Source organism: Pseudoxanthomonas beigongshangi (genome assembly GCF_016820515.1).
Taxonomy (GTDB): domain Bacteria; phylum Pseudomonadota; class Gammaproteobacteria; order Xanthomonadales; family Xanthomonadaceae; genus Pseudoxanthomonas_A; species Pseudoxanthomonas_A beigongshangi.
On sequence record NZ_JADHDV010000016.1, the window covers coordinates 1 to 94,787 of the forward strand.

The 94,787-nt window shown below is 66.8% G+C and carries 80 protein-coding genes, 1 tRNA gene and 1 pseudogene; 57 read left to right on the forward strand and 25 right to left on the reverse strand.

What is annotated here, in order from left to right:
- Positions 1-131: 131 nt before the first annotated feature.
- On the reverse strand, positions 132-902 hold the full coding sequence (locus IQ458_RS12805; protein WP_203323079.1) for an NRDE family protein: 771 nt from the start codon (positions 900-902) through the stop codon (positions 132-134).
- A 316-nt stretch (positions 903-1,218) separates the two neighbouring features.
- Between IQ458_RS12805 and mraZ the strand changes: the two genes are divergently transcribed.
- The 15 genes from mraZ to lpxC all read left to right on the forward strand — a co-directional run bounded on the left by mraZ (position 1,219) and on the right by lpxC (position 18,416).
- Positions 1,219-1,665 carry a division/cell wall cluster transcriptional repressor MraZ gene (mraZ, locus tag IQ458_RS12810; protein WP_141455681.1) on the forward strand — a complete coding sequence of 149 codons (447 nt, stop codon included), beginning with the start codon at positions 1,219-1,221 and terminating at the stop codon, positions 1,663-1,665.
- Entirely contained in the window at positions 1,662-2,633 is a 972-nt protein-coding gene (gene rsmH / locus IQ458_RS12815) for a 16S rRNA (cytosine(1402)-N(4))-methyltransferase RsmH (protein ID WP_328805178.1), read from the forward strand. The genes mraZ and rsmH overlap by 4 nt, the downstream gene beginning before the upstream one ends.
- A complete protein-coding gene (gene ftsL, locus IQ458_RS12820) occupies positions 2,630-2,893 on the forward strand; it encodes a cell division protein FtsL (RefSeq protein ID WP_141455682.1) in 264 nt (87 codons plus the stop codon). Before rsmH ends, ftsL begins: the two co-directional genes overlap by 4 nt.
- Entirely contained in the window at positions 2,890-4,752 is a 1,863-nt protein-coding gene (locus tag IQ458_RS12825; protein ID WP_425504685.1) for a peptidoglycan D,D-transpeptidase FtsI family protein, read from the forward strand. The genes ftsL and IQ458_RS12825 overlap by 4 nt, the downstream gene beginning before the upstream one ends.
- A complete protein-coding gene (locus IQ458_RS12830; protein WP_203323080.1) occupies positions 4,749-6,233 on the forward strand; it encodes a UDP-N-acetylmuramoyl-L-alanyl-D-glutamate--2,6-diaminopimelate ligase in 1,485 nt (494 codons plus the stop codon). Before IQ458_RS12825 ends, IQ458_RS12830 begins: the two co-directional genes overlap by 4 nt.
- The gene (locus tag IQ458_RS12835; protein WP_203323081.1) at positions 6,230-7,597 is read left to right on the forward strand and encodes a UDP-N-acetylmuramoyl-tripeptide--D-alanyl-D-alanine ligase; all 1,368 of its coding nucleotides are present in this window, start codon (positions 6,230-6,232) and stop codon (positions 7,595-7,597) included. Before IQ458_RS12830 ends, IQ458_RS12835 begins: the two co-directional genes overlap by 4 nt.
- On the forward strand, positions 7,587-8,672 hold the full coding sequence (gene mraY / locus IQ458_RS12840) for a phospho-N-acetylmuramoyl-pentapeptide-transferase (RefSeq protein ID WP_141455685.1): 1,086 nt from the start codon (positions 7,587-7,589) through the stop codon (positions 8,670-8,672). The genes IQ458_RS12835 and mraY overlap by 11 nt, the downstream gene beginning before the upstream one ends.
- Positions 8,672-9,982, forward strand: a complete 1,311-nt coding sequence (ftsW, locus tag IQ458_RS12845) for a putative lipid II flippase FtsW (protein ID WP_203323082.1) — start codon at positions 8,672-8,674, stop codon at positions 9,980-9,982. Before mraY ends, ftsW begins: the two co-directional genes overlap by 1 nt.
- Positions 9,979-11,064: an undecaprenyldiphospho-muramoylpentapeptide beta-N-acetylglucosaminyltransferase gene (murG, locus tag IQ458_RS12850; RefSeq protein WP_203323083.1), complete on the forward strand. Its 1,086-nt coding sequence runs from the start codon at positions 9,979-9,981 to the stop codon at positions 11,062-11,064. Before ftsW ends, murG begins: the two co-directional genes overlap by 4 nt.
- A gap of 111 nt (positions 11,065-11,175) precedes the next feature.
- Positions 11,176-12,645 (forward strand): UDP-N-acetylmuramate--L-alanine ligase, encoded by a 1,470-nt coding sequence (gene murC, locus IQ458_RS12855; RefSeq protein WP_183639027.1) that lies wholly within the window; start codon positions 11,176-11,178, stop codon positions 12,643-12,645.
- On the forward strand, positions 12,642-13,607 hold the full coding sequence (locus IQ458_RS12860; RefSeq protein ID WP_203323084.1) for a D-alanine--D-alanine ligase: 966 nt from the start codon (positions 12,642-12,644) through the stop codon (positions 13,605-13,607). Before murC ends, IQ458_RS12860 begins: the two co-directional genes overlap by 4 nt.
- The gene (locus tag IQ458_RS12865; protein WP_203323085.1) at positions 13,607-14,437 is read left to right on the forward strand and encodes a cell division protein FtsQ/DivIB; all 831 of its coding nucleotides are present in this window, start codon (positions 13,607-13,609) and stop codon (positions 14,435-14,437) included. Before IQ458_RS12860 ends, IQ458_RS12865 begins: the two co-directional genes overlap by 1 nt.
- Positions 14,434-15,669, forward strand: a complete 1,236-nt coding sequence (gene ftsA, locus IQ458_RS12870; protein ID WP_141455691.1) for a cell division protein FtsA — start codon at positions 14,434-14,436, stop codon at positions 15,667-15,669. Before IQ458_RS12865 ends, ftsA begins: the two co-directional genes overlap by 4 nt.
- A gap of 364 nt (positions 15,670-16,033) precedes the next feature.
- The gene (gene ftsZ / locus IQ458_RS12875) at positions 16,034-17,263 is read left to right on the forward strand and encodes a cell division protein FtsZ (protein ID WP_141455692.1); all 1,230 of its coding nucleotides are present in this window, start codon (positions 16,034-16,036) and stop codon (positions 17,261-17,263) included.
- 235 nt (positions 17,264-17,498) lie between these two features.
- On the forward strand, positions 17,499-18,416 hold the full coding sequence (gene lpxC, locus IQ458_RS12880) for a UDP-3-O-acyl-N-acetylglucosamine deacetylase (protein ID WP_203323086.1): 918 nt from the start codon (positions 17,499-17,501) through the stop codon (positions 18,414-18,416).
- A 181-nt stretch (positions 18,417-18,597) separates the two neighbouring features.
- Here lpxC and IQ458_RS12885 read toward each other — a convergent pair whose 3' ends face one another.
- Positions 18,598-19,071 carry a DciA family protein gene (locus IQ458_RS12885; protein WP_183639020.1) on the reverse strand — a complete coding sequence of 158 codons (474 nt, stop codon included), beginning with the start codon at positions 19,069-19,071 and terminating at the stop codon, positions 18,598-18,600.
- 8 nt (positions 19,072-19,079) lie between these two features.
- Between IQ458_RS12885 and IQ458_RS12890 the strand changes: the two genes are divergently transcribed.
- The 3 genes from IQ458_RS12890 to IQ458_RS12900 all read left to right on the forward strand — a co-directional run bounded on the left by IQ458_RS12890 (position 19,080) and on the right by IQ458_RS12900 (position 24,263).
- A complete protein-coding gene (locus IQ458_RS12890; protein WP_183639018.1) occupies positions 19,080-20,030 on the forward strand; it encodes a M23 family metallopeptidase in 951 nt (316 codons plus the stop codon).
- A gap of 161 nt (positions 20,031-20,191) precedes the next feature.
- Entirely contained in the window at positions 20,192-22,930 is a 2,739-nt protein-coding gene (gene secA / locus IQ458_RS12895) for a preprotein translocase subunit SecA (protein WP_183639016.1), read from the forward strand.
- 376 nt (positions 22,931-23,306) lie between these two features.
- Positions 23,307-24,263: a Nudix family hydrolase gene (locus IQ458_RS12900; RefSeq protein WP_203323087.1), complete on the forward strand. Its 957-nt coding sequence runs from the start codon at positions 23,307-23,309 to the stop codon at positions 24,261-24,263.
- Between the two features lie 30 nt (positions 24,264-24,293).
- Here IQ458_RS12900 and coaE read toward each other — a convergent pair whose 3' ends face one another.
- The 4 genes from coaE to pilB form a co-directional block, all read right to left on the reverse strand.
- Positions 24,294-24,920 (reverse strand): dephospho-CoA kinase, encoded by a 627-nt coding sequence (coaE, locus tag IQ458_RS12905; RefSeq protein ID WP_203323088.1) that lies wholly within the window; start codon positions 24,918-24,920, stop codon positions 24,294-24,296.
- 291 nt (positions 24,921-25,211) lie between these two features.
- Entirely contained in the window at positions 25,212-26,075 is an 864-nt protein-coding gene (locus tag IQ458_RS12910; RefSeq protein ID WP_203323089.1) for a prepilin peptidase, read from the reverse strand.
- A gap of 3 nt (positions 26,076-26,078) precedes the next feature.
- Positions 26,079-27,347 (reverse strand): type II secretion system F family protein, encoded by a 1,269-nt coding sequence (locus tag IQ458_RS12915; RefSeq protein WP_203323090.1) that lies wholly within the window; start codon positions 27,345-27,347, stop codon positions 26,079-26,081.
- 159 nt (positions 27,348-27,506) lie between these two features.
- On the reverse strand, positions 27,507-29,246 hold the full coding sequence (pilB, locus tag IQ458_RS12920; RefSeq protein ID WP_203323091.1) for a type IV-A pilus assembly ATPase PilB: 1,740 nt from the start codon (positions 29,244-29,246) through the stop codon (positions 27,507-27,509).
- A gap of 213 nt (positions 29,247-29,459) precedes the next feature.
- On the opposite strand from pilB, the gene IQ458_RS12925 reads away from it, so the two are divergent.
- The gene (locus IQ458_RS12925) at positions 29,460-30,311 is read left to right on the forward strand and encodes a glycosyltransferase family 2 protein (RefSeq protein WP_203323092.1); all 852 of its coding nucleotides are present in this window, start codon (positions 29,460-29,462) and stop codon (positions 30,309-30,311) included.
- Between the two features lie 13 nt (positions 30,312-30,324).
- Entirely contained in the window at positions 30,325-31,494 is a 1,170-nt protein-coding gene (locus IQ458_RS12930) for a DegT/DnrJ/EryC1/StrS family aminotransferase (RefSeq protein WP_235996825.1), read from the forward strand.
- Here the strand turns inward: IQ458_RS12930 and IQ458_RS12935 are convergent.
- The 9 genes from IQ458_RS12935 to IQ458_RS12975 all read right to left on the reverse strand — a co-directional run bounded on the left by IQ458_RS12935 (position 31,491) and on the right by IQ458_RS12975 (position 42,728).
- Entirely contained in the window at positions 31,491-32,687 is a 1,197-nt protein-coding gene (locus tag IQ458_RS12935; protein ID WP_203323093.1) for a hypothetical protein, read from the reverse strand. The two genes, IQ458_RS12930 and IQ458_RS12935, sit on opposite strands and share 4 nt — an antisense overlap.
- Positions 32,687-33,385, reverse strand: coding sequence for a class I SAM-dependent methyltransferase (locus IQ458_RS12940; protein WP_183639001.1), 699 nt, complete (start codon positions 33,383-33,385; stop codon positions 32,687-32,689). Before IQ458_RS12940 ends, IQ458_RS12935 begins: the two co-directional genes overlap by 1 nt.
- Positions 33,372-34,331: a lysylphosphatidylglycerol synthase domain-containing protein gene (locus tag IQ458_RS12945; protein ID WP_328805179.1), complete on the reverse strand. Its 960-nt coding sequence runs from the start codon at positions 34,329-34,331 to the stop codon at positions 33,372-33,374. The genes IQ458_RS12940 and IQ458_RS12945 overlap by 14 nt, the downstream gene beginning before the upstream one ends.
- Positions 34,328-35,470 (reverse strand): glycosyltransferase family 4 protein, encoded by a 1,143-nt coding sequence (locus IQ458_RS12950; RefSeq protein ID WP_203323095.1) that lies wholly within the window; start codon positions 35,468-35,470, stop codon positions 34,328-34,330. Before IQ458_RS12950 ends, IQ458_RS12945 begins: the two co-directional genes overlap by 4 nt.
- 59 nt (positions 35,471-35,529) lie before the next feature.
- Complete coding sequence (locus IQ458_RS12955) at positions 35,530-37,446, reverse strand: hypothetical protein (RefSeq protein WP_203323096.1); 1,917 nt, start codon at positions 37,444-37,446, stop codon at positions 35,530-35,532.
- Positions 37,447-37,541: 95 nt separating this feature from the next.
- Positions 37,542-37,913 (reverse strand): pilin, encoded by a 372-nt coding sequence (locus tag IQ458_RS19905; protein WP_328805180.1) that lies wholly within the window; start codon positions 37,911-37,913, stop codon positions 37,542-37,544.
- 739 nt (positions 37,914-38,652) lie between these two features.
- The gene (locus IQ458_RS19620) at positions 38,653-39,072 is read right to left on the reverse strand and encodes a pilin (RefSeq protein WP_328805181.1); all 420 of its coding nucleotides are present in this window, start codon (positions 39,070-39,072) and stop codon (positions 38,653-38,655) included.
- Positions 39,073-39,588: 516 nt separating this feature from the next.
- Positions 39,589-40,989: a sigma-54-dependent transcriptional regulator gene (locus tag IQ458_RS12970; RefSeq protein WP_203323097.1), complete on the reverse strand. Its 1,401-nt coding sequence runs from the start codon at positions 40,987-40,989 to the stop codon at positions 39,589-39,591.
- Between the two features lie 116 nt (positions 40,990-41,105).
- Complete coding sequence (locus IQ458_RS12975) at positions 41,106-42,728, reverse strand: sensor histidine kinase (protein WP_203323098.1); 1,623 nt, start codon at positions 42,726-42,728, stop codon at positions 41,106-41,108.
- Between the two features lie 190 nt (positions 42,729-42,918).
- Here IQ458_RS12975 and sucC point away from each other — a divergent pair, with 190 nt between their 5' ends.
- From sucC to IQ458_RS12995, 4 genes are all read left to right on the forward strand, one after another.
- Positions 42,919-44,085 carry an ADP-forming succinate--CoA ligase subunit beta gene (sucC, locus tag IQ458_RS12980; protein ID WP_141455713.1) on the forward strand — a complete coding sequence of 389 codons (1,167 nt, stop codon included), beginning with the start codon at positions 42,919-42,921 and terminating at the stop codon, positions 44,083-44,085.
- Between the two features lie 26 nt (positions 44,086-44,111).
- The gene (gene sucD, locus IQ458_RS12985) at positions 44,112-44,984 is read left to right on the forward strand and encodes a succinate--CoA ligase subunit alpha (RefSeq protein ID WP_141455714.1); all 873 of its coding nucleotides are present in this window, start codon (positions 44,112-44,114) and stop codon (positions 44,982-44,984) included.
- Between the two features lie 567 nt (positions 44,985-45,551).
- The gene (locus IQ458_RS12990; protein WP_183638985.1) at positions 45,552-45,935 is read left to right on the forward strand and encodes an endonuclease domain-containing protein; all 384 of its coding nucleotides are present in this window, start codon (positions 45,552-45,554) and stop codon (positions 45,933-45,935) included.
- Between the two features lie 8 nt (positions 45,936-45,943).
- Positions 45,944-47,581, forward strand: coding sequence for an NAD+ synthase (locus IQ458_RS12995; protein WP_183638983.1), 1,638 nt, complete (start codon positions 45,944-45,946; stop codon positions 47,579-47,581).
- A 471-nt stretch (positions 47,582-48,052) separates the two neighbouring features.
- Here IQ458_RS12995 and IQ458_RS13000 read toward each other — a convergent pair whose 3' ends face one another.
- Complete coding sequence (locus tag IQ458_RS13000; RefSeq protein WP_183638982.1) at positions 48,053-48,931, reverse strand: outer membrane protein assembly factor BamD; 879 nt, start codon at positions 48,929-48,931, stop codon at positions 48,053-48,055.
- A 109-nt stretch (positions 48,932-49,040) separates the two neighbouring features.
- On the opposite strand from IQ458_RS13000, the gene rluD reads away from it, so the two are divergent.
- From rluD to IQ458_RS13020, 4 genes are read left to right on the forward strand one after another with little or no spacing between them, the layout of a single operon-like run.
- A complete protein-coding gene (gene rluD / locus IQ458_RS13005) occupies positions 49,041-50,015 on the forward strand; it encodes a 23S rRNA pseudouridine(1911/1915/1917) synthase RluD (protein ID WP_203323099.1) in 975 nt (324 codons plus the stop codon).
- Entirely contained in the window at positions 50,012-50,764 is a 753-nt protein-coding gene (pgeF, locus tag IQ458_RS13010; RefSeq protein ID WP_203323100.1) for a peptidoglycan editing factor PgeF, read from the forward strand. Before rluD ends, pgeF begins: the two co-directional genes overlap by 4 nt.
- On the forward strand, positions 50,749-51,303 hold the full coding sequence (locus tag IQ458_RS13015) for a DUF4166 domain-containing protein (RefSeq protein WP_203323101.1): 555 nt from the start codon (positions 50,749-50,751) through the stop codon (positions 51,301-51,303). Before pgeF ends, IQ458_RS13015 begins: the two co-directional genes overlap by 16 nt.
- A complete protein-coding gene (locus tag IQ458_RS13020) occupies positions 51,293-51,724 on the forward strand; it encodes a thiol-disulfide oxidoreductase DCC family protein (protein ID WP_203323102.1) in 432 nt (143 codons plus the stop codon). The genes IQ458_RS13015 and IQ458_RS13020 overlap by 11 nt, the downstream gene beginning before the upstream one ends.
- 266 nt (positions 51,725-51,990) lie before the next feature.
- On the opposite strand, the gene IQ458_RS13025 is transcribed toward IQ458_RS13020, so the two are convergent.
- Positions 51,991-54,426 (reverse strand): TonB-dependent receptor plug domain-containing protein, encoded by a 2,436-nt coding sequence (locus tag IQ458_RS13025; protein WP_183638972.1) that lies wholly within the window; start codon positions 54,424-54,426, stop codon positions 51,991-51,993.
- 314 nt (positions 54,427-54,740) lie between these two features.
- On the opposite strand from IQ458_RS13025, the gene IQ458_RS13030 reads away from it, so the two are divergent.
- Both IQ458_RS13030 and IQ458_RS13035 read left to right on the forward strand, forming a co-directional pair.
- On the forward strand, positions 54,741-55,217 hold the full coding sequence (locus IQ458_RS13030; protein ID WP_203323103.1) for a DUF3574 domain-containing protein: 477 nt from the start codon (positions 54,741-54,743) through the stop codon (positions 55,215-55,217).
- A gap of 258 nt (positions 55,218-55,475) precedes the next feature.
- Complete coding sequence (locus IQ458_RS13035) at positions 55,476-57,050, forward strand: SulP family inorganic anion transporter (protein ID WP_203323104.1); 1,575 nt, start codon at positions 55,476-55,478, stop codon at positions 57,048-57,050.
- Positions 57,051-57,068: 18 nt separating this feature from the next.
- Here IQ458_RS13035 and IQ458_RS13040 read toward each other — a convergent pair whose 3' ends face one another.
- The gene (locus IQ458_RS13040) at positions 57,069-57,326 is read right to left on the reverse strand and encodes a GIY-YIG nuclease family protein (RefSeq protein WP_183638966.1); all 258 of its coding nucleotides are present in this window, start codon (positions 57,324-57,326) and stop codon (positions 57,069-57,071) included.
- Between the two features lie 116 nt (positions 57,327-57,442).
- On the opposite strand from IQ458_RS13040, the gene clpB reads away from it, so the two are divergent.
- Positions 57,443-60,034, forward strand: coding sequence for an ATP-dependent chaperone ClpB (gene clpB / locus IQ458_RS13045; RefSeq protein ID WP_203323105.1), 2,592 nt, complete (start codon positions 57,443-57,445; stop codon positions 60,032-60,034).
- A gap of 139 nt (positions 60,035-60,173) precedes the next feature.
- Complete coding sequence (locus IQ458_RS19910) at positions 60,174-62,423, forward strand: EAL domain-containing protein (RefSeq protein ID WP_203323106.1); 2,250 nt, start codon at positions 60,174-60,176, stop codon at positions 62,421-62,423.
- A gap of 6 nt (positions 62,424-62,429) precedes the next feature.
- Here IQ458_RS19910 and ybaL read toward each other — a convergent pair whose 3' ends face one another.
- Positions 62,430-64,118: a YbaL family putative K(+) efflux transporter gene (gene ybaL / locus IQ458_RS13055; RefSeq protein ID WP_183638960.1), complete on the reverse strand. Its 1,689-nt coding sequence runs from the start codon at positions 64,116-64,118 to the stop codon at positions 62,430-62,432.
- Between the two features lie 844 nt (positions 64,119-64,962).
- Complete coding sequence (locus IQ458_RS13060) at positions 64,963-67,344, reverse strand: TonB-dependent receptor plug domain-containing protein (RefSeq protein WP_203323107.1); 2,382 nt, start codon at positions 67,342-67,344, stop codon at positions 64,963-64,965.
- A gap of 289 nt (positions 67,345-67,633) precedes the next feature.
- On the opposite strand from IQ458_RS13060, the gene abc-f reads away from it, so the two are divergent.
- Positions 67,634-69,577 (forward strand): ribosomal protection-like ABC-F family protein, encoded by a 1,944-nt coding sequence (gene abc-f / locus IQ458_RS13065; RefSeq protein ID WP_203323108.1) that lies wholly within the window; start codon positions 67,634-67,636, stop codon positions 69,575-69,577.
- Positions 69,578-69,605: 28 nt separating this feature from the next.
- Positions 69,606-70,868, forward strand: a complete 1,263-nt coding sequence (locus IQ458_RS13070; protein WP_183638957.1) for a cation:proton antiporter — start codon at positions 69,606-69,608, stop codon at positions 70,866-70,868.
- Here IQ458_RS13070 and IQ458_RS13075 read toward each other — a convergent pair.
- On the reverse strand, positions 70,865-71,737 hold the full coding sequence (locus IQ458_RS13075; protein ID WP_183638956.1) for a LysR family transcriptional regulator: 873 nt from the start codon (positions 71,735-71,737) through the stop codon (positions 70,865-70,867). The genes IQ458_RS13070 and IQ458_RS13075 overlap by 4 nt on opposite strands.
- Positions 71,738-71,838: 101 nt before the next feature.
- Between IQ458_RS13075 and bla the strand changes: the two genes are divergently transcribed.
- A complete protein-coding gene (gene bla / locus IQ458_RS13080; protein ID WP_203323109.1) occupies positions 71,839-72,732 on the forward strand; it encodes a class A beta-lactamase in 894 nt (297 codons plus the stop codon).
- A gap of 85 nt (positions 72,733-72,817) precedes the next feature.
- Positions 72,818-73,135 carry an FmdB family zinc ribbon protein gene (locus IQ458_RS13085; protein WP_203323110.1) on the forward strand — a complete coding sequence of 106 codons (318 nt, stop codon included), beginning with the start codon at positions 72,818-72,820 and terminating at the stop codon, positions 73,133-73,135.
- A gap of 60 nt (positions 73,136-73,195) precedes the next feature.
- On the opposite strand, the gene IQ458_RS13090 is transcribed toward IQ458_RS13085, so the two are convergent.
- A complete protein-coding gene (locus IQ458_RS13090) occupies positions 73,196-74,134 on the reverse strand; it encodes a DUF3011 domain-containing protein (RefSeq protein WP_203323111.1) in 939 nt (312 codons plus the stop codon).
- A gap of 142 nt (positions 74,135-74,276) precedes the next feature.
- On the opposite strand from IQ458_RS13090, the gene aspS reads away from it, so the two are divergent.
- The 20 genes from aspS to IQ458_RS13195 all read left to right on the forward strand — a co-directional run bounded on the left by aspS (position 74,277) and on the right by IQ458_RS13195 (position 91,078).
- A complete protein-coding gene (gene aspS, locus IQ458_RS13095) occupies positions 74,277-76,052 on the forward strand; it encodes an aspartate--tRNA ligase (RefSeq protein ID WP_183638949.1) in 1,776 nt (591 codons plus the stop codon).
- Between the two features lie 118 nt (positions 76,053-76,170).
- Positions 76,171-76,452 (forward strand): DNA primase, encoded by a 282-nt coding sequence (locus IQ458_RS13100; RefSeq protein WP_203323112.1) that lies wholly within the window; start codon positions 76,171-76,173, stop codon positions 76,450-76,452.
- Positions 76,453-76,454: 2 nt separating this feature from the next.
- Positions 76,455-76,976 (forward strand): GNAT family N-acetyltransferase, encoded by a 522-nt coding sequence (locus tag IQ458_RS13105; protein ID WP_425504688.1) that lies wholly within the window; start codon positions 76,455-76,457, stop codon positions 76,974-76,976.
- A 109-nt stretch (positions 76,977-77,085) separates the two neighbouring features.
- Complete coding sequence (locus IQ458_RS13110) at positions 77,086-77,808, forward strand: lipase family alpha/beta hydrolase (RefSeq protein ID WP_235996827.1); 723 nt, start codon at positions 77,086-77,088, stop codon at positions 77,806-77,808.
- 38 nt (positions 77,809-77,846) lie between these two features.
- Positions 77,847-78,578 carry a YebC/PmpR family DNA-binding transcriptional regulator gene (locus tag IQ458_RS13115; RefSeq protein ID WP_203323114.1) on the forward strand — a complete coding sequence of 244 codons (732 nt, stop codon included), beginning with the start codon at positions 77,847-77,849 and terminating at the stop codon, positions 78,576-78,578.
- Positions 78,579-78,686: 108 nt separating this feature from the next.
- Positions 78,687-79,208, forward strand: a complete 522-nt coding sequence (gene ruvC, locus IQ458_RS13120) for a crossover junction endodeoxyribonuclease RuvC (protein WP_141455742.1) — start codon at positions 78,687-78,689, stop codon at positions 79,206-79,208.
- Between the two features lie 112 nt (positions 79,209-79,320).
- On the forward strand, positions 79,321-79,908 hold the full coding sequence (ruvA, locus tag IQ458_RS13125; RefSeq protein ID WP_141455743.1) for a Holliday junction branch migration protein RuvA: 588 nt from the start codon (positions 79,321-79,323) through the stop codon (positions 79,906-79,908).
- A gap of 49 nt (positions 79,909-79,957) precedes the next feature.
- Entirely contained in the window at positions 79,958-81,895 is a 1,938-nt protein-coding gene (locus IQ458_RS13130; RefSeq protein WP_192197941.1) for a potassium transporter Kup, read from the forward strand.
- An 89-nt stretch (positions 81,896-81,984) separates the two neighbouring features.
- Entirely contained in the window at positions 81,985-83,025 is a 1,041-nt protein-coding gene (gene ruvB / locus IQ458_RS13135) for a Holliday junction branch migration DNA helicase RuvB (RefSeq protein ID WP_183638937.1), read from the forward strand.
- A gap of 42 nt (positions 83,026-83,067) precedes the next feature.
- Positions 83,068-83,514, forward strand: a complete 447-nt coding sequence (ybgC, locus tag IQ458_RS13140) for a tol-pal system-associated acyl-CoA thioesterase (protein ID WP_203323115.1) — start codon at positions 83,068-83,070, stop codon at positions 83,512-83,514.
- Positions 83,515-83,541: 27 nt separating this feature from the next.
- Positions 83,542-84,309 carry a protein TolQ gene (tolQ, locus tag IQ458_RS13145; protein ID WP_183638933.1) on the forward strand — a complete coding sequence of 256 codons (768 nt, stop codon included), beginning with the start codon at positions 83,542-83,544 and terminating at the stop codon, positions 84,307-84,309.
- 12 nt (positions 84,310-84,321) lie between these two features.
- Positions 84,322-84,762 (forward strand): protein TolR, encoded by a 441-nt coding sequence (gene tolR / locus IQ458_RS13150; RefSeq protein ID WP_192197939.1) that lies wholly within the window; start codon positions 84,322-84,324, stop codon positions 84,760-84,762.
- The gene (tolA, locus tag IQ458_RS13155) at positions 84,752-85,762 is read left to right on the forward strand and encodes a cell envelope integrity protein TolA (protein WP_203323123.1); all 1,011 of its coding nucleotides are present in this window, start codon (positions 84,752-84,754) and stop codon (positions 85,760-85,762) included. The genes tolR and tolA overlap by 11 nt, the downstream gene beginning before the upstream one ends.
- 103 nt (positions 85,763-85,865) lie before the next feature.
- Positions 85,866-87,185 (forward strand): Tol-Pal system beta propeller repeat protein TolB, encoded by a 1,320-nt coding sequence (gene tolB, locus IQ458_RS13160; protein ID WP_183638928.1) that lies wholly within the window; start codon positions 85,866-85,868, stop codon positions 87,183-87,185.
- A 52-nt stretch (positions 87,186-87,237) separates the two neighbouring features.
- The gene (gene pal, locus IQ458_RS13165) at positions 87,238-87,753 is read left to right on the forward strand and encodes a peptidoglycan-associated lipoprotein Pal (protein ID WP_203323116.1); all 516 of its coding nucleotides are present in this window, start codon (positions 87,238-87,240) and stop codon (positions 87,751-87,753) included.
- 12 nt (positions 87,754-87,765) lie between these two features.
- Complete coding sequence (gene ybgF / locus IQ458_RS13170) at positions 87,766-88,575, forward strand: tol-pal system protein YbgF (RefSeq protein WP_203323124.1); 810 nt, start codon at positions 87,766-87,768, stop codon at positions 88,573-88,575.
- A 131-nt stretch (positions 88,576-88,706) separates the two neighbouring features.
- Complete coding sequence (gene queE, locus IQ458_RS13175) at positions 88,707-89,381, forward strand: 7-carboxy-7-deazaguanine synthase QueE (protein WP_183638926.1); 675 nt, start codon at positions 88,707-88,709, stop codon at positions 89,379-89,381.
- An 83-nt stretch (positions 89,382-89,464) separates the two neighbouring features.
- Positions 89,465-90,274: a hypothetical protein gene (locus tag IQ458_RS19635; RefSeq protein WP_235996829.1), complete on the forward strand. Its 810-nt coding sequence runs from the start codon at positions 89,465-89,467 to the stop codon at positions 90,272-90,274.
- Positions 90,270-90,935: a 7-cyano-7-deazaguanine synthase QueC gene (gene queC / locus IQ458_RS13190; RefSeq protein ID WP_183638925.1), complete on the forward strand. Its 666-nt coding sequence runs from the start codon at positions 90,270-90,272 to the stop codon at positions 90,933-90,935. Before IQ458_RS19635 ends, queC begins: the two co-directional genes overlap by 5 nt.
- A gap of 67 nt (positions 90,936-91,002) precedes the next feature.
- Positions 91,003-91,078, forward strand: a tRNA-Lys gene (locus tag IQ458_RS13195).
- A gap of 163 nt (positions 91,079-91,241) precedes the next feature.
- Here IQ458_RS13195 and IQ458_RS13200 read toward each other — a convergent pair.
- Positions 91,242-91,841, reverse strand: coding sequence for a site-specific integrase (locus IQ458_RS13200; protein ID WP_203323117.1), 600 nt, complete (start codon positions 91,839-91,841; stop codon positions 91,242-91,244).
- Between the two features lie 17 nt (positions 91,842-91,858).
- Between IQ458_RS13200 and IQ458_RS13205 the strand changes: the two are divergent.
- Positions 91,859-92,827: pseudogene (locus IQ458_RS13205) on the forward strand (phage portal protein); the annotation flags it as partial.
- 35 nt (positions 92,828-92,862) lie between these two features.
- On the opposite strand, the gene IQ458_RS13210 reads toward IQ458_RS13205, so the two are convergent.
- Entirely contained in the window at positions 92,863-93,849 is a 987-nt protein-coding gene (locus IQ458_RS13210) for a RelA/SpoT domain-containing protein (RefSeq protein ID WP_203323118.1), read from the reverse strand.
- A gap of 654 nt (positions 93,850-94,503) precedes the next feature.
- Positions 94,504-94,787: hypothetical protein (locus IQ458_RS19640; protein ID WP_235996833.1), on the reverse strand; the 284-nt coding region annotated here is incomplete at its 5' end.

Below are 94,787 nucleotides of genomic sequence, written 5' to 3' on the forward strand. Positions count from 1 at the left end.
CTCGCCCCCTGACTCAGGGGGCTTTTGCTTTCGGATGGATCAGGCTTGCGTGTTCGTGAGCGGGTTTGGCGCCATCGCGTAGAGCGGAGCTTGCTCCGCTGCTCCTTGGGCGGCCGGATGCGGCATCCCCCTTACGGCGGCATCCGGTTGGAGAGGGTGGTTTCGCCCAGCAGGTGGCCGTCGGGGCCGAAGCGGCGTTCACTGATCCAGCCGTGGCCCTGGTGGTCGATGGCGATGAGGGTGCTGGCCCGGGTGCCATAGATCGGGTTGTGGATGAAGGCGGCCGACAGCAGACGTTCGCGTTCCAGGCCGACGCCGGTGTCGGGCAGTTCCGGGTCGGGGGCGAGGTGTTCGTCGGCCAGGCCGCGCCAGAGCAGGTCCACGTCCTCCGTCTCGCGTGACACCCAGTCGGACATCACCCGCATCAGCCGCAGGGTCTTGGGCCAGGGCTCGTCGAGGTCGCCGTTGGATAGTCCGTGCACGCCGTCGGCCAGGAGCATTCGACGTGGATGCGGGTAGTTGCTGACATATTCGCAGACGTTGGCATCGGCAACCAGCAGATTGAAAGGGGCATAGGCGTCTGCCGCCGACCCGGTCGCGCCCGCGTATGCGGACGCGGACAGGCCGCTGCCGAGGAAATCCGCCGCCAGCGCGCCCCGCGACGGGGCCTGCGGGACGACGATGCGGGGATCCCGGACGTTGGTCACCACCGTCATCCGCCCCGAGAGGTCCAACCCCGCCCAGGTGCCGCCGGAGCGCAGATCGCGTCCGGCCAGTACCTCCGGCCGATCGGACCAGCGCGCCAGGGCGGCGGTCGGACGCTCGTGCGCCTCGTCGCGGTTGCCGGCCATGACCAGGCGCCAGCGGGGATGGATGTTCCAGGCGATGGCGAGCAGGCACATGCCCGCATTCTGGCCCCTTGCGCGCCTCGCCGTCAGCAGTCGCAATCCACGGCGAGACTGAGATCACGTCGTGCTCACGTCGGTGAATCTGACCCGAATCTCAAAATCTGAGACGAAACAGCAACTTGTGGATAAGGCTTGAACAAGTCTCTGAAGTTTGCTGCAAGCCCTTGATACATCAAGCGATTTTTTGTCGATCTGCCTGTTGACAACCCTGTGCGCGGTGCTAATGTGGGCATCCGAGGGAAAACCGGGTTTTTAGTGGGTTTTCGTGGTTCAATTACCGCCTTCGTGCGGACGGGCAAGGGCAGGATTCGTGTTTCAAGGTGAGACCGCCATCACGGTTGACGACAAGGGACGGCTAGCGGTGCCCACCGCTTACCGCGACCTCGTCGCGCGCGAGTGCGGCAACCGGCTGGTCATCACCTACAACCCGTTCGAGGCCGGCAGCCTGTACCTGTACCCCGAACACGAATGGCAGCGGGTCAGGGACGAGGTCAGCAAGCTGCCGAGCACCCAGCGCGCCCACCGCAGCCTGCAGCTGAAGCTGATCGGCGCCGCTTCGGTGGTGGAACTCGATGGCAATGGCCGCATCAGCATCCCGGCGAGCCACCGCAGCGCGGTCGGCATCGAGAAGAAGGCGGTGCTGCTGGGCATGGGCGACAAGTTCGAATTGTGGAGCGAGCAGGCACACCACGCGCAGATCCGCCAGACCATCGGCGACGAGGATCTCAGCGCGCACATGCTCGAGTTGCGCTTGTGAGGACCGGTGACGGCACGCGGCAGTCCGCGCAGGCCGGTCACCTTTCAGCGCTGCACTTGCCGGTGTTGTACACGCAGGTCATGGAAGGGCTGCAGGTGAAACGGGACGGGACGTATCTGGACGGCACGTTCGGGCGTGGAGGACACGCGCGCGGGGTGCTGGAACGACTGGGGCCGGGAGGTCGGCTGCTGCTGATGGACAAGGATCCCGAAGCGATCGCGCACGCCGAACATACGTTCGCGGATGATGCGCGCGTCGCGATCCGCCGTGGCAGCTTCGCCGGCATGGCGGAGTGGGACGCCACCGCCGCCGGCCTGGACGGCGTGCTGCTGGATCTCGGGGTCTCGTCGCCGCAGTTGGACGTGGCCGAGCGCGGTTTCAGTTTCGGCAAGGATGGCCCGCTGGACATGCGCATGGATCCCGAATCCGGCGAGAGCGCCGCGGCATGGCTGGCACGCGCCGACGAGCGCGAGATCGCCGACGTGCTGTGGACCTACGGCGAGGAGCGCATGAGCCGCCGGATCGCCCGCGCGATCGTAGCGCGCCGCGCGACACAGCCGTTCACCCGCACCGCCGACCTGGCCGAGGTCATCGCCTCGGCGATGCCGCGCGGCAAGCAGGACATCCATCCGGCCACCCGCAGCTTCCAGGCCATCCGCATCCATATCAATCGCGAGCTGGCCGACCTGGAAGCCGGCCTCGATGCCGCGCTGGCACGCCTGAAGAGCGGCGGCCGGCTGGCCGTGATCAGCTTCCATTCGCTGGAAGACCGCATCGTCAAGCGGTTCATCGCCGCGCACGCCAAGGCGCCGCCGGCCAACCGCCGGTTGCCGGTGCAGGAAGAATTCGTGCCGACCCTGCGCATGATCGGCGATGCCCAGAAGGGCACGTCCGAGGAAATCGCCGGCAATCCGCGCGCCCGCAGCGCGGTGCTGCGCGTGGCCGAGAAACTGGAGGCCGCCGCATGATGCGCTTCCTGATCGCGGTGCTGCTAGTGGCGAACGTGGCTTCGGCCATCGGCGTGATCTACGCGCGCCACCGCCATCGCCAACTGTTCGTCGAACTTTCGCGGCTGGAACGCTCGCGCGACGAACTGAACGTCGAATTCGGCCGGCTCCAGCTGGAGCAGGCCACGGTGGCCGAGAGCACCCGCATCGACCAGATCGCGCGCGTGCGGCTGGGCATGAAGTTCCCCGAGACCAACGATGTCGTGGTGGTGCGCCCGTGAACTCGCGCAGCACGCCGCCGCTGAAGAACCGCAACCGCGCCCGCTTCAACCTGCGCGGACGGCTGGCGCTGGTCATCGGTGCGCTGGGCCTGTGCTCGGTGAGCCTGATCGGACGCGCTGCCTACGTGCAGCTGATCAACAACGACTTCTACCAGCGCCAGGGCGACTCGCGCTTCCTGCGCGAGATTCCGATCCCGACCTCGCGCGGCATGATCACCGATCGCAACGGCGAGCCGGTGGCGGTGTCCTCGCCGGTGGAATCGGTGTGGGCCAATCCGCGTGAACTGCTGAAGACGCCGGATCGCCTGCCGGAGCTGGCGCAGGCGCTGGGCGTGCCGCTGGAGCACCTGACCAACCGCCTGTCGCAGCGTGCCGACAAGGAGTTCGTCTACCTCAAGCGCCGGATCAATCCGGACGAGGCGCACCGCATCCTGGCGCACAAGATTCCCGGCGTGTTCTCGCAGCGCGAGTTCCGTCGTTTCTACCCGCAGGGTGAGGCGATGGCGCACGTGCTGGGCTTCACCAACATCGACGATCGCGGCCAGGAAGGACTGGAGCTGGCGTTCGACGAATGGCTGCGCGGCAAGCCCGGCGCCAAGAAGGTGATCCGCGACAACCGCGGCCGCATCGTCGAGAACGTCGATCTGGTGCGTTCGGCGGAGCCGGGCAAGGACCTGACCCTCAGCATCGATCGCCGCATCCAGTTCCTGGCGTTCCGCGAACTGCGCAACGCGCTGGTCGAACACCAGGCCAGCAGCGGCTCGATGGTGATCATGGACGTGACCACCGGTGAAGTGGTGGCGATGGTGAGCCTGCCGACCTACAACCCCAACGCGGTCGGCCAGGCCGGCGCCGAGACGCGCCGCAACCGCGCGGTGACCGACATCGTCGAACCCGGTTCGACGATGAAGCCGATCACCGTCTCGGCCGCGCTGAAGGCGGGCGCGGTGACGCCGTCCACCCTGATCAACACCTCGCCGGGCTACATGTCGCTGGGCCGCTACACCATCCGCGACGTGCCCCGCAACAACGGCGTACTGACGGTCACCGGCATCATCACCAAGAGTTCCAACATCGGCTCGGTGAAGCTGGCCGAGAAGCTGCCCAACGACTATTTCTATTCGGTGGTGCGCAGCTTCGGCTACGGCAGCGCGCCCGGCAGCGGTTTCCCCGGCGAAGGCGTCGGCATCCTCGCGCCACCGGCGCGCTGGAACGGCCTGCAGAAAGCCACCATGTCCTATGGCTACGGCCTGTCGGTGACGCCGCTGCAGATCGCGCGCGCCTACGCGGCGCTGGGCAACGGCGGCCGGCTGGTGACCCCGACCTTCGTCAAGGGCGAACACCACGAGGCGCCGCAGGTGCTGGATCCGGCCATCGCCCGCGAGGTCGTGGGCATGATGGAAACCGTGGTCACCCAGGGCGGCGCCAAGCGCGCCGGCGTGCTGGGCTATCGCGTCGCCGGCAAGACCGGCACCGCGCGCCTGGCCTCGGGCGGCGGCTACGCGCGTGGCCGCTATGCCTCGCTGTTCGCCGGCCTGGTGCCGGCGAGCAATCCGCGTTTCGCCGCGGTGGTGGTGATCAGCGACTCGCAGGAAGGCGGTTACTACGGCGGCCTGGTCGCCGCGCCGGTCTTCCACAACGTCATGGATGGCGCGCTGCGCCTGATGGACGTGCCGCCGGACGACATCGAGACCTGGCTGGCCGTGCAGGCCAAGGCCGAGGCGAAGCTGGGCGGCAACAAGCCGGCGGCGCCCGCGGCGATGCCCGCCAGCCTGGACGATGCCACCGACATGACCGATTCGCCCACCTTCGACGCTCCCGCGCCGGTGGCCGTGCAGGGCACGGGAGGCGTGCGATGAGGCGCATGATGGCGCTGGCCGAACTGCTGCCCGACGTGGACGTGCCGCGCGACATCGTGGTGCGCGGACTGGTCCAGGACAGCCGCACGATCGAGCCGGGCGACGCCTTCGTGGCGATCGCCGGTTTCGGCGCGCATGGACTCAACTTCGTCGAGCAGGCCCGGCAGAAGGGCGCCAGCGCGATCCTGTACGCCCCCCCCGCACCGCCCGGCATGGACGTACCGCGCGACGCCATCGCCGTGCCCGGCCTGCGCGCGCGCATGGGCGCGATGGCCGATCGCTTCCACGCCTTCCCCTCGCGCGACATGAAGCTGGTCGGCGTCACCGGCACCAATGGCAAGACCTCCACGGTGCAGTTGCTGGCGCAGGCCTGGCATATCCGCGGCACCCGCTGCGGCAGCATCGGTACGCTGGGCGCGGGCATGTACGGCGAAGTCGTGCCGACCGGCTTCACCACTCCGCTGGTGCTGCAGATGCATGCGCTGCTGGCACAGCTGCGCGATGCCGGCGCCAAGGCGGTGGCGATGGAAGTCAGCTCGCACGCGCTGGATCAGGGACGCGTGGACGGCGTGCACTTCGATGTCGGCGTGTTCACCAACCTCACCCGCGATCACCTCGATTACCACGGCGACATGGCGACCTACGGCGCGGCCAAGGCGCGCCTGTTCGCCTGGCCCGAGCTCAAGGCGGCGGTGATCAACCTCGACGACGAGTACGGCCGCGTGCTGTATCCGCACCTGCCCGGCGCGGTGCAGGGCGTGGGCGTCAGCTCGCGCGGACAGGAGGCGGCCACCCTGCGCGCGGACGCATTGCGTCTGGACGCCAGCGGCATCGCGTTCGATCTGGCCACGGGCGGCGAATCCCATCCGGTGCAGTCGCGCCTGCTCGGCCGTTTCAACGTGGACAACCTGCTGGCGGTGGCCGGCGTGCTGTACGCGCTGGGCGAGGCGCCGCAGGAAATCGCCCGCACCCTGTCGCGACTGCAGCCGATCCACGGGCGCATGAACCGCCTCGGCGGCAGCGTCGACGAACAGGGCCGCCGGCTGCCGTTGATCGTGATCGACTATGCGCATACGCCCGACGCGCTGGAACAGGCCCTGTCCAGCCTGCGCGACCACGCCGGGGGCCGGCTGATCTGCGTATTCGGCTGCGGTGGCGAGCGCGATGCGGGCAAGCGTCCGCAGATGGCCGCGGCCGCCGAACGGTTGGCGGACCGCGTGTTCGTCACCGACGACAACCCCCGGGGCGAGGACGGCGACCGCATCGTCGCCGACATCGTGGCCGGGTTCACCCGGCCGGACGCCGTCACCGTGCTGCGTGATCGCCGCCTGGCGATCGAGCGCGCGGTCGGCGAGGCCGGCGAGAACGACATCGTGCTGATCGCCGGCAAGGGCCATGAGCCGTACCAGGAAATCAATGGCGTGAAGCATCCGTTCGACGACACCGCGGTGGCCCGCCAGGCATTGGAGGCGCGCGCATGAAGCGGCTGCCGCTCTCGCTGCTCGCGCACTGGGCCGGTGGCGAACTCCACGGCGACGATGCCGTGGTGGACGCGATGACCCAGGACACCCGCGCCCTGCAGCCGGGCAGCCTGTACGTGGCCCTGCGCGGCGAGCGCTTCGACGGACACGACTTCGCCTACGACGCGGCCATGCGTGGCGCCGCCGCGGTGCTGGTGGAGCACACCGTCAATGTCGATCTGCCGCAGATCGTGGTGCCCGACAGCCAGCTCGCATTGGCCCGGATTGCCGCGGGCATCCACCAGGATCAGTCCGGGCGCGTGGTCGCCATCACCGGCAGCAACGGCAAGACCTCGGTCAAGACGCTGGTGGTCGCGATCCTGCAGCGCGCCGGCGTGACCTATTTCAACCCGGGCAACCGCAACAACGAGATCGGCTTGCCGCTGGCGGTCATCGACGCACCGGACGACGCCGACTTCGCGGTCTACGAAATGGGCGCCGGCCAGCCGGGCGACATCGCCTACCTGACCGACATCGTCGCGCCCGACGTGGCGCTGGTGAACAACGTCGCCGCCGCCCACTTGGAGCGGATGGGATCGCTGCTGGGCGTGGCCGAGACCAAGGGCGCGATCTACGACGCCCTGCCGGCGTCCGGCACCGCGGTGATCAACGCCGATGACGCGTTCGCCGAATACTTCGCCGAGCGGGTCGCCGATCGCCGGATCCTGCGCTTCGGCCTGGAGGCCAGCGCCGACGTGACGGCGCGCGATATCCGCGCCGGTACGACCGGTTCGGGTTTCACGCTGGTCGCGCCGCAGGGCGAAGTGGCGGTCGAGCTGCACCTGCCCGGACGCCACAACGTGCTCAATGCGCTGGCCGCCGCCTCGCTGGCGCTGGCCTGCGACGTGTCGCTGGCGACGATTGCCGAGGGCCTGGGCGCGGCGCAGCCGGTCGCGGGCCGCCAGGTCGCGCGCACGCTGGGCAACGGCGCGGTACTGATCGACGACAGCTACAACGCCAACCCGGGTTCGCTGGCCGCCGCCATCGATGCGCTGGCCGCCGGCGATGGCGAAGCCTGGCTGGTGCTGGGCGACATGCGCGAACTCGGCGCCGACGCCGAGGCGCTGCACGCCGATGCCGGCCGCCGCGCGCGCACCGCCGGCATCCGCCGTCTCTACACATTGGGTCCGCTCAGCCAGCACGCCGCGCAGGCGTTCGGCGAGGGCGCCCTGCATTTTGAAACACACAAGACCCTGGCCGAAGCGCTGCGCGCCGATCTGCATGCCGGTGTGCGCTGCCTGGTGAAGGGTTCGCGCGGCAGCGCCATGGACAAGATCGTCACGGCGCTGCTGGCCGAAGGGGAGGGGAAATCGCATGTTGCTTGAGCTCGCACGCTGGCTGCAGAGCCTGGAGAATTTCTTCGGGCTGTTCGGCTACCTGACCTTCCGCGGCATCCTTGCCGCGTTGACGGCGCTGTTCCTGTCGCTGTGGTGGGGACCGGCGGTGATCCGCCGCCTGGCGCAGTTCAAGGGCGGCCAGCCGATCCGCCAGGATGGTCCGCAGACGCATTTCTCCAAGGCCGGCACGCCGACCATGGGTGGCGGCCTGATCCTGATGACCGTGCTGGCGGCGGTGCTGCTGTGGGGCGACCTGCGCAACAAGTACGTGTGGACGGTGGTGCTGGTGATGCTGGCGTTTGGCGCCATCGGCTGGTACGACGACTGGATCAAGATCGTCAAGCGCGATCCCAACGGCCTGAAGTCGCGCTGGAAGTACCTGCTGCAGTCGATTTTCGGCCTGGCCGCGGGCCTTTACCTGTACCTGTACGCCGACGTGCCGGCGGCCACGACCTTCTACGTGCCGTTCTTCAAGTCGATCGCGCTGCCGCTGGCCGGCATCGGCTTCGTCGCCATCGCCTATTTCTGGATCGTCGGCTTCTCCAACGCGGTCAACCTGACCGACGGCCTGGACGGGCTGGCGATCATGCCGACCGTGCTGGTCGCCTGCGCGCTGGGCATCTTCGCCTACGCCTCGGGCAACGCGGTGTTCTCCAACTACCTGCAGATTCCGCAGGTCCCGGGTGCCGGTGAACTGGTGATCATCTGCGCCGCCATCGCCGGCGCGGGCCTGGGCTTCCTGTGGTTCAACACCTACCCGGCGATGGTGTTCATGGGCGACATCGGCGCGCTGGCGCTGGGCGCCGTGCTGGGCACCATCGCGGTGATCGTGCGCCAGGAACTGGTGCTGGTGATCATGGGCGGCATCTTCGTCATCGAAACGCTCTCGGTGATGATCCAGGTCGCCTCGTTCAAGCTGACCGGCAAGCGCGTGTTCCGGATGGCGCCGATCCACCACCACTTCGAACTGAAGGGATGGCCGGAGCCGCGCGTGATCGTGCGCTTCTGGATCATCTCGGTGGTGCTGGTCCTGGTCGGACTGGCCACGTTGAAGGTGCGCTGATGAACGACCGCGCCCGCCAGGCGACACGACTGGAGGCCATCGGTGGCCGCTATGACCCGTGGCTGCTGGGCGCGGCGCTGGCGCTCGCCTCGCTGGGCGTGGTGATGGTCGCGTCGAGCTCGATCTCGCAGACCGCCACGCCGTTCTACTACCTGGTGCGCCACCTGATGTTCCTGGCCGGCGGCCTGGGCCTGGCGATCTGGGCGATGCGCACCGAACTGAAGACCGTCGAGCACTACAACCAGCTGCTGCTGCTGGGCTGCGTCGGCCTGCTGCTGCTGGTGTTCGTGCCCGGACTGGGCGTGAGCGTGAAGGGCGCGCACCGCTGGATCAACCTGGGCGTGTCCAACTTCCAGGTGGTCGAGGCGGTCAAGGTGTTCTTCATCGTCTGGCTGGCCAGCTACCTGGTGCGGTTCCGCGACGAGGTCAACGCGACCTGGATCGCGATGCTCAAGCCGCTGGGCGTGGTGGTGGTGCTGGTCGCGCTGCTGCTGATGCAGCCGGACTTCGGTTCGTCCTCGCTGCTGCTGGCGATCACCGCCGGCATGCTGGTGCTGGGCGGCGTCAACATGCCGCGCATGTTCGGCCCGGTGCTGGTCGGCCTGCCGGTGCTGGCGGTGATTGCCATCGCCGAGCCCTACCGCATGCGCCGCCTGACCTCGTTCGCCGATCCGTGGGCGGATCCGTTCGGCTCCGGCTACCAGCTGACCAATGCGCTGATGGCGATCGGCCGAGGCGAATGGTCCGGCATCGGCCTGGGTGGTTCGGTGCTGAAGCTGAACTACCTGCCGGAAGTGCACACCGACTTCATCTTCTCCGTCATCGGCGAGGAACTCGGCTTCGCCGGCATCTGCCTGGTCATCGGCCTGTACGCGCTGCTGGTGGGCCGCGCGTTCTGGGTGGGCCTGCGCTGCGTCGAAATGCGCCGCCACTTCGCCGGCTACTGCGCGTTCGGCATCGCCCTGTGGATCGGCCTGCAGAGCTTCGTTTCGATGGGCGTGAACCTGGGCCTGCTGCCGACCAAGGGACTGACCCTGCCGCTGATCTCCTCCGGCGGCTCCAGCGTGCTGATGACCTGCGCCGCGATGGGCCTGCTGCTGCGGGTGTCCTACGAACTGGATCGCGCCCAGCGGCAGGTCGCGCTGCGCGGCGAATTGCAGGCGGGCGCGGAACCGGCACCGGCCGCGTCCGACACTCCGGCGACCGCGCCGTCCGCGACTGCGCCCGCGACGACGCCCGCGCCCGCGGCCGTGCGCGGCACCAGCCGCCTGCGCCAGCGCATCGAACCCATTTTCGGGAGGACCGCATGACCGCGTCGGTCCAGCCCGTGATGATCCTCGCCGGCGGTACCGGCGGGCATATCTTCCCCGCGCTGGCGGTGGCGAAGGTGTTGCGCGCGCGTGGCGTGCCGGTGACCTGGCTGGGCGCCGACGGCGCGATGGAAACCCGGCTGGTGCCGCCGCACGGCATTCCGCTGGATACGCTTCCGATCTCCGCCCTGCGCGGCAAGGGCAAGCTGGCGCTGCTGGGCGCCCCGCTGCGCGTGGGTCGTGCGATTGCCGGCGCAATGGGCCTGCTGCGCGCGCGCCGTCCGCGCGCGGTGGTCAGCTTCGGCGGTTTCGCCGCCGGTCCCGGCGGCATGGCCGCGCGGCTGTCCGGCAAGCCCCTGCTGGTGCACGAACAGAATCGCGCGCCCGGTTTCACCAATCGCGTGCTGGCGCGCTTCTCGCGCCGCGTGCTGACCGGTTTCCCGGGTAGCTTCGCCCACGGCGAGGAATACGTCGGCAATCCGGTGCGCGAAGAGATCGCCGCGATCGCGCCGCCCGCGCAGCGCATGGGCGGGCGCGAAGGCCCGCTGCGCGTGCTGGTGCTCGGCGGCAGCCAGGGCGCGCGTGCGCTCAACCAGTCGGTGCCGCGCGCGGTGGCGATGCTTGGCGCGGAAATGCCGGTCGAGATTCGCCACCAGTGCGGCGAGAAGCTGCGCGAGGAAGCGGTCAAGGCCTATGCCGATGCCGGCGTGCCGGCCAGCGTGGAGGCTTTCATCACCGACATGGCCGCCGCGTACGGCTGGGCCGACCTGGTGGTGTGTCGCGCCGGAGCATCCACCCTGGCCGAGGTCTGCGCGGTGGGCGTGGGCAGCGTGCTGGTGCCGTTCCCGCAGGCGGTGGACGACCACCAGACCCGCAACGCCGAATTCCTGGTCGAGCGCGACGCCGCGATCCTGCTGAAGCAGGACGCCTACCTGGCCGAGCGCCTGCATGGCGTGCTGAGCGATCTCGCCCAGCACCCGGACAAACGAAAAGCCATGGCCGAGGCCGCGCGCGGCCTGGCCAAGACCGATGCGGCCGACCGCATCGCCGACATCATTCTGGAGGAAAGCCGTGATTCGTGATTGGGCAATGGAGATTCGCAACAGCAACGCCACCGGCACAGGCCGGCGGCGCGAGCAAGCGTGCACGAATCCCCAATCCCGAATCGCCAATCCCGGCCCGGGAGGCGCTGCATGATGGCCGCCGCACGCGAACGCCGCCTGCAGCACACCGGCAACCTGGCGCGCGAATTCCGTCGCGTCCACTTCGTGGGCATCGGCGGTTCCGGCATGAGCGGCATCGCCGAGGTGCTGTGCACGCTGGGCTATGAAGTCTCCGGTTCGGACAACGCCGACAATGCGGCGACCCGCCGGCTCGCCTCGCTGGGCGCGCGGGTGATGCGTGGCCACAACGCCTCCAACGTGCTCGGCACCGACTGCGTGGTCGTGTCCAGCGCGATCAAGCACGACAACCCCGAATTGATGGAAGCGCGTTCGCAGCGCATCCCGATCGTGCCGCGCGCGGCGATGCTGGCGGAACTGATGCGTTTCCGCCGTGGCATCGCGGTGGCCGGCACCCACGGCAAGACCACCACCACCAGCCTGACCGCGGCGGTGCTGAGCGAAGGCGGGCTGGATCCGACCTTCGTCATCGGCGGCCAATTGCTGGCCGCCGGCGCCAACGCCAAGCTGGGCGATGGCCAGTGGCTGGTGGCCGAGGCCGACGAGAGCGATGGCAGCTTCCTGCGCCTGAACCCGCTCATCTCGATCGTCACCAACATCGACGCCGATCACCTGGAGAACTACGGCAACGATTTCGAACGGGTCAAGGCCGCGTTCGCGGAATTCCTCCAGCGCCTGCCGTTCTACGGCCTGGCGGTGCTGTGCATCGACGACGCCGAAGTGGCCGCGCTGGCCGCGGAGACGCCGCGCCACGTGATGACCTACGGCTTCGCCGACAACGCCGACGTGCGCGCCGAGGACGTGGAGCAGGAAGCCGGGCGCATGCGTTTCACCCTGCGCCTGCCCGAGGACGTCAGCATCCCGGTGACGCTGGCCCTGCCGGGTCGCCACAACGTGCAGAACGCGCTGGCCGCCGCCGCCGTTGGCTGGCAGCTCGGCGTGTCGCCGGAGAACATCGCCGCCGCGCTGGAGAAGTTCGCCGGCATCGGGCGCCGCTTCAACGATCTGGGCGAAGTCGCCACCGCCGCCGGCGCGCGCGTGCGCCTGGTGGACGACTACGGCCATCACCCGAAGGAACTGGCCGCGGTGTTCGCCGCGGCACGCGGCGGCTGGCCGGACAAGCGCCTGGTGGTCGCGTTCCAGCCGCACCGCTACAGCCGTACCCGGGACCAGTTCGATGCATTCGCCGCGGTGCTGTCGGAAGCCGACGCGCTGGTGCTGAGTGAGGTGTATCCGGCCGGCGAGGCGCCGATTGCCGGTGCCGACGCCAAGTCGCTGGCGCGCGCCATCCGCGCGCGCGGCCGCAACGAGCCGGTGGTGGTCAGCCAGGTCGCCGATCTGATTGACGTGCTGCCGGACGTGCTGCGTGACGGCGATCTGCTGCTGCTGATGGGTGCTGGCGACATCGGCCACATCTCCCAGCAGATCGCGGCGCACGGTTTCGTGGATCCCAACGGCGCGAAGGCGCAACAACACTCATGAGCAAGTTTTCGTTCCCGCCACCGCGCGTCACCGACCCGGCCCGTTTCGGCCGCGTCGCCGTGCTGCTGGGTGGTACTTCCAGCGAAGCCGAGGTTTCGCGCGACTCCGGCCGCAACGTGCTGGACGCGCTGCGCGCGCGCGGCATCGACGCCACCGCCGTGGATGGCATTCCCGCCCTGGCCGAGGCGCTGGTGCAGCGCCGCTTCGATCGCGTCTTCAATATCCTGCACGGCCACAAGGGTGGCGGCGAGGACGGCGTGGTGCAGGGGCTGATGGAAGCCTTCGGCATGCCGTACACCGGTTCGCCGGTGCTCGGCTCGGCCCTGAGCATGGACAAGGTGCGTACTAAGCAGGTCTGGCTGTCGCTGGGCCTGCCGACGCCGCGCTACGTGCGCCTGCTGAAGGGCGACGACGTGCACGCCGCGGCCCGCGAGCTGGGCCTGCCGGTGATCGTCAAGCCGGCCAACGAGGGTTCCAGCGTGGGTGTGACCCGGGTGTTCCAGGACAGCGATCTGGATGCCGCCGTGGAGCTGGCCATCCGCTACGACGGCGAACTGCTGATGGAGCAGCTGATCGAAGGTGACGAACTGACCGTGGGCATCCTTGGCGGGGTCGCGCTGCCGTCGATCCGGATCGTGCCCAAGGGGCAGTGGTACGACTACCACGCCAAGTACGTGGCCGAGGACACCCAATACCTGTGCCCCGGCCTGGAGGGCGAAGACGAGAGCGACATCCGGCGCATCGCGCTGGCCGCGTTCCAGGCGGCAGGTTGTCGCGGCTGGGGCCGCGTCGACGTTATGCGCGATCGCGCCAGCGGCCGCTTCTACCTGTTGGAAGTGAACACCGCGCCGGGCATGACCAGTCATTCGCTGGTGCCCAAGGCGGCGGGGCAGGCTGGCCTTGATTTCCAGGAACTGTGCTGGCGCATCCTGGAACAGACGCTGCCGGAGGTGGTCGGCTGATGAACGCCGTGCTGCGCATCCTCGCCTGGCTGCTGGCGGTCGCGCTCGTCGCGCTGCCGGTGGTGGCGGTGGTCAACGGCTGGATCGGCGCCGATCGCTGGCCGCTGACCCGGTTGCGCGTGCACGGCGAGTTCGAGCGCGTGGATCCGGCGCAGCTGCGCGCGGTGGTGCTGCCGTATGCCCAGCGCGGGTTCTTCGCGGTGCGGTTGCAGGAAGCGCAGGACGCGGTGGAACGACTGCCCTGGGTCGAGCGCGCGGAAGTGCGCAAGCGCTGGCCCGACGTGATGGAGATCAGCATCGTCGAGCACCGGCCGTTCGCGCGCTGGGGCAAGGATCGCCTGCTGTCCGAGCACGGTCGCCTGTTCCCGACGCCGAAGGCCCTGCAGGACCTGAAACTGCCGCAGCTCGGCGGGCCGGATTCGCAGGTCAGGGAAGTAGTGTCGCTGTACAACGAAGCCCGCCAGTTGTTCGCGCCGCTCGGCTTGAACGTGGAAACGCTGACCATGGATCGGCGTGGCAGCTGGACCCTCACCCTGGGCAACGGCACCGAAGTGGTGATTGGACGCGCCGACGCCCGTCCGCGCCTGAGCCGCTTCGTGCGCATGCTCCCGCAGATCCTCGCCCGCCAGGGCCAACCGCTGCTGCGCGCCGACCTGCGTTACACCAATGGTTTCGCGCTCAGCTGGGGCGCCGTGAAGCCGGGATTGGAGATTGGTGATTCGGGACCACGCGTAGCCAATCCGCCCTTGGCGGTGCGCCGACGCGCCGGGTCGCTTTTCGCTTTCTCCAATCCCCAATCCCCAATATCAAATCTCGGTTTTCCAACATGAATCGCAAGGGCGACAAATCGCTGATCGTCGGTCTCGACATCGGCACCTCCAAGGTCACCGCACTGGTGGGCGAGTACGCCCCCGGCAATCCGATCGAGGTGATCGGCATCGGCTCGCACGAATCGCGCGGGTTGAAGCGGGGCGTGGTGGTCGACATCGAATCGACCGTGCAGTCGATCCAGCGCGCGGTCGAGGAAGCCGAGCTGATGGCCGGCTGCGAGATCCGCTCGGTCTACGCCTCGATCTCCGGCAATCACGTGCAGTGCCGCAATTCGCCCGGCATCGTGCCGATCCGCGACGGCGAGGTGACCTGGGGTGATCTGGACCGCGTGCTGGAAGCGGCCAAGGCGGTGGCGATCCCGGCTGACCAGAAAATCCTCCACGCCATCCCGCGCGAGTACAAGCTGGACAATTCGCAGGAAGGCATCCGCAATCCGGTCGGGATGACCGGCGTGCGCCTGGAAGTGGATGCGCACCTGGTATTCTGCGCACAGTCGGCCGCCGCCAACATCAGCAAGTGCGTGCAGCGCTGCGGCCTGCAGATCGACGACCTGATTTTCTCGTCGCTGGCGTCCAGCGTCGCCGTGCTGACCAGCGACGAGCGCGAGCTCGGCGTGGTGCTGGTCGACCTGGGTGCGGGCACCACCGACCTGGCGGTGTTCATGCAGGGCGCGATCTGCCACACGGCCTCGCTGCCGATCGCCGGCGACCAGGTCACCAACGACATCGCGCACATGCTGCGCACGCCGACCCCGGAAGCCGAGCAGATCAAGGTGCGCTATGCCTGCGCGCTGGCCCAGCTGGCCACCGCCGAGGAAAGCATCCAGGTACCCAGCGTGGGCGATCGCCCGCCGCGCCGCCTGCCGCGCCATTCGCTGGCGCAGGCGGTGCAGCAGCGCTACGAGGAAATCTTCGAGATGGTCCAGGCCGAACTGCGCCGCTCCGGCTTCGAGGAGCGCGTGCGCGCGGGCATGGTCCTGACCGGCGGCGCTTCCAAGATGGAAGGCGTGGTCGAACTGGCCGAGGAAATGCTGCAGATGCCGGTGCGCGTGGGCATCCCCCAGCACGTCACCGGCCTGGGCGAAGTCGTCGGCAACCCGGTCCACGCCACCGGCGTCGGCCTGCTGCTGATGGGCAGCCAGATCGAACACCCGCGGCGGCCGTCACTGCCCACGGGCAAGGCCGGCAGCTGGTTCAAGAAGATCCAGAACTGGTATCGCGGTGAATTCTGAAGACCGGGATTCGGGAATCGGGATTCGCAAAAGCGACTAAGAGCAAAGAGCGGAAAGGCGGAAAGAAAGCGGCAGGTGCGGACGGTTTGCAGTAGCGATACGAACAAGCGCAAGGGCGCAAGTGTTCGCGGGTCTGGGCAGGGCGAAGGGAAACGGAAGGCACGCTTTTCCGAATCCCCAATCCCGAATCCCCAATCCCGGCAACAAGCGGCAGGCAGAGACGAATTGCGGTAGCGCGGTACGCAACAACCACTAAAACACAACAACTCGCTGGTAGAGGACGACGGTCAAAGGGACGCGGAAGGCAGCTTCTCCGAATCCCCAATCCCGAATCCCCAATCCCAGCTCAAAGAGGACAACGGACATGGCACATTTTGAACTGGTTGAAAAGATGGCTCCGAATGCGGTGATCAAGGTCATTGGCGTGGGCGGCGGCGGCGGCAACGCGGTGGCGCACATGGTCAACGGCAGCGTGGACGGCGTGGAATTCATCACCGCCAACACCGATTCGCAGGCGATCAAGAACTGCGGCGCCAAGCTGCAGCTGCAACTCGGCGGCAACGTCACCAAGGGCCTGGGCGCGGGCGCGAATCCGGAAGTCGGCCGCCAGGCCGCGCTGGAAGATCGCGAGCGCATCATCGAGGCACTGGACGGCGCCGACATGGTGTTCATCACCGCCGGCATGGGCGGCGGCACCGGCACCGGCGCCGCGCCGGTGGTGGCGCAGCTGGCCAAGGAGATGGGCATCCTGACCGTGGCCGTGGTCACCAAGCCGTTCCCGTTCGAAGGCCGTCGCCGCATGCAGGTGGCGCTGAAGGGCATCGAGGAACTGAGCCACCACTGCGACTCGCTGATCACCATCCCGAACGAAAAGCTGATCACCGTGCTGGGCCGCAACGCGACCATGATCCAGGCGTTCCGTGCCGCCAACGACGTGCTGCTCGGCGCCGTGCAGGGCATCGCCGACCTGATCGTGCGTCCGGGCCTGATCAACGTCGACTTCGCCGACGTGCGCACCGTGATGAGCGAAATGGGTCTGGCGATGATGGGCACCGGCCATGCCCGCGGCGATGACCGCGCGCAGGCCGCCGCCGAGAGCGCCATCCAGAACCCGCTGCTGGACGACGTCAACCTGTCCGGCGCCAACGGCATCCTGGTCAACATCACCGCCGGTCCGGACTTCACCATGGCCGAGTTCGACGAAGTCGGCCGCACCATCGAAGGCTTCGCCTCCGAGGACGCGACCGTGGTGGTCGGCACCGTGCTGGATCCGGACATGCAGGACGAGGTCCGGGTGACCGTGGTCGCCACCGGCCTGAACCGCGCCGTCGCCCGCCAGCCGGTCGGCCGTGGCCTGGATCGCGAGCCGGTGCGCGCACCGATCAAGCTGGTCCGCGACGCGACCACCGGCCTGCCGGCGTTCGACGCGATGGCCAATGTCGATCCGGTGGCCGACGCCGTCGGCGGCCTGGGCCTGCGCCGTGGTTCGGCGGCTCCGGCGAGCGCGCCGGCCGCGTCGTCCGCCCCGGCGGCGGCCGACCTGCCCGCGGACTACCTGGACATCCCGGCGTTCCTGCGCCGGCAGGCGGACTGACCTCCGCCTCCTGAAACACCCTCCCGCCGGTCCGGGGGAGGGCGCGGTACCGCCATGTCCCTTCGCTGCCGGGCCTGCCCGGCCCGGCAGCCCTTTCCGTCCCCGTCGGGAAATCGGACAGGTTCGCGCGGCATTGTTTCAGCCGTGGGACAAAGCAATTCTTCCGTTAAGATTCAGCTAATTGCGTGCTATTCTCGCCGCTCTTGGTCAGCACCTTCACCTCGGTCCCCCTCCGATGGCCCAGCAACGCACCCTCAAGAACGTGATCCGCGCCACCGGCGTGGGCCTGCACAGCGGCGAAAAGGTCTACATGACGCTGCGTCCGGCCCCGGTGAACACCGGCGTCGTGTTCCGGCGCGTGGATCTGGAGCCGGTGGTGGAAATGCCGGCCAGCGCCGAACTGGTCACCGAGACCACGCTGTGCACGGGCCTGAGCTGCGACGGCGCCAAGGTGCAGACGGTCGAACACCTGATGTCCGCGCTGGCGGGTCTGGGCGTGGACAACGTCTACGTCGAGCTGTCCTCGGCCGAACTGCCGATCATGGACGGTTCCGCCGGTCCCTTCGTGTTCCTGCTGCAGTCCGCCGGCATCGCCGAGCAGAATGCGCCCAAGCGCTTCATCCGCATCAAGTCGCCGGTGGAAGTCACCGAGGGCGACAAGGTGGCGCGCTTCGATCCCTACGAGGGCTTCCGGGTGGGCTTCACGGTCAAGTTCGATCACCCGATGATTCCGGCCTCGCAGTCGCGCGCCGAAGTCGAGTTCTCCACCGGCGCCTACATCAAGGAAGTCGCGCGCGCGCGCACCTTCGGCTTCATGCGCGACCTGGAGTACATGCGCGAGCGCAACCTGGGCCTGGGCGGTTCGATGGACAACGCCATCGTGCTGGACGAGTTCCGGGTCCTCAACGACGACGGCCTGCGCTACGCCGACGAATTCGTCCGCCACAAGATCCTCGACGCCATCGGCGATCTCTATCTCACCGGCCGCCCGATCCTGGGCGCCTACGAGGGCTACAAGTCCGGGCACGCCCTGAACAACAAGCTGGTGCGGGCCCTGCTGGCCCAGCCGGAGGCGTGGGAAGAGGTCACTTTCGAGGATGCCCGCCATCCTTCGCCGGTGCTGTACGGCACCCCCGCCACCGCGGCGGCCTGAGTCCCACCCAACTCCTCCGATCGCTTTCCGGTGAAACCGTATTCGAAAGGATGCGGCGTCGCCGCATTGTCGTTTGTGTGATTCAGGTCAAATTTCGGGCCTGAATTTAACTAATTATTAACTTTCAACTAACGACCCGGGTCGTCATGCCCGGTACCATGCCTTGCCTTCGCGTCGCGGGCTAGCGCTTCCGCCCGCCGCGCCGGTTGTCAGGAGCAGTACCTCCTCCGGCGGAGTCCGGAGATTCCAAGGATGCCAGGACAGCCGCCAGCGCCTTGCGTGAGGCTTCCGGAACAGGTGGTGCCGTTGTTTCTGCCCGAAGATTCGGGTGGAGCGGGGCGGTTGTTGTTTTGACGGTCACCTCGGTCACCGTCAGTCCGACGGATCGGGCGGCATCAAGCAGTTCGACGGAGGCGAGCCGGAGTTTGGCGCGCCACACGGGGGAGTCGACGATAAAAACGAGCCGTTCGCCGGCCACATTCGCCAAACGGCAATGGGGAGCCAGGGCGGGCGGGAGACAGGGGCGAAGTTGCTGTTCAAGGGCGTCGAGCCAGAGGGCACGACGCACCGGGTCGGCGGCAGCATCCGTCAGCGCGGCCTGGAGGGCCGGTTGCGGAGTGCTTGCGCCACGCGGCTTGGACTTCGAATCAGACATCGGTATCTATGGCTTTTCAAAACATCGTAAACAATTCGCGCGCCTGGTTGGCCAATCATCTCGCCGGCCCCGCCTACAAGGCGCGCAGTCTGGTCCACGCAAGACCGCTCACCACCGCCGCCTGTCTGCTCGCCGTTGGCCTGGTCGCCGGCCTGGCCGGACGCAGCGCGATGGGCATGGCCCAGGTCTCGCTCCTGCAGGCCAAGACCGAGCGCCAGGACGCCGAACTCGAGCAGGTCCGCCGCGGCGCCCAGCAGGAAATCAACGCCATGGCCGCGCGCCTGGGCGAACTGCAGGCGCAGGCCAACCGCCTCAACGCGCTGGGCGACCGCCTGACCCGCATGGGGCAGTTGCAGGACGGCGAGTTCGATTTCGAGGAGCCGGTGGGCGTCGGCGGCAACGATGCCGTCTACGACATGTCGCCGTCCGAACTGGACAAGGGCGTCAGCCAGCTCGAACGCCAGTTCGCCGCCTCCGGCCAGCAGCTGTCGGTGCTCGAAGCGCTGCTGTTCAACCGTGAGCTGGACAAGAACGCGACTCCGTCGCGCATGCCTATCGCCAACAGCTACATCACCTCCGGTTTCGGTGGCCGCGCCGATCCGTTCGGCGGCGGTGGTCAGTACCACAAGGGCATCGACTTCAAGGCCAGCGTGGGCGACCCGGTGCTGGCCGTGGCCGACGGCGTGGTCAGCTTCGCCGGCATCAAGGGCGGCTACGGCAACGTGGTCGACGTTGATCACGGCAACGGCTACGTCACCCGCTACGCGCACAACTCCCGCCTGGTGGTGAAGTCCGGCGACCTGGTGCGGGTCGGCCAGGAAGTGGCCAAGGCCGGTTCCACCGGCCGCTCGACCGGCGCCCATGTGCACTTCGAAGTCTGGGAAAACGGCCGCGTGGTCAACCCGCGCAAGTTCCTCGGCGACGGTCCCACCCCGGTCGGCAAGATCAAGCGGGGCTGAGCTTCGGGAGGGGCTTCCGGCAGGGTTGATTCCCCCGGGGGCGCCCCAAGCTACAATACGGTGTTGCCAGACAGGGCGCAGTGCGCCCTGTTTCGTTTTGGGGTCCCGCTCGCCGGCCTGTTCGCGACGGCCCCGACGCTCATTTCCAACCGGTTCCTTACATGATCAACAACTTGCTTACCCGTGTCTTTGGCAGCCGCAACGAACGCCTGCTGAAGCAGCTCCAGCGCAGCGTCGGCAAAATCAATGCCCTGGAACCGGAGATGGAGAAGCTCTCCGACGACGAGCTCAAGGCCAAGACCCCTGAATTCCAGAAGCGCGTCGCCGACGGCGAGTCGCTGGACAAGATCCTGCCCGAAGCGTTCGCCGTCTGCCGTGAAGCCAGCCGCCGCGTGCTGGGCATGCGCCACTACGACGTGCAGCTGATCGGCGGCATGGTGCTGCACCTGGGCAAGATCGCGGAAATGCGCACCGGTGAAGGCAAGACCCTGGTCGCGACCCTGCCGGTCTACCTCAACGCGCTGGAAGGCAAGGGCGTGCACGTGGTGACCGTCAACGACTACCTGGCCCGCCGCGACTCGGCCTGGATGGGCCGCCTGTACAACTGGCTGGGCCTGTCGGTCGGCGTGGTCTACCCGGGCATGCCGCACAGCGACAAGCATTCGGCGTATGCCGCCGACATCACCTACGGCACCAACAACGAATTCGGTTTCGACTACCTGCGCGACAACATGGCGATGGCCAAGGAGGACCGCTTCCAGCGCGGCCTGCACTACGCCATCGTCGACGAAGTCGACTCCATCCTGATCGACGAGGCGCGCACCCCGCTGATCATCTCCGGTCCGGCCGACGAATCCCCCGAGCTGTACCTGCGCGTCAACCAGATCGTGCCGAAGCTGGTCAAGCAGGAAAGCGAGGAAGGCGAGGGCGATTTCTGGGTCGACGAGAAGGGCAAGCAGGTCCACCTGTCCGAGGCAGGCATGGAGCACGCCGAGGCGCTGCTGCTGCAGGCCGGCATCCTGAAGGACGAGGAAGACAGCCTGTACGGCGCCAACAACCTCACCGTGGTGCACCACCTCAACGCCGCGCTGCGCGCGCACGCGATCTACCAGCGTGACGTGGACTACATCGTGCGCGACGGTGAAGTGGTGATCGTCGACGAGTTCACCGGCCGCACCCTGCCGGGCCGCCGCTGGTCCGACGGCCTGCACCAGGCGGTGGAAGCGAAGGAAGGCGTGCCGGTCCAGCGCGAGAACCAGACGCTGGCCAGCATCACCTTCCAGAACCTGTTCCGCATGTACAAGAAGCTGTCCGGCATGACCGGTACGGCGGACACCGAAGCCTACGAATTCCAGAGCATCTACGGCCTGGAAGTGATCGTGATCCCGACCCACCGCCCGACCGTGCGCAAGGATTCGCCCGACCAGGTGTTCCTCAACCGCAAGGGCAAGTTCAACGCGGTGCTGGCCGACATCCAGGACTGCTACCAGCGCGGCCAGCCGGTGCTGGTCGGCACGACCTCGATCGAAACCTCCGAGATGCTGTCGGAGTTCCTGACCAAGTCCGGCGTCCCGCACGAAGTGCTCAACGCCAAGCAGCACGAGCGCGAAGCGCACATCGTCGCGCAGGCGGGTCGTTCCGGCGCGGTCACCATCGCCACCAACATGGCCGGCCGCGGTACCGACATCGTGCTGGGCGGTTCGCTGGAAGTGGAACTGGAGCAACTGCCGGAAGACGCCACCGACGCCGATCGCCAGCGGGTCAAGGCCGAATGGCAGCAGCGCCACGAAGCGGTCAAGGCCGCCGGCGGCCTGCACATCATCGGCACCGAGCGCCACGAATCCCGCCGCATCGACAACCAGCTGCGTGGCCGTTCCGGCCGCCAGGGCGATCCGGGTTCGTCCCGCTTCTACCTGTCGCTGGAAGACAACCTGATGCGCATCTTCGCCTCGGACTGGGTCCAGAAGGCGATGAAGCTGATCGGCATGAAGGAAGACGACGTGATCGAGGATCGCCTTGTCAGCCGCCAGATCGAAAAGGCCCAGCGCAAGGTCGAGGCGCACAACTTCGACATCCGCAAGAACCTGCTGGATTTCGACGACGTCAACAACGACCAGCGCAAGGTCATCTATTCCCAGCGCGACGAGCTGCTGGAAGCCGATTCGGTGAAGGACAACATCGACGGTATCCGCGGCGACGTGGTCGCCGAGACGGTGGGCCGCTTCGTGCCGCCGAACTCGGTGGACGATCAGTGGGATCTGGCCGGCCTGCAGCGCGAGCTGGAAGAAGAAATGGCGCTGGCCCTGCCGGTCACCGCCTGGCCGAAGGAAGCCGAGGAACTGGACGCCGAAGCGATCGAGCAGCGCGTGCAGGACGCGATGAACCGCCACTTCGACGAGAAGGAAACGGTCATCGGCGGCGAGACCATGCGCGCGCTGGAAAAGCACATCATGCTGACCGTGCTGGACAAGAACTGGAAGGAACACCTGGCGCGCATGGATTACCTGCGGCAGGGCATCCACCTGCGCGGCTACGCGCAGAAGCAGCCGAAGCAGGAGTACAAGAAGGAAGCCTTCGAGCTGTTCTCGGACATGCTGGAGCGGGTCAAGCGCGAAGTCGTGACCCTGCTGGCGCGCGTGCGCATCCGCACCGAGGAGGAAGTGGCGGCGCTGGAAGCGCAGGAGCGCGCGATGGCCGAAGCGCAGGCCCGGCAGATGCAGTTCCAGCACGCCGATGCCGGCGGCTACAGCGCCGACGAGGAAGCCGAGCAGGCCCAGGCCGCGCAGGCCGGCCGCCCGGTGGCGATGCCGGCCGACGCCGGTCCCAAGGTCGGCCGCAACGATCCCTGCCCCTGCGGCAGCGGCAAGAAGTTCAAGCACTGCCACGGCCAGTTGGCCTGATACGACGGCAGTCGGTGAAGAAAAGCAGGCGCCTCGAGGCGCCTGTTTTTTGGGGTGTCGGGGTTGCCCCCATCCGCCTTCGGCACCTTCCCCCGCGTGCGGGGGAAGGGGACAGGGGCAGATCGCGAGTGGGGAGTCGGGGAGAGGCGGGTCGGCAGGTATCGTTGGCTTCCGGCTTCCTCCCGACTCCCGACTCCCGACTCCCGCGACCGCTGGCCGCTGGCGCTCCCGAGTGAAGTCTCCCCGCCCCCGAAGTCGTCCCAACCCCTCCTTCCCCCGCCTGCGGGGGAAGGTGCCGAAGGCGGATGGGGGCAAGCCCTGAAACCGTGACCCACCGCATTTGCATTTGCGCGGAAATACCCGGCAAGCTTCGGCCATGTCCCCCGAACCTCTGCGATCCATCCACGTCGTGGCCGGCGTCATCAGCGACGCCCGCGGCCGCATCCTGCTGGCCCGCCGCACCGAGGGCCGTGATCTGGCCGGTCGCTGGGAGTTTCCCGGCGGCAAGCGCGAGGCCGGCGAGACCGAGGCCGAGGCGCTGATTCGCGAACTGCAGGAAGAACTCGGCATCACCGCCGAAATCGGCGAACCCATCATCAACGTGCCCCAGCAGTACCCCGACAAACGCCTGCGCCTGGACGTGCGCCGAGTACTGTCCTGGAAGGGCAATCCGCGTGGACACGAGGGACAGGCGCTGGCCTGGGTGGCGCCGGAGAAACTTCCGCGCTACGTGATGCCGCCGGCCGACCGCCCGGTGGTGGCGGCCCTGCTGCACCCGGATCGCTACCTGGTCACCCCGTCGCCGGCGGACGTCGACGACGAGACCTGGCTCGGCGCGTTGCAACGGGCGCTGGAGTCGGGCGTCCGCCGCCTGCAACTGAGGATGCCCGGGGTCGATGCGGAACGCCGTCGCCGACTGGCGCGCGCGGCGGTGGAGGCCAGTCAGCGGGCCGGCGTCGAGGTGCTGATCAATTCCGACATCGGCCTGGCACGCGAGCTGGGCGCGGGCGTGCACCTGCGCGCGGCGCAACTGCCGGAACTGTCGGTGCGGCCGCTGCCCGATGCGCAGCCGGTCGCCGCGTCCTGCCATACCGGCGAGGAACTGCGCCGTGCCGAGGACCTGGGTTGCGATTTCGCAGCGCTGGGCAGCGTGCGGGAAACGGCCAGCCATCCGGGCGGCAGCGTGCTGGGCTGGGAGGGATTCGCGCGCCTTCGCGAAGCGGTGTCGCTGCCGATCTACGCCATCGGCGGTCTGCAGCCGGACCATATCCTGGAAGCCCGCCAGCATGGCGCGCAGGGAATCGCCGCCATCCGCGGACTCTGGGCGGACTGAAGAAGTATCGGGGCGCGCTCGGCGCCGGCTCTAGGCGGATTCGCCGACGGCGGCGGCCAGGCGGCGGTAACGGGCATCCAGTTCCGCCACCGCGGCCTCCAGGCGGTCGATGTGACCGTCGTTGACCACGATGTCGTCGGCCAGCGCCAGGCGCTGGTCGCGATGCGCCTGTGCGTCCAGCATGCGTTCGGCCAGCGCGGCATCGATGCCGTCGCGCTGAATCAGGCGTGCCTTCTGTACCGCGCGCGGCACATCGACCACCAGGATGCGGGAAAGCCAGGGATAGGCGGCGCGGCCACCGCCTTCAGTCAATAGCGGAATGGTGGCGATGGCGTAGGGACTCTCCGCCGCCTGGCAGAGCGCTTGCACGCGTTGGCGGATGCGTGGGTGGAGGATGCCTTCGAGCACCCGGCGTTCGGTTTCGTTGCCGAACACGCGTGCGCGCAGGACCGCACGATCCAGCCGGCCATCGGCCTGCAACACTTCCGTACCGAACCGGGCCGCGACTTCGGCCAGCGCGGGCTGGCCCGGCTCGACGATTTCCCGCGCCACCCGGTCGGCATCGGCGATGCCCACGCCGCGCGCGGCGAAGGCCCGCTCCAGCGCGCTTTTCCCGGACGCCACACCGCCGGTCAGTCCGATCACGTATTCGCTCATGCGCCCATTATTGGCCGGAACCGCCACGTTGTAGAGCGGAGCATGCTCCGCTGTCATCGCCCCCAGCCGAGCAAGCTCGGCTCTACACGCTGCGCCCTTCCCCCGCCTGCGGGGGAAGGTGCCCGAAGGGCGGATGGGGGCCAAGCGGGAAGGTCAGACTCGAACGCCCAGCCGAGCAAGCTCGGCTCTACACGCTGCATCCTTCCCCCGCGCGCGGGGGAAGGTGCCCGAAGGGCGGATGGGGGCCAGCAGGAAGATCAGACTCGAACGCCCAGCCGAGCAACCCCGGCTCTACCGGAAGCCGGCGAAACGCAGATAGGCGTCGATCAGGTCCTGGCCCCAGAAAAACACCACCCAGCCGGCGATGGCCAGATAGGGACCAAACGGAATGGGCGTGGCGCGGTCGCGGCCCTTCGCCGCCAGCCAGACCGAACCGATGATGGCGCCCACCAGCGAGGACAGCAGGATGGTGGGCAGGACGCCCTTCAGGCCAACCCAGGCGCCGATGGCCGCCAGCAGCTTGAAATCGCCATGGCCCATGCCTTCCTTGCCGGTCAGCTGCTTGAACAGCCACCACACCGACCACAGCGACACGTAGCCGGCAATCGCGCCCAGCACCGCCGTCTTGGGCACCATGTAGAGGTTTTCCAGGCTGGCGATCAGGCCCAGCCACATCAGCGGCAGGGTCAGTTGATCGGGCAGCAGGCGGGTACGCAGGTCGATGCCCGACAGCGCCACCAGGAAGCAGCTGAGCAGCGAGGCGCCGAATCCCTGCCAGCCAAAGCCGAAGCGCCACACCGACGCGACCACCAGCAGGGCGGTGAGCAGTTCCACCAGCGGGTACTGCACTGAAATCGGCGCCTTGCAGTGGCGGCACTTGCCGCGCAGCGCGAGCCAGCTGATCAGCGGGATGTTCTCGAACCAGGCCAGCTTGTGCTTGCAGTGCGGGCAGTGCGAACTCTCGACCACGATGCCGGGTGGCGGCGGGTCGTAGATTTCCGGTTCCTCGAGGATCTCGCGCGCATCGCGCCGCCATTGCCAGTCCAGCTTGCGCGGCAGGCGCAGGATGACCACGTTGAGGAAGCTGCCCACCAGCAGGCCCAGGCCGGCCGCGACCGGAAAGCCGAGGCCGGGGTGTTGATCGAGGAATGCCACGAATTATCCGACCGTCATCGCCAGCTTGAAGATGGGCAGGTACATGCCGATCACCATGCCGCCGACCAGGACGCCGATGACCACCATGATGAAGGGCTCGATGAGGCTGGAGAGGGCATCGACGGCATTGTTCACTTCCTGCTCGTAGTATTCGGCCACCTTGAACAGCATGGTGTCCAGCGCGCCGGCCTCTTCGCCGATGGCGGTCATCTGCACCACCATGTGCGGGAACAGCGCGGTCTGCTTCATCGCCACGTTCAACGGGTAGCCCACGGCCACGTCGTCGCGCATGCGGTGCACGGCCTTCTCGTAGACCGTGTTGCCGGTGGCGCCGGCCACGGTGTCCAGCGCCTCGACCAGCGGCACACCGGCCTTGAAGGTGACCGCGGTGGTACGGGCGAAACGCGCCACAGAGGAATTGTGCATGATCTGGCCGACCACCGGCACCTTCAGGATCATGCGGTCGACGAAGTGCTGGAAGGCCGGGGACCGCTTGAAGCTGAAGACCGTCACCACGATGCCGACCAGCGCGATCAGCAGCAATGCCCACCACCAGGCCACCATGAAGCGGGACGCGGCGACGATCAGCTTGGTGAAGGCGGGCAGATCCGCGCCGAAGCTCTTGAAGGTCTCCTCGAACTGCGGTACCACGAACACCAGCAGGATGGCGCTGACCAGGATCGCCACCGCGATCACCATGGCCGGATAGAACAACGCCTTCTTGATCTTGCCCTTCAGCGCTTCCAGGTTTTCCTTGTAGCTGGCGATGGTGTCCAGCACCGTCTCCAGCACGCCGGCGCCTTCGCCGGCCCGGACCAGGTTGCGGTAGAGCTCGTCGAACTGGACCGGGTGCCTGGAGATCGCCTCGGTCATCGAGGAGCCGCCCTCGATGTCCGCTCGCACCTGATCCACCATCTTCTTCATGCGCGGGTTCTTCTGCCCGCCCGCGATGATGTCCAGCGAAGTCACGATCGGCACGCCGGACTTCATCATGGTCGCCATCTGGCGGCTGAAGAAGGCGATTTCCTTCGGGCTGATGGTGTGCCCCGCAGAGCCGAACAGCGGCTTGGGCTTGACCTTGACCATGTTGGGGGTGATGCCCTGTCGGCGCAGTTCGGCGCGCAGCATGTTGGCGTTCTTGGACGGCTGCTCGCCCTTCATCTTGACGCCGCGCTTGTCCACGCCTTCCCAGACGAACAGGCTGAGCGGGTTCTCGCGCGGACCCGCGGACGTGATGGCGGTCTTCTTGGCAGCGGATCGGCTGATGGACATCGGCATTTCCCCGTCCGGTTTCCCCGACCGGACTTCATTCCGCATGGTAGCGGTTTACGGCCGGAAGGGAACTCCCCCGGCCTGTGACGCGGGGCAGGGTTTGGGATCCTGCCCCGTCGGGCGCATGGAAAGCGGCGGAGGTCGGGCCACCCGCGCGGGTCAGTCCTTGGTGACGCGGTTGATCTCGGCCAGGCTGGTCACGCCGTTGCGGACCTTCATCAGCGCCGACTGGCGCAGGTCCCGCACCCCCGCCTGCTGGGCGGCTTCGGCGATCTGCAGGGCGTTGCCGCCTTCCAGCACGATGGTGGCGATTTCTTCGCTCATCGGCATCACCTGGTAAATGCCGGTGCGGCCCTTGTAGCCGCCGGTGCATTCGTCGCAGCCGACCGCGTCGTAGAGGGTGAAACCGGCGCCGATCTCCTCCTCGCTGAAGCCTTCGGCCACCAGGGCATGGTGCGGCAGTTCCACCGGCACCTTGCACCGCGAGCACAGCCGGCGGGCCAGGCGCTGGGCGATGACCAGGGTCACCGAGCTGGTGATGTTGTAGGGCGCGATGCCCATGTTCATCAGGCGGGCGATGGTCTGCGGCGCGTCGTTGGTGTGCAGGGTGGACAGCACCATGTGGCCGGTCTGGGCCGCCTTGATGGCGATCTCGGCGGTTTCCAGATCGCGGATTTCGCCGACCATGATGATGTCCGGATCCTGGCGCAGGAAGCTGCGCAGGGCGGCAGCGAAGGTCATGCCGCGCTTGGTGTTCTGCTGCACCTGGTTGACGCCCGGCAGGCGGATTTCCACCGGGTCCTCGACCGTGGAGATGTTGCGGATCTCGTCGTTCAGAATGCCCAGCGCGGTATACAGCGACACCGTCTTGCCCGAGCCGGTCGGGCCGGTGACCAGCACCATGCCGTAGGGCTTGTGGATGGCGTCTTCGAACAGCTTCTGCTGATCCTTCTCGTAGCCCAGCTTGTCGATGCCCAGCTTGGCCGCGCTGCCGTCCAGGATACGCAGCACCACCTTCTCGCCGAACAGGGTGGGCAGGGTACTGACGCGGAAGTCGATCTGCTTGGTCTTGCTGAGGTTGAGCTTGATGCGGCCGTCCTGCGGCACGCGCTTTTCGGCGATGTCCAGTTGCGCCATCACCTTCAGGCGGGCGGCGATGCGCTGGCTCAGTTTGACCGGCGCCTTGGCCACCTGCTTGAGGATGCCGTCGATGCGCAGGCGCACCCGGTAGTCGGTTTCGTAGGGCTCGAAGTGGATGTCCGAGGCGCCGCGCTTGATGGCGTCGACCAGCACCTTGTTGACGAACTTGACCACCGGGGTGTCGTCGCCCTTGGCGTCGACGCCGCTATCGGCGCCGGCCAGCTCGTCGTCGTTGCCGACCTCCAGGTTGTCCAGGCCCTCGTCGTCGTCGCCGCCGAAGGCGCCGGAGAGGTTGCTGCTGGCGTTGATCCATTGGTCCAGCGCCCGCCGCAGCGAATCGTCGTCGACCAGGATCGGCTCCACCACCAGGTTGGTGTGGAACTTGATCTCGTCCAGCGCATGCATCTTGTTGGTGGGGTCGGAGACCCCCACGAACAGCTTGCTGCCGCGCTTGAACAGCGGCAGCACCTGGTGCTTCTGCAGCAGTTCCTCGCTGACCAGCTTGACCGCGTTGTGGACCGGGTCGAAGCTGGCCACGTCCAGCAGCGGCATGCCGAACTCGATGGCGTTGGCCGCCGCCATCTGCGAGGCGGTGACCAGTTTCTTCTCGATGATCCACTGGGCCAGCGGCAGCCGGGCCTCGGTGGCGCTGGCCATCGCGGCGCGGGCCGCGCCTTCCTCCAGCGCGCCGTCCTGGACGAGGCGGCGGGCGATACCGGTGATGCCTACCAGGTTTGCGGTGTTGACGACGGCGCTCATGTGCAGGGTTCCCGTGGTGACAAGGGGGCGCCGCAAGAAGCGGGCCAGCACGAACTTTACCGCAAGCGCCTCCGCATACGCGTGGCCGGACCTCCGGCCCGGAACGACCTGCGTCACAAGCTGACGCGATACGGCAATGGCGTGAGGGCGAGACCTGCCAGTCCCGAATGTGATTGAAGTAAGCTGGGCAGGGGAAAACAGACTGGGGCGGTAATGAGGATCAGCGTCGTATTGCCGGCCAAGAACGAGGCGGGGGGACTTCCGCGGACGCTCGAACGGTTGCGAGAGGTGCTGCCGGAAGCCGAAGTCATCGTGGTGGACGACGGGTCCACGGACCAGACCGCCAGCCTGGCCGCCGCCCTGGGGGCCCGCGTGCTGACCTCGCCGTATTCGATGGGCAATGGCGCGGCCATCAAGCGCGGCGCGCGGGTGGCCACCGGCGACGTCATCGTGTTCATGGATGCCGATGGCCAGCACGATCCCGCCGATGCCCGTCGCCTGCTGGAGAAACTGGGCGAGGGTTACGACATGGTGGTCGGAGCCAGGAACTGGGAGGGCCAGGCGGGGGTCAGCCGTGGCTTGGCCAATACCTTCTACAACTGGTTGGCCAGCCGGATGACCGGTTTCCAGGTCAAAGACCTGACCTCCGGGTTCCGGGCCGTACGCGCGGACAGGTTCCGGGAATTCCTGCACCTGCTGCCCAACGGATTTTCCTATCCGACCACCAGCACGATGGCTTTTTTCCGCAGTGCCTACGCCGTGGCCTATGTGCCCATCCCGGTGGCGCGTCGCATCGGGACCAGCCACATCCGTCCCATAAAGGACGGCATCCGGTTCCTGCTGATCATCTTCAAGATCGCGACCCTGTATTCGCCGCTCAAGCTTTTCGTACCGACGGCGGCGCTGTTCTTCCTCACAGGGCTGTTCTATTACCTTTTCACCTACCTGACGGTCGGCCGGTTCACCAACATGAGCATGCTGCTGTTCAGCGCATCGGTCATCATTTTCCTGATCGGATTGATCTCCGAGCAGATCACGGCACTCACTTTCCGTCGCGAGTCATAACGCGAAAGGCAGCATGCGGATGTCAGATGAACTCCCTTTCATTGTCTTCGGAGCGCCTTCCATAGGGGAGGACGAAATCGAGGAGGTTGTTGCCTGCATGCGTTCGGGCTGGCTGGGAACAGGGCCGCGCGTCGCCAGGCTGGAGAGAGAATTCGCCGACTACAAGGGCGTCGGCGCCCGCGCGGTTGCGGCAGTGAACTCCTGCACGGCGGCACTGCATGTCAGCATGGTGGCCTCCGGGCTGGAGAAGGGCGCGGAGGTCATCACCACGCCCATGACCTTCTGCGCCAGCGTCAACGCGATCATCCATGCGGGCATGAAGCCGGTATTGGCGGATGTGGATCCTGCGACCCAGTGCATATCCCCGGAAGCCATCGAGGCCGCCATCACTCCGCGCACCCAGGCGATCCTTCCGGTGCATTTCGCAGGCCGCCCCTGTGAAATGGATCGCATCATGCAGATCGCCAGGAAACATGGCCTGCTGGTCATCGAGGATTGCGCGCACGCCATCGAGACGGAATTCCATGGGCAAAAGGCCGGGACGTTCGGTGATTTCGGGTGTTTCAGCTTTTATGTCACCAAGAACGTCACGACCGGCGAAGGCGGCATGATCGTGGGCAGGGACGAAGAGTTGGTGGCCCGTGCCCGGGTGCTCGCGCTGCATGGAATGAGCAAGGATGCATGGCATCGCTTCGGCGACAAGGGATATCGGCATTATCAAGTGGTCGATACCGGCTTCAAGTACAACATGATGGACATACAGGCTGCCATCGGTATTCACCAGCTCGCCCGTGTCGAGGCCAACTGGAAAAGAAGAGAGCAGATCTGGGACGCTTACATGTCCGCGTTCAAGGATCTTCCCGTTATCCTGCCGTTCGCAATCGCACCCGATACCCGGCATGGCTATCACCTTTTCACGATGATGATCGAAGAGGCCCGTTGCGGCCTGTCGAGGGATGAGTTTCTGGACAGGATGAATGCGGCGAGGATTGGTACCGGCGTGCATTACCTGTCCATCGCGGAACATCCCGTGTACCAGGAATTGTTCGGCTGGCGGCCGGAAGCGTGGCCCAACGCCCACGCGATCGGTCAGACGACCGTCAGTCTCCCGCTGTCGGCGGCACTCACCGAAGGCGACCTGGATCGAATCGTGACCACGACCTCGGGAATGCTCGCGAACTAGCGCCCGTTCGGCAGGACCTTGCGGAGGTTCCGGGCGATCCAGCGGCTCTTCACTTTGGGAAGCCGGCTGCCATAGATGGGAATGACCATTTTGCCGCGCACGCCACGCGCCAGCGCCCGGAGGGTCTCCATCCGGGGACTGTCACCGGTGGCCAGGCTGAGGAACATGCGCTCGGGTTGAATCCAGTGGCATTCGGTGAAGGCCGGTTCCTGGATCGAGAGTGCCTGCCCATGGACGGCTTTCAACGTGTCCAGGATCAGGGGACAGCCGCTGGCCTCCACCAGTTCGAACTGCAACCAAGGGCGACAGTTGAGCTCCAGCAGCTTCGGGTTGCCCTGTTCGTCCTCCAGGAACGACATTTCGCAGACGCCACGCAGATCGATGGCTTCGGCAATGGCGAACGCCGCAGGGAGCAAGTCCGTATCACGTGAACTGCTTACCCAGGCCGCGCTTCCTCCCATGCGGGGATACTTGAGTCGCTCGACAATCTGATACCCCCGCATCTCCTTGCCGGAGCGGATGACACAGGCGCTGCGCTCAGCCTGCCGGATGGGGCGGAGGCGGGGTTGGGCGATCCAGCCGTCGCAGTTGTTCCAGGCATTTTCCAACGCGCGTTTGACATCGGTCAAAGCGGGAAGGCGGCCTCCGACCGTGATGACCTTGTTTCCCGATTCGTCGAGCGTGCGTCCCCATGGCTTATGGATGGGCTTGATGACGAGGTCATGCCCTAGTCTGGCGGCAAGCCGGAGACTGTCTTCCGGCGAGTCCAGACGAAAAGTGGGAGCGAGTACAGACGCCATGCCAGCCTGTTCCAGATGCTCGAACAGTTCCGCCTTGTCCAGACCGCCCATGCGCAGGCTTTCTCCCCGCGAGAAACACAGGACGAGGTCATTCCGGAGGTGCAGGCGGGAAAGCAGCAGCAGGCTGTCGTCCTCGGTCGCGAAGACGGTCGTGGAACCTTCCCCGCCGCCGATGCTGGCTATTGTCGCGGCGAGAAGATCGCAGGCTTCCTCCAGGCCCGCACCCGCTAGGTTCAGCTCATGGAAGCTGTGGCAATGGGGCGCGTCCCTCAGCAGGCTGTCAGGGACCAAAGAAATGACCGAATAATCGATGCCCGCATCGATGAGCCGCTCGACGACGGCCACGGATACCGTTTCCGCGCCGCCGGAGAGGATGATGACCGCGGCTGTCATCACGCGCGCTCGAAGACGAAGACGACGTTGTGATAGGACCAGCGGGGCGCGCGCTTCCGGCGAGCCATTCTGCGCAGTTCCCAGTTCGCGATACGGTCAAACCATTTTCTTGGCACCAGGCCATACCGGATGAGGTAGATGACGGGCCAGCGGCTGGAACGGATCGCGATGCGTTCGCGCAAGCGAAGTCCCTGCCGCTGGAAAAATTCCACGAACCAATCCTCGGCAACATAATCGGCGTGGTCGCGCCGGATGTTGTCGAGCACGATCAGCCTTCCTCCCTTCGAAACGACGCGCGCCGCATCGGAGCAGCAGTCGAGCAGGCCAAGCAGGTGCAGGGGCCTGGCGACATTGAGAAGAAACACCAACGGAAACGACTGGTTGCCAAAGGGCAGCTCGGGAAGCTTGCCCACGCACCAGTTGGCATCGGCTTCGGACTGATTGAGCGATGCGTACCTCAGAACGCGCAAGGAGGGATCCATGCCCGTCATTCGATAGCCCAACGTGGCGAGGCGCGAGGTCATTCTTCCGTACCCGCATCCGAGGTCGAGCGCAGGGCCGCTTCCGCGACCGACGATTCGTTCCAGGGCGAGTTCCTGCAATCTCGAGATGTAATCGGTCTTCAGGCCCCGCCGGTCATGCGGGTCGGCGAGATTGATGCCAGCATCATCGAAAACAGGAAGTTCAACCTGGTTCATTCGCGGTGCCATGGAAGGGAAGGAACAATAGGCTCAAGAACAAATCGATCACCAGCAGCGAGACGCGTCCGACGAGCACTCCATAAGCCAGTTCCGAGGGACTGAAAGCGCCTCCCATGGCCATGAAAGCTCCCTCCCGCACGCCTATGCCGGAAGGGGTCACCAGGGTGATGTAGCCGACGATCCAGGCAAGGTTGTAGTGGGCGCACATCAATATTCCGTCGCCCGCCCCCATGCTGGCAACCGCGAGTCCATAGAAGGCCCATGCCAGGAAGTACACAAGCCAGCTGAGCATCATCCAGCCCATGATGCGCAGGTGGTCGCGGGCTTCCAGCCGGGCCACGGAAGATGCCAGGCTCCGGGCCAGGCCAGCAAATCGACCCTCGAGCCTGGATGATTTGCCTGCCAACCTGTGCAGAAGCGGACTACGCAAGACGGCGAACCAGCCAAGCACGCCGAGGACAACGACCAGCGAGGCGGTTACCGGATATCGGGACCAGAGGAGCACGCCGGCGGATACGATGCACGCCGTATAGAGAGTCAACAGGATGTGCAGTGCATTGGCCGAAATCCAGGCGCTGGATGACGCTTCATTGCCAGCGCCGATTTGGTAGGCGATGCCGAATACCCGACCGGGGAGATGTTTGAGCATCTGTCCGGTGAAATGGAGATGGCCCAGCCGGCCGAACGACATGGGAGTGTCGAGCATCGGCGATAGTATTCTTGAAAAGGACAGGAACCCCGACAGGGTGGCCAGGGCCCCCAGGCCGAGGCCTGCGAACATGAATCCCATATCGATACGGGAAAGCTGCAGCAGGATCTCCTTGCCGGATCTACCCAGCAGATAGACCACGATGGCCATGCTGCCGATCGATATCAGTACCGTGGCCCAACGCGGAAACCAGCGCCGTCGTCCGCCTTGACCGGCTGTGGATGACGTGGTCACGGCGCCTGCACCAGCAACATGAGGGCGGGAACGACGGCATGTTCGTTCGAAAAGCGGCGGGCCATCTCCTGCAAGCCCGCTTCGTAGCGCCCAGGCCCGTTTGAAAGCGCGCTAGTCATCGCCCGGGCGAAGGCTTGCGGAGTGACGTCGGCGGCGCACACGCCGGTTCTTTCCGCCACCAGTACGGGAAGGTCGCCAACCGGCATGCTGATCACCGGGCAACCGAACTTCATGGCATCGGAGAACACGACGGGTATGCTTTCGATGCGTGATGGAATCAATACGAAGTCCGCGTCCGCCAACGCCCGCTCGGACTGATCCTTGGCAAGGTATCCGTGCGCGCGGACGGGATGCAGGACAGCAAGCTCTCCCGCGCGCCGGCGGACGTCAGCTTCGAGCGGACCGCCGCCATAGATGTCGACCGATTCAATCCGCGACCAGGTTTGCTCATCGAGCAAGGACAAGGCATCCAGCAGCAGATCAATACCCTTGTTCTCGTGCCAGCGTCCGATGAACACCAGCCGATATGGACCGGTATGGCGGATAGGTTCGGCTCTGCTGGTGGTGATGTTCCGCGTGCTGGGCAGGAATGTCACCGGCGCCTTGCAGATTTCCCGGGTGTCCTCCAGCAGCTTGAGGCCATCGGAAAAGCGTTGTCCGGCGTCGGCCAGGACTCTGGCCAGGACGCCGCGGACGACGGGGATTCTTCCCAGTGACCAGATATCGCTGCCAAGCGTCCAGACAGAATAGGAAACTCCCGCTTGCCTGGCGGCGCCGCGCGCCCAGTAGCCGGAGGGCAATGCCCAGAGGGCCAGCACATGCGCTGCGCCGTTCCGGACCGCATGGCGCGTGACCCTTGAGCCGGCGCGCAGCACCTTGAGAATCCGCCAGACATCCCGCGGATGCCACGGCCGCAAGGTCGATAGCGCCTGGGCAGGAGCCGGATAGCGATGAACCGATAGACTCCCGCTCCATTCCTCCACCCGCTCATCGGTGCCCGGGGCCACAACGACGACGGGTACCCGCAGGCTGAGGCTCATCGCCAGATCCGCCACGAATCCGCCCGCCGCTTCGCTGCCGTCCCGGCTGATGGGGAACGATGTGGTGACCAGGATGAAGGGACGCCCTTGTGGCTTCATTTGCGATGGCGAGCGGATGGCAGGCTTTAGGATAAGGAAAATCGCCCAAGGCATCCGGCTCAGGGCGATCGGGGTTTCGAGCCTTCGGCTTCGTAGGCGGCGCGCGCGGATTCGATTTGCTCCCGCAGCCACACCAGGCCGGACTGATCGGCGGTGTTGCCGGGCTCCGCGCGTTCCGCCGCTTCCCGCCAGGTCCGCTCGGCGCCGTCGACATCACGCGTGCCCAACTGTGCCAGGACCAGCGGCATCGCGATGCCGGCTTCCGCGCCGTCTTGCCAGGCGAGTCGCGCCGGTCGCAGTGCGTGGTCCCAAGACCTTGCGCGGACGTGGAACTGCGCCGCGAAATACCGCATGACGATTTTCGGCCGGGTGTTGTCCGGCTGGCCCGAGGCCCGATCCGCCACGGCACTCAGCGCCGCGCCAATCTGATCGTCGGTGACGGAACCGCAACGCTTGCGCTCCGACGCGGCATAAAGAAACCGGAGCGGTACCGTTTCCGCCAGTGTCAGCGGCGTTGGAGTCTCCTGGCTGAAGGCCTGCAGGTCGTCGAGGCTCGCCTCCCCGCGCATCAGGCAGGACGCATAGAAGCGATAGAGATGGCCCAGCGAACGATGCCGTGGCTGTGGCGAAGCGAGCAGGTTGTCGACTACCTGCTCGACCCGCGTCCGGTCGTTGCGGGCGATGGCCGCGGAAAGCACGGCGGCATTCGCACGAAGGGAGTGGGGATGTGCGATGAGGCTCGACTCGGCGATGAGCAATTCGCTTTGCCAGACGCGCGCGCGCCCGTGTGTTCCCGCTGCCAGGACGATCAGGATGCCCGCGAACATGGGTACACCGATGAGCGCCGGGCGCAGCTCCATCCGGGACAACCAACGGCCCGCCGCGACGGCCAACGCGACGCCCGCGACGATGATGCCCACCGAAGGAAGATAGTTCCGGTGCTCGAAATAGAGCTCAAGCGGAATCGGGCTGGCTTCCAGCGCATGCGCGGCCAGGAAGAAGAACCAGCCGAAGAAGACGGAAGGAAGTTGCGCCCGCCAGCGCCACGCCGCGATGCTCAGGGCCAACAGGAACAGGATGGCCAGGGCGGTGACCGGAGGGGTGAGCAGGCCCGTCGAGGCGATGAAATCGTCCGTGTACACGCCCATCGTGGGCGGATTGGGAACCAGAAGCTTCCACAGATAGTCGCAAAGCGCCCTGCCTTGGCTGAGCATCCGTTCCGCCATGGTGAAGTCGCGGCTGCTGTACCAGCTGACGATGGTCTGGTACTTGACGGCGAACAGGGCGAGACCCGCCACAAACGGGACGATCACATAGGCGATCAGAAAGAACCGCGCCGGCCAGGGACGCCGGCCCGTGCGGAAATAGGCCAGTTCGACGACGGCGCAGAGCAGCGGGAGCAGGATTCCGTTCTCCTTGGCCAGGAAGGCCAGGAACGTCATGCAGGGAATTCCCAGCAGCAACACCCACGCCGCGCCAACCGGCTTTCCCTGCTCCAGGCGCTCGCGCTGGGACACGTAGAACCACAATCCCAGCAGGATGACCAGCATGGAGAGCTGCGCCATGCGCTGGACCACGTAGAGCACGGTGCTCGCGTGCAGCGGATGCAACAGCCAGATCGACGCCACCAACGCCGCATAGAGCTGTGCCCGCGGCATGAGGCCGGGATCGCGCCTGAACAGCCGCTCCGCCAGGCCGAAAATCAGCAGGCCACACAGCAAATGGATGATCAGGTTGCCGATCTTCAGGGAGGTCGGCGTGTAGCCACCCAACCAGGCATTGAGCGCAAAGGAGGCCATGGACACGGGCCTGCCGAAGGTGCCGGCGCCCCGGTCGAACAGTAGCGCATGCAAACCCAGTTGATCGGAAAGCCAGAGCGGAATGGCGGAGAGATTGGATTCGTCGTCCAGCAGGAAAGGCCCTGCCAGTCCTACCCAGTAGGCGAGCAGCGCTACGAGTAATGCGATACCCAGCAATATGAGCGCATTGCGCGTATTTTCTATCAAAGGACGGCCCTCTCAACCAAAAAAAAACCCCGGCAAACGCCGGGGTTTTTTCTGTCAACCAGCGCTTAGATCGCGCCAGCGCATGCTTCAGGACGATTGGTAGCGGTCACGCCATCGCCACCAGATGCGCAGGCCCAAATGATGCGACCGGTGTTCGTTGCCGGGGTCAGCTGGACACGAACGCCATCATAGGAATTGCTCAGCACGCCGGAGCCGGCGCAGAGGCCAGCGGGGACGCCAGTGCACAGCGGCTCGCCCGAACCGAAGTTCTCGCCGACCTTGATCTTCTCGCCGGCGACCGAGCCGATGGCGTTGGTGATCTTGGCCTTGACGGTGTAGTCACGGTACAGCGGCAGCGCGATGGCAGCCAGGATGGCGATGATGGCGACCACGATCATCAGTTCGATGAGGGTGAAACCCTGCATGTTCTTCTTCATGAACTTCCCCTTTCAGGATTGGCTTGGATGGTTAAGGACACTCCAGCCCCCGCGTCCTTAAGCGTTGGACCGTGGGCGCCGTGCAAGACGACGCACGTGCTTTAAGTCACGTGCAGGATGTGTGCCAACTGTAAGCGCCCCTCTCCCCGTCCCCGATGGTTCGCGGGAAAGACCCCAGACACCTAAGTCGAGATAACTATGACATCAATCTCGTTGGACCGGTATCGGGAAAAAGGGGATCAACCGCGGGAATGATCACAATCTGACAATTTGGCCCTACGCGGGTCGCTCTCCAGGCGAGGGGGATGAAGGTGAAAATATTGGGCATAAAGTGACAATTTGCGTCACTTTCGGGGTCGAAAGATTGACGCGAAGGATTGTCATCAGGGCGATTGGAGAGGGGGGGGCGAACGGCGGGTGATGGACAGCTTCCCACGCGAATGCTGTCAAACAGTTGTCGTCATTCGCTTCGGTGGGCCGGGGAAGTCAACAAGGTCGAGGAACCAGCAGGACACTGGAAACCACTGGGGATGACTTCTGCGGAGCCGTCGCAGGCAGGCGGGCGGCATTGGCAAATCTTAAGAGTCGTTTGCCAACGATTCCGGTTGCCGGGTCGGCAACCTTCCACCAGGAACGTGGTGAAAGTTCAACGAGGAGTTGTGCAACGGTCCTTCAAGCACGACACACCCCGTTTTCGCGGGGTGTGTCGTAGGAAAGGCGGCTCAACGTATCGAGAAACTCACTTCGTTACGGTGCAGCCCGAGGGCGCGGCTTTGGCTTCCAGATTGGTGGAGCAACTCCAGATGCCGTCGCCGCTACGCACTAACGTAATCGTTCGGCCATTGAACTTATCGGCTACGCCATTGATACCGGTACACGTGATGCCTTTCGCCTTGTCTGCGGTGACCTTGCAGTATCTGGTTTCTCCCAGAATGTTGATGTAGCCGGCATCAGTAGCCGTGGTGGTCGGACTCAGATTGTTGGTTACCGCGAGCTCGAAGCCGGTCTTACCGGGTGCAATCTCAGCGAGAGCGGCGGCAGCCTGCGTCTTGACGCTGTAGTCCTGATAAATCGGCATTGAGATGGCCGCGAGAATGGCGATGATGCCGACCACGACCATCAGTTCGATCAGAGTGAAACCTTGCATGTTCTTTTTCATGTGACACGTCCCCGTGTTGCTTTGCTTGGTGGGCGGAGGCGCACCCGTCCGGCTCCCGCGTCAGCGGAAGGTGCTCGTCAGGGGACGCTTGCCCATCGGAAACATCGAACGGATGCCGCTTTCAGCGCCGACGCCGTATCCGTGGAAAGTGAAAGGTTCGGGATACGAACGTTCGGCGCGGGGCGCACGATATCGACGGCATGCCGGCGCGATGGGCGGGCGTGGTCACACTCTTTTCCAGAGTGATGAGGGTCATGCGGTTGACGACAAATTGCGTCAATCGGGTGGCGTATGTTTCGTGTAGTGGGGAGGGGGGCGTGACCTTGGGGCGGCGGGAATGTGGTTCTCCCGGGCATCGCGCGCGAATCCCCCGTCACCCGCTTGCGCGGGCGCCCGCCCCCTTTTTCGCTTTCAACGGCCGAATGGCCGGTCAAGGGGGCTATTGAAGGATTGGAGATTCCGCCTTCTTGCGAGCGTTGTTGCTTGTTTCACGCGTGGCGCAGAACGCCGACCGCGCTACTCCATGCCCAGCTTTTTCAGCTTGTAGCGCAGGGCGCGGAAGGTGATGCCGAGCTGGGCGGCGGCGCGGGTCTTGTTCCAGCGGTTTTCTTCCAGCGCCTTCTGGATGGCCGCGCGTTCGAGTTGCTCGATGTAGTTGGGCAGCGGGCCGCCGGCCGGATCGATATCGATCGGGGGCGCGCCGGCGGCGGGGGCGGCGCCGGGAACGGCGTCTGCCATCGCACGCGGCGTGGCGGAGCCCTGGGGCAGGTAGAGGTCGCCGATCTCGATGCTGTGGCCGTCGGCCATCGCCAGCGCGCGTTCGAGGATGTTCTCCAACTCGCGGACGTTGCCCGGGAACGGATACCGGCGCAGTTCGGCCATGGCGTCCGGCGACACCGAAGGAGCGTTGCGGCCGTGCTGGTCGGCCAGCCGGTCGAGGATGGCGCTGGTCAGCTGCGGCAGGTCGCTGGCGCGCTCGCGCAGCGGCGGTACCCGCAGCTCGATGACGTTGATGCGGTAATACAGGTCGTGGCGGAAGCGGCCGTCGCTGGCCAGTTCGCCGATGTCCTTGTGGGTGGCCGAGAGGATGCGCACGTCCACCTGCACTTCCTGCGAGGCGCCGACCGGGCGCACGGCTTTTTCCTGGATGGCGCGCAGCAGCTTGACCTGCATGGGCAGGGGCAGCTCGGCGACCTCGTCCAGGAACAGGGTGCCGCCGTTGGCGGCCTGGAACAGGCCGGCCTTGTCGGCATGGGCGCCGGTGAAGCTGCCCTTCTTGTGGCCGAAGAATTCGCTTTCCATCAGCTCGGCGGGAATCGCGCCGCAGTTGACCGGCACGAACGGACCGCTGGCGCGCGCGCCCTGTTCGTGGATGGTGCGGGCGACCAGTTCCTTGCCCACGCCGGACTCGCCGCGGATGTAGACCGGGGCCTGGCTGCGGGCGACCTTGCCGATGGTGTCGCGCAGGGTGGCCATGGCCGGGGAACTGCCCAGCAGCCGGCTGGCCTGCTCGGGCGGCGGCGGCGGGGCCGGCGCGCGCTCGGTGTTGTTGAGCTCCAGCGCGTGCTTGACCAGCCCGCGCAGCACCGTGAGGTCCACCGGCTTGCTGACGAAATCGAAGGCGCCGGCCTTCAGCGCCTCGACCGCCAGTTCGATATTGCCGAACGCGGTGATCATGGCGACCGGGGTGCGGGGGTAATTGCGGGAGATCTCGCCGACCAGTTCGATGCCGTTGCCGTCGGGCAAGCGCATGTCGGTGAAGCACAGGTCGTAGCTGTTGCGTGACAGGAGTTCACGCGCCTCGCCGAGGTTGGCCGCGGTATCGATGCGCAGGCCCATTCGGCCCAGGGTCAGTACCAGCAGTTCGCGGATGTCGCGTTCGTCGTCGACGATAAGGGCGCTACGGTTTTCGCTCATGGATCCCCCTTCAGCCCCTGTCCGTTCAGTGTACCGGCTGAACAGGAGTGGTCGCTAGTGTGAGGTCTCAAACATGAAGACTGCGGCACGGAATGGCCCGGTTCCGGTCGGATGGCTCAGGCGGGCAGCAGCGCATGCGGGCCGGGCAGGGTGATGCGGAAGCAACTGCCGCCGCCGGGGACCGGGACGTACTCCAGGGTCGCCTGGTTGGCCCGGCACAGCTCGCGGGCGATGTACAGGCCCAGGCCGGTGCCGTGCTCGGACGTGGTGAAGAAGGGCCGGAACAACTGCGCCGCCACCGCTTCGGGAATGCCGGGACCCCGGTCCATGACGTCGATCATCGGGCGGTGGTCGGCCTGGAACACCCGCACCCGCACCCGCGCCGGTTCGCCCGGCAGGCGCCCGTAGTTCATCGCGTTCTGCACCAGCACGGTCACGATCTGCTGGAGATGGCGCTGATCGACCAGGGCCGGGACCGGGCGTGGACCGATCACCGCCTCCAGCGTATCGGTCTCGATCGACAGCGATTGCTGGTACTCGTCGATGAAACGGCGGACGAAGGTATTGAGGTCCAGGTGCTCCGGGCTGGCGCGCTCGCGCCGGGCCAGGCCCAGCACGCTCTCGACGATGCCGTTGGTGCGCTGGCACTGCTGGTGGATGATCTGCAGCAGGCGGCGGTCGCCGTCGACGATCTGGCGGGATTCTTCCAGCAACTGCACCGCGTAGTTGATGGCCGCCAGCGGGTTGCGGATCTCGTGGGCCAGGCTGGCGGAAAAGCGGCCAAGCGCGGCCAGGGTCAGCGATTCGGCGCGGCGCGAGACCACGGTGGCGTCATCGAGGAAGATCAGCGAGGTCTCGCTGTCGGCCAGCAGGCGGGCGAAGCGCGGCTGCACTTCGGGCTGGTCGGGCGACAGCTGCATCGGGGTGTCGTCGGCCTGCCAGCCGTTGCGCCAGCGCTGCAGGCGGCGGGCCAGCTCCGGCGCGGTGTGGGTCAGCAGGACGCCGAGCCCGTCGCTGGCGCCCTCGCCACCCTCGCCGTCGCCGAGCAGCAGGCTGGCGGCCTCGTTGGCCAGCTTGATGTGGTTGTCCGCGTCCACCACCAGCACGCCGGTGCGCATGCGGCGGATGATCAGCTCGTTGATTTCCACCAGGTTGGCGACTTCGGCGCCGCGCTGATCCGCCAGCGCCTCGCTGCGGCGGGCGCGCTGGCCGGCCTGACGGGCCAGGTAGCCGACGGCCAGGTAGCTGATGGCGAACATCACCACCTCGGCGATCGAGCGGTCGGTGCCGCCGTCGTGGAAGAAGGTCCAGCCGTACTCGGCGAACAGCATGGCCACGGTCAGGCCGATCATCGCCAGCGCCCAGCCGCGCGAGGGCAGCAGCAGCACGCCGGCGGCGACGTTGAACAGCAGCATCATCGCCACCCCGGCGGTGGTCGCCGGCAGGGCGTGGGTGATGACCGCGGCCGCGACGATGTCCACGGCCAGACCGACGACCACGGTGAGGGTCATCCAGCGGGGACTGCGCACCAGCAGCAGCAGGACCGAGGCGACCAGATAGCCGACCGTGACCCCCAGCCCCAACTGCGGGTGGCGCTGGGAACCCAGCAGGTCCGAAAGCGGGCTGAACACCAGCCCGGCCAGGATCGCCGCTTCCAGCGTCCGGTACAGGGCGAAGAAATACAGTTCGCGCCGCGGAGCGGATTCGATGCGTCCCAGGATCGAATGGCTTTGCGGCAAGCGCGGACTCCCCCCGTCGGCGATGGCACCAGTATAGGCAGGCCGGGCCCGGGCGGCTGATTTTGCGCCGTCCGGCCCGCTGGGCGACAATAGGGGGCTGGCTGGCGCCCGCCGGGCGGCCTTCGCACGTCCAAACGCGCTTTTCCCGGACGTCCGGCCTCGCTTACCTGTTCCCTACCCACGGTGACGCATGAATTTCCACGAATACCAGGCAAAACAACTGTTTGCCGAATATGGCATTGCAGTTCCGGCCGGGCGCGTCGCGCGCACGCCGGAAGAAGCGGTTGAAGCCGCGAAGTCCATTCCGGGCGACCTCTGGGTCGTGAAGGCCCAGATCCACGCCGGTGGCCGCGGCAAGGCCGGCGGCGTCAAGCTGGCCAAGACCCTGGATGAAGTGAAGCAGTACGCCGCCGCGATGCTGGGCACCCGCATGGCGACCTACCAGTCGGCCGGCGTGGCCCTGCCGATCGATGCGGTGCTGATCTCCGAAGGCACCGACATCGCTAAGGAACTGTACCTGTCGGTGCTGGTCGATCGCGCCACCAAGGCCGTCACCTTCATCACCTCCAGCGAAGGCGGCGTGGAGATCGAGAAGGTCGCCGCGGAAACTCCCGAGCTGATCCACCAGCTGGACGTGAACTTCGTCCAGGGCCTGCAGCCGTACCAGTGCCGTGACATCGGCTTCAAGCTGGGCCTGAACGCCAAGCAGGTCAACCAGCTGACCAAGATCATGATGGGCCTGTACAAGCTGTTCAACGAGAAGGATCTGGCGCTGGTCGAACTGAACCCGCTGGCGATCCTCACCAACGGCGATCTGGCCGTGCTGGACGGCAAGGTCAACTCCGACGACAACGCCTCGTTCCGCCATCCGGACCTGGTCGCCATGCGCGACAAGGCGCAGGAAGACGAGACCGAAGTGCTGGCCTCCGAGCACGACCTGAACTACGTGACCATGGACGGCAACATCGGCTGCATGGTCAATGGCGCCGGCCTGGCGATGGCCACCATGGACGTCATCAAGCTCAACGGCGGCGAGCCGGCGAACTTCCTGGACGTCGGCGGCGGCGCCACCAAGGAGCGCGTGACCACCGCGTTCAAGCTGATCCTGTCCAGCGACAAGGTCAAGGCGATCTTCGTGAACATCTTCGGCGGCATCGTCCGCTGCGACATGATCGCCGAAGGCATCATCGCCGCGGTCAAGGACGTGGGCGTCAAGGTGCCGGTGATCGTGCGCCTGGAAGGCACCAACGTGGAAGCCGGCAAGGCGCTGCTGCGCGATTCCGGTCTGGCCATCATCCCGGCCGACGACATCAACGACGGCGCCAAGAAGGCCGTCGCTGCGGTCAAGGCCGCCTGACCCCACGACGAGACTAGGAATAATTCATGAGCGTTTTGGTCAACAAGAACACCAAGGTCCTCGTCCAGGGCTTCACCGGCCAGCAGGGCACCTTCCACGCGACCCAGATGGTCGAGTACGGCACCCAGGTGGTGGGCGGCGTGACCCCCGGCAAGGGCGGCACGACCCATATCGATCTGCCGGTCTACAACACCATGCGTGACGCGGTGCAGGACACCGGCGCCGACGCTTCGGTCATCTACGTGCCGCCGCCGTTCGCGGCCGACGCGATCCTGGAAGCGGCCGACGCCGGCATCAAGGTGATCGTGGCGATCACCGAGGGCATCCCGGTGCTGGACATGCTGCGAGTCAAGAACACCCTGAAGGGCTATCCGGGCGTCACCCTGATCGGCCCGAACTGCCCCGGCATCATCACCCCGGGCGAGTGCAAGATCGGCATCATGCCGGGCCACATCCACCAGCCGGGCAAGATCGGCATCGTCTCGCGTTCGGGCACGCTGACCTATGAAGCGGTCAAGCAGACCACCGACGTGGGCCTGGGCCAGAGCACCTGCATCGGCATCGGTGGCGATCCGATCAACGGCCTGAACTTCGTCGAGGCGCTGACCCTGTTCAACAACGATCCGCAGACCGAAGGCATCATCATGGTCGGCGAAATCGGTGGTTCGGCCGAGGAAGAAGGCGCGGAGTACATCGCCAAGCATGTCAAGAAGCCGGTCGTCGGCTTCATCGCCGGCGCCTCGGCCCCGGCCGGCAAGCGCATGGGCCATGCCGGCGCCATCGCTTCCGGCGGCAAGGGCACGGCGGAAGGCAAGTTCGCGGCGATGGAAGCCGCGGGCGTGACCACGGTCCGCTCGCCGGGCGACCTGGGCGCGGCGATTGCCGCTCGCCTGAAGTAAGTCGTTTCCGCGTTTGCGGGATGGACGGAAAGCCGCCTTCGGGCGGCTTTTTGTTTTGGGTGGTTGGATGGCTTCGGTTTGCCCCCACCCCGGCCCTCCCCCGCGAGCGGGGGAGGGGGATTCGTGCGGCGATTGACGCTCGCCTGAAGTAAGTCGTTTCCGCGTTTGCGGGATGGACGAAAGGCCGCCTTCGGGCGGCCTTTTGTTTTGGGTGGGTTGGCTGGCTTCGGTTTGCCCCCACCCCAGCCTCCCCCGCGAGCGGGGGAGGGGGATTCGTGCGGCGATTGACGCAGGTTTCACGAAATGGTTTTTGCGTTTGTGGTGTGAACGGAAGCCGCCTTCGGGCGGTTTTTTGTTTTGGGTGGGTTGGATGGCTTTGGTTTGCCCCCACCCCAGCCCTCCCCCGCGAGCGGGGGAGGGGGCTTGAGAGCGAGGGGAAGGTATCTCAACGAATTGTCCTGATTTGTCGGTTTGCCGTCGGGTGCGGCTTCTGGCCCCTTCCCCCGCTTGCGGGGGAAGGTTGGGATGGGGGCAAGATGCCAACCCACCCAAGCACAGGACGTGCGCATGCGACAGGGACAGAAGCGGAACAGGGCGCGCGAACTTCGCAAGGACATGACACCGGCCGAACGCCGCCTGTGGACGATCCTGCAGCGACGCCAGCTCGAAGGCTTCCATTTCCGCCGGCAATGCCCCATCGGCCCCTACATCGCCGACTTCGCCTGCCTGGAGGCGCGATTGCTGATCGAAGTGGACGGCGGCCAGCACATGGACGACGCGATGGATGCGCGGCGGGGCGCCTTCCTGCGGCGAAAGGGCTTCCAGGTCCTGCGCTTCTGGAATAATGAGGTGATGACGAACCTCGAGGGTGTTCGCGCGCTGGTCGTTTCGCGGCTGCCGGGCACCGCCCACGTCCCGCTTTCCCGCGCAGCGGTGAAGGCTCGAACCTGAAGACCGACATGTCCCAGACCCTCCGCATCGCCCTGGCCCAGTTCGATTTCCCCGTGGGCGACGTCGCCCGGAATGCCGAGCGCATCGCCGCGCAGATCGCCGAGGCGCGCGACGAGTACGGCGCGGATATCGTGTTGTTCCCGGAATTGGCCATCAGCGGCTATCCGCCGGAAGACCTGCTGCTGCGGCCGCGCTTCCTGGCCGATTGCGAGACCGCGTTGCGCCAGCTGGCCGCCACCACCCACGGCATCGTCGCCGTGGTCGGCTGGCCCGAATCGGCCGGCAGCGTGGTCTACAACTCGGCCAGCGTGCTGCGCGACGGGCGCCTGGAGGCGACCTACCGCAAGCGCGAGCTGCCGAACTACGCGGTATTCGACGAGCGCCGTTATTTCGACGTGGATCCGAACGGCGAGACCTGCGTGTTCGAGGTCAAGGGCGTGCCGGTCGGGCTGATCATCTGCGAAGACCTGTGGTTTCCCGAGCCGCTGGCCGCGACCGCGCGCGCCGGTGCGCGGATGGCGCTGGTGCCGAACGCCTCGCCGTTCGACCGCGACAAGCATGCCCAGCGCGACGCGCTGCTGGCCGAGCGCACCCGCGATACCGGTCTGGCGCTGGCCTATCTGAACGTGGTCGGCGGGCAGGATGCGCTGGTGTTCGATGGCGCTTCCGTGGTGGCCGACGGCGACGGCACCGTGCATCCGGCCGCGGCGGCATTCACCGATCAATGGCTGGTGGTGGACTACGACCCGGAGGGACGCCGCTTCAGCCCGGTGCAGTGGATGGACGATGGCGACGAGAGCCGCGACGCGCTGGCCTGGCGCGCGATCGTGCGCGGACTGCGCGACTACTGCGGCAAGAACGGCTTCCAGAAGGTCTGGCTGGGCCTGTCCGGCGGCATCGACTCGGCACTGGTGCTGGCGCTGGCAGTGGACGCGCTGGGGGCGGAGAACGTCACCGCCGTGCGTTTGCCGTCGCGCTACACCGCCGGGCTTTCCAACGATCTGGCGGCCGAGCAGTGCCAGGCGCTGGGCGTGCGGCTGGAGACGATTCCGATCGAGGCGCCGTTCAAGGGTTTCCTGGAGACGCTGGGACCGCTGTTCGCCGGATTGCCGGCCGACACCACCGAGGAAAACCTGCAGTCGCGCAGCCGCGGCGTGATCATGATGGCGCTGAGCAACAAGTTCGGCGGCCTGCTGCTGACCACCGGCAACAAGAGCGAATACGCGGTCGGTTACGCGACCATCTATGGCGACATGTGCGGCGGCTATGCACCGATCAAGGATCTGTACAAGACCGAGGTGTTCTCGCTGGCGCGCTGGCGCAACACCGTTGGCGGCGCGCCGGTGATCCCGCCGGCCGTCATCAGCCGCCCGCCGTCGGCGGAACTGCGCGAGAACCAGACCGACCAGGATTCGCTGCCGCCGTACGACGTGCTGGACGCCATCCTGTTCCGCTACGTGGATCTGGAACAGTCGCGCGACGAGATCGTCGCCGCCGGCTTCGACGCCACCACGGTGGACCGGATGCTGCGGCTGGTCCGGATCAACGAGTGGAAGCGCCACCAGGCCGCGCCGGGCCCGAAGATCTCGCGCCGTGCGTTCGGCCGTGAACGGCGCTATCCGATCACGAACAAGTACGGTAGTTGAGCGATACGGGGAGCGTTGGTCCGGTCGGGGCGCTCCGGTTTTGTTTCTTCCCGGTTGGATGGGGCTGGTTGGCTTCGGTTTGCCCCCACCCCGGCCCTCCCCCGCAAGCGGAGGAGGGAGCTGTGCCTGTCGCCTGACGGCCCCGTGCTTCTGCCCCTTCCCCCGCTTGCGGGGGAAGGTTGGGATGGGGGCGGGAAGTCGGTTTCGCGAGATAAATGAAATGCCGTCTTTGGTGGCGGCGCTTTGATTGAGGTTGGTTGGCTTCGGTTTGCCCCCACCCCGGCCCTCCCCCGCAGGCAGGGGAGGGAGCCAAGCATTCATCAGGCGGGAGAGGGAGCCCGGTGGCCGCTGATGATCTGTGCTTCTGCCCCTTCCCCCGCGTGCGGGGGAAGGCTGGGATGGGGGGCCCTTTCAAAACGCCCAACAAAAAAAGGGCCTTGCGGCCCTTTTTTCATGCGCGACGCGCGCGGCTCAGTCCTTCTTGCGGACCGCGGCGCCGCTGGCCGGCGATTTCTCGCCCGCGAACGGGTTGAGCTTGCGGATCGCCCAGGGATACTTGGGCCACTCGCCGGTCAGCCAGGGGTGCTGCGGCTCGTTCAACTGCAGTACGCGGCGGGCATCGTCGGCCAGGGACTTGTTGCCCAGCTGCGTGTAGGCCTCGCCGAGCACGGCCACGGCGTCGTACTGGTACTCGCTCTGCGGATAGGTTTCCAGCAGGTAGCGGGCGCGGGTGGCGGCGGAAACCCAGGCGTCGCGGCGCAGGTAGTACAGCGCGGTGTCCATTTCGTGGCGGGCGAACTGGTTGCGCAGGTAGACCATGCGCTGGCGCGCGTCGGCCGCGTAGCGGCTGTTCGGGTAGCGCTCGGCGACGATGCTGAAATCGTTGTAGCCCTGCATCGGCGTGGACAGGTCGCGGCGGCTGGCATCCAGCTTCCACACCCGCTGCAGGAACACCGCGTCGCGGGTCGAGTTGGACAGGCCGCGCAGGTAATACATGTACGGCACGTTGCGGTGGGTCGGATAGGTGCGCAGGAACTTGTCGATCGAGGAGACCGCGTCGTCCAGCTTGCCGGCCTTGTACTGGGCGTAGGCCGATTCCATCAGCGCCTGCTCGGTGTACGGGCCGTACGGATACTGGGCCACCAGCGCGCGGAAGTTGGTCTGGGCGCGTTCCCAGTTCTCGTTCATCATCGCCTGGTGGGCGGTCTCGTACATCTGCTCGACCGGCTGGACTTCCACTTCCTTCTTGCGCTTGAACATGCCGCAGCCGGTACCGGTGGCGACGATGACGAGCAACAGCAGGCCGGTGCGGGCGACGGCGGTGAAACGGGTGGAAGCACGCTGGGTCATGGGCTGGCGGCAATGCCGCGGCAGGGAAACAGGCTGTCGATGATAGCCTAGGCGGTGCCCAAGCCATGAACAATCGGCGAACATCCCCGGTTTCCGCCGCCTCACCCCGATGACCGATACCCTGCCTCCCGAGGCGCCGCGCACCGCGCGGGTGCCTGAATCCGCTGCCGGACGCCGTTTCGACGCCGTGCTGGCCGAGCTTTTCCCCGAATTCTCCCGTTCCCGTCTGGCCGAGTGGATCAAGTCCGGCGACGCCCGCCTGGACGGCCGGGCGGTCAAGCCGCGCGACCCGGTGCGCGGCGGCGAACTGGCCAGCCTGGCCGTGGTGCTGGAGACCCAGACCCACGCCGAGCCCGAAGACATCCCGCTGGACATCCTTTACGAGGACGAACATGTCTTCGTGCTGGACAAGCCGGCCGGGCTGGTGGTCCACCCCGGTGCCGGCAACCCGACCGGCACCCTGGTCAACGCGCTGCTGCACCGGGATGCATCGCTGCACACCCTGCCGCGCGCCGGCATCGTCCATCGCCTGGACAAGGACACCTCCGGGGTCATGGTGGTGGCGCGCACCCTGCCGGCGCAGACCGCGCTGGTCGAGCAGCTCTCCTCGCGCGAGGTACATCGCCAGTACCTGGCGGTGGTGGTCGGCGCGATGGTGTCCGGTGGCACCGCCAATGCGCCGATCGACCGCCACCCGCGCGACCGCCTGAAGATGGCCGTGCGCGACGATGGCCGCGACGCGGTCACCCATTACCGCCTGCGCGAGCGCTTCCGCGCCCACACCGCGCTGGAGTGCCGCCTGGAAACCGGCCGCACCCACCAGATCCGCGTGCACATGGCGCACATCCGCTATCCGATCGTCGGCGACCCGCTGTACGGCGGCCCGCTGAAGCTGCCCAAGGGCGCCAGCGAGGAACTGGTGGCGGCGCTGCGCGGCTTCCGCCGCCAGGCGCTGCACGCCGAGACGCTGGAGTTCCGCCATCCGGTCGGCGGCGAGCCGATCCGGGTGTCCGCGCCGGTGCCGGCGGACATGCGGGAGCTGATGGCCGCGCTGCGCGCCGATACCGAGGCGCAGCGCGGATGAGCGCGATCCTTCCGGCCGACTGGCCGGCACCGCCCGACGTGCGCGCGTTCACCACGCTGCGCCATGGCGTGGGTCGCTCGCGGGCGCCGTTCGACAGCTTCAATCTCGGTACCCGCTACGGCCAGTACCGCGATGACCCGGCGGTGGTGGAAGCCAACCGGGCGGAACTGATGGAACGCTTCGGATTGCCTTCGCCGCCGCGCTGGCTGCACCAGGTCCACGGGACCGGCGTGGTGCGGTTCGGGCAGGAAGCGGCGGGGGACGAGCCGGATGGCGACGCCGCCGTCACCGCCAAGCCCGGCGTGGTCCTGGCCATCCTCACCGCCGATTGCCTGCCGGTGGTGTTCGCCAGCGATGATGGCCGGGTGATCGGCGCGGCCCACGCCGGCTGGCGCGGGCTGGCCGGCGGCGTGCTGGAGCGGACGGTGGAAAGCATGCGGGTGGCGCCGGAACGGCTGCTGGCCTGGCTGGGCCCCGCCGCCGGGCCACAGGCCTACGAGATCGGCGAGGAAGTGCATGAGGCCTTCGTCGGCACCGACCCGCGCGCCGCGTCCGCATTCGAGCCGACCCGTCCCGGCCACTGGCGCGTGGATCTGTACGCGCTCGCGCGGTTGCGGCTGGAGGATGCCGGGGTGACCCGGATCCACGGCGGCGGCCTGTGCACGATCACCGACGCGCAGCGGTTCTATTCGCATCGCCGCGACGCGCAGACCGGGCGGATGGCGACCCTGGTATGGATGCAGCCGTAACGGCTGGCGCGGAGACGGCCCGGCCCCTGTTCGCCCGGTTGCTGGGAGAGGATTTCGCGGCGCTGCCCGACGTGGTGCGCCGGTTGCACCTGCGCGCCGGCCCGGCGCGATACCTGGGCGAGGTGGACGTGCGCCGCGGCCATGGCCTGCTGTCGCGCCTGTGCGCGGCGGCGGCGCGGCTGCCGCCGGCGGGAAATGGCGGCATCGCGGTCGACATCGACATCCAGCCGAATGCCGAGCGCTGGATCCGCCACGTGCGGGGACACGCGATGGCCTCGCGGCTGTGGCGCGAGGACGGCCTGCTGTGCGAGCAACTGGGACTGGTGCGGTTCGGATTCCGCCTGCGCGTGCGCGATGGCGGCATCGAATGGACGGTGGAGCGCGTGCGCGCGCTGGGCGTTCCGTTGCCGGCGCGCTGGTTCAGCGGGGTCCGCGCGCGCGAGTCGGCGCAGGGGGAACGCTATGCGTTCGACGTGCAGGCCGCGTTGCCGGTGATCGGCCCGCTGGTGCATTACCGGGGCTGGCTGGATGTCGCCTGAGGTGGACGTGGACACGGGCGCCGATGCCGGCGAGGCCGTCATCGTCTTCGACGGCACCTGCGTGCTCTGCAATGGCTGGGTGGATTTCCTGCTTCGCCATGATCGACGCCGCCGCTATCGATTCGCCGCGATGCAGGGAGCCGCGGGACGCGCGCTGCTGTCGCGGCATGGCCTGGATCCGGACGACCCGGCGTCGTTCCTGTTGCTGGAAGGCGCGCATGCGTGGACGGACACGGATGGCATCCGCCGCGTCCTGGCCGGACTGGGAGGGGTCTGGATGCTAGCGCACCTGATGGTGCTGGTGCCGCGCCGCCTGCGCGATGCGATCTATCGGAGGCTCGCGCTCAACCGATATCGCTGGTTCGGCACCACCGCATGCCGGATTCCCGATGAAACCGAGCGCATGCGATTCCTGGATTGAGGATTCCCACTTGTCGTCATTCCAGTGAAAGCCGGAATCCATGGGATGCCCGATGCGGGAACGTCGGGCAGGAGCACGACGGGTCCTGGCGTTCGCCGGGACGACGCAAGGTCGTGAGGCACAAGGGCTGATCGGGCGGACGCCCCGTCCGCGACTCCGGCCAGCCAGCTTTCGTCGCGGACGTGCGGTTGCCGCGCGGTCCCGTACCGCGGCGCCCGCCCGGTCAGTGGGTGGGCCTCCCGCGTTGCCGCGGGAGGCCGGCGGCTTCAGAAGCTGTAACGCACGCGCGTGTAGTAGTACGCGCCGTTGCTGCCGATGGGGGACAGCACGTCGTAGGGCAGGTTGCCGAAGTAGTAGATGTCCTGGTTCGACAGGTCCGGATATTCGTCGGTCAGGTTGAGGCCGCCCAGCGCCACGCTCCACTTCGGGCTGAAGCGGTACTCGACTTCCGCGTCCAGCTGCCACTTGGCCGAATAGGTCTGCTCCGGCTCGAAGCCGCCGCCGAAGTTGAAGATGCGCTTGGCGCTGCCGTGCCGGGTCGCCCGGCCCAGCAGCGACCACCTGTCGTTGTTCCAGTTGGCGCTGAGCACGCTGCGCGTGCGCGGCGCGGCGTCGGTCAGGGTGTTGCTCTCCTCGATGCCGAACAGCACGTAGGAGGGATCGATCGCCAGCAACTGCTCGGGCGTGGCGGTGATGCGCTTGATTTCGGTCTTGGCGTAGCTCCAGGTGCCGGTCAACTGCAGTTGTCCGCCGCCCAGGCCCTGGCGCCAGTTGGCGACCAGTTCGCCGCCCTCGGTGCGGGTGTCGGCGGCGTTGATGAAGAAATTGACGCTCTGCACGCCGGGCACGCCGAAGTTGTCCTGGACGAATTCGGTCAACGCGTCGCCGCTGATGCGCTCGGTCAGCGCCACGCGGTCGTCGATGTCGATGCGGAACACATCGAAGGACAGATCGAAATGATCGCCGATGCGGCTGGTGAAGCCCAGGCTCAGGTTGACCGACTTCTCCGGCTGCAGATCCTGCGCGCCGAGCGCGCGCGCGATCGGGTTGTTGACCGACAGCAGGCGGCCCTGCAGCAACTGGCCGGAGGCGTCGTAGCCGGTGGAGGTGGATTCGAAGCCGATCTGGCTCAGCGACGGGGCACGGAAGTTGTTCGACACCGAGCCGCGCAGCGCGAAGGCAGGCACGAACTCGTAGCGCGCGGCCAGCTTGCCGGTCAGTTCGCCGCCGAAGTCGTCGTAGTGCTCGTAGCGGGCCGACACGTCGGTGAAGAACTTCTCGCCGAACTGGCTGCTCAGGCTGGCGTACACGCTGGCCACGTCGCGGCTCAGGTCGGCGGTGTCCTGCGGGGTCAGGCCGCCGCCGGCCTGCGAGCCGGTCGGGCGATCGGTGTACGGGCCGGCCGCGTAGGAGGCCGGATCACCGGCGCCGGTTTCGTAGTCCTCCCGGCGGAACTCCACGCCGGTGGCGAAGGTGTGCGCGCCGAACACGCGGCTGACGTCGAAATTGAACAGCGCCTGCCGGAACTCGTAGTCGCCGGTGCGGAAACGGGTCGGGCTGGTCGGGCCCAGCGAGGCGTTGAGCGAATTGCGCAGCCGATAGGTGAAAGCGTTGCGGCCGTAGTTCAGGCTGGCGTCGTAGTCCCATTCGCCCCATTGGCCGCGCAGGCCGGCGACCACGGCGGTGTCGCGGTTCTCGCCCAGCGACAGCGGGCGATAGCCGTTCGGGTAGACCTCCTTCCAGTTGGCCACGCCGTCCGGGTAGCGGAAGTAGTTGGCGCCTTCGGTATCGCTCTGGTGGAAGGTGCCGAACGCATAGAGTTCGGCGGTGTCGCCGATCGGCAGTTCCGCGTTGAACCAGCCGTTGATGTCCTTGGATTCACCGTCGCCCAGCCAGTAGTTGCGCTTGCCGGCCAGGGCCAGGTTGTCCGGGGTCTGCTCCTCGAAGAACGGGATCTGATCGAAGCCGGCGCGGTTGGTGCCGTTGCGCTGCTTGTACTCCAGGCCCACACGCAGGAAGCCGCCTTCGCTGCCCAGCGCGGTGCCGACCTGGCCGCTGAAGAAACCGGCCTGGCCGTCGGTGACGGTGCGGCGGATCGGTTCGACGTCGGTGTGGTGCGCGCCGTAGCTCAGCTCCAGCGCGCCGCCTTCCGGAGCGTCATTGAGGATCACGTTGATCACGCCGGCCACGGCATCGGAACCGTACTGCGCGCCGGCGCCGTCGCGCAGCACCTCGATGCGCTTGATCGCGCTGACCGGGATGGCGTTGAAATCGACTGGCGTATTGCCCTTGCCGATCTTGCTGTCGGTATTGACCAGCGCGCTGGTGTGGCGGCGCTTGCCGTTGATCAGCACCAGCACCTGGTTCGGGCTGAGGCCGCGCAGCTGCGCGGCGCGCACATGGTCGGCGCCGCCTGAGTTGGACTGGCGCGGGAAGTTGAACGACGGCAGCAGTGCCTGCAGGGCGCTGCCGAGCTCGCCATTGAGCACGCCGGCCTTGCGGATGTCCTCGGCGGTCAACACGTCGACCGGCGCGGTGGATTCCAGCACCGTGCGGTCCCGCGCGCGGGTGCCGGTGACGATGACGGTGTCCAGATCGGTGGTGCCGGCGTCACTGGCGGTACCGGCCTCCTGGCCGAAGGCGGGAGTGGAGAGGACGAGGGCGATGGCGACGCCGAGCGGCGCCACGAGGGGGCGGGACATGGAAACTCCTGGAGCGATACGGGAAATCGGGGGGAGGGTGCGGCGGGTCTGGGGCCGGCGACACGGGTCAACGGCGATTGCGGACAGCCATCAACAGGAACAGCGGATCTGGCGGGAATGCATGCGTGGGGCTCTGGGAGGCGGCGGGACAGTCTAGATCTAACTATCCATCCGGATAAAGCGATATATTAACGCCCCGGCCGGGGAACCGGCCGCGTCGCGGTCATGGCCGCTGCCCATCTGCTCATGCCAATGGGTTATTTCGACGCGGAACGCCCCGGGCCGACAGTACCGTTCCCCCACGGAGTCGTTCCATGCGCCTGCGCCACACCCTGTTCCTGTCCCTGATCCTGGCGCTCGGCGCCTGCGCCACCACGCCGCCCGGCCGCACCGCGGGTTCCGCCCCGGACACGGCGATCACCGCCACGATGCAGGGCGATGCGGCCCGGCCGGCACAGGCGCAGCACTGGGTCCGCAGCGAACTGTATTTCGGCGTGGGCACGGAAGGCGACGCGGCCAGCAACATCAGCGAGGCGCAGTGGCGCGCGTTCCTGGACAAGGAAGTGACCCCGCGCTTTCCCGACGGCCTGACCGTGTTCGACGCCTACGGCCAATGGCTGTTCCGCGGCAAGGACGGCCCGGAGCGCCTGAATTCGAAAGTACTGGTGATCCTGCACGAGGACAGCCCGCAGCGGCGCGCCGACATCGAAGCCATCCGCCTGGCCTGGAAGCAGGCGACCCACCACCAGTCGGTGCTGTGGTCGCGCCAGCCGGCGGAAGTTTCGTTCTGAGGGCGTCCTCGCCATTCCTTTCCATGTGGGAGCGACGTAAGTCGCGATTGTGGAATTGGGCCCGTCGCGGAATTCGACGCGGCAGGCTTCCCGCCGCAACGGCGCTTTTCATGCGTGCGTTGTCGCAATCCGTGCCTCCAGCGTCTGCGCATCGGGCTGGCAATCGCGACTTACGTCGCTCCCACAAGTCCGAACCGGCGCCGACACTCCGGCAATCCGTTCTGACACTATGACTTCCTCTCCCGCCCCCGAATCCCCATGACCGCTCAAACCCGCCCCCGCTGGTTCGTTCCCGGCGACCTCAACGGCTTCTTCGGCCTGGTCGTGGACAACCTGTCCATCCTCGGCTTCATCTCGGCCGCGCTGATCGGCATCTTCCAGTTTCCCGCCGAGGTGGTGTTCACCCGGATGTTCCCGGGCACCGCGCTGGGCGTGCTGGTGGGCAACCTCATCTACACCTGGATGGCGCACCGGCTGGCCGCGCGCACCGGCCGCGGCGACGTCACCGCGATGCCGCTGGGCCTGGACGCGCCGACCAGCATCGGCATGGCGCTGCTGGTGCTGGGTCCATCCTTCGTCGCCTTCAAGCAACAGGGCCTGGATCCGCAGGCGGCCGCGATCGCCACCTGGCAGCTGGGCATGGCGTCGCTGGTGGTGATGGGCGTGCTGAAGCTGGTGCTGTCGTTCTGCGGTGACGCGATCACCCGCGCGGTGCCGCGCGCGGCGCTGCTGGGCTCGATTGGCGGCGCGGCGCTGACCCTGCTGGGCTTCCTGCCGCTGATCGAAACCCTGCGCTCGCCGGTGGTGGGATTCGTCACCTTCGGCCTGCTGCTGTACGTGCTGATCGCCAAGGGCAAGCTGCCGGTGAAGATTCCGGGCGTGCTGCTGGCCTTCATCGTCGGCACCATCCTGTACTACGGACTCGGCCTGGCCGGCCTGGGAACGCCCGGCTTCAAGCTGCCGGACGCGGTGCCGTTGACGTTCACTCTGCCGCTGCCGACGCTGGGTTTCCTCGACGGCCTGCCGCACACCGTGCCGTACCTGCCGCTGCTGCTGCCGTTCGGTCTGCTGATGGTGGTGGGCGGCATCAACGTCAGCGAAAGCGCGCGCGCGGCCGGCGACGATTACCGCACCCGCGACGTGCTGCTGGCCGAAGCGATCTCGACGCTTGTGGCCGGTTTCTGTGGTGGCGTGGCGCAGACCACGCCCTACATCGGCCAGCCCGCCTACAAGCACATGGGCGCGCGGCTGGGGTACACGCTGCTGACCGGATTGTTCATCGGCCTGGGCGGCATCCTCGGCTACGTGTCGGGGCTGGTGCAGTGGCTGCCGATCGCGGTGCTGGCGCCGATCATCGTCTACGTCGGCCTGGACATCACCGTGCAGGCCTTCCACGAAAGCCCGCGCCCGCACGCGCCGGCGGTGGCGCTGGCGTTCCTGCCGTCGATCGCCTACCTGCTGGTGATCAAGATCGGCAATCCGGCGTGGATCGCGCCGGACAACTTCGCCGCGCTCTACAACGGAGTGGACGGGCACGGCCTGCCGGACCTGGCCGCGATCGTCACGCTCGGCAACGGCTTCATCATCACCGCGATGATCTGGTCGACCGCGCTGGTGGCGATGATCGACCAGCGCTTCCGCCGCGCGGCGGTGGTGTTGCTGATTGGCGCGGTGCTGACCCTGTTCGGTTTCATCCACTCGGTGGATCCGCGCGGCAGCATCTACCTGCCGTGGGACGTGCAGGGTTTGCCGAAGGCGATCCTGTGGCAGTTCTTCGGCGCATATGTCGCGCTGGCGACGCTGCTGGGGCTGCTGTCGCTGCAGAAACGATAGGGCGGGCCGAGACCCGTCCTACGACCGCAGCCAGGCCAGCTTGCGGGCCTTGGGCAGGCGCTTGATCTCCCACTCCGCGCGCGAGGCGCTGGCGCGGTCGGGGTAGGCACGGCTGGCGAGGATCCGTTCGGGCGGGTGCGCGCGGGTGTAGCGGGCGCCCTTGCCGGCCACGTGGGCCTGGAAACGGGCGTCCAGATCGTTGGTGATGCCGGCGTAGTAGCTGCCGTCCCGGCACAGCAGTAGGTAGAGATGCCAGACAGGGGACGGGGCGGCCATGGACGGGATTATGGCGGCTGAACTTCCGTCTCAACAGACCTTGAAACAGCTCCCGCGAACCGCATCTGGGTACCATTGCCGGCGCTGCCCGGCCTCTTCTTCCCGAGGTATTCCCGATGCGGATGGACAAGCTCACCTCGCGCTTCCAGCAGGCGCTGGCGGACGCGCAGTCGCTGGCCGTGGGCCGCGACAACACCATGATCGAACCGGTCCACGTGCTGACCGCGCTGCTCGACCAGAACGGCGGCAGCACCCGTCCGCTGCTGGCCCAGGCCGGCGCCAACATTCCCCTGCTGCGCGAGCGGTTGGGCGAGGCGCTGGACAAGCTGCCCAAGGTCAGCGGCCAGCCCGGCAACCTGTCGATCGGCAACGATCTGGGGCGCCTGCTCAACGTCACCGACAAGCTGGCGCAGGAAAACGGTGATCAGTACATCGCCAGCGAGTGGTTCCTGCTCGCGGTGATGGACGATACCGGTGCGGCCGGCCAGGAGCTGAAGTCCGCCGGCGCCAACAAGCAGAAGCTGCGCGCGGCCATCGACAAGCTGCGCGGCGGCGAGAAGGTGCAGGCGGAGAACGCCGAGGACCAGCGCCAGGCGCTGGAGAAGTACACCATCGATCTGACCGAGCGCGCCGAGAGCGGCAAGCTGGATCCGGTGATCGGACGCGACGAGGAAATCCGCCGCACCATCCAGGTCCTGCAGCGCCGCACCAAGAACAATCCGGTGCTGATCGGCGAGCCCGGCGTGGGCAAGACCGCGATCGTGGAGGGCCTGGCCCAGCGCATCGTCAACGGCGAAGTCCCCGAGGGCCTGCGCGGCAAGCGCGTGCTGTCGCTGGACATGGGCGCGCTGATCGCCGGCGCCAAGTTTCGCGGCGAGTTCGAGGAGCGCCTGAAGGCCGTGCTCAACGACCTGGCCAAGAACGAAGGCCAGATCATCCTGTTCATCGATGAGCTGCACACCATGGTCGGCGCCGGCAAGGCCGAGGGCGCGATGGATGCCGGCAACATGCTCAAGCCGGCGCTGGCGCGTGGCGAACTGCACTGCATCGGCGCGACCACCCTGGACGAATACCGCAAGTACGTGGAAAAGGACGCCGCGCTGGAGCGCCGCTTCCAGAAGGTGTTCGTCGGCGAGCCCAGCGTCGAGGACACCATCGCCATCCTGCGCGGGCTGAAGGAAAAGTACGCCGTGCACCATGGCGTGGAGATCACCGATCCAGCGATCGTCGCCGCGGCCACGCTGTCGCACCGCTACATCGCCGACCGCCAGTTGCCGGACAAGGCCATCGATCTGATGGACGAGGCGGCCAGCCGCATCCGCATGGAAATCGACTCCAAGCCGGAGGAAATGGACCGGATGGAGCGCCGCCTGATCCAGCTGAAGATCCAGCGCGAGGCGCTGAAGAAGGAGAAGGACGCGCAGTCGAAGCAGCGCCTGGCCGATCTGGAAAGCGAGATCGAAACCCTGCAGAAGCAGTTCAGCGATCTGGAGGAAATCTGGAAGGCCGAGAAGGCCACGCTGACCGGCGCCACCAAGATCAAGGAGCAGATCGAGCGCGCCAAGCTGGACCTGGAAGCCGCGCAGCGCCGGCAGGACTACGCGCGCATGAGCGAAATCCAGTACGGCCAGCTGCCGGCGCTGGAGAAGCAGCTCACCGCCGCGCAGGAAGCCGAGCAGAAGGGTTTCAGGCTGTTGCAGGACAAGGTCACCGACGAGGAGATCGCCGAAGTGGTCTCGCGCTGGACCGGCATTCCGGTCAGCAAGATGCTGGAAGGCGAGCGCGAGAAGCTGCTGAAGATGGAGGACGTCCTGCGCCATCGCGTGATCGGCCAGGAGGAGGCGATCAAGGTGGTGTCCGACGCGGTGCGCCGTTCGCGCGCCGGCCTGTCCGATCCCAACCGGCCTTCGGGTAGCTTCCTGTTCCTTGGCCCGACCGGCGTCGGCAAGACCGAGCTGTGCAAGGCGCTGGCCGAGTTCCTGTTCGATTCGGCCGACGCGATGGTCCGCATCGACATGAGCGAGTTCATGGAGAAGCACGCGGTCAGCCGCCTGATCGGCGCGCCCCCGGGCTACGTGGGCTATGAAGAGGGCGGCTATCTGACCGAGGCCGTACGTCGTCGCCCGTACAGCGTGATCCTGCTGGACGAGGTGGAGAAGGCGCATCCGGACGTGTTCAACATCCTGCTGCAGGTGCTGGACGACGGTCGCCTGACCGACGGCCAGGGCCGCACGGTGGACTTCCGCAACACCGTCATCGTGATGACCTCGAACCTGGGATCGAACCTGATCCAGGACATGTCCGACGGCGGCGACAGCCCGGAGAGCTATACCCAGATGAAGGCGGCGGTGATGGGCGTGGTGCAGGCGCACTTCCGGCCCGAATTCATCAACCGGCTGGACGACATCGTGGTGTTCCATCCGCTGGACAAGGCGCAGATCCGCGAGATCGCCCGCATCCAGACCCGCTACCTGGCCAAGCGCCTGGCCGAGCGCCAGATCGGGCTGGAGATCGACGATTCGGCGCTGATGCTGCTGGGCAACGTCGGTTTCGATCCGGTCTATGGCGCGCGACCGCTCAAGCGGGCCATCCAGACCCAGCTGGAGAATCCGCTGGCGCAGAAGATCCTGTCCGGCGAGTTCGGCGCGGGGGACACGGTGCGGATCGCCGCCGAGGGCGGCCACCTGGTCTTCCACAAGCGCGGCTGAGGCACCGGCCCGGAAAGGACAACGCGCCATGGGCATGCGTCCCATGGCCGCGCGCAGCGGTCGTGGCCGCTTCCCGGGCCCGATTGCGTTCCGGAGGTAGTGGACGTGCCCGATGCGCGTCCCTCGACCAGGGAAGCAAGTGAGCCCACAGCCAACGACAGGATGGTGGCGAAGCCGGACCGGCAAGATCCTCCTGTGGGGCCTGCTGTGCGTGCTCGCTCAGCAGATCGCCATCGGTTACCGGATCGACTTCTTCGGCCAGACCGCCGACGCCTCCCTGATCCACCTGCACTTCGGCCTGCTGCTGGCGCTGGCTCTGCTGGAACCCGACCGTCGGGTGGTGATCGCGTCCCTCGCCATCACCGCCGCGGGCTGGGCGGCCCGGCAATGGTCGATGGAACCGGGGCAGATCGCGCCGCTGGCGTGGGGCGCGTCGATGTGGGTGCTGGTGGGCGTGTGGACCCTGGCCTGCGCGCGCTGGGCGGGCGCACAGGGGCGGCTGGACCGGCATGGCCTGGGCCGGCTGGCCTTGTACGGCCTGCTCGTCTATCCCGCCGGTTGCGCCTTGCTGGGCGGCACCATGGCGGTGATCGCCCCGCCGACCGAAGCGCTCAGCGCGGCATTCCAGATGTTCTTCGCCAAGCAATTCGGGGTGGCCGTGATCACCCTGCCGCTGGTGGTGGCTTGGCGCGAGGGTAGGCAGTCCCCGCGTCGTTCCGGAACCGCCGGGTGGACCTGGCCGCTGCTGCTGATTGCCGGCCTGGGCCTGAGCCTGTGGGCTTCGCGGATGGTCCATGGCGGCCTGGCCGATCGCACCGCGGTGGTGTTGATGGACTATCGCTTCGCCCTGTTCGTGGTGCTGGCCTGGTTCGTGCTGTGGTTGCCGCCGCGTCGTTCCATGCTGGCGCTGTCGGCGGCGCTGTTCTGCCTGGTGGTGGCGATGTCCGCGAGCGCCGAATACGGCAGCACGGTGCTGGGCCTGTTCAATCTGCTGCACCTGGCGGCCGAAGTGAACATCCTGCTGCTGGCCATGCTTTATCTGTGGGTGATCAGCCGGGACCGCCGCGAACTGTCGCGCCGTCTGGCCGAGGAGATCCAGCGCGATACCCTGACCGGGCTGCCCAACCTGCGGGCGCTGCGCCGGCGCATGGCGGTGGCGCCGCCACGGCGGCGCGAGCTGGGTTTCCTGCTGCTGGACAAGACCGACTCGCTGGTGACCGGCTACGGCCTGGACATGCAGGCGGCGGTGGTCAGTGGCATGGCCGCGCGGCTCTCGGACCTGGCCGAGGTGTACGTGCTGGGCACCGGCCAGTTCGCGCTGGTGCCGGTGGCCGACACCGACGACGATATCTGGGAACGGCTGGTCGCGCGGGTCGAACATGCGGAGTTCGTCGCCGATGGCCAGCCGGTGCGGTTGCTGCCGTACCTGGGCGTGGCCTCGCTGCCGGCGGCGGGGACGGATCCGGTGGCCGATGTCGTGGATACCGCGCTGCTCAACGCTTCGCACCTGGCCTTCGACGCGCGCCAGCATGGCGAGCTGCGGCCGCGCTACAGCGATTTCGATGATGGACGCCTGCGCCGCGCCCACCGGCAGCAACTGCAGGATGCCGCGATTGCGCTGGCCTGCCTGCGCAACGAACGGCTGGTGCTGCACTTCCAGCCGATACGCAGGCTCGAACTGGCGGCGGAGCCGGGACCCACCATCTCCGGCGAGGTGCTGTGTCGCCTGCGCGACGATGATGGCAGGCTGATACCGCCATCGCGCTTCATGCGCCCGATCGAGGCGGCGGGACGCGGCGCGGAACTGGATCTGGCGGTCATCAAGTCGCTGTTCCGGCTGCTGCGGAAATACCCGGAATCCCTGCCGTATTGCGAACGCATCGCGATCAACCTGACCGGGCAGAGCCTGGCATCGATGAGTTTCCAAGTGGAACTGCGGACCCTGCTGGCCGACTCGCCGCTGCCGCTGACGGCGCTGTGCTTCGAGGTCACCGAATCCGCCGCCATTTCGAGTACCCCGGTGGCGGCGCGGCTGCTGCGGGATCTGCGCGCGCATGGCTGCCAGATCGCCATCGACGATTTCGGCACCGGCATGCAGAGCTTCGCGCGGTTGAAGGAGCTGCCCGCCGACGTCATCAAGATCGACGGATCCTTCATCCGCAACGTCGCCCAGCGCGGCAGCGATCACGCGATGGTCAAGGCCACCGTTGCGGTGGCGGGCGTGTTCGGCGCGGAAACCGTGGCCGAGTTCGTCGAGGACCTCGACACCGCCGACTGCCTGCGGGAGCTGCGCGTGGACTGGGTGCAGGGCGATCTGTACGCGCCCCCGCGGCCGCTGTCGGAAATCCTCTCCGAGGCGCTGCCGCGCGAGTTTCAGTACGCGCCCTGAGCCGGCTCAGCCGCCCGTGCGCAGTGCGCGGTAGGGCGGCGTCGCCATCACCATTTCCGCCAGCGAGAACGCCAGTTCGCGTTCGGCCAGCACGGCGCCGTCGGCGCCGTGCTCCAGCAGGTGGCGCACCTCGGCGTCGCTGTGCGCGCGCGCCAGCAGGGTCAGGCCCGGATTGATCGCGCGCAGCTTGGCGATGGCCTCGCCGGCCTCCAGCGGCTGCGGGATCGCGAGCACCGCGATCTTGGCCTTTTCCGGATGGGCTTCGGCCAGCACCTTGTCGGCCGCCGCGCTGCCGCGGATGGCGGGAATGCCCGCGGCGTGTGCACGCTCGACGTGCTCGCCGTTGTCGTCGATGACGATCAACGGCACGCCACGTTCGTGCAGCACATGCGCCAGCGAACTGCCCACCCGCCCATAGCCGATGATGATGGCGTGATCCTGCACGTCCAGCGAGGGGCCGGGCGGCGGTTCGGGTTCGACTTCTTTCGGTGCCGCCGCCTCCTGGCGCGCCTGCCAGCGATCCAGCAGACCGAAGATCAGCGGATTGAGCATGATCGAGATCAGCGCGCCGGCCAGCACCAGGTCATGGCCTTCCTTGGGCAGGATTTTCAGGTCCATGCCCAGGCCGGCGATGATGAAGGCGAATTCGCCGATCTGCGCCAGGCTGGCGGAAATGGTCAGCGCGGTCGAATTGGGGTGACCGAAGGCGCGCACGATCAGGTAGGCGGCGGCCGACTTGCCGAACAGGATGATGAAGGCCGTACCCAGCACTTCGAACGGATGCTCGACCAGGATGTTCGGATCGAACAGCATGCCGACCGAGACGAAGAACAGCACCGCGAAGGCATCGCGCAGCGGCAGCGAGTCGTTGGCGGCCTTGTGGCTGAGTTCGGACTCGTTGAGCAGCATGCCGGCGAAGAACGCGCCCAGCGCGTAGGACACGCCGAACAGGGTCGCCGAGCCGAACGCCACGCCCAGCGCGATGGCCAGCACCGACAGGGTGAACAGTTCGCGCGAGCCGGTGCTGGCGGTGCGTTCGAGGATCCAGGGAATCACCCGCCGTCCAACCACCAGCATCACGGTGACGAACAGCGCGAGCTTGAGCAGGGTCCAGCCCAGGCTGGCGATGATGGCGCCGGCGCTGAGTCCGCCGGTCTCGCCCTGCTGGCCGGCCAGTCCGCCAATCACCGGCATCATCACCAGCGCCAGCACGCAGGCCAGGTCCTCCACGATCAGCCAGCCCACCGCGATGCGTCCGCGCGAGGTGTCCAGCAGGCGGCGTTCCTCCATCGCCCGCAGCAGCACCACGGTACTGGCGGTGGACAGCGAGAAGCCGAAGATGATCCCGTACAGCGTGGGCCAGCCCATCAGCGCCGCCAGGCCCCAGCCGAGCAGCGTGGCCGCGCTGATCTGCACCAGCGCGCCGGGGATGGCGATCCACTTGACCTCCATGAGGTCCTTGAGCGAGAAGTGCAGGCCGACGCCGAACATCAGCAGCATCACGCCGATCTCGGCGAGCTGCTTGGCCAGCTCCTGATCGCCAACGAAGCCGGGGCTGAAGGGCCCCACGCAGATGCCCGCCACCAGATACCCGACCAACGGAGACAGCCGCAAGCGATTGGCCACCGCGCCCAGGACGAAGGCGAGGGCAAGGCCAATGGCGACGATGTTGATCAGGTCGGTGTCATGGTGCATCGAGGCTCGCGTTTTCCAGGGGAAAGGAGGTCGAGTTTCGCCGATGCGGCGCCGCTGCGGCAAACGGAAAACTGAGCGGCGTGTTCATCCTACACCGTGCGTGGACCGGGCGAGCCGGCGCCGACGGACGGCGGCGGAAGGCAAATCCCCCGTCGCCTCCGGCGCCCACCCCCTTTTTCCAAAGGGGCTATCGAGATACTCCGACGCTCGGAAACCCGCTTCGCCTCCCCCTTTTTTAAAAGGGGGACCGAGGGGGATTTGCTTCTTCGCGCCAAGAGCAAATCCCCCGTCGCCTCCGGCGCCTGCCCCCTTTTCCAAAGGGGGCTATCGAGGTACTCCGATGCTCGCAAACCCGCTTTGCCTCCCCCTTTTTTTAAAAGGGGGACTGAGGGGGATTTGCTTTTCAGCAGCAAGAGCAAATCCCCCGTCGCCTCCGGCGCCCGCCCCCTTTTTCGCTTTCAACAGCCGCATGGCTGGTCAAGGGGGCTAGGAGAGAGTCCGCTGCCGCGCACTCACCACTTGTAGCCGATGCGTCCATACACGTAGGCGCCGTTGAAGCCGGCCGGCGACTGGCTGCTGTAGGGGAACTGGCCGCTGTTGGAGTTCGGGAAGATGGTGCGATCCGGGTACTCGTCCAGCAGGTTGTCCGCGCCCAGGGTGANTCGAGGTACTCCGACGCTCGCAAACCCGCTTTGCCTCCCCCTTTAAAAAGGGGGACCGAGGGGGATTTGCTTTTCAGCAGCAAGAGCAAATCCCCCGTCGCCTCCGGTGCCCGCCCCCTTTTTCGCTTTCAACAGCCGCATGGCTGGTCAAGGGGGCTAGGAGAGAGTCCGCTGCCGCGCACTCACCACTTGTAGCCGATGCGTCCATACACGTAGGCGCCGTTGAAGCCGGCCGGCGACTGGCTGCTGTAGGGGAACTGGCCGCTGTTGGAGTTCGGGAAGATGGTGCGATCCGGGTACTCGTCCAGCAGGTTGTCCGCGCCCAGGGTGAAGGTCCAGCCGTCGAGCCGGTAGCTGGCCGAGGCGTCGACGGTCCAGATGGCGCCGTATTTCTGATCGTTGGCCGGATTGCCGGTTTCGCTGACCCGGGTGGTGAACTCGCCGTAGCGGGTGGTGCCCAGGGCGAAGTCCCATGCCGCCAGGTTCCAGACCGCGTTGAGGCTGAACTTGTCGCGTGGATAGCCTTCCTCGATGCGACCCTGTTCGTCGCGGCCCACGCGCCAGAGATTGGCACCCAGCGCGGTCAGTTCCGGCGGGTTCGGCGCGATGCGGGTGATCTCGGTCTTGTTGCGGTTGTAGCCGGCGGTGAGGTTCAGCGTGCTGGCGGCCAGCGGGATCGAATAGGTGCCGACCACGTCGACACCGCGGGTGCGGGTGTCGATGGCGTTGTTGAAGTAGCGCGCGCTGGTCACTCCGTTGATGCCCAGGCTCGCCAGCAGCGCCTGCGCGGCGGCGTTGTTGGCCAGCAGCAGGTTGGACGAGAGCACGATGCGATCGTCGATGTCGATCTGGTAGGCGTCGATGGTGATGTACAGGCGATCCACCGGCTGCAGCACCAGGCCGAGGCTGTAGGACAGCGAGGTTTCCGCCTTCAACGCCTCCGCGCCCAGTGCCTGCGCGACTGCGCTGGTGGCCGGGAACGTGCCGGATTCGAAGAAGCGATCCACGCTCGCGTTGTACTGCGAGGTCACCACCTGGTAATACTGCTGGGCCAGCGCCGGCGCGCGGAAGCCGCTGGCGACGGTGGCGCGCAACGCGACCTTGTCGGTGAACGCGTAGCGGGCCGACAGCTTGCCGGACGTCTCGCTGCCGAAGTCCGAATAGTCCTCGTAGCGCGCGGCGATACCGGCGGAGAACTTGTCGGTGAAATCCGCTTCCAGGCCGACGTAGGCGGCGTAGCTGTGGCGGTCCTCCTGCACCGCGTTGGCGGGCGTGAAGCCGCCGAAGCCCTGCGCGCCGCCGCCGGTGTAGGAATTCGGGTTGCCGGGCGACTGGTTCCACTTCTCGCGGCGATACTCGGCGCCGAAGGACAACGTGGCCGGATAGGCCAGGCCCCAGTCCAGGGTCTTGGTGAAGTCGGCGTTGAACAGGTTCTGGGTGTACTCCAGCGCGCCGTCGTAGAAACGGCGCGGGCTGTTCGCGCCCAGGCTGTAGTTGATGCTGTTCCGGGTGTAGAAGAACAGCTTGTTGTAGCCGTAGTTGTAGCTGACGTCCCAGGTCCAGCCGCTGTCGGTGCCGCCCTTGAGGCCGGCGACCAGCGAGCGATCCTTGGACACCTGGTTGATCTCGGGCACGTAGCCGTTCGGATAGACCTGTGGCACCAGCGGGTTGTGGCCGGGTGAGCGGTAGAACGCGAACGAGGTGATGTCGCGGTTGCTCAGGATGGTCGTCGCGTAGGCGCTGAGGTTGTCGCTGAACTCGAAGCCGGCATTGGCCGATACCGCTTCGGCTTCGACTTCCGGATCACCGTAGACGTAGGCGACCTCGCCGATGTCGGGATTGTTGCCGGTGTTGGGCGAGGTGCCACCGTAGGGGCCCGCGCGATCGGTTTCGTCCTGGCGGGTCACCTGGCCGGCCACGTGCACGAAGCCGCGTCCGTCGCCGAAACCGGCGCCGGCATCGCCGGCCAACTGGTACTGGCGGCCGTCGCCGGCCGAGTACTGGCCGGCGTCAAGCACCAGGCTGCCGCCTTTCTCCGCGCCCTTGAGCACGATGTTGACCACGCCGGCGATGGCGTCGGAGCCGTACTGCGCCGAGGCGCCGTCGCGCAGCACTTCGACGCGGGCGATCGAGGACACCGGGATGGCGTTGAGATCCACCGCCGAGGAACCGCGGCCGATGGTGCCGTTGACGTTGACCAGCGCGGACAGGTGGCGGCGCTTGCCGTTGACCAGGATCAGCACCTGGTCCGGCGACAGGCCGCGCAGCTGCGCCGGGCGCACGCCGCTGGTGCCGTCGGTGATGGCCGGGCGCGGGAAGTTCAGCGAGGGCAGGGCGCGTGCCAGCGCGGTCGCCAGTTCGGTGGTGCCGGTGGCCTGCAGCGCTTCCGGGGTGAGGATGTCGATCGGCGACTGCGATTCGGCCGCGGTGCGGTCGGCGACCCGGGTACCGGTGACAATGAGGGTGTCCAGGGTCTGCGGTTTCTGTTCGTCCTGGGCGAAGACGGGGGTGGAGGCGAGGGCCAGGACGATGGCGGCGGACAGCGGAGAAAGCGTGCGGATCATGGGTACTCCAATGCTCGGAACGGGATGCGACGGCCGCGATGCGGCGGTCGTTGGCGTGGCAGAGGCGGCATTCCCGGAGGTATGCTGCACCACAACATAACGTCAATTATTCGTTAACGAGTAGAATCGCGTCGCAGAACTTCTGCTTATGTGCTTATGCCGGTTGGTGCGATTCGTAGGTCGTGATAGCCGCCGGCGCACGTGCATGTCAACGATTTATTAACAAATGTGAGACCGGCGTGGCGTCGTGCGGATGCCGGAGCCGGTTTCCAGGAATGGACTTTTCATCGTGATTTCCCTGCGTAATTTCGCTCTCCGGCGCGGCGAGCGCCTGCTCCTGTCCAATGTCGATCTGGCCCTGCACGCGGGTTACCGGGTGGGCGTGGTCGGCCGCAACGGCACCGGCAAATCCAGCCTGTTCGCCGCCATCCGCGGCGAACTGGAAGCGGACAAGGGCGATGTCGACCTGCCGGGCAAGGTGCGCATCGCCAGCGTCGCCCAGGAAACCCCGTCGCTGCCGGATCCGGCCATCGACTTCGTGCTGGGCGGCGACACCGAGGTGGCGGCCGCGCTGAAGGCCGAGGCCGACGCGCTGACCGCCGAAGACTGGGAAGCGGTCGCCGCCGCGCACATCCGGCTGGAGGAAGTCGGCGGCTACGACGCCACCGCCCGCGCCGGCAAGCTGCTGCACGGCCTCGGCTTCCCGGCCGAGACCCACCAGCGCGCGGTGTCCGCGTTTTCCGGCGGCTGGCGGGTGCGACTGAACCTGGCGCGCGCGCTGATGATGCCCAGCGACCTGCTGTTGCTCGACGAACCGACCAACCACCTGGATCTGGACGCGGTGCTGTGGCTGGAGCAGTGGCTGCTGAAATATCCCGGCACGCTGCTGCTGATCTCGCACGATCGCGAATTCCTCGACAACGTCGCCACCCACACCCTGCATCTGCACGGCGGCGGGGCGAAGCTGTACACCGGCGGCTACACCGACTTCGAGCGCCAGCGCGCCGAGCAATTGCGCCAGCAGCAGATCGCGTTCGAGAAGGAACAGGCCGAACGCGCGCATCTGCAATCCTTCATTGATCGCTTCAAGGCCAAGGCGAGCAAGGCGCGCCAGGCGCAGAGCCGGATGAAGCGGCTGGCCAAGCTGGCCGGCACCGAGGCGGTGCGGATGGAGCGCGAGTTCCGCATCGAGTTCGCCCAGCCCAACCGCCTGCCGCACTCGCTGATCCGCATCAACCACGGCGAAGCCGGCTATGCCCTTCCCCCGCAAGCGGGGGAAGGTGCCCGAAGGGCGGATGGGGGCAAGGCTCCGGAGAGCGACCCCAACCCTCCCCCGCGGGCGGGGGAGGGAGCGACGATCATCCTGCACGAGGTCGGCTTCGGCCTGGAGGCCGGCGATCGCATCGGCCTGCTGGGTCCCAACGGCGCCGGCAAATCGACCCTGGTCAAGACGCTGGTCGGCGAACTGCCGCTGGTCAACGGCGAGCGCAGCGCGCATCCGGATCTGCGCATCGGCTACTTCGCCCAGCACACGGTGGAATCGCTGCATGAGGGCCAGTCGCCGATCGATCATTTCCGCGAACTTTCGCCGGATGCCTCGACCCAGTCGTTCCGCGACTTCCTCGGCAAGTGGAATTTTCCCGGTGATCGCGCGTTCGAATCGGTGGACGGTTTCTCCGGCGGCGAGCGCGCGCGCCTGGCGCTGGCGCTGATCGCGTGGCAGCAGCCGAACGTGCTGCTGCTCGACGAACCGACCAACCACCTGGACCTGGAAATGCGCGAGGCGCTGGCCGAGGCGCTCAGCGACTTCGACGGCGCCATCGTCATGGTCTCGCACGATCGCCATCTGATTGGCCTGGTCTGCGACACCTTCTGGCGGGTGGCCGACGGCAAGGTGGAACCGTTCGCCGGCGACCTGGACGAATACGCCGCCTGGCTGCGCACGCGTCCGGCCGCGCAGGGCACCAAGATCCGCATGGCGGAAGCCGCGCCCACGCCGCCACCCAAGCCGGCGCCGGCGCGCAAGCCGCCCAATCCGCACAAGCTGGCGCAGGCCGAGGCGCGGATGACCGAGCTCGAGGAACAACTCGCGGCGGTCGACGCGGAACTGGCCGACCCTCGCAGTTATGCTGACGCCGCGCGCGCGGCGGATCTGGGGCAGCAGCGAACCCGCCTGCAGCAGGAACTGGAACAGGCCGAGCAGGCCTGGTCCGCACTGTACGAGGCAGGTTGACCGCGACGGGCGGGATCCCGGAGGGCGAATGAACCAGGAACTGATCTATCTGGCCTTGATCTTCGGCCTGCTGGTGGTGCCGCGCGCATTGCAGCGCTTCAAGCTGCCGGCGCCGCTGACCTGCCTGGTGCTGGGCATCGCGGCGATGCTGTGGCTGGGCGAGCGCTCGCATGACGGGGTGATCGCGCTGCTGGCGACGCTGGGCATTTCCTCGCTGTTCCTGTTCGCCGGCCTGGAAGTCGAACTGCAGGCGCTGCGCCGCGGTTTCTGGCCGTTGCTCACGCACCTGCTGATCCGCAGCGCGACCCTGTGCGGCGTCGGTTGGCTGGCCTGGCGTTATGCCGGCCTGTCTTGGCAGGCGGCCGGCCTGCTGGCGCTGGCGCTGCTGACGCCGTCAACCGGTTTCATCATCGACACCCTGGGGCGGCTGGGGCTGGACGAGCAGGAGCGCTTCTGGGTCACCAACAAGGCCATCGCCGGCGAACTGCTGGCGCTGGCGGCGCTGTTCCTGGTGCTGCAGGCGGATCAGCCGATGAAGATGGCGATCTCCTCCGGCATCCTGATCGCGCTGCTGGTCGGACTGCCGCTGCTGTTCATCGCGCTGGGGCGCTGGGTGGCGCCGCATGCGCCGGGCTCGGAATTCTCGTTGCTGGTGATGGTGGGACTGATCGCCGCCTTCACCACCTACAAGCTGGGCGTGTACTACCTGGTCGGGGCGTTCGTCGCCGGCCTGATCGCGCGCCTGCTGCGGCAGAAGATGCCGCGCCTGGCTTCCGACGAGAACCTGCACGCGGTGCGCCTGTTCGCGACGTTCTTCGTGCCGTTCTACTTTTTCAATGCCGGCACCAAGGTGCCGGCGGGCGCGCTCAGCTGGGAAGCGCTGGGCCTGGGCCTGCTGCTCACGCTGGCGGTGCTGCCGCTGCGCATCGGCGTGATCTGGGTGCAGCGCCGGCTGATGTTCGGCGAGGACATGCGCAGCAGCCTGCGGGTGTCGCTGGCGCTGGCGCCGACGCTGATCTTCACCCTGGTGCTGGCGGGCATCCTGCGCGAGCGTTTCCACATTCCCGATGCGTTGTTCGGCGCACTGCTGCTGTACGCGGCGCTGACCACGCTGCTGCCGTCGCTGGTGTTCCGCACGCCGTTCGACGTGGATCCGATGGCCGCGCCCGAAGCGGACGCGGCAAGCATGGCGGGCGACGCCCCCGCATCGTCGCCGGAGCAGCCGGCGGGTGCCGTGGCCGCCGCGGCGGACACCGTGCCGGCGCCGGATTCCGGAACGCGCCCGGCCTAGCGTTCGCCGCCCTCGTCTTCCAGCCATTGGCGCAACCGCGCGGCGGCGACGGATTCCGGGCGCGAGCGCAGGCGGGTGAGCCAGTAGCGCCCGAGTTCCAGCGTCTGCGCGAACGGTTGCAGCAGACGCCCGGAGGCGAGCTCCTGTTCGAACATCGCCAGCGGCAGCAGCGCCACCCCGGCGCCGCGCGTCGCCGCGCTGGCCAGGGTCAGCGAGGAATCGAACTGCGGTCCGCGCGCCTGCAGGCCGGAGAGGCCGGCGGCGGCGAGCCAGCGCGGCCATTCGTCGGCGCGGAACGAGCGTAGCAGCGTCACATGGGCGAGATCGCGCGGCTGCCGCAGCGCCTGCGCCAGCACGGGCGCGCAGACCGGTGCGAACGGCGTGGACCACAGCGGCGTGCAGACCTCGCCCGGCCAGTCGCCGTCGCCGAAACGGATCGCCGCGTCCAGGCCCTCGCCGGGCAGATCGACGCGGTTGTTGTGGGTGGAGATGCGCAGCTCGATGTCCGGATGCGCGGCGGCGAACGCGGGCAGGCGCGGCAGCAGCCAGCCGGTGGCGAAGGTGCCGACCACGCCCAGGTTCAGCACTTCGCGCGCTTCGCCGCCGGCCAGCCGATCCAGGCTCAGGCCGATGCGATCGAAGGCCTCGCTGAGCACCGGCAGCAAGGCCGCGCCTTCGTCGGTGAGCGCCACGCCACGCGGCAGGCGCTGGAAGAGCACTGTCCCCAGACGTTCCTCCAGCGCCTTGATCTGGTGGCTCAGCGCGGCCTGGCTGACGCACAGTTCGTCGGCGGCGCGGGTCAGGTTCTGGTGGCGCGCGGCGGCCTCGAAGGCGCGCAGGGCGTTGAGCGGCAGTTGGGGCCTGAGCATGACCTGTCATGAGCCTGGCTAATGGATGGCATTGAATAACCTCGCTGGTGGCGTCCGGTCAACGCGGGAACAATCAGCTTTCCTCACATGGAGCCCCCCGCATGCTCGCCCGTCGCCAGTTTTTGCAGATGTCCGCCGCCGCGCTGGTTTCGCTGCCCGTCGTTCGCGTGCTGGCCGGGGAGGACACCACCGGTTCACCGGAGGCAGGCTTTGAGGATGCGCTGGACGGACTGGAGCGCGGCAGTGGCGGACGGCTCGGGGTCTGCCTGTTCGATACCGCCAGCGGGCGGCAGTGGGGACGGCGCGTGGATGAGCGCTTCCCGATGTGCAGCACCTTCAAGTTCCCGTTGGTCGCGGCGGTGCTGCGGCGGGTCGAGCGCGGCGAACTGGCGCTCGACCGGCGCGTGTCGATCCGACGCGAGGACATGATCCCGCATGCGCCGGTGACGGAAAAACACGTGGGCGGCCAGCTCAGCGTGGGCGAACTCTGCCAGGCGACGATGATCTGGAGCGACAACCCGGCGGCCAACCTGCTGTTGCCGTTGGTGGGCGGTCCCGCCGGGGTGACCGCGTTCCTGCGCGCCAGCGGCGATGCCGTCACCCGCAACGACCGCGACGAGCCGGAGGTCAACCGGTTCAGCCCGGACGACCCGCGCGACACGACCTCGCCGGCGGCGATGGCCGGCAGCCTGCGCCGGCTGGTGCTGGGCGAGGGGCTTGGGGCGGAATCCCGCCGCCGGCTGGCGGACTGGCTGATCGACAACCGCACCGGCGACCGCCGCCTGCGCGCCGGCCTGCCGGCCGGCTGGAAGGTCGGCGACAAGACCGGCAGCAACGGCGAGGACACCACCAACGACATCGCCATCGTGTGGCCGGACCGGGGCCGCGCGCCGTGGCTGCTGACCGCCTATCTGCAGGGGGCGAAGGTCGATGCGGACGCGCGTGATGGCGTGCTGCGGCAGGTCGGGGTGGCCGCGGCGCGGTTCATCGGATGAGGCCGCGGCGGGCAGGCCACCGTTGAATCCGGGCCGCCAGGCCCCAGAATAGGGGCCTGCGTTTCCTCATCATTGCGTTTCCGCCATGCCGATTTATGCCTTCGAGTGCGCCGAATGCGGCCACGCCTTCGACCGACTGCAGAAACTGTCCGACCCGGATCCCGATGCCTGCCCGTCCTGTGGCCGGCCGGCGGTCAAGCGCCAGCTGACCGCGCCCGCCTTCCGCCTGGCCGGCGGCGGCTGGTACGAGACCGATTTCAAGAAGGATGGCGACAAGAAGCGCAATCTGGCCGAAGGCGGCAGCACCTCCGCCGCTTCGTCTTCCGCCGCTTCGTCCTCCGGCGACACGGCGGCCCCGGCCAAGACCGAATCCAAGCCGGCGTCGACGCCGTCCGCGGGTTGAGCCTGCGCGGGGACGGCCCGTGCGGCCCGTGCGGCCCGTCCCCGGATCGGACCCGCGGGGCTAGCGCGCGCTGAAGCGCGCGTTGCAGCCGCCGCGGACCCAGATTTCCTGGCGGTTGGCGTCATACCCCCAGCCGCGGGTCTCCACGCAGATGCCCTGCGAGAATTCCTGCTGCACGCGCGGCCGGCCCTGGCGGGCGTCCCAACGGCAGCGGTTGAGCCGCGGATCGCCCGGACGGCTGGCGCACTGGACGCTGTAGCCCGGATTGCCGCCACCCCAGCCGCCACCGGCCACGCCGAAACGGGCGCGGCAGCCGTGGTTGACCCAGATGAGATTGCGCTGGTGGCCCCAGTTGTTCCCTTCCCGGCATTGGGCCTTGGACAGGTTCTGCACCACCACCGGGCGGCCGCGGCGGTCGTTCCAGGCGCAGGTGCGGTAGCGCGCGTCCTCGCTGGCGCAGGTCACGGTGTAGCCGCTGTTGCCGCCGCCGTTGCCCCACCCCTGCGAGGTTTCCACGAACTCCCCCCGGCAGCCGTTGCGGACCCGGATCACCCCGGGCTGCTGCTGCCAGGACCGGCCCTCGACGCAGGCCCCGCTGGACAGCTGGCGGGACAGCCGGACGCGATTGGCGAAGCCGGTCTGGCAACTGCGTTCACGCTGGTCGACGCTTTCGCAGCGGACGGTGCGGCCGGGCGCCGGACCGGGATTCCAGCCGTCGTTTCCGCCCCCCAGCGAGGTGGCGATGTCCTGCTTGATCCGGCTGAAAGGCCAACCGGACAGGCGCACCTGGTCGAGGTAGAAGCGCAACTGGTCGTCGGGAATGCGGCGCCCGCGCGACTGTTCGCTGTACTCCAGGCTGATCACCCGGGTCTGCTCCGCCACGGTCAGGGTCCGCAGGTTTTCCGGCGCGTAGGCCCGGGTCTGGACCTGGGCCGGGGCATGGCTGGCCAGCAAGGCCAGGAAGAGTGCGCACAGCGACTTCATCACAGCCTTGTTCATGGTGGTCTCCCGTCGGGAGCGGCAAGCTTAATCCCGTTGCGGGCCGGGTAGGCTAGGCCCGCGCGGCGGGGGGCGGGCGACCCGGGCCGGGTTAGACTATGCGGCTTTCCGGCCCTCGCCGGATGCAACTCGCGGAGCCCCCATGCGTACCCATTACTGCGGCCTCATCAACGAGGCCATGATCGGCCAGACCGTCACCCTGTGCGGCTGGACCGACGTTGCCCGCAACCTCGGCGGCGTGTGCTTCATCGACCTGCGCGACCACGAAGGCATCGTGCAGGTGACGGTGGAGCCGGCGGCTGGCGATCGGAATGCCGCGGACGTGTTCGCGGTGGCCGCGGACCTGGGCTATGAGGACGTGTTGCAGGTCGAAGGCGTGGTGCGCGCGCGCCACAGCGTCAACGAGAAGATTCCCACCGGCAAGGTGGAAATCGTCGCCACCCGCATCAGCGTGCTCAACAAGGCGCAGCCGCTGCCGTTCCACGCGCACGAGAACGCCGGCGAGGACATCCGCCTGAAGTATCGCTACCTGGACCTGCGCCGTCCGGAGATGCAGCGCATGCAGCGCACCCGCATCCGCCTGGTGCAGGCGCTGCGCCGCTGGCTGGACGCCCGTGGCTTCCAGGACATCGAGACGCCGATCCTGACCAAGGCCACGCCGGAAGGCGCGCGCGACTTCCTGGTGCCGGCGCGCCTGCATCCGGGCGAGTTCTACGCGCTGCCGCAGTCGCCGCAGCTGTTCAAGCAGATCCTGATGGTCGCCGGCTTCGATCGCTATTACCAGATCGCGCGCTGTTTCCGCGACGAGGCGCTGCGCGCCGATCGCCAGCTGGAATTCACCCAGCTGGACATGGAGTTCGCCTTCGTGCGCGAGCGCGACGTGCAGGACACCGTGGAAGGCATGATCCGCGACATCTTCAAGGAAGTGATGTCCGTCGATCTGGCCGAGCCCTTCCCGCGCATGACCTGGGCCGAGGCGATGCGCCGCTACGGTTCGGACAAGCCCGACCTGCGCATCGACCTGGAACTGGTCGATGTCGCCGAACTGGTCAAGGACAGCGAATTCGCCGTGTTCTCGGCCGCCGCCGCGGATCCGGACGGCCGCGTCGCCGCGCTGCGCGTCCCGGGCGGCGCCAGCCTGTCGCGCAAGCAGATCGACGAGTATGCCGCGCATGCCGCCAAATACGGCGCCAAGGGCCTGGCCTACATCAAGATCGCCGACAACGGCGAAGTCAGCTCGCCGATCCAGAAATTCTTCGGCGAGGAAGCGTTCTCGGCGTTGGTCGCGCACGTTGGCGCCGGCAACGGCGACATCGTGTTCTTCGGCGCGGGCGGCTACAACAAGGTTTCCGACTTCATGGGTGCGCTGCGCCTGAAGGCCGGCAAGGAATTCGGTCGCGTCGCCGAAGGCTGGCGTCCGCTGTGGGTCACCGATTTCCCGATGTTCGAGTGGGACGAGGAAGCGCAACGCTACGTGGCCCTGCATCATCCCTTCACCGCGCCGGCGGTGGACGACATCGCCGACCTGCGCGCCAACGCGAAGACCGCGGTGTCGCGTGGCTACGACATGGTGCTCAACGGCAACGAGATCGGCGGCGGTTCGATCCGCATCCATCGCCCCGACATGCAAAGCGCGGTGTTCGAGCTGCTGGGCATCGGCGCGGAAGAGGCGGAGGCCAAGTTCGGCTTCCTGCTGGACGCGCTGAAATTCGGTGCGCCGCCGCACGGCGGCATCGCCTTCGGCATCGACCGCATCGCCGCGCTGATGGCGGGCACCGAATCGATCCGCGACGTGATCCCGTTCCCCAAGACCACCACCGCGCAGTGCCTGATGACCGGCGCACCCTCGCCGATTCCCGACGAGCAATTGGCGGAACTGCACATCCAGGTGCGGCCGGTCGCGCCGAAGGCACAGTAATCCGTCGCCTGGCCCCGCATCCGCGGGGCCGGGTTCCGCGAATCGTTCTTCCATTCGTCTGGCGGCAATCGCCGCCTGATTCCCCGCCAGGGGATTTTCTTTCTTCCGGAGTATTGGCATGACCGAGTTTGCATTCGCATTGCAGTGGGAAAAGCTGGGCAACGAGGGCACGGAGCCGGGGCTGGTGACCGAACGCGCCCGCGTGTTCGGCGGCTGGGTGGTGCGCATCGGTACCTCGCCGGCGGCGATGGCGCTGACCTTCGTGCCGGACGGCGAGGGCCGTTGGGATGGCGAGGACTTCGGCGAGGACGACTACGAGTACGAGGACGAGGAAGAAGGCGAGGACGACGAGGACGCCGAAGAGGAAGACGAGTCGGACGAGGACGACGAGGAAGAGTGAGCGTGGAGATCCGCCGCGCCACCCCGGATGACGCCGGAACCCTGTCGGCGCTGGCGGCGCGCACCTTCGTCGAGACCTTCGGCCACCTGTATCCGCCGGAGGACCTGCAGGCGTTCCTCGCGGACGCCTACGCGGTGGACAAGCAGCGGATCATCCTGAGCCACCCCGACTACGCGGTGTGGCTGCTGGAAGCCGACGGCGTGGCGGTCGGCCACGCCGCGGCCGGCCCGTGTGGCCTGCCGCATCCGGACGTCGCCGCCGGTGACGGCGAACTCAAGCGCCTGTACGTGCTGAAGACGCACCAGAACGGCGGCTGGGGCGCGCGCCTGTGCGACACCGCGCTGGCGTGGCTGGAACGTGACGGCCCGCGCACGCTGTGGATCGGCGTGTGGTCGCAGAACTTCGGCGCCCAGCGCTTCTATGCCCGCTATGGTTTCGAAAGGGTGGGCGACTACGAGTTTCCGGTCGGCCGCGTGCGCGACCACGAGTTCATCCTGCGACGGACCGCGCACACGCGGCCCTGATCCGCGCGGCCAGCCTTCCCCCGCGAGATCGGGTTGGGGGCTGCGCCTGCGGAGCATCCCTCCACGCGCCCGGTTGGCGGGCGGAGCGGGAATCGTAGAGACTGCGGGCATGGTCAAATCCGCGTCCGCTCTCCCCCGCGTCCTCATTCTTCATGGCATCTGGAATGCGCGCTCGTGGGTGGCGCCGCTGGCGTGGCGGCTGCGCGCGGAAGGATTCGATGCCGAGGTGTTCGGCTATGACAGCGTGTTCGGCGGTCCCGAAGCCGCGATTCCGCGCCTGATCGACCATTTGCGGTCCACTGGCGGCCCCATTGGCCTGGTTGGCCACAGCCTGGGCGGCGTGATCGCCCTGGAAACCCTGCGCCAGGCGCTGGATCTGCCGGTGCCGCGGGTGGTCTGCCTGGGCTCGCCGCTGCGCGGCAGCCTGACCGCGCGGAATCTCGCCAGCCATCCCTGGAGCGTGCATGCGCTCGGCCGCAGTGGACCGTTGCTGCTGTCCGGCTGCGCGGCCTGGCAGGGCCCGGCGCAGGTGGGCGTGGTGGCCGGCAACGTCGCGCGTGGTTTCGGCCGCCTGCTGGCCCGGTTCGAAGGGGAATCCGACGGCACCGTGTCGGTGGAGGAAACCCGCCTGGCGGGCCTGGCCGACCACTGCATCGTCGCCGCCAGCCACACCGGCCTGGTGTTCTCCGCCGATGCCGCGCGCCAGGCCGCGAATTTCCTGCGCCACGGACGTTTCGCCCATCCGGAAACGCGTGGAACCGGAGCCGGAACACTGCCCGGAGCGGCGGCCGGAACACGAGCCGATAACGGCCGCGCCGGCGCGATGGAGTAGAATCGCCGCCCCGTCAGCAGCCTTGTTCCGGAAGACCCATGGGTAGAGGACCCTCGATCGAAGCCCGCAAGAATGCCAGCGACGCCAAGCGCGGCAAGATCTTCACCAAGATCATCCGCGAGATCGGCGTGGCCGCGAGGGCGGGCGGGGGCGATCCCAACAACAATCCGCGCCTGCGGGTGGCGGTGGACAAGGGCCTGGTGGCCAACATGTCCAAGGACGTGATCGAGCGCGCCATCAAGAAAGCCACCGGCGAGCTGGAAGGCGTGGTCTACGAGGAAGTGCGCTACGAAGGCTACGCGCCGGGCGGGGTGGCGGTGATCGTCGACTGCCTGACCGACAACCGCGTGCGCACCGTGGCCGACGTCCGCCACGCCTTCAGCAAGTGCGGCGGCAACATGGGCACCGAAGGCTCGGTCGCGTTCATGTTCAAGCGACTGGGTGTTCTGAGTTATGCGCCGGGCGCCGACGAGGAAAAAATCACCGAGGCCGCCATCGAGGCCGGCGCGGACGACGTGGTGGTGTATCCCGACGACGGCTCCATCGACGTCATCACCGCGCCCGACGCCTTCCAGGCCGTGAAGGGCGCCATGGACGCCACGGGCCTGTCGGCCGACCAGGCCGAAGTCACCTTCCGCGCCGACAACGACATCGCCGTGCAGGGCGACACCGCCAAGCAGGTGGTGAAGCTGCTGGACATGCTCGAAGACCTGGATGACGTGCAGAACGTCTATTCCAACGCCGAACTCGGCGCGGATGCGTATGCGTAAGGACGGGATTGGGGATTCGGGATTGGGGATGATGACGTCCCCGAAACCGGCCCCGTGCCGTGCGCCATGCATTCCATCCCGAATCCCGAATCCCCAATCCCGGCCCCAATGACCCGCATCCTAGGCATCGATCCGGGTTCGCAGCGCACGGGCGTCGGCATCATCGACGTGGATGGCGCGGGGCGGACGACGCATGTGCACCATGCGCCGCTGGTGTTGCTGGGCGCGGAGGATTTTCCGCAGCGGCTCAAGTGCCTGCTGACCGGGCTGGCCGAGATCATCGAGACCTGGCGGCCGGACGAGGTGGCGATCGAGAAGGTGTTCATGGCGCGCAATCCGGATTCGGCGCTGAAACTGGGCCAGGCGCGCGGCGCGGCGATCTGCGCGGTGGTGCTGCGCGATCTGCCGGTGCACGAATACGCGGCCAAGGAAGTGAAACTGGCCGTGGTCGGCAAGGGCAGCGCCGAGAAGCACCAGATCCAGCACATGGTCGGCATCATGCTGGGCCTGCACGGCAAGCTGCAGGCCGACGCCGCCGACGCCCTGGCCGTGGCGATCACCCACGCGCACGTGCGCGCCACCGCCAACCGCCTGGGCGTCAATGCCCGCCAGGCATGGAGCCGCAAGTGATGTCCGGGATTCGGGATTGGGGATTGGGGATTCGCAACGGCGTGGCGCGGCGGGAGGCCGTGCTTCGCCAATCCCCAATCCCGAATCTCCAATCCCGTGCCCGGAGGGCCAAATGATCGGACGACTGCGCGGCATTCTTTCGCACAAGCAGCCCCCGTGGCTGATCATCGACGTGGGCGGGGTGGGGTATGAGCTGGAGGCGCCGATGAGCACCTTCTACGATCTGCCCGACGTCGGCCGCGAGGTCACCCTGTTCACCCACTACGCGCAGAAGGAAGACAGCGTGTCGCTGTACGGCTTCCTGCGCGAGGGCGAGCGGCGCCTGTTCCGCGACGTGCAGAAAGTCAGCGGCATCGGCGCCAAGATCGCGCTGGCGGTGCTGTCCGGCGTCAGCGTCGACGAGTTCGCGCGATTGGTCCAGTCCAGCGACGTGACCGCGCTGACCCGCATCCCCGGCATCGGCAAGAAGACCGCCGAGCGCATGGTGGTGGAACTGCGCGATCGCGCCGCGGATCTGGGCGGCGGCGGTGGAGGGACCAGCGCCAGCCTGCCGGTGGATCCGCAATCCGAAGCCACCATCGCCCTGCAGCAATTGGGCTACAAGCCGGCCGAGGCCGCCCGCATGGCCCGCGATGCCACCGGCAGCGGCGACGATGCGGCGACGATCATCCGCAAGGCCCTGCAGTCGGCCCTGCGCTGAACTGTTTAGAGCCTTTCCTCACTTACCGCGCGCTAGCCTTTACCCCGCCATGTCCGCATCCGCTTCCTCCCATTCGGCCGCTTCGTCCTCCGGCGGCCACGGCCACGGCCATTCGCACGGCACGCCGCAGGGCCTGCCCGGCCTGGTCATCGCCGCGGCCGGCGTGGTGTTCGGCGACATCGGCACCAGCCCGCTGTACACGCTGAAGGAAGCGTTCTCCGAACACTTCCACCTGCAGGCCAACCACGACACGGTGCTGGGCATCCTGTCGCTGGTGTTCTGGGCGATGATGATCGTGGTGACGGTGAAGTACGTCTCCATCATCATGCGCGCCGACAACGAGGGCGAGGGCGGCATCATGGCGCTGATGGCGCTGACCCAGCGCACCCTCAAGAAGGGATCGCGCACCGCCTACGTGGTCGGCATCCTCGGCATCTTCGGCGCCTCGCTGTTCTTCGGCGACGGCGTGATTACCCCCGCCATCTCCGTGCTGGGCGCGGTCGAGGGCCTGGAGGTCGCCGCGCCGGCGCTGGATCGCTTCATCGTGCCGATCACCATCGTGATCCTGCTGGCGGTGTTCCTGGTCCAGCGGTTCGGCACGCAGAAGGTGGGCCGGGTGTTCGGGCCGATCATGGTGATCTGGTTCCTGTCGCTGGCCGCGATCGGCATCGGCAACATCATCGATGCGCCGGAAGTGCTCAAGGCGCTCAACCCGCTGTGGGGTGCCCGTTTCTTCATCGACCACGGCTGGCAATCGGTCCTCATCCTCGGCGTGGTGGTGCTGGCCGTCACCGGCGGCGAGGCGCTGTATGCCGACATGGGCCATTTCGGCATCAAGCCGATCCGCTACGCCTGGTACATCCTGGTGCTGCCGTGCCTGTTCCTGAACTATCTGGGGCAGGGCGCGTTCGTGCTGGAGCATCCGGCGGCGGTAGTGAATCCGTTCTATGAAGCGGTCCCGCGCTGGGCGCTGTACCCGATGATCGTGATGGCCACGCTGGCGGCGGTGATCGCCTCGCAGGCGGTCATCACCGGCGCGTTCTCGGTGGCACGCCAGGCGATGCAGCTGGGCTACATCCCGCGCATGCAGATCAAGCACACCTCGCACGACACCATCGGCCAGATCTACATCCCCGGGATCAACTGGATCCTGATGGTCGCGGTGCTGACCGTGGTGCTGATGTTCCAGGATTCGACCCGCCTGGCCGCGGCCTACGGCATCTCGGTATCCGCGACCATGCTGATCGACACCCTGCTGCTGGCGCTGGTGGCGCGGGCGCTGTGGCCGAAGGGCAGCGGCGTGGTCATCGCGCTGTGCGTGGTGTTCTTCGTGGTCGACGTCGGCTTCGTGTTCGCCAATGGCGCCAAGTTCTTCCAGGGCGCCTGGTTCCCGGTGGTGCTGGGCATCGTCGTGTTCACCCTGCTGCGCACCTGGCGCCGCGGCCGCGAGCTGCTCAGCGCCGAGATCCGCAAGGAAGGCATCCAGCTGGATACCTTCCTGCCCGGCCTGATGCTGGCGCCGCCGGTGCGGGTGCCGGGCACGGCGGTGTTCCTGACCGCCCAGACCGGCATGGTTCCGCACGCGCTGCTGCACAACCTCAAGCACAACAAGGTGCTGCACGAGCGCAACGTGTTCCTGACCGTGGAAACCCTGCCGGTGCCGTTCGCGCCGATGGAAAAGCGCCTGAAGATCGACTCCATCGGCGACGAGTTCTACCGGGTCATCGTCAAGTTCGGTTTCATGGAGACCCCGGACGTGCCGCAGGCGCTGATGCGCTCCTGCGACCGTGGCGGCATCTACTTCGATCCGATGGAGACGACCTATTTCGCCAGCCGCGAGAGCATCGTCGCCACCGCCCATCGCGGCATGCCGGTCTGGCGCGACAAGCTGTTCGCGGTCATGCACCGCAACGCGGCGCCGGCGACCGGATTCTTCCGCATTCCGGGCAACCGGCTGGTCGAGCTGGGCGCGCAGGTCGAGATCTGAGCGCGGCATCGCGGAGCGCATGACCTGAAGGGCCGGACCCGCGCGGGCGCCGGCCCTTTTTCCATGGCGGTTTGCCCCATAATGGCGGCATGACCGAAGACCGCATCATCGCCTCCGGCGCCACCCGCGAAGACGAAGCCATCGAGGCCAGCATCCGGCCCAAGCGGCTGGACGAGTATCTCGGCCAGAAACCGGTGCGCGAGCAACTGGACATCTACATCCAGGCGGCCAAGGGACGCGGTGAGGCGCTGGATCACGTGCTCATCTTCGGGCCGCCGGGGCTGGGCAAGACTACCCTGAGCCACGTCATCGCCAACGAGCTGGGCGTCAACATGCGGGTCACTTCCGGCCCGGTGATCGAGAAGGCCGGTGATCTGGCCGCGCTGTTGACCAACCTGCAGCCGCACGACGTGCTGTTCGTGGACGAGATCCATCGCCTGTCGCCGGTGGTCGAGGAAGTGCTGTACCCGGCCATGGAGGATTTCCAGATCGACATCATGATCGGCGAGGGGCCGGCCGCCCGTTCGATCAAGCTGGACCTGCCGCCGTTCACCCTGGTCGGCGCGACCACCCGCGCCGGCCTGCTGACCGCGCCGCTGCGCGACCGCTTCGGCATCGTCCAGCGGCTGGAGTTCTACAGTGCCGAGGAGCTGACCAGCATCGTGCGCCGTTCGGCCCGTATCCTCGGCATCGACTGCGAGCCACAGGGGGCCGCCGAAATCGCGCGGCGTTCACGCGGCACGCCGCGTATCGCCAACCGACTGCTGCGACGGGTCCGCGACTACGCTCAGGTGCGTGCCACCGGCCACATCGACCATGCTGTCGCCGATGCGGCCATGCAGATGCTGAAAGTGGACCCGGAGGGCTTCGACGAACTGGATCGGCGCATGCTGCGGACCATCATCGACAGCTTCGACGGTGGCCCGGTGGGCGTGGAATCGCTGGCGGCGGCCCTGTCCGAGGAACGCGGCACGCTGGAGGACGTCATCGAGCCCTACCTGATCCAGCAGGGTTTCCTGATCCGCACCGCGCGTGGCCGCATGGCCACCTCCAAGGCCTACCGGCACCTGGGCCTGAAACCCCGCCGGGAACTGGAACTGGGCGGCGGCGGCAATGACGAACTGTTCTGAGCCGATGGCCCGGTACCCCGTTTTGTCCGGAGAAGCCTGCCTTTGAGCGCCCAATCGCAGACCAATGACCCCGTTCCCCGGCTATTCAGTTGGCCGACACGCGTCTATTGGGAAGATACCGACGCTGGCGGCGTGGTCTATCACGCGCAGTACGTGGCGTTCCTGGAACGTGCGCGGACGGAATGGCTGCGCGCGCGCGGCCACAGCCAGGAGTGGCTGCGCGGGGACCACGACCTGGTCTTCGCGGTCCGCGCGATGACGCTGGATTTCCTGAAACCGGCGCGCCTGGACGACCTGCTGCAGGTGGAACTCGTGTTACGCCAGTGCAAGCGCGCCAGTGTCGTCTTCGCCCAGCGCATCCTGCGCGGCGAGGACGTCCTGCTGACGGCAGAGGTGAAGGTCGCGGCGCTTTCCGCCGCGGGATTCAGACCCAAACCGCTGCCCGAAGCGTTGTATGAAGAATTCAAGTTGTTCGAAACGCCGAACTGACCAATCCGAAACATCGAGGAATACCGGATGATCGCACCGCTCCTGGCCGCCGTGGTCGAAGCCCTGCCCGAGGACACCGCCGCCGCCGCCGTCCAGGCGACCGCCGCCGCCACCCACAGCGGCATCAACTACCTGGAGCTGATGCTCAAGGCCAGCCTGCCGGTCAAGCTGATCGTCGTGCTGCTGCTGCTGGGCTCCCTGATCAGCTGGATCATCATTTTCCGCAAGGCGCGGGTATTCAAGGCCGCCAACCGCGACGCCGATGACTTCGAGAGCCGGTTCTGGTCCGGCGCCGAACTGAGCAAGCTGTACGCCAGCGCGGCCGACCGCAACCGGGTGGTCAGCGGACTGGAGGCGATCTTCGAAGCCGGCTTCCGCGAATTCGCCCGCCTGCGCGACAAGCGCAAGCTGGACCCGCGCGCCCAGTTGGAAGGCGCCCAGCGCGCCATGCGCGCGACCTACGCGCGCGAGGTCGATCAGCTGGAACGCAACCTGGAGCTGCTGGCCAACATCGGCTCCACCGCGCCGTACGTGGGTCTGGTCGGCACCGTGTTCGGCATCATGGTCACCATGCACGACATGCTCAACAGCGGCGAGCAGGCGGGCATCGCCTCGGTCGCGCCGGGCATTTCCGAAGCGCTGTTCGCCACCGCCATCGGCCTGTTCGTGGCGATTCCGGCGGTGTGGGCCTACAACCGCTTCACCACCCGGGTCGAGCGCATCTCGGTGCGTTATGAAACCTTCGCCGAGGAGTTCAGCTCGATCCTGCAGCGCCAGTCCTCGGGCGACGAATAAGCGGAGTCCGCCATGACCGCCGCCATCTCCCGCGTGCGCAAGCGCCGCAAGCTCAAGTCCGAAATCAACGTCGTGCCGTACATCGACGTGATGCTGGTGCTGCTGATCATCTTCATGGTGACCGCGCCACTGCTGACCCTCAGCGTGGACGTGGACCTGCCCAGGTCGAACGCCCGTTCGGTCGAGAGCAAGAAGGATCCGATCATCGTCAGCGTCAACGCCGACGGCGCCTATACGCTGACCCTGGAAAGCGGCAAGCCGGAGCGCCTGGACGGCGTGACCCTGGCCGCCAAGCTCAAGGCCTTCGTCAGCCAGAATCCCGATGCGCCGGTGTTCGTCGCCGCGCCGGGCCATTCTGATTACCAGAAGGTCATGGACACGATGGTGATGTTGCAGCAGGCCGGGGTGAAGAAGGTCGGCCTGATGAGCCAGCCCGGTGGCAATGCACGCTGACGCGCTCCCCCCCCGGCATCGTCCCGAAGAAGACGATCTTGCCGTTCCGGTCGCACTCGCGATCGGCGTGCATGCGCTGATCGCGCTGCTGTTCCTCGCCGCCTACCTGTGGTCGCCCTCGCACGACTTCGACGCCGCCGCCGGTTCGCCGGTGATCGAGGCTTCGCTGGAGATCTCCAGCGCCGATATCCGCTCGGCCCAGCAGGCGATGGAAAACGCGCCCAAGCCGGAGCCGATGCCGACCCCGATCGAGGAAACCGCCGAGGAGGAGACGGTGCCGCCGCCTCAGCCGCTGCCCGAGCCGCGCCCGCAGGACTCGCCGGTGGCGCCGCAGCAGCAGGCGCAGGAACGCATCCCCGTCCCGGACACCGAGGACCAGGACGCCGCCAGTCGCCTGGCCATTTCCCAGGAAAAGGCGCTGAAGGAGCAGGAAGAGAAGCGTCGCCAGGAACAGATCGACCTGACCGAGCGCGAGCGCCAGCAGGAGGCCGAGCGCAAGCAGCGGCTGGCCAAGCAGCAGGAAGAGGCCGAGCGCGACAAGAAGCTGGCCGACCTGCGCCGCCGCCGCGAGCAGGCCGCCCGCGAGGCGCAGATGGCGGAGCAGAAGCTGCGCCAGTTGCAGAACGTGCAGGCCCAGCGCGCCAGCACCACGGCCAGCGCGGCGACTCCCGCCGCCAGCCGCAGCGGCGGCCAGCCGGGGCAGGGCGGCACCAGCGACGATCTGACCGCGCAGTACGCCGCCGCCATCCAGCGGGCGGTGCTCAACCAGTGGATCCGCCCGGACAGCGTGCCGGTCGGCCAGCGGTGCCGCATCACCATCCGCCAGTTGCCCGGCGGCGAAGTCATCGACGCCAAGGTCGACCCGAGCTGCCCCTACGACGAGGCCGGCCGGCGCTCGGTGGAGGCCGCGGTGCTGCGCGCCCAGCCCCTGCCGTACCGTGGATTCGAGAATGTTTTCCAGCGCACCCTGAATTTCACGTTCGAAGCGCAGGATCGCTGAGAGAATCGCGTTCCTGAACAGGCGCCGTTCACGATTGCGAAAACGTTCACGCGCAAGCTGGTATCCCTTTCCGTTCAGACAGACCGAGAACCCCCGACCTGCCATGAAAAAACTGCCGCGCTGGCTTTCCGCCCTGACCCTCCTGCTGCTGTCGTTCGCCGCTGCCGCCCAGGAGCGTGGGCTGGACATCGACATCATCGGCGGCAATGCCTCGGCGCTGCCCATCACCATCGTGCCGATGCCGTACCAGGGCTCGGCGGGCGCCCCGCAGACCGACGTGGCCGGCGTGGTGCGTGCGGACCTGGAGCGTTCCGGCTCCTTCCGCACCCTGCCGGAGGCCAGCATCGTCGAACGCCCGACCCGTGGCAGCGAGGTCCAGTATCCGACCTGGCGCGCGCTCAAGCAGGACTATCTGGTGGTGGGCCGCGTGGTCGACGCCGGTGACGGCGGCTACCGGGTCGAGTACGAACTGTTCGACGTGGCCAAGCAGGAGCGCCTGCTGGGATTGGCGATGACCGCGCGCGCCAACGCCATGCGCGATGTCGCCCACCAGATGGCCGACGCCATCTACGAGAAGATCCTCGGCATCCCGGGTGCGTTCTGGACCCGCATCGCCTACGTCACCGCCAGCGGCGCCGGCAAGGGCGCGCGATATGCGCTGATGATCGCCGACTCCGACGGTTTCAACCCGCAGACCGTGGTGCGCTCCTCCGAGCCGCTGCTGTCGCCGTCGTGGGCTCCCGATGGCCGTCGACTGGCCTATGTGAGCTACGAGGGCGGCAACTCGGCCGTCTTCGTCCAGGACATCACCACCGGCGCACGCCAGAAGGTCTCGGGCTTCCGCGGCATCAATGGTTCGCCGTCGTTCTCGCCGGATGGCAACCGGCTGGCGCTGACCCTGTCGCGCAGCGGCAATCCGGAAATCTACGTGATGGACATCGCCAGCCGGCAGCTGCGCCAGCTGACCAACCAGTCCAGCATCGACACCGAGCCGGTCTGGAGCCCGGATGGCGGCAGCATCTACTTCACCTCCGATCGCGGCGGCCGTCCGCAGATCTACCAGGTGCCGGCCAGCGGCGGTTCCGCGAGCCGGGTAACGTTCGAAGGCAGCTACAACGCCTCGGCGAAGATTTCCTACGACGGCAAGAAGATCGCCGTGGCGCAGGGCAGCGGCAACACCTACCGCATCGCCCTGATGGATCGCAGCCTGGGCTCGCCGCGCTGGTCCACCCTGTCGCCGGGCTCGCTGGACGAGTCCCCCAGCTTCGCGCCCAACGCCAGCATGGTCCTGTATGCCGCCCGCGAAGGTGGAAGAGGCGTACTGTATGCGGTCTCCGCCGACGGCCGGGTCCGCCAGCGCCTGGTACTGGCCGATGGCGATGTGCGCGAGCCGGCATGGTCGCCGTACCGCGCAAAGCGTTAAGATAACGTCTACGGTTTTACCCCCATCCCTGCGAGAAGCCGAAGGAATGACGATGAACAATACTGCCCGCGTTTTGATGCTGTCCCTGATGTCCGTGGCCGTGCTGGCCGGTTGCAAGAAGGCTGTGAAGGAAACCCAGCCGACCGACACCACCACCACCGTCCCGACCACCCCGACCGAGCCCACCACTTCCGGCGTCTACGGCCCGAACGACCTGGACACCGACGCCTGCCTGCGCCAGCGCGTGGTGTACTTCGATCTGGACCAGGATTCGTTGAAGCCGGAATTCCAGGCCATCATGGGCTGCCACGCCAAGTACCTGCGTGACCGTCCGTCCTCGCGCATCACCCTGGAAGGCCATGCCGACGAGCGCGGCAGCCGCGCCTACAACCAGGGTCTGGGCGAGCGCCGCGGCAACGCCGTGTCGTCCGCGCTGCAGGCCAACGGCGGCTCCAGCAGCCAGCTGAGCGTGGTGAGCTACGGTGAAGAGCGTCCGATCTGCACCGAATCCAACGAGTCGTGCTGGGCGCAGAACCGTCGCGTCGAGATCGTCTACACCGCCAAGTAAGCGATGAGCGCGATGTCGATCGGCAAGCGTTTCCTGCTGGTCACGGCGGCGGCCCTGGTGGCCGCCGCTCCCGCCTGGGCGCAACGCCAGAGTCTGGCGGACCGCGTCGCGGCGCTGGAGGCCAAGGCCAACAATTCCCAGGCCAACATGGAATTGTTGAACCGCCTGAGTCAGCAGGAAGGCGAAATCCGCGAACTGCGTGCGCAGATCGAGAAGCTCCAGCACGATCTGCAGGAGTTCCAGCAGCGCAATCGTGATCAGTACCTGGATCTGGATGGCCGGCTGAACCGCATGGAAGGCGGTGCCGCGCCGCCCGTGGCGGTGCCCGCGACCAGCAGTAGCGGCGGCACCCCGCCCACGACCCCGCCGGTGGCCGCCAATGTCGAACCGGCGCCCTCCGTGCATGGCGATCCCGGATCCCTGGCCCAGGCCGGGGATGAACGTACCGCCTACAACCAGGCGTTCGACAAGCTGAAGTCCGGCGACTATGTCGGCTCCGCCCAGCTGTTCACGGCCTTCCTGCAGGCGTATCCCAGCGGGGTCTACGCGCCCAACGCGCTGTACTGGCTGGGCGAGAGCTACTACGTCACCCAGAATTACGCGTTGGCCGCGGAGCAGTTCCGCGCGCTGATGGAGCGCTATCCCACCCACGACAAGGCGCCGGGTTCGCTGCTCAAGCTGGGCCTGTGCGAATACGGCCTGGGCAAGGTCGACGCCGCCGAGCGCACCCTGGCCGACGTGGTCAGCCGCTATCCCGGCAGCGATGTCGCCCGTACCGCCGACGATCGACTGAAGGCCATCCAGCTCGGCCGACTGCGCTGAGTCCGTGCCAGGGAAAGGCCGGCCGCGGTCCGCGGTCGGAACGGTACGCGCCCCTGGCCGCGGCCGTCGCTGAACGCAATCCACCCCCACAGCCCGACGGCCGCCGCGCCGACAGGCGATAATGTGCCGTCATGAACGCCGTCCCCACGTCCGAGCCCGTTGCCCAGGAACGCCTGAAGCTGACGGAAATCTTCCTGTCCCTGCAGGGCGAGGCCAACACCGCCGGCTGGCCCACGGTGTTCGTGCGCCTGACCGGCTGCCCGCTGCGTTGCCAGTACTGCGATACCGAGTACGCGTTCTATGGCGGCCAGTGGTGGGACATCGATGCGATCCTGGCCGAAGTCGCCCGCCACGGTGTCCGCCATGTCTGTGTGACCGGCGGCGAACCGCTGTCCCAGAAGCGCTGCCTGATCCTGCTGCGCCGGCTCTGCGACGCGGGCTACGACGTCTCGCTTGAGACTTCCGGCGCGCTCGACATTGCGGAGGTCGATTCGCGGGTTTCGCGGGTGGTCGACCTGAAGACCCCCGGCTCGCGTGAAATGGCCCGCAACCGGCTGGAGAACCTGCCGCTGCTGACCCCGCGCGATCAGGTGAAGTTCGTCCTGTGCGGACGCACCGACTACGACTGGGCGCGCGGGATGGTGGCCGAGCACCGGCTCGCCGAGCGCTGTGACGTGCTGTTTTCGCCTTCCAAGTCCGAACTGGAGCCGCGCCAGCTGGCCGACTGGATCGTCGAGGATCGGCTGCCGGTACGTTTCCAGATGCAATTGCACAAGCTGCTCTGGAACGACGAGCCGGGCCGGTAGCGATGGGCGTACGTGCGCGGCCTGGTGCGTCGCGCGAAAATCCCCCGTAGCCCTTTGACCAGCCATTCGGCTGTCGAGAAGCGTTGCAAAAATGGGCGAAAGCCGGATGCTTTTCCCGATTCCCGATTCCCGATTCCCGATTCCCGATTCCCGATTCCCGATTCCCGATTCCCGATTCCCGATTCCCGATTCCCGATTCCCGATTCCCGATTCCCGATTCCCGATTCCCGATTCCCGATTCCCGATTCCCGATTCCCGATTCCCGATTCCCGATTCCCGATTCCCGATTCCCGATTCCCGATTCCCGATTCCCGATTCCCGATTCCCGATTCCCGATTCCCGATTCCCGATTCCCGATTCCCGATTCCCGATTCCCGATTCCCGATTCCCGATTCCCGATTCCCGATTCCCGATTCCCGATTCCCGATTCCCGATTCCCGATTCCCGATTCCCGATTCCCGATTCCCGATTCCCGATTCCCGATTCCCGATTCCCGATTCCCGATTCCCGATTCCCGATTCCCGATTCCCGATTCCCGATTCCCGATTCCCGATTCCCGATTCCCGATTCCCGATTCCCGATTCCCGATTCCCGATTCCCGATTCCCGATTCCCGATTCCCGATTCCCGATTCCCGATTCCCGATTCCCGATTCCCGATTCCCGATTCCCGATTCCCGATTCCCGATTCCCGATTCCCGATTCCCGATTCCCGATTCCCGATTCCCGATTCCCGATTCCCGATTCCCGATTCCCGATTCCCGATTCCCGATTCCCGATTCCCGATTCCCGATTCCCGATTCCCGATTCCCGATTCCCGATTCCCGATTCCCGATTCCCGATTCCCGATTCCCGATTCCCGATTCCCGATTCCCGATTCCCGATTCCCGATTAAAAAAGCCGTCGTTCTTCTCTCAGGTGGCATGGATTCCGCCGTCGTCGTCGCCATCGCCCGCGAGCAGGGCTATGCCGTGCATGCGCTGAGCGTGCGCTATGGCCAGCGCCACACCTCGGAGCTGGAAGCCGCGGACCGGGTCGCGCGTTCGCTGGGCGCGGTCGCGCACAAGACCGTGCATGTCGACCTGCGCAGCATCGGCGGATCCGCGCTCACCGACGACATCGACGTGCCTGAAGCCGGCGGTGGCGGGATTCCGGTGACCTACGTGCCGGCCCGCAACACCATCATGCTGTCGGTGGCGCTGGGCTGGGCCGAGGTGCTGGGCGCGGCGGACATCTTCTGTGGCGTCAACGCGGTCGATTACTCCGGCTATCCCGATTGCCGGCCGGAATTCATCGAGGCCTTCGAGAAACTCGCCAACCTGGCCACCAAGGCCGGCGTGGAAGGCGCGGGCCTGCGCGTGCACGCGCCGCTGATGAGGATGGGCAAGGACGACATCGTGCGCGAGGGCCTGCGCCTGGGCGTGGACTTCTCGGAGACGGTCTCGTGCTACCAGGCCGACGAACAGGGCCGCGCCTGCGGCCACTGCGACGCCTGCCGCCTGCGCGCAGCGGGTTTTGCCGATGCCGGCGTGGCCGACCCGACCCGATACGCCTGAACCCCGGATTTTTCAGCCGCCCCCAAGCTGGGTTAGAATTCGCACCCCGGCGCAACGCCGGGTGCATGGGCCGTTAGCTCAGTCGGTAGAGCAGAAGACTTTTAATCTTTTGGTCGAAGGTTCGAATCCTTCACGGCCCACCAATCGCATCAATCACTTACGTCGTGACGCGGCGCGGAAAAACGCCCTTCCGGAAAAATGACCGGAAAAATGGACGCCCGGCGCGATGTTCCACGCGCACCTGCAGGCATAAAAAACCCGCCGATGCATGGCCGGTTCTTTGTGGTCGACCAAGGCATGGGCTGGTCAGGATTTCGCCGGCTTCGGCGGTGCTACAACGGGAAGCACGTGGTGGTACCGGATCGTCGTCCTCGGTGACTTGTGGCCCGCACCATCCTGCGCGTCGCCGATGTTGCCCTGGGTGTCAGTGATGCCACGGTGCTTTAACCCATGAAGGCTGTATCGATCGCTGGCGTCCAGCTCGCCATCGCGGATCGCCATGATCATGGCGCGTTGCCACGCGGAGTCCAGGGCCGACTTGCTGAGCGGCGTTCCCGATTCGGTCACCAGCAGCCGCCGCTGTTCTGCGCGGATCGGAATGGGCCTGTCGAACTTTTCCATCCGTTCGGCGCGGTAGGCGACCAGCCAATTCCAGGCTGCGCGCATCTCTTCATTCCATAGGGTGACGTTGTCGCGCGAACCCTTGCGCCGGTTGGTGATGATGCCCGCCTCGGTGTAGTGGGCATCGGTAAGGGTGTTCACCTCGATGCCACGCGCGCGCAGGTTGTAGGCCAGCGCCGATACCGCGTGCAGATAGGGCGGCACGCAACCCCGGGTGTGCGCCTTACGGCGGCCGCGCACCTGCAGGAAGTTTTGCATCTTGGCGAACGCCTCCAGCGAAGGCATTTTCCCGTCGCCGACTTCCTCGACCTGTTTTACGCCCTGGCAAGGGTTGTGCTGGCAATACGCGGGGCATCCTCGATTACATCGAGTGCGCCAACAACGGGCGATGGTACGAGCCGCCTGTGTCGCTGGACGGTCTGTCCAAGACCACGCGAGCGAATCCCTATTTGAAATCCGGGTTGCTATTCAAGCGCAACATGCTGGTGAAGACGTTCATCCCGCATCGGCTGCTGTCGCGGGAGTCGTTCGAGCAGTTGGCCACCGACTGGCTGCATTTCGGCAACGGCTATCTGGAACGCCGAAATTCGGTACTGGGGTCTCCGGTCTTGCTGCAGGCGCCCTTGGCGAAGTACGTGCGGCGCGGCGCGGAACCGGGCGCGTTTTACCAGGTGACGGGGCATCGGGAGGAACACGAATTCCGCCGTGGTTCCGTGTTCCAGTTGCGAGAGGCCGATGTGGATCAGGAAATCTATGGTGTGCCGGAATGGCTGTCGGCCGTACAGTCTGCGCTGCTCAATGAATCGGCAACACTGTTCCGGCGCAAGTATTACAACAACGGATCGCACGCTGGATTCATCCTGTATCTGACCGATCCCAAGGTCAACGACGACGACGTGGACGCCATCCGCGAGGCGCTGAGGAAGTCGCGCGGCCCCGGCAACTTCCGCAACCTGTTCCTGCACTCGCCCGATGGCAAGAAAGATGGGCTTCAGCTTATCCCGGTCAGCGAAGTGGCGGCCAAGGATGAGTTCAGCGGGATCAAGAACATCACGCGAGACGATATGCTGGCCGCGCTGCGCGTGCCGCCGCCGCTGATGGGCATCGTTCCGCAGAATGCGGGCGGGTTCGGTGATATCGAAAAGGCTGCGAAGGTGTGGGACGCTATCGAGCTTGAACCCATGCAAACGCGAATGGAAAAGGCAAATGAATGGATCGGTGATGAAGTCATACGATTCCGACCGCTGGAACTGGGTCGGGGTACGATGTGATGGCGAACAAATGCGCTAACAGGGACGTCGCCTGCTCAATCTATCCCGAGGTGGCTTCGTAGCTTCTTAACTGCCCTTTGCCCTTGAATGAGGCGGTACAGGTCATCCAGCTTCCGCACAAACACTTTAGTGTCGAGAAAGTAGTTGGGATATGCCTTTCGAAGCTGTTGAACGGTGCCGCCTGGCACCAACACTGCATCGATGGGCTCGCCAGCTGCCGTGCGTGACTCCTCGTAGCTGTAAAGTTCGTGGGCGCGAGCTTGTTCCCTGCCGGAGAACGACTGGACAGTCAGATGGCGCGTTGCCATGTTCAGCACTACGACGTGATAGGCGGCTAGTCGGCGTTCCGGAGTGGTGATATGGCTGGCGGCCACAGTGAATCCACGCAGGCGGGCCCGAACTTGCAGATCGTGCTCTAGTTCGAACAGCCTATGCAGTAAATTCTCCCAAGCCAAGCCTCTAAGGGCATCAGGAAGTGGTTCCCTTTCCTCGCGCGCGAAAGCCGCGCTGACCAGTAGGAAAAACTCAGCCCAGGCGGGATTTGGCTTTCCAATCTTGATGTGTTGGCCCATGAACGTATCGACCGTTTCAACGGACGTCGCCCACGCGTGTTGCAGTCTCGTTCGGATCTGAACCTCGACACCAAGCCCATTGAATGCGTCGGCGCGTTCGCTCTGATAGCGGTACTTTAGATGGACGCTCCGATAGCCATCCGCTTTTGGGTATGCAACATAGTCGTCTGTTCCACGCAGTTCATGAGCAAACCTGCTGTGTTTCTCATAGTTCACTCGGAGACGATTTACATCCGACATGCTCGCCGCTATCGCCCTTATCCCTGCGATGTCCTGCATGCGCTGCAGACGCATGTTCTCATTGCGGCGCAACTTGGCTGAGATTGAGGGAAGGCGCTTGAGCCTTTGCCCAACAACTGCCTTGATGCCTAAGCGGTTCAGCTTGTCCCGCAGCGTTGCTTGGAAAGTGTTCAGCGGATAGGCATGGGCTGCTCGCCAGTTGTGGATCACTTCTAACGCCCACAGTGCCTCTTCGGGACTTGATGGTCCGATTAGGTATTCCCCAGCCTTACCCACCTGACTGCGACTGAACGCAGGTCTCACGAACGCCATATCACCCCCTTTGGTCTGGCAATCCTAGCGGATGCGGGCCCGCAGGGCTCTTTTACCCTGGCGCGCGCAGTCGTCGCCCCGCCACGCCTGCGGTCTAAACCCCCTGGGTTTTCCGCACGCCTGCAGACCGCGATTCGGGCCGCCGTAGCGGGCTCAGGAGCGCTGAGAGGGGCGCTCCTGAGCCTGCGGAACCCTGCGAAGGCGAGGCGCCCTCAGTGCCGTTCCGCGGCCTTCCAGCGACCTCGGCGGGCAGGGTGAAAAATTTGGATGCCCATCGGAACGAGGTAATAGGTAATTGGTGCCCTGAAATCCGGTCTAACCCATTGATTAGGCAGTGGTTGTCGATGTTACCTCGGGAGGTAATCCGAGGTAACACGGGAGGTAACATCGAGCCAAGTCATTGATTTAAAAGGGTTCCATTTCTGCCTGATATTACCTTCTAAAAAGGTAACAAGATTACCCCGCCGTTACCCTTTTATTACCTTTGAGATTGACTCTTAACTATCTGATATGAAAGAGAAATAGTGCTGCTTTTTCGCCGTATTACCTTTATTACCCTTTTCCGGCGGCCACCTCAAAATTTGACCTTATGTAAGACGGATACACGGCCAGCACAGGTTTGCTATTGGCGGTGCGAGCGAGCCATGGGAGTTTTCCCAAATTGTTGCCGTTCCATTGACAAGCAACGAGCGAGCATGCAATCAGTAAGTCGCCAAGGACGGTCGCCTGAGATGCCGTCTCATTCGCCAAGAGGACGGTCATGGGGATATGGAATAGAACCGCGAGTATTGCCCTGCAAGCGGTCATGGTTGGACCGGCCAGAGTTCTGTAGACAC

What these genes read in the sequence shown, in the direction of transcription:
- queE (WP_183638926.1), top strand. Translation starts at nt 88,707, where the DNA reads ATGAACGCCGTCCCCACGTCCGAGCCCGTTGCCCAGGAACGCCTGAAG.
- ybgF (WP_203323124.1), top strand. Translation starts at nt 87,766, where the DNA reads ATGTCGATCGGCAAGCGTTTCCTGCTGGTCACGGCGGCGGCCCTGGTG.
- IQ458_RS13130 (WP_192197941.1), top strand. Translation starts at nt 79,958, where the DNA reads ATGTCCGCATCCGCTTCCTCCCATTCGGCCGCTTCGTCCTCCGGCGGC.
- coaE (WP_203323088.1), bottom strand. Translation starts at nt 24,920, where the DNA reads ATGAGCGAATACGTGATCGGACTGACCGGCGGTGTGGCGTCCGGGAAA.
- IQ458_RS13075 (WP_183638956.1), bottom strand. Translation starts at nt 71,737, where the DNA reads ATGCTCAGGCCCCAACTGCCGCTCAACGCCCTGCGCGCCTTCGAGGCC.
- IQ458_RS19905 (WP_328805180.1), bottom strand. Translation starts at nt 37,913, where the DNA reads ATGAAGAAGAACATGCAGGGTTTCACCCTCATCGAACTGATGATCGTG.
- ybaL (WP_183638960.1), bottom strand. Translation starts at nt 64,118, where the DNA reads ATGCACCATGACACCGACCTGATCAACATCGTCGCCATTGGCCTTGCC.
- sucD (WP_141455714.1), top strand. Translation starts at nt 44,112, where the DNA reads ATGAGCGTTTTGGTCAACAAGAACACCAAGGTCCTCGTCCAGGGCTTC.
- IQ458_RS12940 (WP_183639001.1), bottom strand. Translation starts at nt 33,385, where the DNA reads ATGAACCAGGTTGAACTTCCTGTTTTCGATGATGCTGGCATCAATCTC.
- mraY (WP_141455685.1), top strand. Translation starts at nt 7,587, where the DNA reads ATGTTGCTTGAGCTCGCACGCTGGCTGCAGAGCCTGGAGAATTTCTTC.
- IQ458_RS19620 (WP_328805181.1), bottom strand. Translation starts at nt 39,072, where the DNA reads ATGAAAAAGAACATGCAAGGTTTCACTCTGATCGAACTGATGGTCGTG.
- pilB (WP_203323091.1), bottom strand. Translation starts at nt 29,246, where the DNA reads ATGAGCGCCGTCGTCAACACCGCAAACCTGGTAGGCATCACCGGTATC.
- murC (WP_183639027.1), top strand. Translation starts at nt 11,176, where the DNA reads ATGATGGCCGCCGCACGCGAACGCCGCCTGCAGCACACCGGCAACCTG.
- IQ458_RS12925 (WP_203323092.1), top strand. Translation starts at nt 29,460, where the DNA reads ATGAGGATCAGCGTCGTATTGCCGGCCAAGAACGAGGCGGGGGGACTT.
- IQ458_RS12915 (WP_203323090.1), bottom strand. Translation starts at nt 27,347, where the DNA reads ATGTCCATCAGCCGATCCGCTGCCAAGAAGACCGCCATCACGTCCGCG.
- ftsW (WP_203323082.1), top strand. Translation starts at nt 8,672, where the DNA reads ATGAACGACCGCGCCCGCCAGGCGACACGACTGGAGGCCATCGGTGGC.
- IQ458_RS12990 (WP_183638985.1), top strand. Translation starts at nt 45,552, where the DNA reads ATGCGACAGGGACAGAAGCGGAACAGGGCGCGCGAACTTCGCAAGGAC.
- IQ458_RS12830 (WP_203323080.1), top strand. Translation starts at nt 4,749, where the DNA reads ATGAGGCGCATGATGGCGCTGGCCGAACTGCTGCCCGACGTGGACGTG.
- pal (WP_203323116.1), top strand. Translation starts at nt 87,238, where the DNA reads ATGAACAATACTGCCCGCGTTTTGATGCTGTCCCTGATGTCCGTGGCC.
- aspS (WP_183638949.1), top strand. Translation starts at nt 74,277, where the DNA reads ATGCGTACCCATTACTGCGGCCTCATCAACGAGGCCATGATCGGCCAG.
- murG (WP_203323083.1), top strand. Translation starts at nt 9,979, where the DNA reads ATGACCGCGTCGGTCCAGCCCGTGATGATCCTCGCCGGCGGTACCGGC.
- bla (WP_203323109.1), top strand. Translation starts at nt 71,839, where the DNA reads ATGCTCGCCCGTCGCCAGTTTTTGCAGATGTCCGCCGCCGCGCTGGTT.
- sucC (WP_141455713.1), top strand. Translation starts at nt 42,919, where the DNA reads ATGAATTTCCACGAATACCAGGCAAAACAACTGTTTGCCGAATATGGC.
- tolQ (WP_183638933.1), top strand. Translation starts at nt 83,542, where the DNA reads ATGATCGCACCGCTCCTGGCCGCCGTGGTCGAAGCCCTGCCCGAGGAC.
- IQ458_RS12950 (WP_203323095.1), bottom strand. Translation starts at nt 35,470, where the DNA reads ATGAAGCCACAAGGGCGTCCCTTCATCCTGGTCACCACATCGTTCCCC.
- IQ458_RS12900 (WP_203323087.1), top strand. Translation starts at nt 23,307, where the DNA reads ATGTCCCCCGAACCTCTGCGATCCATCCACGTCGTGGCCGGCGTCATC.
- ruvC (WP_141455742.1), top strand. Translation starts at nt 78,687, where the DNA reads ATGACCCGCATCCTAGGCATCGATCCGGGTTCGCAGCGCACGGGCGTC.
- IQ458_RS13020 (WP_203323102.1), top strand. Translation starts at nt 51,293, where the DNA reads ATGTCGCCTGAGGTGGACGTGGACACGGGCGCCGATGCCGGCGAGGCC.
- rluD (WP_203323099.1), top strand. Translation starts at nt 49,041, where the DNA reads ATGACCGATACCCTGCCTCCCGAGGCGCCGCGCACCGCGCGGGTGCCT.
- IQ458_RS13085 (WP_203323110.1), top strand. Translation starts at nt 72,818, where the DNA reads ATGCCGATTTATGCCTTCGAGTGCGCCGAATGCGGCCACGCCTTCGAC.
- IQ458_RS12930 (WP_235996825.1), top strand. Translation starts at nt 30,325, where the DNA reads ATGCGGATGTCAGATGAACTCCCTTTCATTGTCTTCGGAGCGCCTTCC.
- IQ458_RS13200 (WP_203323117.1), bottom strand. Translation starts at nt 91,841, where the DNA reads ATGCCTTCGCTGGAGGCGTTCGCCAAGATGCAAAACTTCCTGCAGGTG.
- tolA (WP_203323123.1), top strand. Translation starts at nt 84,752, where the DNA reads ATGCACGCTGACGCGCTCCCCCCCCGGCATCGTCCCGAAGAAGACGAT.
- IQ458_RS13000 (WP_183638982.1), bottom strand. Translation starts at nt 48,931, where the DNA reads ATGACCCAGCGTGCTTCCACCCGTTTCACCGCCGTCGCCCGCACCGGC.
- IQ458_RS12805 (WP_203323079.1), bottom strand. Translation starts at nt 902, where the DNA reads ATGTGCCTGCTCGCCATCGCCTGGAACATCCATCCCCGCTGGCGCCTG.
- IQ458_RS13025 (WP_183638972.1), bottom strand. Translation starts at nt 54,426, where the DNA reads ATGTCCCGCCCCCTCGTGGCGCCGCTCGGCGTCGCCATCGCCCTCGTC.
- pgeF (WP_203323100.1), top strand. Translation starts at nt 50,012, where the DNA reads ATGAGCGCGATCCTTCCGGCCGACTGGCCGGCACCGCCCGACGTGCGC.
- IQ458_RS12995 (WP_183638983.1), top strand. Translation starts at nt 45,944, where the DNA reads ATGTCCCAGACCCTCCGCATCGCCCTGGCCCAGTTCGATTTCCCCGTG.
- IQ458_RS12970 (WP_203323097.1), bottom strand. Translation starts at nt 40,989, where the DNA reads ATGAGCGAAAACCGTAGCGCCCTTATCGTCGACGACGAACGCGACATC.
- IQ458_RS12865 (WP_203323085.1), top strand. Translation starts at nt 13,607, where the DNA reads ATGAACGCCGTGCTGCGCATCCTCGCCTGGCTGCTGGCGGTCGCGCTC.
- secA (WP_183639016.1), top strand. Translation starts at nt 20,192, where the DNA reads ATGATCAACAACTTGCTTACCCGTGTCTTTGGCAGCCGCAACGAACGC.
- IQ458_RS13060 (WP_203323107.1), bottom strand. Translation starts at nt 67,344, where the DNA reads ATGATCCGCACGCTTTCTCCGCTGTCCGCCGCCATCGTCCTGGCCCTC.
- clpB (WP_203323105.1), top strand. Translation starts at nt 57,443, where the DNA reads ATGCGGATGGACAAGCTCACCTCGCGCTTCCAGCAGGCGCTGGCGGAC.
- tolB (WP_183638928.1), top strand. Translation starts at nt 85,866, where the DNA reads ATGAAAAAACTGCCGCGCTGGCTTTCCGCCCTGACCCTCCTGCTGCTG.
- lpxC (WP_203323086.1), top strand. Translation starts at nt 17,499, where the DNA reads ATGGCCCAGCAACGCACCCTCAAGAACGTGATCCGCGCCACCGGCGTG.
- IQ458_RS12890 (WP_183639018.1), top strand. Translation starts at nt 19,080, where the DNA reads ATGGCTTTTCAAAACATCGTAAACAATTCGCGCGCCTGGTTGGCCAAT.
- IQ458_RS12835 (WP_203323081.1), top strand. Translation starts at nt 6,230, where the DNA reads ATGAAGCGGCTGCCGCTCTCGCTGCTCGCGCACTGGGCCGGTGGCGAA.
- IQ458_RS13015 (WP_203323101.1), top strand. Translation starts at nt 50,749, where the DNA reads ATGGATGCAGCCGTAACGGCTGGCGCGGAGACGGCCCGGCCCCTGTTC.
- IQ458_RS13070 (WP_183638957.1), top strand. Translation starts at nt 69,606, where the DNA reads ATGAACCAGGAACTGATCTATCTGGCCTTGATCTTCGGCCTGCTGGTG.
- IQ458_RS13040 (WP_183638966.1), bottom strand. Translation starts at nt 57,326, where the DNA reads ATGGCCGCCCCGTCCCCTGTCTGGCATCTCTACCTACTGCTGTGCCGG.
- IQ458_RS13110 (WP_235996827.1), top strand. Translation starts at nt 77,086, where the DNA reads ATGGTCAAATCCGCGTCCGCTCTCCCCCGCGTCCTCATTCTTCATGGC.
- IQ458_RS12935 (WP_203323093.1), bottom strand. Translation starts at nt 32,687, where the DNA reads ATGACAGCCGCGGTCATCATCCTCTCCGGCGGCGCGGAAACGGTATCC.
- ruvB (WP_183638937.1), top strand. Translation starts at nt 81,985, where the DNA reads ATGACCGAAGACCGCATCATCGCCTCCGGCGCCACCCGCGAAGACGAA.
- IQ458_RS13115 (WP_203323114.1), top strand. Translation starts at nt 77,847, where the DNA reads ATGGGTAGAGGACCCTCGATCGAAGCCCGCAAGAATGCCAGCGACGCC.
- ruvA (WP_141455743.1), top strand. Translation starts at nt 79,321, where the DNA reads ATGATCGGACGACTGCGCGGCATTCTTTCGCACAAGCAGCCCCCGTGG.
- IQ458_RS13030 (WP_203323103.1), top strand. Translation starts at nt 54,741, where the DNA reads ATGCGCCTGCGCCACACCCTGTTCCTGTCCCTGATCCTGGCGCTCGGC.
- ftsA (WP_141455691.1), top strand. Translation starts at nt 14,434, where the DNA reads ATGAATCGCAAGGGCGACAAATCGCTGATCGTCGGTCTCGACATCGGC.
- IQ458_RS12860 (WP_203323084.1), top strand. Translation starts at nt 12,642, where the DNA reads ATGAGCAAGTTTTCGTTCCCGCCACCGCGCGTCACCGACCCGGCCCGT.
- IQ458_RS13035 (WP_203323104.1), top strand. Translation starts at nt 55,476, where the DNA reads ATGACCGCTCAAACCCGCCCCCGCTGGTTCGTTCCCGGCGACCTCAAC.
- IQ458_RS12885 (WP_183639020.1), bottom strand. Translation starts at nt 19,071, where the DNA reads ATGTCTGATTCGAAGTCCAAGCCGCGTGGCGCAAGCACTCCGCAACCG.
- IQ458_RS13100 (WP_203323112.1), top strand. Translation starts at nt 76,171, where the DNA reads ATGACCGAGTTTGCATTCGCATTGCAGTGGGAAAAGCTGGGCAACGAG.
- ftsZ (WP_141455692.1), top strand. Translation starts at nt 16,034, where the DNA reads ATGGCACATTTTGAACTGGTTGAAAAGATGGCTCCGAATGCGGTGATC.
- tolR (WP_192197939.1), top strand. Translation starts at nt 84,322, where the DNA reads ATGACCGCCGCCATCTCCCGCGTGCGCAAGCGCCGCAAGCTCAAGTCC.
- IQ458_RS13090 (WP_203323111.1), bottom strand. Translation starts at nt 74,134, where the DNA reads ATGAACAAGGCTGTGATGAAGTCGCTGTGCGCACTCTTCCTGGCCTTG.
- ftsL (WP_141455682.1), top strand. Translation starts at nt 2,630, where the DNA reads ATGATGCGCTTCCTGATCGCGGTGCTGCTAGTGGCGAACGTGGCTTCG.